Origin of the sequence: Pseudomonas sp. FeS53a (assembly GCF_000931385.1) — a bacterium.
In the GTDB taxonomy this organism is placed as follows: Bacteria; Pseudomonadota; Gammaproteobacteria; order Pseudomonadales; family Pseudomonadaceae; genus Metapseudomonas; species Metapseudomonas otitidis.
Genome location: NZ_JYFT01000074.1, coordinates 1 through 88,321, shown reverse-complemented (window position 1 = coordinate 88,321; position 88,321 = coordinate 1). Strand labels below are relative to the sequence as shown.

Genomic DNA, 88,321 nt, shown 5'->3' with positions numbered 1-88,321 from the left:
GACGGAAGCTGACCAAGCAGGGCGATCCGGAAATCCGCCGGCTGCTCTATACGGCAGCAATGGCAGCCAGCCGCACCGTCGCCTGGAAAGACTGCTACCAGGGTTACCTGCAACGCGGCCTGAAGAGAACCGAAGCGCTGGTCATCCTGGCGCGCAAGCTGGCTAGGATCGCCTTTGCCGTGATGAGAAGTCAGAAGCCATATCGACCTCGCGTCGCTACGGCGGATTGACATGGAATCTCCCACCGAGCCAGAGCGCTCCGTAGCCCGGGCTTCAGCCCGGGAATCCCTCCGGCTGGCACCAACCCCGCAGGAGCGAGCTCTGCTCGCGAAGGCTCCTCCCCGGCACCACCGCCGTCCCCGGACTGAAGTCCGGGCTAAAGGTGGCAGACCCTGTGGGAGCGGCTTCAGCCGCGATGCTCGTGCTTCATCTTGCTCGCGAATGAACTCGCTCCCCACAGCGCCGCGCCTACCGCTCCCCCAACTTATGCCGCGCGGCATACAGGCAGAGCATCTCCATCGCCAAGGTGGCGCCGGCCAGGGCGGTGACCTCGGCGTTGTCGTAGGGCGGCGCCACTTCCACTACGTCCATGCCCACCAGGTTGATGCCGCGCAGGCCACGGAGGATTTCCAGCGCCTGGTGGCTGGAGAGCCCGCCGCACACCGGGGTGCCGGTGCCGGGGGCGAAGGCCGGGTCGAGGCAGTCGATGTCGAAGGTCAGGTACACCGGGTTGTCCCCCACCCGCTCGCGGATGCGCTCGGCGATCTGCTCCGGCGTGTGGCGGTGCACCTCGCGCGCGTCCAGCACCTGGAAGCCCATCACGTCGTCGTTGGTGGTGCGCAGGCCGATCTGCACCGAGCGCGCCGGGTCCACCAGGCCCTCGCGGGCGGCGTGGAAGAACATCGTCCCGTGGTCGATGCGCTGGCCCTCTTCGTCCGGCCAGGTGTCGCTGTGGGCGTCGAAGTGGATCAGCGACAGCGGCCCGTGCTTGGCCGCATGGGCCTTGAGCAGCGGGTAGCTGATGAAGTGATCACCCCCCAGGGTGAGCATCGCCGCGCCGGCCTCGAGGATGTGCGCGGCGTGGGCCTGGATCGCCTCCGGCGTGTGCTGTGGCGTGCCGTGGTCGAAGGCGCAGTCGCCGAAGTCGATCACCGCCAGGTGGTCGAAGGGATCGAACTCCCAGGGAAAATGCCGCGCCCAGGCCATCTGCACCGAGGCGGCGCGGATGGCGCGGGGCCCGAAGCGGCTGCCGGGGCGGTTGGTGGTGGCGGTGTCGAAGGGCACCCCGCTCACCACCAGGTCGACGCCGGTGAGGTCGCGGCTGTAGCGCCGGCGCATGAAGCTGGTGATGCCGGCGTAGGTGGCCTCGGCGGCCGTGCCCAGCAGGCTCGGCCGGGTGATGGCCTGGTCGTTGTCGAAGGCGTGTTCCATGTCATCGGGCTCCGTCGGGGGTGGGGTGTGCGTCTGCGCGGGGTCAGTACTGGGTGCGGAAGCGCGTCCAGATGCGGGTACGCTCGCGCTGCTCCTTGAGGGTCAGCGCCTGCTCGCCGAACAGGCGCTCGCGCACGACCTGCTCCGGGTAGATGTCCGGGTCGTTGGCCACCGCCGGGTCCAGCAAGGGCGTGGCGGCCTGGTTGGCGTTGGCGAAGAACTGGCTGTTGGTCAGCTCGGCGATGGCCTCGGGGCGCAGCATCCAGTCGATGAAGGCGTGGGCCGCCTGGGGGTGCGGCGCGTCGGCGGGGATGGCCAGGGTGTCGAACCAGATCAGCGTGCCCTCGCGGGGGATGCGGTAGACCACCTCGAAGGGCATCTTCGCCTCGCGGGCCTGCTCGGCGGCGATGGCGGCGTCGCCGTTGTAGGTCAGCGCCAGGCAGATCTCGCCCTTGGCCAGGTCGTTGATGTGCTTGCCGGCGCCGACGTAGCGCAGGTTCGGCTGCAACGCGGTGAGCAGCTCATGGACCGCCGCGAGGTCGGCCTTGGCGGTGCTGTACGGGTCCTTGCCGAGGTAGTGCAGGGCCACGCTGATGACCTCCTGGGGCGAGTCGATCACGGCGATGCCGCAGTCCTTCAGGCGGGTGGCGTACTCGGGCTTGAACAGCAGGTCGAGGCTGTTCAGCGGCGCGTCGGGGATGCGCTTCTGCACCGCGTCGCGGTTCAGCCCCAGGCCGATGGTGCCCCAGGTGTAGGGCACGCCGAAGCGATTGCCGGGGTCGACGCTGGCGAGCTTGGCCAGCAGCTGCGGGTCGAGGTTGGCGTAGTGGTGCAGCTGCTCGCGCTGCACCGGCTGCACCGCATTGGCCTTGATCGCCCGCGCCAGGCCGCTGCTGGCGGGGAACACCACGTCATAGCCGCTGCCGCCGGTCATCAGCTTGGCGTCGAGGGCCTCGGCGCTGTCGAAGATGTCGTACTTCACCCGGATGCCGGTCTCGGCCTTGAAGCGCTCCAGCGCCTGGGGCGGGATGTAGGCGGACCAGCTGTAGAGATTCAGCTCCCGGTCCTGCCCATGGGCGGGCAGGACACAGGCGGCGAGCAGGGCGAACAACAGGGAAAGGCGCATGGCGAAAGCTCCCGGAGCGGTGATGGGACGATCCTGCGCCGGGTTTTGCTTCGGATAAATATGAAGTGTTCTACTTTGGCATCGCTCGCCATCGATGTTTGGAGATCCCCATGCTCGCCCAACTCCAGGACCTGGACCTGCAACTGCTCAGGCTGTTCGTCACCGTGGTCGAAAGCGGCGGCTTCAGCGCCGCCCAGGGCGCGCTGGGGGTGGGCCAGTCCACCATCAGCACGCAGATGGCCAAGCTGGAGACGCGCCTGGGCTTCCGCCTGTGCGAGCGCGGCAAGGCCGGCTTCCGCCTGACCCCCAAGGGCGAGCAGGTGCTGGCGGCCACGCGGCGGCTGTTCGGCGCCATCGAGACCTTCAAGGGCGAAGCGCGGGGCATGGCCGACATGCTCCTGGGCGAGCTGCGCATCGGCCTCTCCGAGTCCCTCGACGATGCCGTGATGCAACGCCTGGCCGATGCCATCCGGCGCTTCCGCTCGCGCCGCCAGGCGGTGCGCATCGAGCTGCTCAGCGCCATGCCCGCCGAACTGGAGCGGCGCCTGCTGCAGGACCAGCTGCACCTGGCCATCGGTTACTTCTCCGGCAACCAGCAGGCGCTGGAACACCGGCCGTTGTTCGTCGAGGAGCAGCTGCTGTTCTGCGGCGCCGGGCACCCGCTGTTCGACCGCACGCGCGTCACCGAGAGCGACCTGCGCCAATGCGACCGGGTGCTGCACCCCTACCGCTTCATCGGCGAGGCCGAGCCCTTCCAGTCCGCCGCCAGCAGCGCGGTGACCGAGCAGGTGGAAGGCACCCTGGCGCTGATCCTCTCCGGCGCCCACATCGGCTACCTCCCCCGCCACATCGCCGCGCCCTGGGAGGCACGCGGGCTACTCCGCGCCCTGCTGCCGGAACGACTGGGCTTCGACGTGGAATTCCGACTCACCCACCACCGCGGCCGCGAACCCAGCGAAGCGCAGCAGGCGTTCGTCGAAGACCTCCTGGCCGCCTTCGGCGGGGTGGATCGGGCGTAGGGTCACGGCGAACAACGACCACCCCCGGCTCCTGTAGGGGCGAATTCATTCGCCACGCAGTGCGCAGCGCTGCCCGACTCGGTGCCTCCGGGAACACCGCGGGTGGATGGGAAGCGCGCCACCCACCCCGCACACGGCGCGTTCCGCTACAGGTACCAGCGGTATTCCCGGGCGCTGACTTCGTTGATGAAGTCGAGGTACTCCTGGCGCTTGTTCTCGCAATAGACCATGACGAATTCGCTGCCCAGGCCCTGGTTGACCACGGGGTGGTCGCGCATGGCGGCGACGGCGGTGAGCATGTCCTTGGGGAAGTCGATGCCGCTGGAGCGGTCTTCGTTGAGCGGGGCGATGGGGTCGCGGGCGGCGTCGAGGCCGTGCTCCATGCCGGTGAGGATGGCCGCCAGCACCAGGTAGGGGTTGGCGTCGGCGCCGGCCAGGCGGTGTTCGATGCGCAGGTTGCGGCCGTCGGACTCGGGAATGCGGATGCACGCGTCGCGGTCTTCGAAGCCCCAGCTGGCGCGGCTGGCGGCGTTGACCATGGCGCCGTAGCGGCGGAAGGCGTTGTGGTTGGCGGCGAAGATCGGCATGCAGTGGGGCAGCAGGTCCAGGCAGCCGGCCACGGCGTGGCGCAGCGGGCGCTGGCCCTGGGCGTCCAGCAGGTTGTGGCCGTCGCGGTCGTAGAGGCTGACGTGCACGTGCATGCCGCTGCCCGGTGCCTGCAGGTAGGGCTTGCTCATGAAGCTGGCGCGCAGGCCGTGCTTGAGGGCGACGCCACGGGTGCTGCGGCAGAACAGGGCAGCCCAGTCGGCGGCCTTGAGGCCGTCGTCGCAGTGGCCGAAGTTGATCTCGAACTGGCCGGGGCCGAGTTCGGCGGTGATGACGTTGGCGGCCACGCCCTGTTCGTTGGCGGCGTCGACCATTTCGTGCAGCACGCTGGAGAAGCGCGAGAGGCGCTCGATGTGCATGTTCGGCTGGTCGTCCTCGTCTTCGCACAGCGGGTCGCGGGGGAAGCGCGGCAGGCCGGCGTCGAGCTTGCGGTCGAACAGGTAGAACTCCAGCTCGAAGGCCACCACCGGGCGGATGCCGCGCCGCTCCAGGCGCTGCAGCACGCGGGCGAGCACTTCACGGGGTTCGAATTCGATGGGCGCTTCGGTGCCGTCGGAGGTGATCAGCATTTGCCCCAGGGGCTCCTTCTCCCAACGCACCGGCACCAGGGTGCCCGGCACCAGGCGGCGCGGGGCGTCCGGGTCGCCGTCGGCGAAGCAGTAGTCACCGATGGGGTACAGCCCGCCCTGGGTGCCGAGCAGCACGCAGTTCTGCGGGACCTTCAGCGGGCCACCGGCGGCCACTTTCTCCAGCATGTCGATGGGGTAGCGCTTGCCGTAGAAGTGCCCGGGGATGTCCAGGCAGATCAGGTCGACGTAGCGGATGTCCGGGTGACGTTCGCGAAAGGCGCGGACTTCGCTGAGCAGATCGGGGTGTCTTGTTGTTGTCATCACTGCGGTCCTGCAAGGGAAAGGGGTGTTCGGGGGAGAAGCTGCCGGGTGTCAGGTGAAGACCCAGAGCACCCGCGTCGGCCGTTCGGAGAGGTTGGCGTAGCGGAACTGCGCATGGGGCGGCAGCTGGAAGCTGTCGTTGGCGTAGAGGGTCACCGGCTCGGCGTCGTCGCCGTACCAGAGCGTCAGCTCGCCTTCGAGGACGAAGCCGCCCTGCTCGGAGCTGTCGTCCAGGTGCCCTTCGCCGCTGGTGGCGCCGGGCTCCAGGTGGCTTTCGAGCATGGAGAAGCCGCCGGACATGGTCGGCGAGGCCAGCACGTCGGTGATGCCGCCGGCGTAGTAGAGGGTGCGGCGCTCGTCGGGGCGGGTGACCCAGGGGATCTCGCGGGGCTTGCTGAGGCTGTAGAAGTAGGTGGTCGGCACCCCCAGCGCTTCGCTGATGGCGGTGAGATCGGCCACCGTGGGGCGCGAGAGGCCACGCTCGACCTGGGAGAGGAAGCCCACCGAGCGGTCGATGCGGGTGGCCAGGTCGCCCAGGGTCACGTTCTTGTGCTTGCGCAGGTCGCGGATGAGGATCGCGAGGCCTTCGATTTCGTCTTGCTTGTCCATCTGGAATCTCCGTGGTGCCCGCCGGGTGCCGGCGGGCGGCCCTTCAGATCACGTCGCGCAGGCGGTAGTACGCCTTGCCGATGGCCTCCAGCGGCGGCGCCAGCAGCGCGCCACCGGGGAAGCCGGGGTTGTTCAGGCGCTGGTAGAGCCCCAGCAGGCGGTCGTCACCGAGAATGGCGTCGGCCACGGCACGGGCACCGGCCAGGGTCGGCAGCACGCCGTGCCCGGAGAAGCCCTGCAGCCAGTAGCGCTGGCCGCTGCGGCCGATGTCCGGGGTGCGCTTCATGCTGCAGTCCAGGTGCCCGCCCCAGCCGTACTCGATGCCCACGCCGCGCAGCTGCGGGAAGACCCGCTCCAGGTGCGGCCGGGTGGCAGCCGCTACGTCCCTGGGCAGGCCGCCCAGGTAGGTGCAGCCACCGCCGAAGAGCAGGCGGTGGTCGGGGGTAAGGCGGAAGTAGTCGGGGACGAACTGGTTGTCGATCACGCAGCTGTTGCGCGGCAGCAGGGAGCGCGCCAGCGCCGGGTCCAGCGGTTCGGTGGCGACCTGGTAGGAGCCCACCGGCAGCACGCGCCGGGCCAGGGCCGGGTCGAGGCGGTCGATGTAGGCGTTGCAGGCCAGCACCAGCACGTCGGCACGCACTTCGCCTTCGGCGGTGCGTACGCTGTAGCCCTCGCCGCGGGTGCGGTATTCCAGGGCCTGGGTCTGTTCGAAGATGCGCCCGCCAGCCGCTTCCAGGGCGTTGGCCAGGCCGTGGGCGAGCTTCAGCGGGTCGAGGTGGCCGGCCTCGGGGTCGTAGAGGGCAGCCTGGTAGCGCGGGCTGCCGATCCATTCGGGCAGTTCGTCGCGCTCGATGACGCGCAAGGCGTCGTAGCCCCACTTCGCCTCGGCCTCGCGCTGGGCCTCGTGCAGCTGGCCGACCCGGCGCGGCAGCACGGCGGCCCACAGGCTGCCGCTGCGGTAGTCCACCTCGAAGCCGTGGCGGGCGGGCAGCTCGCGGATCTCCTCGGAGGCCCAGCGCATGCTGTCCCACAGTTGGCGGGCGCCGTCGACGCCGAGCGCCTTCTCCAGCGGGGGCATGTCGCAGGACCAGCCCAGCAAGGCCTGCCCGCCGTTGCGCCCGGAGGCCGCCCATGCCAGCCGGCTGGCCTCCAACAACACCACGCGCTTGCCGGCCAGGGCCAGGCGCAGGGCGGTGTGCAGGCCGCTGAAGCCGCCGCCGACCACCACCACGTCGCAGTCCTGGCTCGCCTGCAGGCGTGGGCGCAGCGGGATGGGGCCGGGGAAGGCGGCGGCGTACCAGGTACCGACATGCTGGGCGGATCGCTTGAACATGGGGGCCTCGTGAAATTTTGTAGATTTAATTTCATGAAAATCTATCCAATAAATTTCACAAAGCCAACCCCGGAACGAACCGACGAGAACCCTTTCACGCGGGGCCGGTCCCACTGGCTGCAACACCTTGAAGCGCGAGCGGAAGCCGATCACCCTGTACGCCCGGCGCCGCCGCCCATCACTGCCCTGGCCGAGGAGCCTCCATGCGTCCGTCACTGTCCCGCCTGTCCGTCCCGCTGCTGGCCGTCGCCCTGCTGGTCGGCTGCACCCACACCGCCAAGACACCGGAGCGCCCTGCCGAGGCGCAGGTGCCGGCCAACGTCATCCGCGAGACGCCGCCCAGCGAGCTGGAGGTGCTGCAAGTGCAGGCCCAGCGCGGCGACCCGGAGAGCCAATTCAAGCTGGGCAGCCACTTCTTCGTGGCCAAGGACTACCGCCAGGCCCAGTACTGGTGGGCCCGCGCCGCCGACCAGGGCAATGCCGTGGCGGCGGTAAGCCTGGCCTTCCTCTACACCGGCCGCAACGACCCGGCCCTGGCCAACCAGCCGGAGATGCTGCGCTACCTGAACCAGTCCGCCGCCGCCGGCAACCCCATGGCCCAACACGTGCTCGGCAGCCTGTACCTGCGGGGCGAAGGCGTGCCGCGCGACCCGGACCAGGCCCGCCGCCTGTACCAGTCGGCCTGCGCCCAGCATTACGAGGCCAGTTGCAAGGCGGTGCAGGCGCTGCCGGGCGATTGAGAGCAAACACGATGCGCAAAGCGCTTGCTGTTGCACTGCTTGCCGGTTCATTGCCGAGCCATGCCGGGGAGAAGCTGGATGGGGTGGCAATGAGCATCACCCTTGTCGCTTTAGGCACCCTCTGCCTTCCGAGCTACTCGACCGGGGCCCTCATGGACTCGGGACACAAGGCACGGGCGCGGGACGATGCCGCCGCCTTCGTAGCCAGCGACGGCGACATCCGGGGCCCCGAGCTGGAACGGGCCCTGCGGGAGCTGCGCCAACAGCCGCTGCCCACCGGCACCGACGACCTGGCCCTGGCCCGCGCCATCCTCGCCTCTACACCCTGAAGCCCTTCAGCTGCCGATCACGCCGCCGTCGTTCTTGGTGATGAGCACGGTGGTGGAGCGCGGGCGGCTCTTGCCGTCGCTGGCGGGGTAGCTGATGCCGGGGTGCTGGATGTTGACCCACATGCTGCGGCCGTCCGGGGTGAAGGTGATGCCGGTCAGCTCGCAGCCGCGCGGGCCGACCAGGAAGCGGCGCACCTCGCGGGTCCTGGGGTCGGCGCAGAGCAGCTGGTTGCAGCCGATGCGCGCCATGGCCGGCTCGATGTCGTCGAAGTCGGTCTCGATCCACAGGCGGCCGGCGGGGTCGAAGGCCAGGCCGTCCGGCGAGGAGAAGGCGTCGCCGTTGATGGTGCCGATGAGGTTGGCCGGCACCGGCTGGCCCTTGTCGTCCTTCGCCCCCTGGGGCTCGCCGGCGAGGAGGAAGATCTCCCATTCGAAGGTGGTAGCGGTGGGGTCGCCGCCCGCCTCGTTCCAGCGCAGGATCTGCCCGTGCAGGTTGTGCGGGCGCGGGTTGGCGGCGTTCAGCGGCTTCTTGGCGCCGCGCTCGTCGTTGTTGGTGAGGGTGACGTAGACCTCACGGGTCTCCGGGTGCGCAGCCACCCACTCGGGACGGTCCATGGGCGTGGCGCCCACCCGGTCGCCGGCGGCGCGGGCGTTGAGCAGCACCTCGGCCTGGCTGGGGAAGCCGTTCTCGGCGGTGAGGCCGTTCTGCCCGTGCACCAGGGCCAGCCACTGGCCCTTGCCGTCGTCGTCGAAGCGGGCGACGTAGAGGGTGCCCTCGTCCAGCAGGTCGCGGGCGGCCCTGGGGTTGGCGGCGTCGAAGCGGCCGCTGGGCACGAACTTGTAGATGTACTCGCCCTTGGTGTCGTCGCCGTAGTAGTAGGCCATGCGCCCGTCCTTGCCGAGGGACAGGGTGGAGCACTCGCGGCAGAAGCGGCCGACGGCGGTGCGCTTCTTCGGCGTGCTGCCGGGGTCGAAGGGGTCGATCTCCACCACCCAGCCGAAGCGGTGCGGCTCCTGCACGTGGCCGTCGTGGGGCTGGTCGCGGTAGGGCGTGGCGTCGAAGCGGGGGTCGGCGGTCTCCCAGCCGTAGTTCTTGCTCAACCCTTCCCTGGCGATGCCGTAGCGTTTGTGGGACACGCGCTGGGCATGGTCGGCCGCGTCGCGGTTGATGAAGTAGTTGTGCCAGTTCTCCTCGCAGGCGAGGTAGGTGCCCCAGGGGGTGACGCCCATGGAGCAGTTGTTGAGGGTGCCGATCACCTCCCGCCCGCTGGGGTCGGAGGCGGTCTTCATCAGCGGGTGGCCGGCCAGCGGGCCGCTGAGCTGCATGGGGGTGAGGGTGGAGATGCGGCGGTTGTAGCGCGAGCCGGCGACCCGCTGCCAGTGGCCGCGGCCATCCTTCTTCACCTCGATGACGCTGACGCCGTGTGCCGCCTGCTCCTTCTTCACGTCCTCCGCCTTGCGCTTGCCGTCGACGTAGACGATGCCGGCGGCATGCAGGGTGGGGTTGATGTATTCGTGGTTGATCACCAGCAGGCCGTGGTCGCTGGGCGCCTCTGGGAAGGGGAAGAAGTGCATGCCGTCGTGGTTGTCGCCGGCCTGCTTGAGCTGGTCCTCCCAGGTTTCGCTGGCGTCGCCCTTGAAGGCCGGCGCATCGGCGAGCACGGCGTCGCCCCAGGAGAAGAACGGCCGGGCGCTGTAGCCCTCGGCGACGATGACCTGGTCGAACGTGGCATCGAACTGCTGGGGCACGCCCTTGAAACCCAGCAGCGGGGTCTCGGCCAGGGTGCGGCAGGCGCTGATGCCGCCACCGAAGAAGCCCAGGGCCGCCATCGCCAGGCCGCCCTTGAGCACGTTGCGGCGACCGGCATCGACCATCCGGTCCATGCTGCGGTTGCCACTGGGGTTGATGGCCTCGTCGTCGTGGGCGGCGAGTGCGGCATGGAAGGCTGCGAAGTCCTGGTTCATCACGTCTCTCTTCTGGTCTGCGCCGGCGCTGCGCGCTCAGCGTTCGATGCGGTAGTGGAAGGTGTTGCGCACGCCGGGCACGGCCACGGGCTGGCCGTTCTCCAGGCGCGGCTGGTAGCGGAACGTCTGCGCCGCGGCCAGTGACGGGCGGATGAACAGCGGGTGGCAGTCGCCCACCACCTGCGGGTCCTCGACGCGGCCTTGCGGGTTGACCCGGTACTCCACCGTGCAGTCGCCCTGGATGCCCTTGTCGAGGGCGCGCTGGGGGTAGTCCGGCGCTTCCTTGGCGATCGGCAGGTACTGGCGGCTGTTGGCGGCGGCTTCGGCGGCGGCCTGGCGCGCGCGCTCGGCGGCCTGGCGTTGCTGTTCCGCCTGGCGGGCCAGGTCGAGCTGGCGCTGTTGTTCGGCGGCGACGCGCTCGGCCTGCAGGCGCTGCTGCTCGCGGCGCTGGGTTTCCCGCTGCACCTGCTCCTGGCGCTTCTGTTCTTCCACCCGCTTGCGGGCCAGGGCGGCCTGCTCCTGCTTGCGCTGCTCGATGCGCGGGTCGACCTGCGGCTTCGGCGGCTCGAGCGGCATCGGGGGCGGCGCCACCGGGGCGGGTTCGGCCACGGCCGGCTGCACCGGCGCCGGGGGCGCGGGGGCCGGTTCGGGCACCGGCGCGGGCAGGCTGATGAGCTGGGTGGTGAGCACCCGCTGCACGGGTTCGGCGGGGCGCTCGGGGGCCCAGCCGGCCATCAGCAGCACCAGCGCAGCCAGGTGCAGGGCCAGGGCGCAGCCGGCGGCGAAGGCGTGGCGCCAGAACCCGGCAGCGGGCAGGCGCAGGCGGGAAAGCGGGGTGTCGCCCATGACCATCACGCTCATTGCGGCGCCTCGGTGATCAGCCCGAGGTTGGCCACCCCGCCCTGCTGCAGCGCGGCCATGGCGGCCACCACCTTGCCGTAGCCGGCGTCCTGGTCGGCGCGGATGTACACCTGGGTGTCGCCGCGCTCGGCGATCAGCGCGCCCACCTTGGCGGTCATCTCCTCCAGGGCCACGGCGCTGTCGGTCCGGTTCTCGGTGTCCAGCTCGGTGCCGAGGTTCCAGTAGTAGCCGCCGTCGGCCTGCACCGAGAGGGTGAGGATGCGCTGCTGGCTGTCACGGGGCAGCGCCTCGCTGGCCACCTTGGGCAGTTCGATCTTCACGCCCTGGGTGAGCATCGGCGCGGTGACCATGAAGATCACCAGCAGCACCAGCATCACGTCGATGTAGGGCACCACGTTCATTTCGGCCTTGGGGCCGTGCTTGCGCTGGGGACGGACGAGCATGCTGCACCTCAGGCCGCGGCGGCGACGGGATTGGCGCCCACCAGGCGGCGTTGCAGGCGGCCCTGCAGCTCATTGCCGAAGGCGTAGTAGCGCGCCACCAGGCCCTGGGCGCGGGCCGAGAAGCGGTTGTAGGCGATCACCGCGGGGATGGCGGCGAACAGGCCGATGGCGGTGGCGATCAGGGCTTCGGCGATGCCCGGGGCCACGGTGGAGAGGGTCGCCTGCTGCACCTGGGACAGGCCGATGAAGGAATTCATGATCCCCCACACGGTGCCGAACAGGCCGATGTAGGGGCTGACCGAGCCGACGGTGGCGAGGAAGGTGAGGCCCTTCTCCAGGCGCTCCTCCTCCTCGGCGATGGCGACGTAGAGGCTGCGTTCGACACCGTCCACCACCCTGTCCGGGGCGATGCCCGGCTCGCGGCGCAGCTGGGCGAACGCCTGGTAGCCGGCCTGGAAGATGCGCTCCAGGGCGGCGTCCTCGTCCGGCTCGCCGTCCTTGCGCTGCAGCTGGCCGAGCTCGGCGGTGCCGCGCAGGCGCGCCAGGAAGGCCTTGGCCTGCCGCTCGACGCGCCCCAGCAGGGCGCCGCGCTGGACGATCAGGTACCAGCTGAACAGGGAGGCGAGCAGCAGGATCGCCATCACCCCTTTCACCAGCAGGCTGGCGTCGCTGATCAGGCCCCAGACGGTCATCTGTTCCAGTGTTGCGTGCATGGTTCGGTTCCTCGTGTTGCCGGGCCCGCTGGCCCTATTCGATTACGCGGTGGTGACGGATTGATGACAGCGCTTCAGTGCAGGCCCAGGGTCCGGGCCACCTCGGCCCAGGGCACGAACTTGAAGTTCTGGGTCTGCTCGGGCATGCGCTTGCGGCCGTCCTGCACCACCAGCAGGCCCTGGCTCCAGGGGCCGCCGAGGTTGGCGGAGGTGACTTCCAGGCCGTCGGTCTCCGAGGCGCCGTCGATGCCGGCGGCGGCGTTGAGGCCGACGCGGAAGGCGCCGCGCAGGGCGAAGGGCGGCTCGGCGTCGAGCACCACGTAGCTGTCGTTGCCCTGGCTGGAGATCACCAGGTAGTCGCGGGCCTCGCTCTGGTAGAGGGCCAGGCCCTCGACGTCGGCGTGCAGCGCGTCGCCCACCTTCATCACCGAGGCGAGGTCGGCGGGGGCGTCGGCGCGGGCGTCCAGGGCCCAGACGCCGACGTCCTCCTCGCCGATGAACAGGCGCTGGCGCTGGTCGTCGGCGACACAGCCCTCGGGCTGGCTGTCGACACGGAACTCGCGCACCAGCTGCCCGCTCGCCGCGCCGTTGGCGCCGTCCAGGCGGTATTGCAGGAAGCGCCCGTCCTTGCCGTTGGCGAAGGCGTAGAGCTCGCCGGAGGCCGGCTGAAACAGGCAGATGCCGTAGATCTCCTTGAGCGGGGTGGGCACCTCGCCGGCCGGCTTTACCTCGCCCGTGCCGCGGTCGATGGCGAACAGGCTGAGGCTGTTGCGGTCGCGGTTGCTGGCCACGGCGAGGTCGACCCGCTGGCCGCCGAGGGCGAAGCCGGGGCGCACGTCGACGTTGTTCAGGCGACCCACCGGCAGTTCCTGCAGCAACTGGCCATCGAGGCCGTAGACCAGCAGGCCCTGCTTCTTGTTGGTGCCGAGCACGCGGCTAGCGGCCGCATCGTTCGGGTTGACCCAGATGGCCGGGTCGTCCGCCGCATCGCCCTGGCGCCCCACCGGTTCGCTCTGGCGCAGGGCGGCGACGCTGGGCAACACCGGCGGCAGGGCCACGGGCTTTGCCTGCCAGTCCAGCCGGCCCTGGTGGAAGCGCCCGCTGGTGTCGTCCTGCAGCAGCAGCTCGGTGCCCCTGGCGCTGGCGGCGACGGCGATGCGCTCGGGCTCTTCCAGGCCCGGCAGCGCCAGGCTGGCCACGGCCTGCCAGGCCTCGCCCTGCTGCTGGTAGAGGTGCAGGCGGGCGGCGGACGGGTCCAGCGCCAGCAGGCCGCCGGGCACCACGGCCATGGCCCCGGCGCGTTTCGCCAGGCCGCCGAAGGGGGCCACCAGGTCCACCGGCACGCGGGCAYTGTCGGCTTCCGGGTGGGCCGGGTAGGCCCAGAGGCCGACGTTCTCTTCGTTGACGAACAGGCGGTTGGCAGCGTCGTCCACCTGGCAGTATTCGGCCGCCGGTGGCAGGGCCAGGCCGCGCACGCGCCGGGCCTCGGCATTCAGGCGCGGGCCGGCGCCCACCAGCCACTGCTCGCCGTGGCCGTCCTCGCCCACCAGGAACAGGTAGAGGTTGCGCGCGTCGTCGCGGTACAGGCAGAGCCCGGCGACGGCGTAGTCGCGGGCCGGTAGTTGCAGCGGGGCGCTCCAGCGCTGGGCGCCGGTGTCCAGGCTCACCAGGGTGGCCTGCTGGGTGGCGTTGTCGAGGCTGGCGACGATCACGCCCCGGGGCCCGGCGCTGCGCAGGTCGAGGCCGGAGAAGGAGCCGGGCAGGCGCGCCCGTTCGCGGCCTTCGCCGTCGAGCAGGAGCAGGCCGTCGCGCTCGCTGGCGGCCAGGCGGGCGTCGCTGCCGGGCAGCGGGCGAAGGTCTTCGGCCTTGAGGGCGGAGGCGCCCCATGGGCTGAGGTCGAGCCGGGGGGACGAGGACTCGGCGGCCGGGCGCGGCTGGCAGGCGGCCAGGCCGAACAGGGCGGCGAACAGCAGGGCGGTGCGGGGGCGGATAGCGGTCATCGGGCGGTTCCAGGCGATACGGGGGTGCCGCCCTCCCCGGTGGGGAGGGCGTGGCGATCAGAAGTGGGTGAAGGTCAGGCCGAGCGTGTAGGTGGGGCCGTATTCCTCGTACTGGGCGTTGTAGCTGCGGCGCCCGGTGTAGACGTAGTAGTGCTCGTCGGTGAGGTTCTGCGCCTCGAAGGACAGCTGCAGCTCCTTCGTCAGGAAGTAGCGGGCGCTGAAGTCGACGAAGGTTTGCGAATCCACGTGCAGGTCGTGCTGGCGGTCGCCCACCGGGGCCACTTCGAACAGGTAGTCGGACTTGTAGTTGGCCGACAGGCGCAGGCTGAGTTTGTCGTTCTCCCAGCCGAGCATCAGGTTGCCGACGGTGTCGGACTGGTTGGGCAGGTCGATGTCGCGCTTGAGGGTGCGGCCGCTGGCCTGGTCGAAACCCTCGATGCTGGCGTCGGAGCGGCTGAAGGTGGCGTTGGCGCCCAGCAGCAGGCCGTTCCAGGGCGCGGGCAGCCAGTCGAACTTCTGCGAGTAGGCCAGTTCCAGGCCGTAGAGCTTGGCGTTGTCGCCGTTGGCGTAGGTGTTGGCCTCGTCGAAGGTCGCCCAGGCGCCGGTGCCGGCGAGGTCGGTGTTGTAGATGAAGTTGTCGATGTCCTTGTAGAAGACGAAGGCGGAGACCACGCCGGCGCGGCCCAGGTAGTGCTCGATGCCCAGGTCGAAGTTGCTCGACTCCAGCGGCGACAGGTCGGGGTTGCCGAAGCTGGCCTCGTCGCCGTCGATGACGAAGCCCGGGGCCAGCTGGCCGAAGGTGGGGCGCACCACGCTCTTGGTCCAGGCGGCGCGCAGCTGGGTGTCCTTGTCCAGCTGGTAGCGGGCGTGCAGGCCGGGCAGCCAGTGGTGGTAGTCGCGCTTGCGCTCGATGCTCTCGAAGGCGCCGTCGCGGATGCCGGTGCCCTTGGCCTCGAATTCGGTGCCTTCGTAGCGCAGGCCGGCGATGAAGCGCCAGTCGTCCACGTCCAGGGTGTTCATGAGGTAGGCGGCGTTGATGTCCTCGCTCATGTCGAAGTCGTTCACCCGCGACTCTTCCTCGTTGTAGAAGTCGGCGGCATTGAGCTGGCCGAGCAGGCCCTTGATGGCGCTGGCGCTGATGCCGGGGCCGAAGCGGTCGAGGGCGTAGTGCACGGTGCCCTTCTGGAACCGGCCGAGGTTGAGCTGTTCGTCGGTGAAGAAGGTGTCCAGGTCCTCGTAGGTCCAGGCTTCCAGGTCGTTGGTCTTGTCGCGGCGGCTGAGCTTGCCGCCGAACTTGGCCTGGGCGGCGTAGCCGGAGAGGTCGTAGTCGCGGGCGAGGTCGAGGCGGATGTTCTTCTCGGTGTCCTTGGTGTTCTGCTTTTCCCAGTCGATCTTGTCGAGGGCGAAGTTGGCCGGGTCGTAGAACGCGTCCTCGACGTTGAGGCGCGGCTTCTTGCTGTCGTCGAAGCCGGTACCGGTGAAGTCGCGGATGCCTTCGAAGGTGGCACCGGCGATGTGGCCGGGGCTGTCCTCGCTGGAGCGGCTGTAGCCGGCCTGCCCGCTCAGGGTCCACAGGCCCATCATGCGTTCGCCGCCGAACACGTAGGACTGGATCTCCTGGGTTTCCTCGCGGTCCTTGAGCTTGCGGTTACCCTCGCCGTCGCCGGTCTCGCCTGGCAGGCGCGCGTTGTCGAATTCCATGCCGGCGGAGTTACGCGTCTCGCTGTCCTTGAAGCGGCTGTAGAGGGTGCGCAGGTAGTAGCTGGAGCTGTCGTCGGGCTTGTAGTCGAAGTTGAGGCCGCCGCCGGCACGCTCGCGGGTGATGGCGTAGTCACGCTGTTCCAGTTCCTCCAGGCGGGCGCCGTCCTCGAAGTCCCAGGCGCCGCCGGTCTCGACGTTGTCGGAGCCGAACTTGCGCTCCTGCCAGCTCAGGGCCGCGGCCACGCCGAAGTTGTCGATGCCCTCGCCCAGGCTGAAGCGGTCGCTGATGGCGCCGGAGAACTTGGGGCTGGTCTTGTCGGTGTTCTCGTCGTAGCTGCCCTCGGTGCTGCCGGTGTAGAACAGGCCCTCGTGGTCGAAGGCGGAGAGGCTCTCCACGTCGATGGTGCCGCCGAGGGAGTTGGCGTCCATGTCCGGGGTGAGGGTCTTGATCACGGTGAGCGACTGCACCAGCTCGGCTGGCAGCACGTCCAGGGCCACGGCGCGGCGGTCGCTTTCCGGGGCGGGCACCAGGGTGCCGTTGATGGTGACGCTGTTCAGGTCCGGGCCCAGGCCGCGCACGCTGACGAAGCGGCCTTCGCCCTGGTCGCGCTCCACCGAGACGCCGGGCAGGCGCTGCACCGCTTCGGCGGCGTTCTGGTCCGGCAGCTGGGCGACGCCATCGGCATGCACCACGCTCTCGACGCTGTCGGAGGCGCGCTGCTCCTTCAGGGCCTTGTCGATGCTCACGGCCTGGCCGACCACCTCGACGTGCTCGGTGGCGCCGGCGGCGCCCTCGTCGGCGGCCAGCGCGACGCCGGCCATGGCCAGGGTCAGCGCGCTGAAGGTGAAGCCCGCGAGCCGGGCGGCGGTGCTGCGCTTGTACATGAATGCTCTCCCCAGGATTGGTTCCAGGCCAGGCAAATGGCCCGGCAATGTGGGAGCGGACGCTAGGCAGCGCGGATGAAGCTTCTGTGACAGGACAACGGCACCGGACGGGAATGGCGGGGTTTTGCGGGGGTAGCCCCGGGGTTTTGAGCTGATAGGACCCGAGCATGGCGATGCAAGCCAGGCCGGAGCCTCCTGTAGGGGCGAATTCATTCGCCCAGCGGAGCGCAGGTCCGCCGCTACCTACAGCCCCGCAGAAGCAGCCCTGCGGGCTGCCTGGCGAATGAATTCGCCCCTACGAAAGCAGCGCGAAATGCTGAAAAACACCCCACGTCCCCTGAGCCGATCCGACCCTCCCACCCCGCTCCGGCGCTGCAACCTCGCCGTCACAATCATCTGCTCTGCTGGCCCGGTCTAACCCTGCGGACCTGCCCATGACCTCCCTGCTGACGCTGCACCGCCTCAAGCTCACCGCGCTGTTCCTGGCTGCCAATGCCGGGTTGCTGCTGCACCTGGCGGTGGGCGACCTGAAGGCGGCGTCGGAGTGGGTCTGGCTGGACATACTCGGCGAGGGCGGTTCGGCGCTGCTGGCGCTGGTGTGGATCGGCCTGGTGCTGAAAAGCCGGCCCGCCGGGCGGGTGACCAACCTGCTGGTGCTGGGGCTGGCGGGGGTGTTCTTCTCCTGGTGGATCGACAGCCTCGACGAATTCATCCGCATGCCCGACACGGTGCACTGGGACCACTGGCTGGAGTCGGTGCCGATGCCCATCGGCCTGGTGCTGCTGACCCTGGGCATCTACCACTGGCACCGCGAGCAGTTGGCCATCAGTGCGCAGATGGAGAAGCGCGAGCGGCTGTTCCGCGAACACCGCCAGTTCGACACCCTCACCCCGCTGGGCGACGCCGACTACCTGCGCCGCCAGCTGGAGCTGGGCCTGGGCGAGGCCGCCGCGAACGGCCAGCCGCTGTCGCTGGTGATCCTCGACATCGATGACTTCAGCCAGGTCAACGACCGCTTCGGCCACGCCGAGGGCGACCACCTGCTGCTGGCCCTGACACAGTTGCTGCTGCTCAACCTGCGCCGCCAGGACCTGCTCTGCCGCCTGGCCGGCGACCGCTTCGTGGTGCTGCTGCCGAACACCGGCGAGCGCCAGGCGCACCAGCTGGCCACGGAGCTGGGCGAGGCGGTGGCGCACTTCGCCCACCGCACCCGCCAACACGGCGAGCGCCTGCAACTGCGCACCAGCACGGCGGTGGCGATGGCCCTGGACGAGAGCCCCGAGGCGCTGCTGCAACGGCTCAACCTGGCCCTGGCGAAGGCGCGCTCGCCGCGCCTGGCCCACAGTGCCTGAGGTGCGCGATGACCATCAGGGGTGACTGGTACGAGTGCGACAGCCGCTTCATCCCGGCCCACGGCCAGCCGGCGGTGCTGATCGACCTGGCGCTCTCGCGGGGGATCGACAGCCACCGCCTGCTGCGGGGGACCGGGCTGTTCTACGAGGACATCCTCGCCGGTGGGCAGCTCGTCAGCCCGCAGCAGTTCCTCGGGCTGATCGGCAATGCCCGGCGCCTGCTGGCTGCCGACGACACGGCCTTTCTCTTCGGCCAGCGGCTTTTGCCCGGCCACTACGGCGCCGCCAGCCACACCCTGCTGCATGCCGAGCACCTGCAGGATGCGCTGGGCCAGTTGATCCGCCAGCGGGCGCTGCTGACCCCGTTGCTGGCGCCCCGGCTGTTGCTGGACGAGCAGGACGCCTGGCTCTACTGGGTGGACGCCTGCGGGGCAGGGGAACACCGGCGCTTCCTGCTGGAGGCGAGCATGGCGGCGGTGGCGGCGCTGTGCCGGCGCCTGGGCGGGGAGCGGCTGCCGTGGCGCTACCACTTCGCCCATGGCCAGCCGCGTTGCATCGAGCAGTACTGGGTGCACCTGGGGGAAGAGGTGCGCTTCGACCAGCACGTGGACGCCATGCAGGTGCCGCGCGCCTGGCTGACCCGGGCGCTGCCGGAGGTGTCGCAGACCGCCGGCCGGGTGGCACGCCAGGAATGTGCGCGCCAGCTGGAGACGCTGGGCCATCGCGCCAGCCTGCTGGACCGGCTCTACGGCTGGTTGCTGGAGCGGGTGCGCGAGGCGCCGGTGCTGGAGGACGCGGCCCAGGCCTTCGCCATGAGCCCGGCCACCTTCAAGCGCAAGCTGGCCAAGCACGGCACGCACTACCAGGAGCAGCGCGACCTGGTGCGCAAGCACGTGGCGCTGTACCTCTATCGCATCAAGGGCTACGGCAACGACGAGGTGGCGGCGTACCTGCGCTTCCACGACAGCACCAACTTCCGCCGCTCGCTCAGGCGCTGGACGGGGCTCTCCCCCAGCGCGCTGCGCCAGCTGTTCGGGGCTTGAGGGGCGTCATTCGTAGAACAGCGTGAGGGTGGCGGTGGTGATCACTGCGCCGGGGGCGATGTCCGGCTCGTGCTGGTGATAGCGGGCGATGAGCGGGATGGCACTGGGGCCACCCTGGGTACCGCTGGCCTGATGGAAGGCCTTGATCCCGAGCACCAACGGCTCGCCGTTGCCAGCGCCCTTGAGCAGTTGCACGCCCACGCCCCTGGCCATGCCGGCGCCGGTGCTGTTCTGCAGCACCGAATCCGCGGCCTTCAGCCCGTCCACGCGGTAGTGGATGCGGATGTCCGGGTCGCAATCCAGGTGGATGTCGAACGGCCGCTCCCGGGCGGAACTGCCCACCCCCTCGAAGTGGTGGAGGTTGGCAGTGGGCAGGTGCACGGTGAGGGTGGGTTCGAGCAGCCGGCAGCCCTTCTTGTTGAACACCAGGCGGGTCGGCGGGAAGGTCAGTTCGTTGGTCAGCAGGTTGTGGTAGTAGACCTGGATCGGCTTGATGGCGAAGGTGCCCGACTCGATGGGGCCGGTCTTGATCAGTTGGAACCACCACAGCTGGGCGGGTGCGTAGGTGGTGGCGGATATCTGCGTCTCGGTGCGCGGGTGGCCCATGAAGATGCCGCCGCTCATGGTGGCGGGCGGACGGCTGCCGTTGTTGGCCCAGGCCACCTTGATGCCGATGCCCGGCACGCCGCTTTCATACACATGCTCGAGGGCCGTCCGCTGCATGGTGGCGCTGTAGCCGTGGTCCATCCACAGGGTGCCGGGCCCCGTGCAGGTGGCGCTGGCGCTGCCGCCGCCCATCCAGCGGTTGGTGTCGTACAGCACGGTGCCGATCGGCGCATCGCGGTGAACGGTCAGGGTGGTGGGCAGCGGCAGCTGGTTCTTGTGCCCCGACCCGCTGCAGCTGGCCCCCCAGGCCATGCCGGACGCGAGCAGGAGTGCCAGGGCGCTGGCCAGCCGGGTGAAAGGACGCGGGTTCATGAAGGTGACCGGGGGAAAAATGGGGGGCGAATTTTAATGACTCGCTCCGTCTCTCCCTGTCGGCCGGGCGTCCGGCGTGACCGCCGCGCCTGTAGGCAAGCGCCGTAGGACGATCGAGCGACTCACTCGTAGAACATCGTGAGGGTGGCGGTGGTGATCACTTGGCCGGGGGTGACAGCGCTGTCGACCTGGTAATAGCGGGCGACCAGCGGAATCACGCTGAGGCCGGGCATCTCCCCGGTGTACAGGTGATAGGCCTTGGCACCCAGCACCAGTGGCGTACCTCCGCCCGCGCCTTTAAGCAGTTGCACGCCTACGCCCTTGGCCATGCCGGCACCCTCACTGTTCTTCAGCACCGAATCGGTGATCTGGAGCCCGTCCACTCGGTAGGAGACATGAATATCGGCGTCGCATTCCAGGGGGATAGTGAACGGACGCTCCCCTGCCGAACTGCCGTAACCGTCGAAGTGATGCAGGTTTGCAGTTGGCAGCGTCACGGTGATAGCAGGGTTGAGCATTCGGCAACCCTGCTTGTTGAACACCAGTTGGCTCGCCGGGAAGGTGAGTTCATTGGTCAGCAGGTTGTGGTAGTAGACCTGGATCGGCGCGATCTGAAAGGTGCCCGAGGCGATGGGGCCGGTCTTGATCAACTGGACCCACCAAAGCTGGGCCGGCGCGTAGGTGGTGGCGGATATCTGCATTTCAGTGCGCGGGTACCTCATGTAGGAGCCCCCGCTCATGGTGGGCGGCGGACGGTTGGCGTTGTTCGCCCAGGCCACTCGGATACCGATGCCCGGAACACCCGACTCATAGACGTCCGGCAGTGAAGTGGCTGTCATGGCCGCTCTGTAGCCATGGTCCTGCCAGATGGTGCCCGGCCCGGAGCAGGAGGCCGAGGCCACGCCCGTGCCGATCCAGCCATGGGTGTCATAGAGCACCGAACCGATGGGTGCGTCGCGCTGCAGGGTCAGCGTGGTAGGCAGCGGGAACTGGGTCTTGTGCCCCGAGCCCGTGCAACTGGCGCCCCAGGCAAGGCTGGACATCAGCAGGAGCGCCAGGGCACCTGCCAGCGTGCGGCATGCGGCGTGCTTCATGGGGGATGACCGACAGGGTAGGAAAAGGGGGTGGGAATTTTACCGATGCCATCAACATCGCCGTGTCGGCAACCCTTCACACCATCCTTGAATACCTGTAGGCAATCATCACTACATTCGTAGTCAATCAACCCACGAAATCGAATGGCCGGCCTGCCACGATTCGCCGGATATCCCCTCTCATCAAGCAATCAACGGCTTTTGGAGCCAGTGCCGTCCGATGCCCAGCCCCGGGACAAAGGCTATGGCGCGGACTCATTCCGGTCGCTCTCTAAGAATCCCCTCCTCCTCGTTCACGGTGCCCTCCATGAACACGACCTTGTGCCTTGCGTCCGGCAGCCTGCTTGCGCTGTTGGGGATACCCGGCTTCGTCCTGGGAGCCAACTGCTCCGGGTCGGGGTTGAAGACCAGCTACCCACTCCCCGCCACCCTCACAATCCAGCGGGACGCGCCGGTCGGTACCGTGCTGCATGACTCGGGGGGCTGGGTCGGTGGCGGTCAGGCGTCGGCGCGCTGCTCGGGCTTCGGCACCTTCTGGCTCGATCTGGGCTTCACCGGCAACACCAAGGCCACCGGCCTGGAGCATGTCTACGAGACCGGCGTGCCAGGGGTCGGCATCAAGGTGGCGTGGAACAAGGATCCTCAGGCCCGACCGGCGGGCATGGACGGCGGGATCTACATGACCATCCCGCGCTCGACCACGCAGATTTCGCGGGACACTTATGCGCCGGCCCAACGCTGGTGGATCCAGTTGATCAAGACCGGTCCCATCGCCTCGGGCACCTACCAGATCGCGCCGATCCGCAACTACTACCACAACCTCCTGACCAACGAGCTGGTGTTCCCGGCGAGCCAGGTGATCTACCAGAAACGCGGGTGCCGGTTGCAGAACTCGTCCCTGGACGTGCGCATGGCCAAGGCCCAGCTGCGGGACTTCACCGGGCCGGGCTCAACCGCGCGGCCGACGAATTTCCAGATTCCCCTGGAATGCGACCCGGACCTGCGCCTCTCCTACAGCCTGGACGCCCCGCTCAAGGCATCGCCTTCGGTGGTGCACAGCAGCGATACACGGGGCACGGCGCGGGGAGTGGGGGTGCAACTGCTCAGGGACAGCAACGGCGCCCCGGTGGTGTTCGGCGAGAAGGTCTTCTACACCGCCCTGGGGCCCGACCGGGGTGCGCTCCTCAACATCCCGCTCACGGCACGCTACTACCAGCTCGACACCGAGGTGGTGCCGGGCACAGTGGAGGCGCTGGTGCACCTGACGCTGTACTACGAGTGAGGCGAGCAGCGCCGTGAGCGCTGCCGGAAGCAGGCCAAGCCCGGGCTCGGCAGCTGGTGCGTACGTCGTATCGGCGACCCGGCCGTCACTCGTAGTACAGGGTGACCGTTGCATTGGTCACGATGAATCCCGGCCTGATCTGCTCCTGGAACTGGTAGTAGCGGGCCTGGAGCTCGATTTTCATATTGCTGTTCGGCCTGTCGGCTGTACCCAGAACATGTTTTTCCCCCAGCAATAACGGCTGCACCACATCCCCTTTCAGCAGCTGAACGCCGATACCGTTTGCCTGTCCGGGGCCTGTGCTGTTCTTGAGTACCGACTCGGTAGCAGGCAACCCATCGATGCGGTAGGACACATTGACCCCTTCATCGCAGTCCAGATCGATGCTGAAGATTCGGGGGCGCGCCGTTGAGCCGATCCCCTTGAACTGGCCGATATTGGACTGCAGCAGCGTGACCGTCTGCGTTGCGCCGGTCGCCACACAGCCACGCTTCTGGAACACCACCTGCGACGAGAGAAAGTTGAGCTGGTTGGTCAGCTCATCGTCGTAGTAGATCCGCACCGGATTCATGCTGAGGACGCCCGAGTTGATCGGGCCGGTCTTGATCAGCTGGATCCACCAGCGTTGCGCGGGTGAATAGTGGTTTCGCGGGATTGGCGTTCGGCGCCGTGCAGAGCGCATCATCTCCCCGCCTTCCATGTGGGCGGGGGTGTCCAGGTTGCTGGACCAGGCAACCCGGATGCCGACACCCGGCAGGCCGGTGACGTACACGTCCGTCTTGCCAGGAACCGTGACCTCGCTGGGGCCGGAAACGAAGCCCGTCCCGATGTAGTGCTGGAAGAGCCCCATGCAGTCAACATAGGCATCGCCGGAGCCGATCCAGCCATGGGTGTCGTAGATGACGCCACCGATCGGCAGGTCGCGGGGCACATTGAGGGGGCTGGGGAACGTGAAGTTGGTACTCTGGCCGCGCTTCAGGCTGCAGCCCAGCGCATGGGGGCTCACCACCCCCATCACGGGGAACAGCGCGACCACGAAGAGATACATCAGAAGTCGAGACGGCGTGATCAACTGTGCTCTCCACACATCAAGCGGAGCAGGCATGCTAGGTATCCGTCACAGTGCGGTAAATCGGCCCTGCCCCCTCCAGCCGTAGGGCCCTATCAATACCTCACCGCCCCGTTTCACCCCTTACATCAACCTGTGCGCCATTGGCCCAACCGGTAACCGATACCCACGATGCCCGAATACACCCAGCACGCCCTTGATGAAACTGACCGCCAGCTGATTGCCGCGCTGCAGATCAACGCCCGCGAAAGCGTCGCCACCCTCGCCCGCCGCCTCGGCATCGCCCGTACCACGGTGAACTCGCGCCTGGCACGGCTGGAGCGCAGCGGGGTGATCAGCGGCTACGGCGTGCGCCTGGGCCAGCGCGTGGCGGAAGGCGGCCTGCAGGCCTACGTGGGCATCACCGTGCGGCCACGCAGCGGCAAGGACGTGCTGCGCCGCCTGACCGGCATGGCCGAGGTGCAGTTGCTGTGCACGGTGAGTGGGGAGTTCGACTACGTGGCCTGGCTGCGCGCCGAATCACCGGAGCGGCTGGACCAGTTGCTGGACGAGATCGGCAATGTGGAGGGGGTGGAGCGCACCACCACCTCCATCATCCTCAGTTGCAAGATCGACCGCGGCCAGCCCCTGCCGGGGCCGGCCTGACGGGTCAGTCGTAGAACAGGGTGATGGTGGCATGCGAACCGACAAAACCTGGAGTAATGGTTGTTCCTATCTGCTTGTACTGGGCAGCTAACGATATTTCAGGGTTCGAAGGGTCTGATACAACCACGTTCTTCAACGGAATTTTCTCACCCATAAGCAGCAGCCCACCGTTACCGTGACGCTGAAGCAGTTGTACACCAACCCCACCCGCCAGTGGTTTGCCCTCAGTATTTCCCTCACCTGTGTTGAGCAAAGTAGATTGGTCGAACTTGGTACCATCGATCAGATATTTGACGCTGGTACTCGGCTCGCAATTAAGTCTGATCTTGAAGTCTTTGGGTCGAGTCGTAGTGCCAAACCCTCGAAAGTCCTTTGGCCAGGACTTGTCCAAATTCACTATCTGATCTTTCGTTTGCAAGCGGCAGCCGCGGATATTGAAAGCAAGCGACCCCCTCGAGAACTCAAGAACATTAGTGAGTGCGTTGCCATAAAAGACCCGGACAAAAGGAATAGAGAAATTGCCACTGGCCAAATTACCTGTCTTGATCAGTTGAAACCGCCAGTGACTGGCAGGTGTGTACTGCGTAGGTTTGAGCGGGGAATAGTTCAATGGCTCGGATTGCACGGGGCTAGTCATGAATTGGCCACCCTCGATATTGGGAGGTATCGGCGATATTTTGCGCGACCACGCCACCTTGACCCCCACTCCTGGCACTCCTGTCGGATAGACATCGGAAAAGCCGGGCACGCTCGTACCGCTCATGAATCCGTACGTCACGGACAACGGGCCGTGCTGCAGAAATCCACCGCAACTCACATCGCCCGCTGTGCCCACGATCCATTGGGAGTCGTAAAGCACGTATCCATTCGGCACATCATGAGGCACGGGCAACGTGGTGGGCAGCGGCGCCGGAGTAGTAACAGTGGCGCGATTCAGCGTGCAAAAAGCAACTACCGCCCAGGCCTGCTGCATGGAGGCTGCCCAAAGCACGCCAAAAAGGATCAGTGAACGACTACGCCAACTTCCCATGAGGCATCTCCCTGTGTCCCGGATATGAAGGCCCGCATGATGGCTGATCAGCTTGTCGGGACGATCCGAAGCGCATCCCTTCCTCACGAAAGCCCAGCACCTATGCCTTACGAGAAATTTCCTAGGAACCACCAGCCCGCCTACAGACACTCGACAATTCGCTAAAAACATTCGTCGTTTTGAATGCACAACCAGTTTAATGACGACATAAATCGTCTTATGGACGAAATTCAGCCTCCCTAGAATGGCGCCAACGCTGCACAGACAGCCCCTCCAACATCCCTCGCAGGTCGCCATGCACAACAACAACCGCCACCCCGCCGACGGCAAGAACCCCATCACCATCTTCGGCCCGGACTTCCCCTTCGCCTTCGACGACTGGATCCGCCACCCCGCCGGCCTGGGCAGTATCCCGGCCGAGCACCACGGCGCCGAGGTGGCCATCGTCGGTGCCGGCATCGCCGGGTTGGTGGCGGCCTACGAGCTGATGAAGATGGGCTTGAAGCCGGTGGTCTACGAGGCCTCGAAGATGGGCGGGCGCCTGCGCTCGCAGGCCTTCGAGGGCACCGACGGGATCATCGCCGAGCTGGGTGGCATGCGCTTCCCGGCCTCGTCCACGGCCTTCTACCACTATGTGGACATGCTCGGCCTCAAGACCCAGCCCTTCCCGAACCCGCTCACCCCGGCCTCCGGCAGCACGGTGATCGACATCGAGGGCAAGACCTACTACGCGGAGAAACTGGCGGACCTGCCGGCGCTGTTCCAGGAAGTGGCCGACGCCTGGGCCGATGCCCTGGAGGACGGCGCGCAGTTCGGCGAGATCCAGCAGGCCATCCGCGACCGCGACGTGAAGCGCCTGAAAGCCCTGTGGAACACCCTGGTCCCGCTCTGGGACGACCGCACCTTCTATGACTTCGTCGCCAGCTCCAAGGCCTTCGCCCAGCTCTCCTTCCACCACCGCGAGGTGTTCGGCCAGGTGGGCTTCGGCACCGGCGGCTGGGACTCGGATTTCCCCAACTCCATGCTGGAGATCTTCCGCGTGGTGATGACCGCCTGCGACGACAACCAGCACCTGATCGTCGGCGGCGTGCAGCAGGTACCCATGGGCATCTGGCGCCATGCGCCGGAGCGCTGCGTGCACTGGCCGGCGGGCACCAGCCTGGCGTCGCTACACAACGGCGCGGCGCGGCCGGGGGTCAAGCGCATCGTCCGTGCCGCCGACGGCCACCTGGCGGTCACCGACACCTGGGGCGACACCCGCCACTACGCCGCCGTGCTCGCCACCTGCCAGACCTGGCTGCTGACCACCCAGATCGAGTGCGAGGAGTCACTGTTCTCGCAGAAGCTGTGGATGGCCCTGGACCGCACCCGCTACATGCAGTCGTCGAAGACCTTCGTGATGGTCGATCGGCCGTTCTGGAAGGACAAGGACCCGCAGACCGGCCGCGACACCCTGAGCATGACCCTCACCGACCGCCTCACCCGTGGCACCTACCTGTTCGACAACGGCGACGACAAGCCGGGAGTGATCTGCCTGTCCTACTCCTGGATGAGCGACGCCCTGAAGATGCTGCCGCACCCGGTGGAGAAGCGCGTGAAGCTGGCACTCGACGCGCTGAAGAAGATCTACCCGGACGTGGACATCGCCAGCCACATCATCGGCGACCCGATCACCGTATCCTGGGAGGCCGACCCGCACTTCCTCGGCGCCTTCAAGGGCGCGCTGCCGGGCCACTACCGCTACAACCAGCGCATGTACGCCCACTTCATGCAGGACGACATGCCCGCCGAACAGCGCGGCATCTTCATCGCCGGCGACGATGTGTCCTGGACGCCGGCCTGGGTCGAGGGCGCGGTGCAGACCTCGCTCAACGCGGTGTGGGGCATCATGCGCCACTTCGGCGGCAGCACCCCGGCGGACAACCCCGGCCCGGGCGACTGCTTCGCCGAACTCGGCCCCATCGCCCTGCCGGACTGACAGGAGAGCCCCATGCGCATCGCCCTCTACCAATGCCCGCCGCTGCCCCTGGCCCCGGAGGCCAACCTTGAACGCCTGCACCAACGGGCGGCCGAAGCGGCACAGCATGGGGCGCGATTGCTGATCACGCCGGAGATGTTCCTCAGCGGCTACGACATCGGTCTGGAGGCGGTGCAGCGCCTGGCCCAAGCGGCCGACGGCGACTGGGCCGCGCGCATCGCCGGCATCGCCCGGGAGCACGGCATCGCCGTGCTCTACGGCTACCCGGAGCGGGATGACGCCGGCGCGCTGTACAACGCGGTGCAACTGATCGATGCCCGGGGCGAGCGCCTCGGCCACTACCGCAAGACCCACCTGTTCGGCGAGCTGGACCGGGGCATGTTCAGCGCAGGCGAAGACCTGTCCCCGCTGGTGGAACTGGAGGGCTGGAAGCTGGGGCTGCTGGTCTGCTACGACGTGGAATTCCCCGAGAACGTGCGCCGCCTGGCCCTGGCCGGCGCGGACGCGGTGCTGGTGCCCACGGCGAACATGGTGCCCTTCGACTTCGTCTGCGAGGTGCTGGTACGGGCCCGCGCCTACGAAAGCCAGTGCTACCTGGCCTACGCCAACTACTGTGGCGCCGAAGGCGAGATCCGCTATTGCGGCCTCTCCAGCGTCAGCGCCCCGGACGGCAGCCTGGCCGCCGTGTGCGGCCGCGAGGAAACCCTGGCCTTCGCCGACCTGCGTCGGGACCTGCTGGAGCGCTCCCGCCAGGCCCTGACCTACCTCAACGACCGCCGCGCCGCCCTCTACGGTCCCCTAGTCTGAAGCGAGCCGGGAATGATGGGCTTCGCACAGCTCAGCCCATCCTGCGGCGACTCCGCCGCATCCCTCGCCTCCGGCCGCGATGGCCACGGCGCAGGGTGGATAGCGCTTTTTTCCATCCACCAATCGCGGCTGGGCCCGTGTGCCTCAACCCCGTGGTGACGCCCTCGTAGCCTGGGCTTCAGCCCAGGGAAGCGGTGGGTTGATGACGCGCGATCCCCCCCCTACGCCACGGTTGCGTCCGCAGAATGCGGCGAGCTGCGCGAACCGCGTCAGGTCCGCACCAAGAAAAACCGCCCGGGGCAAAGGGCAGGGCCGCCGGGCGGTTGAGAAAAAGGACTCGAGAAGGGAATCAGGTCAGCACGGCGTGGGGACCGGTGAGGTAGTCCAGCAGGCGGAACAGCGTCGGCGCCAAGGCACTGCACTGGGGGTAGCCATCACGGATCGCGGCGGCATCCTCCACCGAGCCCGGTCGCGCCAGGTCCTCCGGACAGGCCTGCAACAAGGCTTCGATGCTCTCCGGGGTGCTTTCCAGGTGGCATTGCAGGGCGATGGCATGCTCGCGCCAGACGAACCCCTGGTTGGCACAGGCGGCAGAGCCGTAGAGCGGAATCGCGCCATCCGGCAGCCCAAAGGTCTCGCCATGCCAATGCAGGGCAAGCAGGCGCTGGGGCAGCATTCGTCCGAGCGGAGAGCGGTCGGCCAGGGGGTTCTTCTCCAGGGGCCACCAGCCGATCTCAACCTCGCCGGGGCGTACCTCGGCGCCCAGCGCTTCGGCCAGCAACTGGCCGCCCAGGCAGATGCCCAGCACGCGCTTTTCGCCCTCCAGCGCCGCACGGATCAGCGCCTTCTCCTCGCGAAGCCAGGGGTAGAGCGCCTCGTCGTGCACGCTCATCGGGCCACCGAGCACCACCAGCAGGTCGAAGTCCTCCAGCGCGGGCAGGCGGCCACCGGCGTGGAGGGGGTAGATCCGCGCCTGTGCGGCGCGCAGCTCCAGCCACTGGGCGATACGCCCGGGGCCTTCGAAGGGGACGTGCTGAAGGATGGCGACACGCATGTCAGGCGATCTCCGGTTCTTTGCTGCGGGCCAGGGAAAGCGCGCGATTGAGGCGTTTGAGCATTTCGTCGACGTTGGCGAGGCTGACGTTCAACGCCGGGGTGAAGCGCAGGCAGTCGGCCTGGGGCGCGTTGATCAGCAACCCGTCCTCCAGCGCCTGGCGGGCCACCCGCGTGGCCGACTGGTGGATCAGCGGCATGCCCACCATCAGCCCATGGCCACGCAGGGGGCCGTGGCCGTGGCGGCGCGCCACCCGGGCGAGCCCCTCGCGCAGGTGCTGGGACACCTCGCGCACCTGTTCGAGAAAGCCGGGCTCCAGCACGGTCTTCAGCACCGCCAGCCCCGCAGCGGTCATCAAGGCATTGCCGTGGTAGGTGCCGCCCTGCTCGCCGGGTTCGAAGCAGCAGGCATTGCCCCGGGCCAGCAGCGCGGCCAGGGGTACACCGCCGCCCAACCCCTTGCCGAGGGTGATGACGTCGGCACGGATGCCATACAGCTCCTCGGCCAGCAGGGTGCCGCAGCGGCCGACGCCGGTCTGCACCTCGTCGAGGATCAGCAGCATGCCCCTGGCACGGCACAGGCGCTCGGCGCCCTGCAGGTAGTCGAGGGTGGCGGGGATGACCCCAGCCTCGCCCTGGACCGGCTCCAGCATGACGGCCACGGTCTCGTCGTCGACGGCGGCTTCGAGGGCCTCCAGGTCGTTGTAGGGCACCTTGGTGAAGCCCGGCAGCTTGGGCTCGAACAGGTGCTCGAAGGCCGGCTTGCCGGAGGCCGACATGGTGGCCAGGGTGCGTCCGTGGAAGCTGTTGCAGGCGGTGACGATGCGGTAGGCGCCGCCCCGGTGCACCTGGCCCCATTTGCGCGCCAGCTTGATGGCGCCTTCGTTGGCTTCGGCGCCGCTGTTGAGGAAGTAGACCTGGTCGCTGTCGGTGGCCTGGCACAGGCGCGAGGCCAGCTTGAGCAGGCTGCGGTTGTAATACGCCGGCCCGGGGTTGATCACCGCTTCGGCCTGGCGCCGCAGGGCGTCCACCACGACGCTGGGGCTGTGGCCGAGGCTGTTCACCGCCCAGCCCTGGGTGAAGTCCAGGTAGGCGCGGCCGTCGGCATCCCAGAGCCAGGAGCCCTGGCCACGGACGAAGACCTGCTCGGGACGCTCCACGGTCTTCATCAGGCGCATGCCGGCGAGCGGGTCACGCATGGTCGGGTACCTCTTCATGACGGTATTCGATGCCCAGCAGGCGCAACCCTTCCGGCCCCTGTTCGAGGATGCGGCGCAGCTCGCGGCGGCGCTCGATGTGCAGGCTGAAGCCTTCTTCCCGGGGGAAACGGGCACGCAGTTCGCGGGTCACCTCGACGTAGCGGGCCTGGTTGACCGACAGCTCCGCCAGCAGCACCTGGTCGCGGCGCAGGCCGATGCGGTAGTCGCTCATGCCCGCATCCCCTCCAGCGGCAGCCCTTGCAGGCGGGCACTCCAGTCCTCCACCACGCCGGTGGCGAGGCGGCGGGCGGCGGTGTCGCGCCAGCGGGAGGAGAGTGCCGAGCATTGCTGCAGCTGCTGCAGGCCGGCGTGCTCCAGCGGGTAGTGGAAGTAGCTCTGGATGGCGTGGGCGACCGTCAGGCCCGGGTAGGAGCGCTGGACCAGTTCCAGGGTGCTGTCGAGGCTGACGAATCCGGGGCGCAGCACGCGGTAGAACCAGCCGCAGCGGCCGGTCTCCTGCACCTGCTCCGGCAGCGCCGGGATGCCCCAGCGACGGCTCAGGCGATAGCACGGCGAGCGCGGCTGGCTGACCTGCAGCAGGGCGCCGCCCCAGCGGAAGATGTCGCCGATGCACACCTGGTCCTCGGTGAGGCCGTAGGTGGAAAGGTTCTCGCCGAAGCTCGGCGCCTTCCAGGCCAGGTGGCGGTAATGCTTGCGCCAGTAGCGGTAGTGCTCGGCCGGGTAATGGTGCAGGGCGCGCTCGGGGCCACCGTGGAAACGCTGGTCGCCCTGCTCATCGCTGCCGAGCCCCTGGGGCCACAGCCACAGCCGGTGGTTCACCGGCTGCTTGTCGACCGCGCTGCTGAGCCCACCGCCGATATCTTCGGCTTTGCCTATGAAAACGCCTTGCACTACGATCCCGGACATTCGCCCTCTCCAGCGCGAGATACAGTCTCTGTGCTGCTTAGGCTAGGGGCTTCGGGGTTGCCGGGCCATTTCGATTTTCCAGCTTTATCGATAAGCAGGGCTTATGGATTTTCGCCAGCTTCGCTACTTCGTCGCGCTCTATGAAGAAGGCCATGTGGGCCGGGCGGCCGAACGCCTGAGCCTGTCCCAGCCGGCGCTTTCCCAGCAGATCCGCCAACTGGAACAGGGGCTGGACGTGAGCCTGTTCCAGCGCAGCGGCAAGCGCCTGCTGCCGACCCTCGCCGCCCACACGCTGTACAGCCATGCGCTGCCGCTGCTGGATGGCCTGGAACGTGCCCGCGAAGCGCTGCGCGGGTTCCGCGGCCAGGCACCGCGCAGTCTGGCCATCGGCGTGCTGCAGACGGTCAACGCCAGCCTGGTGCCGCTGTTGCTGGAGAGGCTTCGGGAAGCCCAGCCGCAGTTGGTGGTGCAGATCTACGAGCTGTCCGGGCTGGACATCGAGCGGCGCCTGCTGACGGGAACCCTGGACATCGGCATCGGCTTCCTGCCACCGCGACAGCCCGGCCTGCACAGCCGGCTGCTCTACGAAGACGAGCTGCAACTGGTGATCCCCACGGAGCACCCGCTACGGGAATTCAAGAAGGTATCGCTGAGCCAGGCGGCGGAACTGCCGATGCTGCTGTTGGGCGAGGAGTTCCGCGTGCGGCAGATCTGGCAGGAACAACTGGCGTTGATCGGCCGCCGGCCCAACGTGCAGGCGGAGCTGAACCAGATGGCCGGCATCCTCGACAGCCTGCCCCATACCCAGCTGGCCACCGTGCTGCCCGGACGGGCGCGGCAGATGCACGCCAACCAGTACCTGCTGTGGAAGCCCCTGAGCGAACCGCGCGTGCCACTGAAGGTGGGGCTGGTGTTCCGCGATGCCCAGCGCCAGCAGGCCACCCTGGAACTGCTGCACAACCTGCTGGAGAAAGTCCCGGCGCCGCCCTGGGAAGGCGTTTGAACGCGCAAAAGAAAAACCCCGCCGAAGCGGGGTTTCTGCAGACTTGTTTCCCTGACATCCCTGATCAACCGCCATCCTGGCGGAGAATCCACTGCATCCATGTTTTTCAGTGCGCTTCCTGCGCGGCGTCCTATGGCGTGTAGATTAGTGAGGCCCACCAAGCGGCGATAGCAGCTATAGCCGTCAGATCTTGTAAGCATTCTCTTACATGACCCTACAAATGGTGCGCCCATCACATTCAATCGATTCATACGGGGCAATTTGCGAACCCAAGCAAGCGATCGCTTGGTTTTGTCTTGGCAAAACCCACTTGCTAGACTCCGCCAGTCCCGAATAACAACAAGCCCTACAAGGGGCGTCACCCTGGGTCATCACCATGCGCGTCGTTGCGATAGCCCTCTCCCTGGCGGCCCTTGCCGTCTCCAACCCACTCTTTGCCGGTGGCCAGAATCGCTTGCCAGACCCCAAGGCCGCGATCCGCGAGGCCTTCTGGAAACAGCTCTACGCCGGCCCCGACACCACCCTCTATTGCGGCAAGCCCTTCCAGGGCGAAAGCGGCCTGCTGGCGGCCAGCCCGGTCTACGCCATCAAGCAGATCAAGAGCGCCCTGCGCTGCGTGACCGACGCCCAGTGCCGCGAGGCGAACCCGCAATACCCCTACATGCTGGCCGACCTGCACAACCTCTACCCCGAGCTGGCACGGGTGGAACTGGCGCGACGCAACGCGCTGTTCGGCGTGGTGGGTGACGCCGCCTCCGCGCGCACCATCGATGACTGCCCGCTGAAGAGCAGCTTCCAGCTGATGGAGCCGAGGGACGAAGCCAAGGGCAACGTCGCCCGCGCCATCTTCTATATGCATGTGGAATACGGTCTGCCCATCGTCGGCCAGGTGCAGGTCTTCAAGCAGTGGCACCGCCAGGACCCGCCCGACGCCGCCGAGCGCGCCCGCAACGACCGCATCGCCGCCCTGCAGGGCACGCGCAATCGCTTCATCGATGACCCGACGATGGTGGACAAACTGATTCCGGAATAGGTCCGCCCCGGTCGGGGCGGAAGGAGTTCGGCCGGGGAACCCCGGCCGAAGGGTCAGGCGGAGATCGGCGTACGCCAGTCATCCGAGCCGGATGTGCCGGAGACCTCGTGGGTCCAGACGATCTTGCGGTAGGTGAAGTACACGTCTTCCAGGTGGGTGAAGTGCGCCATGTTCGGGTCCTGGCAGTTCGGCATGCGCGACTGCACATCGACGATCACCGCGTCTTCCAGTTCGATGGTGAAGTAGTGCTCCTGGGTGCCGGTGGAGGAGGTGCGGTACCACTCCAGACGGCACTTGGACAGGCGCTCGCCGGACGTCAGGGCGTTGAAGATCAGCGGTGAGGACTTGTCGAACACCTTGGTGATCATCAGCGGCTTGTGGACACGCTGGCCGGTGGGCTGACCGGACTGGGGATCACGGGGAATGATCACCTGGTGGTTGAAGGCCTGGACCAAGATCTGGTCCTCGTGGCCTTCCTGGAAGATGTTGCCGACCGAGTCCTCGGTGAAGGTGCCGGCGGTGATGAGGCCTTGTTTGGTGCCTTCGAGGGACAGGTACGCGGGAGTTGGCATGGCAGTCTCCTTGCCGTGGTTGATGAATGGCCTGATGACTTCAGGCCCCTTACTACAAACAAGGCACATGCCAATTCTGGAAACTTCTTTCAAACCAACAAGTTGCAAATAAAAGTGCAGCTCTCGCCCAATAAACCAACAAGAAATCCAAACATGACGGGCAATTTTCAACGCATTCAAAGCGCAACTTTTTGCGCACTTTCAATCAACTGAAAGTAGCCAATAGACCGCTCTAGAAAAGACCTTACAGGCAACTACAGGCTCGCAAAGACGCCGCGCTCAACACCTGTCTCTGTTTCCTACAGGTATTGGCGAACACACTTTTTAACCTCCCCTCCATAATCGGTCGCCCTTGAAGATGGCAATTGGCTACGACCGAGTCTTCGCCTCCCGCACTCGGCTCCAGCAACGCTCAATTGCCCAACAGGAAGTCAACTTCAATTGGAGCCCAGCAGGGATGAGCTACTCCGGAAAACTCGCCGCCCATTATCAGGAGCTGGCTGCCAAGCCCGTCTCGGCGGAGAGCTTTGCGGGTGAAGACGTCCGCTACTCGCCGGAATTCGAAGCTCTGGAAAACGAGCTGGGCAAGGCTGCCTCCCTGCATACCAGCGCCCCCATCGACTGGCAGATGATCCGGGAACAGAGCGAGGCACTGCTCCGTGCTCAGTCGAAGGACCTGCGCGCAGCCGCCTGGCTGACCTGGGCGCTCTATCAGTGCGAATCCTTCCAGGGCCTCCATGCCGGGCTGGCACTGCTGCTGCACCTCTGTGAAGAACACTGGGACGACCTGCATCCGCGCAAGTCGCGCACCCGCGCCGCCGCATTGGCCTGGCTGACTACGCGCCTTGAGCCCGCGTTCGACGAAGCCGTGCCGATCAAGGAGCAATTACCCCTGTTCCGCGACCTGGCGAGCGCCCTCGCCCGCCTGGACCAGTGCCTGAGCCAGCGCCTGGAGGCCGATGCGCCCTTGCTCCTGCCCCTGTGCCGCCGACTCAACGAACGGGTGAATCAGGCCGCCAAGGGCCAGCCGGAGAACAACGCGGTCAGCGCCACCGTGGCCCAGGTCAAGCAGGTGGCCAGCCAGTTGCTGTCCTCGCCCAGCGCCGTGGAGAACGAGCGGGACGCACAGAAGAACCTGCGCGCCCTGCAGGACGCCGCCCGCCCCCTGAACACCTGGTGGTTGCGCCAGAACACCACGGACATCCGCGCCCTGCGCCTCAACCGCACGCTGCTCTGGCTGGCGATCGACAGCCTCCCGGAGCGCAACGCCGAACAGATCACCCCCCTGCGCAACCTGCCCAAGGACAAGCTGGAGAACTACCGGGATCGGCTGGCCAAGGGCGAATACGCCGACCTGCTCGCCGAACTGGAAGGCAGCATCGCCCGCGCGCCCTTCTGGCTGGACGGCCAGCACATGGCCTGGGAATGCCTCCAGGGCCTGGGAGCGGAGGCCGCCATGCTCGAAGTCGAACTGCAGTGCGCGCTGTTCCTGCACCGCTTGCCCGGCATCGTCGAACTGCGCTTCCACGATGGCAGCCCGTTCGCCGACCCGGCTGCCCGCAGCTGGATCAGCGCACACGTCCTGCCCCACCTGCAGACCGTCGACGCCGCCCCGACGCCCACCAGCGGCCACGATGCACCTGCCTGGGAGCAGGCCCTGCAGGAGGCCCAGGCCATCCTGCGCAAGGACGGCCTCAAGGCCGCCACCCAGCACCTTAAGCACGGCCTGCAATCAGCCCATGGCGGCCGCCAGCGCTTCTTCTGGCAACTGGCCATGGCCCGGCTCTGCTACCACGCCAAGAAATACGAGCTGGCCCGCATCCAGCTCGAAAACCTCGACCAGGACCTGCAGGACAGTGGCCTGCACGCCTGGGAACCCGACCTCGTCCTGCAGGTGCTCAACCTCCTGCACAGCTGCTGCGAGCTGCTGCCACAGAACCACAGCGTGCGCGAACGCAAGGACGAGGTTCACCGCAGGCTGTGCCATCTCGATCTCGAGGTGGTACTCGACTAGGCCCTCGGGCCCCCACGCAAAGGAGACATGTCATGGCCAAAGAAGGCTCGGTCGCCCCCAAGGAACGCATCAACATCACCTTCAAGCCCGCAACGGGCAACGCCCAGGAAGAAATCGAGCTGCCCCTCAAGCTGCTCGTGCTGGGGGATTTCACCCAGCGTGCGGACGACCGCAAGGTCGAGGATCGCAAACCGATCGGCATCGACAAGAACAGCTTCGACGAAGTGCTCGCCAAGCAGGAGCTGAGCCTCACGCTGAACGTGCCGAACCGCCTCCAGGAGGACAAGGAAGACGACGAGCTGGGCATCAGCCTGTCGGTCAACTCCATGAAGGACTTCAACCCCGCCAACCTGGTCGAGCAGGTGCCCGAGCTGAAGAAGCTGATGGAGCTGCGCGACGCCCTGGTCGCCCTCAAGGGCCCGCTGGGCAACGCCCCCACCTTCCGCAAGGCGATCGAAGGCGTACTGGCCGACGAGGAATCCCGCACCCGCGTACTGGGTGAACTGGGCCTCGGTACCAGCCAGGACGAGTAACAACCGGAACAGATTGAAAGGACGCGAACCATGAGCATCAGCGCAGCACAGGAACAGTCGGCGAAGGCCGCCGAACACGGGATCCTCGACCGGATCATCGCCGAAACCAGCCTGACCCCGGAGGACGAGGCCTACGGCATCGCCAAGCGCGGCGTCTCGGCCTTCATCGAAGAACTGCTGAAGCCGCAGAACCAGGGCGAGCCGGTCAAGAAGGCCCTGGTGGACCGCATGATCGCGGAGATCGACACCAAGCTCAGCCGCCAGATGGACGAGATCCTCCACCACCCGGAGTTCCAGGCACTGGAATCCTCCTGGCGCGGCCTCAAGCTGCTGATCGACCGCACCAACTTCCGCGAGAACATCAAGATCGAGATCCTCAACGTCTCCAAGCAGGACCTGCTGGATGACTTCGAGGACTCCCCGGAGGTGGTCCAGTCCGGCCTCTACAAGCACATCTACACCGCGGAATACGGCCAGTTCGGTGGCCAGCCGGTCGGCGCGATCATCGCCAACTACTACATGAACCCCAGCGCCCCCGACATCAAGACGATGCAGTACGTCGCCAGCGTCGCCTGCATGTCCCATGCGCCCTTCATCGCCGCCGCCGGGCCGAAGTTCTTCGGCATCGAGAGCTTCACCGGCCTGCCCGACCTCAAGGACCTGAAGGACCACTTCGAGGGCCCGCAGTTCGCCAAGTGGCAGAGCTTCCGCGAACAGGAGGACGCCCGCTACGTCGGCCTGACCCTGCCGCGCTTCCTGTTGCGCAACCCCTACGACCCGGAAGAGAACCCGGTGAAGACCTTCGTCTACCGGGAGAACGTCGCCAACGACCACGAGCACTACCTCTGGGGCAACACCGCGTACACCTTCGCCAGCCGCCTCACCGACAGCTTCGCCAAGTTCCGCTGGTGCCCGAACATCATCGGCCCGCAGAGCGGTGGCGCCGTCGAGGACCTGCCGCTGCACCACTTCGAGAGCATGGGCGAGATCGAAACCAAGATCCCCACCGAGGTCCTGGTTTCCGACCGCCGCGAATACGAGCTGGCCGAAGAAGGCTTCATCGCCCTGACCATGCGCAAGGGCAGCGATAACGCCGCATTCTTCTCCGCCAACTCCACCCAGAAGCCGAAGTTCTTCGGCATCAGCGAAGAAGGCCGCACCGCCGAACTGAACTACAAGCTCGGCACCCAGTTGCCCTACCTGTTCATCGTCAACCGCCTGGCCCACTACCTGAAAGTGCTGCAGCGCGAGCAGATCGGCTCCTGGAAGGAGCGCTCCGACCTGGAGCTGGAGCTGAACAAGTGGATTCGCCAGTACGTGGCCGACCAGGAGAACCCCAGCTCCGAAGTCCGTAGCCGCCGCCCGCTGCGCGGAGCCCAGGTGCTGGTCACCGATGTCGAAGGCGAACCGGGCTGGTACCGCGTGAGCCTGAGCATCCGGCCGCACTTCAAGTACATGGGGGCGGATTTCACCCTGTCCCTGGTCGGCAAGCTGGACAAGGAATAAGGGCCGGCAGATGGACGGTTACGGCAGCCTGTTCGAACGACTGGGCGGCAAGGCACGCGAACGCGTCGGGCTGAGCCGCGAAGTCGCCGTCATGTCATCCGTGGCCGACCACCTGGCCAAGATGCTCAGCACCCGGGCGGGCAGCGTGCAAACGCTGCCCGACTACGGGTTGCCCGACCTCAACGACATGCGCATGAGCCTGCACGACGCCCTCAACCAGGCCCGTGCCGCCATCGAGCGCTTCATCGAGGCCTACGAGCCACGGCTGCAGGGCGTCCGCGTGGTCGCACTGCCGCGTCGGCACGACCCACTCAACCTGTCCTTCTCCATCGAAGGCACGCTGAACATCGACGGCACCCGGCGGCAGGTCAGCTTCGCCGCCCACCTCGACGGCAGCGGCAAGGTCAAGGTCCAGTAAGGAGATACCCCCCATGTCCGGCAAACCCGCCGCACGCCTGTCCGACCCGACGGCATGCCCCATCCCGTTCCACCTGATCAACCCGATCGCCGTCGGGTCACCCGACGTGCTGTTCGACGGCCTGCCCGCCGCACGCCAGGGCGACCCGTCGGCCTGCGGCGGGGCCATGGCGGCCAACCTTTCCGCCACCGTACTGATCAATGGGCGTCCCGCTGCCACCGTGGGAAGCATTGGCAGTCACGGCAACGTCGTCCTCAGCGGTTCGGGAACCGTACTGATCGGCTGACGCATACAGCGCCCTGGCCCTTTCGCCAGTCTTCGCCCAGGAACACCGGGAACTCAGTCCTCCATGTCCTTCAACCACTACTACCAAAGCGAGCTGACCGCCCTGCGCCAGCTCGGGCGCCGCTTCGCCGAGCGCAGCCCGGCCTTGGCGCCATTTCTCGCCCAGGCGGGGCGGGATCCGGACGTGGAGCGCCTGCTGGAGGGCTTCGCGTTCCTGACTGGCCGGCTGCGGCAGAAGCTCGACGACGAACTGCCCGAGCTGACCCATTCGCTGATGCACCTGCTGTGGCCGAACTACATGCGCCCCCTGCCGGCGTTCAGCATCCTGCAGTTCGATCCGCATGACGGCGCGGGTGAGGCCCTGGTGGTGCCCCGTGAGACCTGCGTGGAAAGCAACCCAGTGGATGGCGTGCGCTGCCGCTTCAAGACCTGCTTCCCCACCGAGATCCTGCCCTTGCGGGCCGATGGCCTTAGCTACTCCGTCACCGGGGATGGTGCCTTGCTCAGCCTGCGCCTGGCCCTGATCGGCGACGGCCACCTGGGCGACGTTCCCTTCGACCGGCTGCGCCTGCACCTGGCGGGCGAGCGCTACATCAGCCAGACGCTCTACCTTGGGCTGGTGCACGACCTCGACAACGTCGAGCTGGTGCCGCTGGACGCAAACCACGTCGCCCTGCAGGACGAACGCGGCCAGCCCATCGGCCTGCGCCTGCCATCCACCAGCATTCGCCCCGTGGGCTTCGCCGAGGAAGAGGCGCTCATCCCCTACCCGCTGAACACCTTCCGCGGCTACCGCTACCTGCAGGAATACTTCGCCTTCCAGGACAAGTTCCTCTTCGTCGACCTCACCGGCCTGGCCTGCCTCGGCGGCCTGCCCAAGGAGCAGCTGGAACAGGCCAGGGGCCTGGAGCTGCGTTTCGACATCCGTCGCAGCGGCATCCAGCGCCTGCGCCCGACCCTGGACAACCTGAAGCTCTACTGCACCCCGGTAGCCAACCTGTTCCGCCACGACGCCCTGCCCATCCGCCTCGACGGCAAGCAGGACGAATACCTGATCCTCCCGGCCGAGTACGACCCGCAGCACTGCGGCGTGTTCTCCGTCGACACCGTCAGCGGCTGGCTGCCCGGCGGGGTCGGTCATCGCGACTACGTGCAGTTCGAATCCTTCGAGCATGACGCCAGCTTCGACGTGCCGATGCCCCGGCCGCACTACAGCGTGCGCCAGCGCAACTCCTTGCTGCACGACGGGCTGGACACCTACCTCAGCTTCGGTGCGCGCAGCAGCCAGGAACAGGAAACCCTCTCCGTGGAGTTGACCTGCACCAACCAGAACCTGCCGCGCCGGCTGCGCCTGGGCGACATCTGCCGTCCCGGCGAGGGAGCACCGGACTTCCTCACCTTCCGCAACATCACCGCCGTGACCGCCAGCTACGCACCGCCGATCAACCGCGAGTTCCTCTGGAAGCTGATCAGCAACATGTCGCTGAACTACCTCTCGCTCGCCAACGTCGGCGCGCTGAAGGTGATCCTCGAAACCTACGACCTGCCGCGCTACTACGACCAGCACGCGGAAAAGGTCAGCAAGCGCCTGCTCAACGGCCTCAAGTCGATCCGCCACCAGCATGTGGACAGGCTCCACCGCGGCCTGCCGGTCCGAGGCCTGCGCACCGAGATGAGCATCGACCCCGAAGGCTACATCTGCGACGGCGACCTCTTCGTCTTCGCCTCGGTGCTCAACGAATTCTTCGCACTCTACGCAAGCCTCAACTCGTACCACGAGCTACGGGTCCGCAGCACACAGGGAGAGGTGTACCAATGGACACCACGCATGGGCCAGCAGCCCTTGCTCTGAGCCGCCTGAGCCAGGGCATCCGGGAATACGCGCTGTTCCAGGCCGTACTCCTGGCGATGGAGCACCTGCACCAGGCGGACGGCACGGACGAGGCAATCGACGAGGAACGCCTCTACGAGCGCATCGAATTCCAGGCCAACCCGAGCCTGGGCTTCCCCGGCACCGATATCCACAGCCTGACCTTCTTTGAAGAAGGGGGCGAGACGCGCGCGCGCATCTGCCTGAACCTCGTCCGCCTTTCCGGCTCGGGCTCGCCGCTGCCCGCCTTTTATGCCGAGCAGGTGCTGGGCGAAGGGGACGACGACAACCCCACCCGGGATTTCCTCGACCTGTTCCACCACCGGCTGCAGCGGCTGCTGCTGCCGATCTGGCGCAAGTACCGCTATCGGTCGAGCTTCCAGAGTGGTGCCCGGGACGCCTTCTCCGAACGGCTGTTCGCCCTGATCGGCCTGGGCAGCGAGGAGCTGCGCAGCGCCGAGGAACTGAACTGGAAGCGCCTGCTGCCCTACCTCGGGCTGCTCAGCCTGCGCGCCCACTCGGCAGCACTGATCGAGGCCGTGCTGCGCTACTACTTCAAGCATGCCGAGCTGTTCATCGAGCAATGCATCGAGCGCAGCGTCGACATCCTCCAGGAGCAGCTCAACCGCCTGGGCCAGGCCAACAGCCAACTGGGCGAGGACCTGGTACTGGGAGAGCAGGTGCGCGATCGCGGCGGCAAGTTCCGCATCCACATCCGCCAGCTGGACTGGGAACGCTTCCACGAATTCCTGCCTATCGGCACCGGCTACCAGCCCCTCTGCGCGCTGGTGCGCTTCACCCTGCGCGACCCGCTGGACTACGACCTCCGCCTGGTACTGCGCCACGACGCCATCCGCGAACTGCGGGTCGGCGCCGACAACCCCTGCCGCCTTGGCTGGACCAGCTGGCTCGGCCGCGAACGTGCCGACGGCATCGTCTCGCTGCGCAGCCGCACTCATTAAGGACAGATGAGCCCATGATCAATATCGACCTGCAACAACTCGTCCAGGCCCTGGACGCCGACACCCGCCGTGACCTGGAGATCGCCGCCGAGCGCTGCGTCGCCCGGGGCGGCAGCCGCATCCTGGTGGAAGACCTCCTGCTGGCCATGCTGGAACGCACTGGCAGCCTGATCCACCGCGCCCTGCAGGACGGCGAGGTGGACGCAGCCGAACTGGCCGCCGCACTCCAGGCCAACCCGGAGCACAGTGCCTCGCGCAACCCGGTGTTCGCCACCGAACTGGTGCAGTGGCTGCAGGACGCCCTGCTGGTGGCCAACCTGGAACTGCAGCGCAGCCTGATCGACCAGGCCGCGCTGCTCCTGGCGCTGCTGCAGAACCCCCTGCGCCATGCGGGCACCCGCTACCACGCCCTGCTCGGCCGCATCAGCGCCGAACGGCTGCGGGACTTCGCCCGCGCCCAGCAGGCGGAGCCGGGCACGGCCAGCGCCCCGTCCACAGGGGAATCGCTGCTCAAGCGCTTCACCCACAACCTGACCCAGCAGGCCCGGGACGGAAAGCTGGACCCGGTGCTGTGCCGGGACTCCGCCATCCGCCAGATGATCGACATCCTCGCCCGACGCCGGAAGAACAACCCGATCGTGGTGGGCGAGGCCGGGGTGGGCAAGACCGCCGTGGTCGAGGGCCTGGCCGGCCGCATCGCCAACGGCGAAGTGCCGGACGCCCTCAAGGACGTCGAGCTGCTGTCCCTCGACCTCGGCCTGCTGCAGGCCGGCGCCAGCGTGAAGGGCGAATTCGAGCGACGCCTGAAGGGCGTCATCGACGAGGTCCGCAACGCCCCGATGCCCATCATCCTGTTCGTCGACGAAGCCCACACCCTCATCGGTGCGGGTGGCCAGGCGGGCAGCTCCGATGCAGCCAACCTGCTCAAACCGGCCCTGGCCCGGGGTGAACTGCGCACCATCGCCGCCACCACCTGGGCCGAGTACAAGAAGTACTTCGAGAAGGACCCTGCACTGGCCCGACGCTTCCAGCCCGTACAGCTCCACGAGCCCACCGTGCCCGAAGCGGTGACCATCCTGCGCGGGCTCGCCCGGGTGTACGAACGCAGCCACGGCATCTACCTGCGTGATGACGCCGTGGTCGCCGCCGCCGAACTCTCCGCCCGCTACCTCGCCGGCCGCCAGCTGCCGGACAAGGCCGTGGACGTCCTCGACACCGCCTGCGCCCGGGTGCGCATCAGCCTCGCGGCCGCCCCCGAGGCCCTCGAACGCCTGCGCGGCGAACAGGCCGAGGACACCCGCCAGCACCAGGCCCTGCGCCGCGACCTGGACGCCGGACTGCCGGTGGACGGTGCGACCCTCGACGACCTGGCCACGCGCCTTCGCCAGCGCGAGGACGAACTGCATGCCCTGGAGGCCCGCTGGGACCGCCAGCGCACCCTTGCCGAACAGTTGCTGGACCTGCGCCAGCGCATCGCCCGGCTGCGCCAGGGCGACGAAGCGGTGCCCGCCGAAGCACCGGGCCTGGCCGAGCTGGAAGCACAGTTGCAGGACACCCACGGCGCCCTGCGGGACCTGCAGGCCACCGAGTCGCTGGTCAGCTTCGAAGTCTGCCCACGCCTGGTGGCCGAGGTGATCAGCCACTGGACGGGCATTCCCCTCGCCCAGTTGGCCCGTGAACACAACGCCCGGGTGCTCAGCTTCGCCGACGACCTGCGCCAGCGCATCCGCGGCCAGGACCAGGCCGTGCAGGCACTGGACCGCGCCGTACGTGCCACCGCCGCCGGCCTGAACCGGCACGACGCCCCGGTGGGCGTGTTCCTCCTGGTGGGCCCCAGCGGTGTGGGCAAGACCGAGACGGCCCTGGCGCTGGCCGACCTGCTGTATGGCGGCGAGCGCTTCCTCACCACCATCAACATGTCCGAGTTCCAGGAGAAGCACACCGTCTCGCGCCTGATCGGCTCCCCGCCCGGCTACGTCGGCTATGGCGAAGGCGGCATGCTCACCGAGGCGGTGCGCCAGAAGCCCTACTCTGTGGTGTTGCTGGATGAAGTGGAAAAGGCCGACCCCGACGTGCTGAACCTCTTCTACCAGATCTTCGACAAGGGCATCGCCAACGACGGCGAGGGGCGCGAGATCGACTTCCGCAACACCCTCATCCTGATGACCTCCAACCTGGCCAGCGAGCGCATCGACAGCCTTTGCGCCGACGGCCACCAGCCCACGGCCGAGGCGCTGGAGGAGGCCATCCGTCCGCAGCTCGTGCGGCATTTCAAGCCGGCGCTGCTGGCCCGCATGCGCGTCGTCCCCTACTACCCCATCAGCGGTGCGCTGCTGGAAGAACTGGTGGGGCTCAAGCTCCAACGCCTGGGCACCCGCCTGCAGCGCCGCCAGCTGGAATTCAGCCACTGCCCGGAGCTGGTCGCGCACATCGCCAGCCTCTGCCAGCAGGCCGAGAGCGGCGCCCGGCTGATCGACCAGGTGGTGGAGTCCCGCCTGCTGCCCCAGGTGGCCGACCAGTTGCTCGCGGCCATGGCCACCGGCACCCCGGTCAGCCGCGCCCACGCCCGCCTGGGCGAACACGGCGCCATCGTCTGCGAGCTGTGCTGAGGAGATGGGCATGTTCGCGCAGATGCCGCAGCCGCTCGACTACGCCGAAACCCTGCTCGGGCAGTACGACCGGCTCGTCGGGCTGAGTGACAGCGACGAACTGCTGGGCAGCTTCGTCGGCGCCGCCGCCGAACTGAGCGGCTGCGAACTGGCACAGCTTTACCTGCTGGACGCGGCGCGTACGCACCTGGGGCTGACGGCGGAATACCTCGAACCCCGCCTCCAGCCCCGGGACCGCGCCACCCTGCCCGCCGACTACCGCGACCAGCAGCTGCTGCAGTACAGCCTGTGCCAGGGCCAGCCCCTCGCCCTGGCCGAACTCAACCCGGGCCTGCACGACACCAGCTTCCTCCCCGAGGAAGGCGGCCCCTGGCGGGCGCTGCTGTGCCTGCCCCTGCGGGCGCACCAGGGCGCCATTCGCGGTCTGCTGCTCTGCGCCACCCGCCAGGCCCGCGAGCTGGCGGCCTTCAGCGGCTCGCTGGAGCGCATGGGCCGTCTCATGCTGGCCCAGCTCGACCTGTTCCAGCGGTTGCAGCCCGCCGCCCGTGGCGACAGCTCTCGCAGCACGACGCCCCGCCCCTGCGCGCGCGGTTTCGGCCTGATCGGCGAGAGCAAGGTGATGCGCCAGACCTACCGCCTGATCGGCAAGGTCCTGCACAGCCCCTACACCGTGCTCATCCACGGCGAGACCGGCACCGGCAAGGAGCTGGTGGCCCGCGCGATCCACGACCACGGCCCAAGGCGGGAAGCCCCCTTCATCGTGCAGAACTGCTCGGCCCTGCCGGAGCAGTTGCTGGAAAGCGAACTGTTCGGCTACCGCAAGGGCGCCTTCACCGGCGCCGACGCGGACCGCGAAGGGCTGCTGGATGCGGCGAACGGCGGCACGCTGTTCCTCGACGAGATCGGCGACATGCCCCTGGCGCTCCAGGCCAAGCTGCTGCGGGTACTGCAGGAAGGCGAAGTCCGCCCGCTGGGCACGCCCCACCCGCACCGGATCGACGTGCGCATCATCGCCGCCACCCACCGTGACCTGCAGGCCATGATCGCCGCCGGCGAGTTCCGCGAAGACCTGTTCTACCGGCTGTGCCAGTTCCCCATCGAACTGCCGCCGCTGCGCCAGCGGGGCGAAGACATCCCCCACCTCGCCCGCCACTTCGCCAACCAGGCCTGCCGTTTTCTCCAGCGCTCGCCCTGCCTGTGGTCGGAGGAGGCGCTGGAGCGACTGGCCCGGCACCCCTTCCCAGGCAACGTGCGCGAGCTGAAGGCCCTGGTGGAGCGCGCCGTGCTGCTCTGCGACGGCGAGCTGCTGCCGTCCCACTTCAGCCTGCGTGGCACGCCCCTGCCCAGCGGGCAGCCCCTGAGCCTGCGTGAGCGCCTCGACCACTACGAGCGCGGCCAACTCATCGACGCCCTGCGCCGCCATGACGGCAACCGTGCACTGGCAGCCCGCGAGCTGGGCCTGCCCCGCCGCACCCTGCTGTACCGCATGGACCGCCTCGGCATCGGCACGGCGGATCTCTGAAGCGCCCGGCCATGCCCCTACCCCACTCACCCCCGACTTCCAAAGGAGGATGCCCGATGTTCCCCCGCACCCTACGTGCCCTCGCAGGCCTGGCGCTGTGCATCGCCCTGGCCGGCTGCAGCGGCAACTACAAGTTCGACGACGGCGACTACCGCCCGCTCGGCACCCCGCAGATCCTCAACCGCGGCAACTGACCGCCAGGGAGCGACCCGCCATGGAACTGGTTCTAGAAATCGTTGGTGCCCAGCAGTTCGTCCCGACCACCTCCGGTCGCCGACGCTTCCTCCGCGCAGGCGGCAGCCTCGGCCGTGCCGAAGATTGCGACTGGGTGATCCCCGACCAGCAGCGCCACCTGTCCAACCGCCACGCCCGCGTGAGCTACCGCGACGGGCGCTACTTCCTTACCGACACCAGCAGCAACGGCATCCGTCTCAAGGACTCGGGCGCTCACCTGCCCAAAGGCGAGGCCCACCCCATCGAGAACGGCACGGTGTTCTGCATGGGCAGCTTCGACATCCAGGCCCGCCTGGTGGCCACCCAGGACATACCGCTGGAGGACATCGGGCGGCCGACCCCGGCCGGCAGCATCATCCCCGATGACTCCTTCCTCGAGCTCGACCCCCTGGCGAGCCTCGACCAGGAAGAAGAAGCCGACCGGGACGACCTCCACGGGCTGCTCCAGGCCCCTGACGAACCCCTGCGCCAGCCCCACGACCACGCGCCCATCGAGCGGGACAGCCTGCCCCTGCCGGAGCTGGTGCCCCCAACCGAGCCGTCTGCAGCGCCCGTTGCTGCCGCCGAGGTGCCGGCCAGCTTCTGGGAGCGCCTGGGTGATGCCCTGGGTGTCGACCTCGCCCGGCTCGATGCGGCCGAGCGCGAAGCCCTCGCTCTGGAAGCCGCCCACCTGCTGCGCCAGTGCGTCCAGGGCCTGCAGCAGAGCCTGAGGACCCGTGCGGAAATCAAGAACGAACTGCGCCTGCCCCTCACCTCGGTGCAGAACACCGACCTCGGCCCCCTGCGCACGCTCCTCGACGGCCGCGACAGCCTCGGCGCCCTGCTCGCCCCCGTACAGACCGGCGCGCCCACCGCACGGCTGGCGGTGGCACGGGCCTTCCGCGACCTGCAGGCCCACCAGGTGGCCCTGCTCAGCGCCAGCCGCGCCGCTGTCCGCGCCACCCTCGACCACTTCGCGCCCGAGCCGCTGGCCCTTCGCCTGGAGCGCGACGGACGCCTCTCGCGGCTGAGCGGAGCCGGCGGCCGCTGGCGCGCCTACCAGCGTTACCACCAGCGCCTGCGCCACGACGACGACTGGACCGAACGCCTGCTGGCCCGCGATTTCGCGCAGGCCTACGAGGAACAGGTCCGCCTCATCGCCACCCTTCACGGCAACCCAAGGGAATGATCGCCATGCCCCGCTTCAAATCCTTCACCCTCCTGGCCGTGCTGGCGCTTCTCAGCGCCTGCTCGGCCCTGTCGCCCTACTCCGAGCTGACCAAGCTGGACCTCGACCTGCAGGCCAGCGACCAGTTGAACCCCGATCTCGACGGCCGCCCCTCCCCCGTGGTGCTACGCCTGCTGGAACTCAAGCATCCGGTGGCCTTCGAGAACGCCGACTTCTTCAGCCTCTACGAACGCGCCCGGGAAACCCTCGCCCTCGACATGGTGGCCAGCGAAGAGCTGGAGATCCGCCCCGGCGAGCGCCGCGAACTGAAGCTCAGCATCGACAAGGACAGCCGCTACGTAGCCCTGCTCGCGGCCTACCGCGACCTGCCCGAGACCCGCTGGCGCTATGTGATCGCCGTGCCGCCCCAGGAGCGCACCCGGATCACCCTGCACCTGGAGCGCAGCGGCCTGTTCGAACCCCACGACCTGCCCAACCGCGAGGTGCGCTGACATGCACACCCACAAGGTCATCTGGCGCGAAGGCATGCTCCTGCGCCCCCAGCATTTCCAGCAGAACGACCGCTACCACGACAACCAGATCCGCCAGCGCACACGCCTGCTCAGCCGCTACTGCTGGGGCTTCTTCCACCTGGAGATCGACCCGCAGTTCCTCGCCACCGGCAAGCTGGTGCTGAGCCAGGCCGCCGGCGTGATGCCCGACGGCAGCCTGTTCGACCTGCGCAGCCGCAGCGAGCCGCTGGCACTGGACATCCCGCCCAACACCAACAAGACCCCGGTGTACCTGGCCCTGCCCCTGGTCACCGGCAACCACATCGAGGCCCGCCGCAGCGACCAGGCCGACGTGCTGGCGCGCTACACCGGCCATGACCTCGACGTGGCCGACTCCAACGCCGGCGAGGACTCCAGCACCCAGATCACCTGCGCCCGCCCCGACTTCCGCCTGCTCCTCGGCGAGCAGCGCAACGACGAGGCCTACGTACGGCTGAAGCTCTGCGACGTGCTCGACACCTCCCCGGAAGGGCGCATCACCCTGGACCCGGCCTTCATCCCCAGCCACCTGCACCTGGCCGGTTCCGCCTACCTGCTGTCCTGCCTGAAGGAAGTCATCGGCATGCTCGGCCACCGGGGCGACACCCTCGCCGAGCGCATCCGCTCCAACGGCCAGGTGGCCGGTGCCGAGGTCGGTGACTTCATGATGCTGCAGCTGATCAACCGCACCGACCTGCTGCTCCGCCACTACCTCGACCAGGAGCACGTGCACCCGGAGGAGCTCTACCGCACCCTGCTGGCCATGCTGGGCGAGATCACCACCTTCTCCAGCGACAGCAAGCGTGCCCGCCTCGACAGCCGCTACCAGCATAACGACCAGGGCGCCAGCTTCCGCGCCCTGATGGATGCCCTGCGCCAGGCGCTGTCCATGGTGCTGGAGCAGCACGCCATCGAACTGGCCCTGCAGCAGCGCCAGTACGGCATCCTCGTGTCGCCGCTGAAGGACCACACGCTGCTCTCCACCTCCTCCTTCGTGCTCGCCGCCAGCGCGCAATGCGAGCCCGAGGAACTGCGCCAGAACCTGCCCTCGCACCTCAAGGCCGGCGCGGTGGAGCAGATCCGCCAACTGGTCAACCTGCACCTGCCCGGCATCCGCGTGCGCCCGCTGCCCGTGGCGCCCCGGCAGATCCCCTTCCACGCCAACAAGACCTACTTCGTCCTGGAAATCACCGCGGAGGAGCGCAGCCAGCTGGAACGTTCCGGCGGCTTCGCCTTCCACGTATCCGGCGAATTCGCCGGGTTGGACCTGAAGTTCTGGGCCATCAGGAACTGAGCGCATGCACAAGGAAATGGACTATCCACAGGACGACCGCACCGTCCTGCTCGACCGCCGCAGCGACGCCCCTCATCGCGGCCCCCTCACCGACCTGGCCGACGCCCCGCGCCTCGAACAGCTGGAAAGCCGCATGGTGCATGCCGCCCGGCTGCGACCGGCGGAGGCCTTCAACATCAGCCTCAACCCGCTGGTCTCCGCCGCCGCCAGCCTGCTGTCGGAGATCGTGCGGCTCAAGCACAGCCAGCAGGGGGAGGACCTCGCCGTCCTCAACCAGGCGCTGGCCGACGGCGTTCGCCAGTTCGAGCAGCACGCCCTGCAGGAAGGCCTAGAGAACGGCGACGTGATGGCCGCCCGCTACGTGCTCTGCACCGTGCTGGATGAAGCCGTGGTCACCACCGCCTGGGGCGACCAGAGCACCTGGGCACAGATGAGCCTGCTCAGCCAGTTCCACAACGAAACCTTCGGCGGCGAGAAGTTCTTCCAGTTGCTGGACCGCCTGACCCGCAACCCGGTCAAGCACCTGGCCATGCTGGAGCTGATGTACCTCTGCCTGGCCCTGGGCTTCGAGGGCAAGTACCGGGTGGCGGCCCGCGGCATGCTCGAACTGGAGGCCATCCGCGACAGCCTCTACCGGCAGATCCGCCACCTGCGCGGCGACGTGCCCCGCGAGCTGTCACCCCAATGGCAGGGCCTGCAGGAGCCCGGGCGCGGCCTGGTACGCAGCGTCCCGGCCTGGCTGGTGGCAGCCCTCACCCTGGCCTGCCTGCTGGCCATCTACGCCGGCTTCGCCTGGGTGCTCGACGATCAGCGCGAAGCCGTGCTGCAGCCCTTCCTCCCGGCCGCCTCCGGCCCACTGGACCTCACGCCGTAACACAGGGACCGTGTCATGAAAGATTTCTTCAAGAAGCTCGGCGCCGTGCTGCGCCGGACCTGGGTCTGGAGCCTGCTGCTGGTGCTGATGCTGGCCCTGCTGGTGTGGTTCGCCGGCCCCTTGCTCGGCATCGCCGACCACAAGCCGTGGGAAGACGCCGGCAGCCGGCTGCTGAGCATCGCCGTACTGTTCCTCGGCTGGGGGCTGTTCATCGTCTTCAGCACCTGGCGAGGTGCCCGCAAGCGCGAGGCGCAACAGGCCACCGAGGACGGCCAGGAGCAACTGCGCCGTGAGGAGGAGGCCAGCGAGGAACAGCGCGAACTCGCCGCCCGCTTCAAGGACGCACTGCGCACCGTGCAGCGCTCCAGCCTGTACAAGGGCCAGGGCGAACAGCGCCGCCGGGACCTGCCCTGGTACCTGGTGCTCGGCCCCCAGGGCAGCGGCAAGACCACCCTGCTGGACTTCTCCGGGCTGGACCTGCCGCTCAACCAGAACGACCGCACCCTCACTCGCGACACCCACGGCACCCGCTACTGCGAGTGGTACTTCGCCGAGCAGGGCGTGCTGATCGACAGCCCCGGGCGCTACCTCACCCAGGGTGATCCGGAGGTGGACGGCGGCGCCTGGAACAGCCTGCTGGCCCTGCTGCGCAAGCGCCGTCGCACCCGCCCGCTCAATGGCGTGATCGTCAACCTGCCCCTCGACCTGCTGGCGAGCGGCGACGAGCAGGCCCTGGACGCCCTGGCGCGGCAGGTCCGCAAGCGCCTGCAGGAGATCCACCAGCGCCTGCATGCGGAAGTGCCCGTCTACCTGGTCCTCGGCAAGGCCGATACCCTGCCCGGCTTCGACGAGTTCTTCGACCACCTGTCCCGCGAGGAGAGCGACCAGGTCCTCGGCGCCACCTTCCGCGAGGGGCAGAACGGCACCAGCGGCCAGGTGGTGCGACAGGAGTTCGAAGCCCTGCTGCGGCGCCTCACCAGCCAGGTCATCACCCGCATGCACCAGGAGCGGGACACCGGCCGGCGGGGGCGCATCCTCGACTTCCCCACCCAGCTCGGGCGTATCGGCGAGCCGCTGTGCGTGTTCATCGACATGGCCTTCACCGGCAACCGCTACCAGCGCGCCAGCCTGCTGCGCGGTTTCTACCTCACCAGCGCGCCGCACCTGCTTCAGGAGCTGGACGAAAGCACCGCCCGGGTCGGCGCCAACCTGGGCCTGCGCAGCAGTGCCCTGCCCACCCTGCGCGGGGGGCGTGCGCGCTTCATCCACCAGTTGTTCAGCCAGGTGATCTTCCCGGAGGCCGACCTGGCCGGGCTCGATCCGCGCGAAAAACGCCGCATCGATTGGGGCCAGCGCGGGCTCTACGCCGGTGCGTTCGGCTGCGTGGCGCTGTTCGGCCTGGCCTGGGCGGCGGGCTTCAGCAGCAACCACCAGCGCCTGGAAGCCGTGCGCGACCATGGTCGGGTGATCGAGACCCAACAGGCCCTGCTCGACCCTCGCGAAGATGCCCGCGCCGCCCTCACGCTGCTGGACCACAGCTTCGCCGCCACCCGCGTATTCCCAAGCGCCGCCGAGCGCTCGCTGCTGGAACACAACGGGCTCTACCAGGGCGGACGCAGCCAGCCCGTACTCGACGACGCCTATGGCCGCGCCCTGGAGCAGCAGTTGCTGCCGCGCATCGCCACCAGCCTGGAGGGCCAGGTACGCGCCAGCCTGGGCAACCGCGAGCGCCTGCTGGCCAGCCTGCGCGCCTACCTCATGCTGAACCTGCCGGAACGGCGCGACGCGGCCTTCCTCAAGAGCCAGCTGCAGGCCGAATGGTCGCTGCGCTACGGCGGCGATGCCGCGACCCAGGCCGCGCTGACCGAGCACCTCGACCGCCTGCTGGCGCGCACCTTCGTCTACCCGCTGAACGAGCCCCTGGTGGCCCAGGCCCGCCAGCGCCTGCGCAGCGAATCCCTGGCCGCCGTGGTCTACCGCGTACTCCGCGACCAGGCCCGCAGCCTCCCGGAGTACAGCTTCGCCCAGCGCCTGGGGCCACAGGGCGCGCTGTTCTCCGGCACCGACTACCGCATCCCGGGCTTCTACACCCGCCAGGGCTACCAGCAGTTCTTCTCCGCCAAGGGCCTGCCCACCGTGCGTGAGCTACTACGGGACAACTGGGTGATGGGCGAAGGCGGTAACCTCAGCGTGCAGGACCTGGGCCGCCTGATGGTCGAGCTGCAGCAGCTGTACTTCCGCGACTACGCCAACCACTGGAGCGAGGCGATCAACCGCCTGAAGCTGGAGCCCCTGCTGGACACCTACCAGGGCGCCGAGCAACTGGCCGGGCTGACCGCAGCCAACTCGCCGCTGCTGCAATTGCTGGTGGAGGTGCGCGAGCACACCCGTCTGCCCGGCATCGCCGACGCTACCTCCGAGGCACCCGCCGAAGGCGCCAAGGCCGATGGGGCCCTGGGCAAGGTCGCCGCCGTCGCGGAGAAAGCCCGGGATGCCCTGGCCAGCAACCTGCCGGACACTGCGCGGCTGACCATGGAGCGCCGCTTCGAAGCCCTGCACCTGTTGCTGGACGACAACGGCGGCGCCGCAGCCGACCTGGTCCCGGTCATGCGTGCGCTCAACGAACTGCAGCTGCAATTGGCCACACTGGCCCGCTCCAGCCAGCCGGAGCAGGCCGCCTTCGACCTCGCACGCAACCGCATGGGCGGCCAGAGCGACGCCCTGGCCAACCTGCGCAGCAGCGCCTCGCGGCTGCCCCAGCCGATCGGCGGCTGGCTGGCGATGATGGCGGGGGAAAGCTGGCACCTGATCCTCAGCGGTGCCCACCAGTACCTCAACCAGCGCTACCAGAGCGAGCTGTACGGCTTCTATCTGAAGGCCCTGGACAAGCGCTACCCGTTCAACCCGCGCAGCCACAGTGACGTCGCCCTGAGCGACTTCCGCGAGTTCTTCAAGACCCAGGGCCTGGCGGAGCGCTTCTTCGACACCTACCTCAAGCCCTTCGTGATCGGCACGCCCGGCGAGTACCGCGTGCGCTCGGTGGACGGCGGCAGCCTGCCCATCGCCCGTGGTTTCCTCGACCAGATGGCCAACGCCCAGGCCATCCGCCTGAGCTTCTTCGCCGACAACCCCAACGAGCCGCAGGTGCGCTTCCGCCTGGAGCCCTACTCCATCGACCCGGCCCTGAGCCGTGCGGAGTTCCGCTTCGGCGACCGGCTGATGGAGTACCGCCATGGGCCCATCGTGCCCATGTCCTTCAAGTGGCCCACGGAGGCCGAGGAAGGACGCAGCAGCCTGGTGCTGGAGGAGCTCAGCGGGCGTCGCATCGGCGTCGAGCGCAACACCGGCCCCTGGTCGCTGTTCCGCCTGTTCGATCAGATGCAGGCCGAATACCACAGCGGCCGCGACGTGCTGATGCTCAAGGCGGAAGTGGACGGCCTGCGGGCTCACTACCTGGTGCAGAGCCAGCGTTCGCCGAACCCCTTCGACCTCGGCATGCTGCGTGCTTTCCGCCTGCCGGTGAGCCTCTGATGCCGGGCGCCGCCTGGACCAGCGCCGCCCGCACCCACCCTGGCAAGGTGCGGGCGCGCAACGAGGACGCCTTCCTGGACAGCCCGGGCCAGGGCCTGTGGGTGGTGGCCGACGGCATGGGCGGCCACCACGCCGGTGACCGCGCCAGCCGCCTGGTGGTGGAAAGCCTGGCCGAGCTGCCCGCCACGGGGGATTTCGCCAACCGCTTGCAGCACCTGCGCCGCCACCTGCACTGGCTGAACCGCAGGCTGGCGGACGAACTCACCGTCACCGACGGCCAGCGGCGGATCATGGGCAGCACGGTGGCCGCCCTGCTGGTGGAGGGCAGCCGCGCCGCCTGCGTGTGGGCCGGGGACAGCCGCTGCTACCTGTGGCGCTGGGGCTGCCTCTACCAGCTCACCCGCGACCACTCGCTGCTGCGGGAGCTGATCGAGGACCGGGGCATGAGCCCAGAGCAGGCCGGCCGCCACCCGTCCGCCCATGCCCTGACCCGCGCCCTGGGCGGTGACGGCGACTTCGCCCTGGATGTGCTGGAGCTGGAGCTGCACCCCGGCGACACCTTCCTGCTCTGCAGCGACGGGCTGTACCGCGAGCTGGACGAGGTGGCCCTGAGCCAGGCCCTCAGCCTCGCCTCGCCTATCGCCACCCTGGAGCAGCTCTTCGAGCAGGCCCTGCAGGGGGCGGCCCCGGACAACCTCACCGCCGTGGTGGCGCGCCGATGAGCAAAGCCAGGCGCCGCCGCAAGCCACGCCCACCTACCACGCCGGCATCGCACGAGAGTTTCGCCTGTACCAGCAGCGCGCCGGCGGCCGACCTCGGCGAACTGCCGACCGTGCTCAGCGGACGCTACCGCCTGGAGCGCCTGCTGGGCATCGGCGGCATGGGCTCGGTGTACCGGGCACGGGACCTGCTGTGGGAACAGTTCGGCGAACCGTCGCCCTGGGTGGCGGTGAAGCTGCTGAACGAGGAGTTCGCCACCATCCCCGATGCCAGCGCACTGCTCTACAGCGAGTACGCCCTGGCGGTACGCCTGCGTCATCCGGCCATCGTCCGCTTGCATGCCTTCGAGGTGGACACCGCCTGCCGGCGTGCCTTCATCACCCAGGAGCTGCTCAAAGGGCTGCCCCTGGATCACCTGCTCTGCGACCGCCCGACCGGGCTGCCCTGGCCGGAGCTGCGGGAGATCGCCGTGCCGCTGCTCGGCGCCGTCGCCCACGCTCACCGCTGCGGTGTGGTGCACGGCGACCTGAAGCCGAGCAACGTGATACTCACCGACGCGGGGTCACGATTGTTCGACTTCGGCCTGGCCCATGCCGACAGCGGCCTGCCCACCCTGGCCCGGGAACGGATCGGCGCCTGGACGCCCCGCTACGCCGCCCTGGAACTGCTCGACGGCGACAGGCCGAGCCCTGCCAGTGACCTCTACGCACTGGCCTGCGTGCTCTACGAACTGGCGACGGGGCGCCACCCCTATGGCCGGCTGGACGCCCGCCAGGCCCTGGAGCAGCACTGCCACCGGCGCCTGGAAGTACCCGGTGCCTTGCCCCTGGGAGCCTGGCGCGCCTTGCGGGCCGCTCTGGCGCCGACGGCCACGGCGCGCTGCATTGGGCTGGAGGAGCTGGAGGCGGCCTTCCGGCGCCGGGGGCCGTTGCTGCCGGAATGGATCAGGCGCCCCTTGGCGCGGATATGAAAAAGCCCCGCCAAGGCGGGGCTTCTTCATTCACGCTGCGCCTCAGAACTGCGCGGCGTCCAGCAGGTAGAGCGAGTCGCTGCCGGCCTTGACCGAGGCGGTCAGGGAGTGGATGCGCGGCAGCAGGCGGGCGAAGTAGAAGCGCGCGGTACCGAGCTTGCTGGCGTAGAACTCGTCCTGGCCTTCCTTGCCGAGGGAGGCGCGGGCCATCAGCGCCCACATGTAGGCATAGGCGGTGTAGCCGAAGACCTGGAGGTACTCCACGGAAGCGGCGCCGATCTCGTTGGGGTTGGTCTTGGCGCGCTCCAGCAGCCAGGCGGTGAGGTCGTCCAGGTTGGCAATGGCAGCCTTCAGCGGCTCGGTGAACTCGGCCAGCTCGGCCGAAGCGCCGCTGGCGAAGGCCTTCACCTCGTCGGCGAAGTGCTTGTAGAACGCGCCGCCGCTACCCACCACCTTGCGGCCGGCGAGGTCCAGGGCCTGGATGCCGTTGGTGCCTTCATAGATCTGGGTGATGCGGCAGTCGCGTACCAGTTGCTCCTGGCCCCACTCGCGGATGAAACCGTGGCCGCCGAAGACCTGCTGGCCGTGGACGGTGGTTTCCAGGCCGAGGTCGGTCAGGAAGGCCTTGGCCACCGGGGTGAGCAGGGCGACCAGTTCCTCGGCGCGCTTGCGCACCACCGGGTCCTCGCTGTACTTGGCGGTGTCCAGTTGCAGGGCCACGTAGCTGGAGAACGCACGGCCACCTTCGTTGAAGGCCTTCATGGTCAGCAGCATGCGGCGCACGTCCGGGTGGACGATGATCGGGTCGGCGGCCTTGTCCTTGGCGACCGGGCCGGTCGGGGCGCGGCTCTGGATACGCTCGCGGGCGTATTCGATGGCGCTCTGGTAGGAACGCTCGCCGGTGGCCAGGCCCTGGATGCCGACGCCCAGGCGCTCGTAGTTCATCATGGTGAACATCGCGGCCAGGCCCTTGTTCGGTGCATCGACGATCCAGCCGGTGGCGCCGTCGAAGTTCATCACGCAGGTGGCGGAGGCCTTGATACCCATCTTGTGCTCGATGGAGCCGCAGGACAGGCTGTTCTTCTCGCCCAGGGAGCCGTCTTCGTTCACCAGCACCTTGGGCACCAGGAACAGGGAGATGCCCTTGGGACCGGCCGGTGCGTCGGGGAGCTTGGCCAGTACCAGGTGGATGATGTTCTCGGTCAGGTCGTGCTCGCCACCGGTGATGAAGATCTTGGTGCCGGTGATCTTGAAGCTGCCGTCGGCCTGGGGTTCGGCCTTGGTGCGGATGATGCCGAGGTCGGTACCGGCATGGGGCTCGGTGAGGCACATGGAGCCTGCCCAGGTGCCGGCGTACATGTTCGGCAGGTACTTCTGCTTCAGCTCTTCGCTGGCGTGGGCGTTGATGGAGAGGCAGGCGCCGGCGGTCAGCATCGGGTAGAGGCCGAAGGACAGGTTGGCGGAGTTCACCATCTCTTCCACCTGGGCGGAGATGACCTTGGGCATGCCCATGCCACCGAACACCGGATCGCCACCGACGCCGACCCAGCCGCCTTCGGCGTAGGTGCGGTAAGCCTCGGGGAAGCCGGCCGGGGTGCTCACGCGGCCGTCGTTCCACTGGCAACCTTCTTCGTCGCCGGAGCGGTTCAGCGGTGCAATGACGCCGCTGGTGACCTTGCCGGCCTCTTCCAGGATCGCCGACGCGGTATCGGCATCGACCACCTCGGCCAGGGCTGGCATTTCGGACCATAGCTTGGCGACGTCGAAGACTTCATTGAGGACGAAGCGCATATCGCGCAGGGGCGCTTTGTAGTCAGCCATGTGCAAACCTCGCAGGAACTCTCAGGTGGCCGGTCAGGCCGGTTTCACGGGACAGGCCGGCAGTGTATCCGAACAACTCGACAGACACATAGGGTCAGTGTGTGACCAGATAAAATACATCAGTCACCAAGCTTGACCCTTGTGAAAAGGCCCGCACGCGGCGGGCCCGGTCGTTCTGACGATAGGCCGTCAGAGGGCGAACTGCTCGGCGGAGAGGGCCATCAGGCAGTCGCTGCCGGCTTCCGCTGCGGCCTTGTGGGCAGCGGTGCGGGGCAGCAGGCGCTTGAAGTAGAAGTCGCAGGTGAGCAGCTTCGCTTCGTAGAAGGCGGCTTCGCCGGTGCCGGCGTCCAGCTGCTGGCGAGCGACCACCGCCATCTGCAGCCAGAAGTAGGCCAGCACGATGTAGCCGCTGTACATCAGGTAGTCCACGGAGGCGGCGCCGACTTCGTCGGGGTTCTTCATCGCCGCCATGCCGATGCGCTGGGTCAGTTCGCCCCACTGGCGGTTGAGGTCGGCCAGTTGCGCCACCTGGGCCTTGAGTTGCGGGTGCTCGGCCTGGGCCTGGCAGAACTGGTGGACACGCTTGGTGAAGCCCATCAGCAGCTTGCCCTGGCTGCCCAGGACCTTGCGGCCCAGCAGGTCGAGGGCCTGGATGCCGTTGGTGCCCTCGTAGATGGGGGCGATGCGGCAGTCGCGCACCAGTTGCTCCATGCCCCACTCGCGGATGTAGCCGTGACCGCCGAACACCTGCATGCCGAGGTTGGTGGCTTCGAGGCCGGTCTCGGTCATGAAGGCCTTGCAGATGGGGGTGAGGAAGGCCAGCAGGTTCTCGGCCTGCTCGCGCTCTTCGGCGCTTTCGGCGCCGTGGGCGATGTCCAGTTGCTGGGCCGTGAAGTACGCCAAGGCGCGGTTGCCCTCGTTGAAGGCGCGCATGGTCAGCAGCATGCGGCGCACGTCCGGGTGGACGATGATCGGGTCGGCGGGCTTGTCCGGCGCCTTGGGCCCGGTCAGGGCGCGCATCTGCAGGCGTTCGGTGGCGTAGCGCACGGCGCCCTGATAGCTGGCCTCGCCGAGGCAGAGGCCCTGCATGCCGGTGCCCAGGCGGGCGTGGTTCATCATGGTGAACATGCAGTTCAGGCCCTTGTTGGCCTCGCCGATGAGGAAGCCGGTGGCGCTGTCGAAGTTCATCACGCAGGTGGCGGAGGCCTTGATGCCCATCTTGTGTTCGATGGAGCCGCAGGACACGGCGTTGCGCTCGCCGATGCCGTCTCCCCGGGGCAGGAACTTGGGCACGATGAACAGGGAGATGCCCTTGGTGCCGGCGGGGGCGTCGGGCAGCTTGGCCAGGACGAGGTGAACGATGTTCTCGCTCATGTCGTGCTCGCCGGCGGAGATGAAGATCTTGGTGCCGGAGATGGCATAGCTGCCATCGGCCTGGGGCACGGCGCGGGTCTTGATGATGCCGAGGTCGGTGCCGCAGTGGGGCTCGGTCAGGCACATGGTGCCGGTCCAGCGACCTTCGGTGAGGCGGGTCAGGTAGGTCTGTTTCTGTTCTTCGCTGCCGTGGGCATGAATGGCGGACATGGCGCCATGGGTCAGGCCCGGGTACATGGCCCAGGACTGGTTGGCCGAGGCGACCATCTCGCTGACGATCAGCCCGAGGGAGTGCGGCAGGCCCTGGCCACCGTAGGTGGGATCGGCGGAGAGACCGTTCCAGCCGCCCTCGACGTACTGGGCGAAGGCTTCCTTGAAGCCCTTGGGCGTGGTGACCACGCCATCCTTCCACTGGCACTCCTCCTCGTCACCGGAACGGTTCAGCGGCGAGAGTACCTGCTCGCAGAACTTGGCGCCCTCTTCGAGGATCGCGGCGACCATGTCGGGGCTGGCATCGCTGGCGCCGATGGCGGTGTAGGTGACGGGGAAGTCGAACAGCTCGTCGGTGAGGAAGCGCATGTCGCGCAGGGGGGCCTTGTACTCGGGCATGGCAGGGTCTCCTTGGCTGCGCCAGGCTCGGCGCCAATCTCCGGACCCTAAAGGCTGGGCGCCCCCTCGACAACGACGCTGCGGGCGCTGAATGCAGCGCCATAACCGGCCGTTCAGGTGGCCGGCTGGCGCACCCGCACGGCGCCCCGACGCGCCTGGCCGTGGAGGAAGACGCGGTTGCGCCCGGCGCTCTTGGCGCTGTACAGCGCCTGGTCGGCGGCCTTGATCACCTCTTCCGGGGTGCGCTGCTCGGCGTCGCGTTCGGCCACGCCGATGCTGATGGTCACCGAGACGCTCTGGGCCGCCGCCGCACCGCGCTTGGCGCGGCCCTGCTGGTCGTTCTTAGGCCGGCTGTCACGGTCACGCAGGTGCAGGGCATAACGCTCGATGGCCTCGCGCACGGCCTCCAGGTGGGGCTGGCATTCCTCCATGCTCTTGCCGGCGAAGACGATGGTGAATTCCTCGCCGCCGTAGCGGTAGGCCTTGCCGCCCCCGCCGACCCGCCGCAGTTGGCTGGCGACCATGCGCAGCACCTGGTCGCCGACGTCGTGGCCGTAGGTGTCGTTGAACTTCTTGAAGTGGTCCACGTCGGTCATGGCCAGCACGTAGTTGCGCCCCAGCCGCTGCAGCCGTTCGTTGAGCGCGCGACGCCCCGGCAGGCCGGTCAGTTCGTCGCGGAAAGCCATCTGGTAGGCCTCGTGGGCCACCGAGGCGGTCAGGGCGAGCATGGTCAGGCTGGTCATCGCATGCAGGGCGTGGGGCAGGATGAACACCTTCGGCAGCATCCACCAGAGCCCCGCCAGGGCGATCACCTGGGCGGCATGCTGCGGCCGGGGCTGGCGCAGGTAGGCGATGCCGAGGGCCAGCAGGGCGATGACGAAGGCGAAGTAGGAGAGCTGCACCAGGCTCATCCAGCTGCCGTGGAGCAGCGGCCAGCGCACGGGGGTGACGAAGGCCAGCATCGCCTCGGGGTAGCTCCGCCCCAGGGCCATGACCACGCCGAGGGTGGCCAGCAGGACGGCGCTGCGGGCGACGAAGTCCTGCAGCAGGTGGGTGCGCTCCTGCCAGCAGCCGAACAGGCCGAACAGCAGCGGCAGCACCAGACTGGTGAGGTGGAAGACCAGGGCCGCATCCTCCCGCACCACATGCTCGGCCTGGAAGTAGTCGACCTGGGTGTCCAGCAGGTAGTAGCCGATGTAGATCGAGGCCAGCAGGAAGAGCTGGCGAAGGCGCCCATAGGCGGCGCAGAACGAGCCGCCGAGCAACAGCAGCAGGGTGGGCAGGACGTTGAACAGGGAGACGAAGAACTCGTTCATGTCCGCCAGGGTTCCCGCCACCGCACCGCCGAGCACCAGGGCCAGCGGCGGCAGGAAATGGCTGAAGCGGAATGACGGGAGTGTCCGCACGCGTCTGGGTCCGACTGGTTGGAAAGCAGGCCATATGATGGCACTTCCGCCGATCACTGGCACTCAGCCGGACGACGCACGGTGCCCGGCAGGGGACCGGAAATGAAGAAGCCCGCCGAAAGGCGGGCTCCTTCTAGACACGCAGAACTCAGTAGCCCAGGGCGAAGTCTTCTTCGGCCAGGTCCATGAGGTTGCTGGCGCCGGACAGCATGGTTTCCACGTGGGTGCGGGTACGCGGCAGGATGCGCTTGAAGTAGAAGCGCGCGGTCTGCAGCTTGGCCTTGTAGAAGGCGGCGTCGCCTTCGCCGGCAGCCAGCTTCTCGGCAGCCAGGCGAGCCATGTCGGCCCAGAAGTAGGCCAGGCAGGCGTAGCCGGAGTACATCAGGTAGTCCACCGAGGCGGCACCGACTTCCTCGCGGTCCTTCATGGCGGCCATGCCGACCTTCATGGTGACCTCGCCCCACTCCTTGTTCAGCTTGGCCAGCGGCTCGACGAATTCCTTGACGGCTTCGTTGCTCTCGTTCGCCTGGCAGAACTTGTGGACGATCTTGGTGAAGCCCTTCAGCGCTTCGCCCTGGGTCATGAGGATCTTGCGGCCCAGCAGGTCGAGCGCCTGAACGCCGGTGGTGCCCTCGTACATCATGGAGATGCGGCAGTCACGCAGGTTCTGCTCCATGCCCCACTCGCTGATGAAGCCGTGGCCACCGTAGATCTGCATGCCGTGGGAGGCGGCTTCGAAGCCGACTTCGGTCATGAAGGCCTTGGCAATGGGGGTCAGGAAGGCCAGCAGGGAATCAGCGGCTTTCTTCTCTTCCTCGTCCTGGCTGTACTTGACGATGTCCACCTGCTTGGCGGTGAAGTACACCATGGCGCGGTTGCCTTCGGCGAAGGCCTTCATGGTCAGCAGCATGCGACGCACGTCCGGGTGGACGATGATCGGGTCAGCGGCCTTGTCCGGCGCTTTCGGGCCGGTCAGGGAACGCATCTGCAGACGCTCGCGGGCGTACTTGATGCCACCCTGGAAACCGATCTCGGCGTGGGCCAGGCCTTGCAGCGCGGTACCCAGGCGAGCGGTGTTCATGAAGGTGAACATGCAGTTCAGGCCCTTGTTCGCCGGGCCGATCAGGAAGCCGGTGGCGCCGTCGAAGTTCATCACGCAGGTGGCGTTGCCGTGGATGCCCATCTTGTGCTCGATGGAGCCACAGGTCACGGCGTTGCGCGCACCGACGCCGCCTTCGGCGGTCGGCATGAACTTCGGCACGATGAACAGGGAGATGCCCTTGGTGCCCGCAGGGGCGTCGGGCAGGCGGGCCAGTACGATGTGGACGATGTTGTCGGCCATGTCGTGTTCGCCAGCGGAGATGAAGATCTTGGTGCCGGACACCTTGTAGGTGCCATCGGCCTGGGGCTCGGCCTTGGTGCGCAGCATGCCCAGGTCGGTGCCGCAGTGCGGCTCGGTCAGGCACATGGTGCCGGTCCACTCACCGGAAACCAGCTTGGTCAGGTAGGTGTGCTTCTGCTCGTCGGTGCCGTGCTGCTCGATGGTGTTCATCGCGCCGTGAGACAGGCCGGGGTACATGCCCCACGCCCAGTTGGCTTCACCGACCATCTCGCTGATGGCCAGGCCCAAGGACTCCGGCAGGCCTTGGCCACCGTGCTCGACGTTGTGGGCCAGGCTCGGCCAGCCGCCTTCGACGAACTGCTTGTAGGCTTCCTTGAAACCGGTCGGGGTCTTAACACCCTCGGCGGACCAGGTGCAGCCTTCGGTATCACCGACGCGGTTCAGCGGAGCGATCACCTGCTCACAGAACTTGGCGCCTTCCTCGAGGATGGCGTCGACCATGTCCGGGGTGGCGTCCTGGCAGCCAGGCAGGCTCTGATAGTGCGCTTCGTAGCCAAGCAGTTCATCGCGAACGAAGCGGATATCACGCAAGGGGGCCTTGTAATCAGGCATAGCGGTAAACCTCTACGGTGGTTCCTAGTTAGGTGACCGGTGAATCGGTCGCTTACAACTTCACGGTAGTCGTTGCCGGCTGCAGGGTGCCGCCCGCAATCAAACAGGTGTTTGAAACATACGTTTCGCACAGACCCTTGTCAAGCATCCACGCGGTGCCGTCAGGCACGGGTGTCCAGCAGGGGCGGTGCCTGTTCCGGTTGGGCGATCTGCGCGTAGAGACCCAGGTCGCTGGAGGCGCTGGCCGGGGCGGATGGCGACGCAGCATCGGCCTGGCTTCCGCCGCCGGCTTCCTCCAGGCGCAAGCGAGCCAGCTCGATCCGAGCCTGGGCGGCATGGCCGGCGGCACGTGCCGCCACCTGGCGGTCCTGGGCGGAAGGGTCGGCGGGCGCGAGGGCCGCGCGCTGCACGATGTCCATCTTGCTGAGGGTCGCTTCGGGGTCATTGGCCACCGGGCTGGCGTCGATGCTGACTTCGCCACCGACCGCATAGGCGAGACCGTCGGGGCCGCGTTCGAAGTCATAACTGGGGGCGCCGGCGTAGCTGCCGCCCACCGAGGCATGCGCCTGCTCGTGGGCGCGAACCTTGCGATCGATGCTGACCAGTTCGGCGACACGCTGCTGGTCTTCCTGGCTCAGCTCGGTGCCTTTGCTGGATGAACCCTGCTCAGACGAACGTGAAGAAGTGCCAGAAGAACGATTGGGGGTTTCGAGGGCAGTCGATGAGGGACCACCCGCCGCCCCTGCCGACGCACGGGAGCGCGTGATGCTGACGAGGGGATCGAGAGCGAGACTGCCGATCCGCATAAGGCCCTCCGCGCCTGAGCCCGCTCACCGGCCTCTGCCGCGAAGATGGGAGAGAGAGCGGGGATCAGGCCTTGGTGTCGACCAGCGTGCCGAGCACGTCGTCGGCTGTTTTCACGACCTTGGCACCTGCCAGGGCCTGGTACTTGCCGACGTCCAGGTCCACCAGGTTGGAAGCCAGGTCGGCGTTGCTGCGGTCATCCGAATCACCATCGGTACGCGCAGCCTGGGCATCGGTCGAACGCTGGACCGGCGCGCTGGCGATATCCGACGCGGCCTTGTCGATACGCTGCTGACCGGACTGCAGGGCGTTGAGCCCGTAGCTGAATGCACTGCCTGAGATTTCCATCGTCAACCTCGAACCAAGGGAACCACGTCGTAATTGAAGCAGATGCCGCTTAAAAAACGTACAAACAAAACGCGATGGACGACCGACGGCTTATAGCGGCAGCTTCAGCGGATGCAGGTCCAGATGCGCGGCGACGGCCTCGGCTGACGGCACCTCAAGGCGTGGCACGCGCCCAAGGCACGGCGCCGGCAGGCGCTCGGCGAGGGTCACGAGGTTTTCCTCCAGCCGCGAAGTGGCCGGGTCGACGATGTTGGCCACCCAGCCCGCCAGCACCAGGCCGTCCCGCTGGATCGCCTCGGCACTCAGTACGGCGTGGTTGATGCCCCCCAGGCGCACGCCCACCACCAGGATCACCGGCAGGCCCAGGCGCACCGCCAGATCAGACAGGTTCTCCCCACCCGCCAGGGGCACGCGCCAGCCACCGGCCCCCTCCACCAAAGTGAAGTCGGCGTTGCGCGCCAGCACCGCGTTGACCGGCCCTGCCAGCGCTTCGACATCCAGCTGCACCCCCGCCTCACGTGCCGCCAGATGCGGTGCGATGGCCGGTTCGAAGGCGAAGGGATTCACCTCCTCATAACGCAGCGGCAGGCTGCAGCCCGCCAGCAGGCCGAGGGCATCGCTGTTGCGCAGCCCCTCGGCGGTCCGCTCGCAGCCGGAGGCCACCGGCTTGGCGGCGGCGGTGCTCAGCCCGGCATTGCGGGCGGCCTGGAGCAGGCCGCAGGCGATGGTGGTCTTGCCGATCTCGGTATCGGTCCCGGTGACGAAAAAGGCAGCGCCCATTCAGGTCTCCTTGCGTAGCAGGCCGTGGACGACCTGGTAGGTCGCCGGCAACCCCAGGGCCTCGCGCCGCTGTTCGTAGGCATCGACCAGCGCCCGCATGCGGGCTCGCCCGGTCAGGCCGCCGGGGCGCCCAGGGTTGAGGTTGTGAGCCCCCAGTGCCTTCAGCTCGTGGGTCAGCTGGCGCAGGTCGGGGAAGTGCAGCACGTGGGGACGGCGCTCCAGTTGCAGCACCTGCAACCCGCTGTCGGCGCACAGCGCCTGGTAGTGGGTGAAGGCACGGAAGCGGTTCACGTGGGTGAAGCCATCCACCTCGCGCCAGCTGTCGCGCAGCTCCTGCAGGGTGCCGACGCAGAGGCTGCTGAACACCAGCAGGCCACCGGGGCGAAGCACCCGCCGCGCCTCCGCCAGCACCGCAGGGAAGTCCTCGCACCACTGCACGGCCAGGCTGCTGAACACCAGGTCCAGGCTGGCATCGGCCAGCGGCAGGTGCTCGGCGTCACCGGCGATGAAATGCGCTGCTCCACCCAACGGGCGAGCGTGCTGGAGCATGCCCTCGGCCAGGTCCAGGGCCAGGCCCTGGGCACGGGGGAAACGCTCCGCCAGTTGGCGGGAGAAGTGCCCCGTTCCGCAGCCCAGGTCGAGCCAGCGCTGTGGTTCTAAGCCATCCGGCAGGCTCGCCAGCAGGTCGGCACCGACCTGGCGCTGCAGGCCGGCCACGGCGTCGTAGCTGGCGGCGGCGCGGGAGAAGGACGCCGCCACCTGGCGCTTGTCCGGCAGGCCGGGCACGGGTGGTACGGGGAATTCAGACATCGTCACCTTCGAACATGAATGCCAGCATCGCCGCCGCAACGGCATCCGCGCACTCCACCGGCAAGCCGTGGCTGGCCTCGGGGATCACCGATACCTCCACATCCGGCAGCTCCTCCAGCAGAGCATCCGCCGCCGAAGCGGGCACCAGGGTGTCGCACCCGGCGAACAGGTGCAGTTGCGGCCCGGTGAAGCGGCCCAGGGCCGCGCGGGTATCCAGCTCGGCCAGCAGCTGCAGGCCGGCCGCGAGGATCGTCGGCTCGGTGGCCGGCTGCGTCACCTGCAGCTGCCGCGCCAGGGTGCGCGGGTCCCGCGCGCCCTGGCTGACCAGCAGGCGGAAGCGCTTGAGGGTCAGCTCCGGGTCGAGCCCGAAAGCCTCCTGGAAGTCGCCGAACACATCGGCGCGCATGGCACTCGGCCAATCGTCGCGGGCACGGAAGCAGGCATTGGCAGCCAGCCCGATCAGGCCCCGGCAGTGCGTATCCCGCCGCGCGGCCAGTTCGGCGGCCAGCATGCCGCCCAGGGACCAGCCCGCCAGCCAGCTGTCGCCGGGCAGGCGCGCATCCAGCTCGTCGAGCCAGGCGGCCGGGTCGTCCAGCTCCGGCAACGGCTGGATCTGCACCGCCAGGTGCGGGGCGCGCTCAGCCAGGGCGTCGCGCAGGGGTTCGAGTGCAGCCGGGCCCAGGGCCCAGCCGGGGATGAGGATCAATCGGTCACGCATCGGGTTGTCCTTCTTCGGCCAGCAGCTTCCAGCTTTCGGACAACGCCACCAGCAGACGTTCCACCTGCGCCTCGCTGTGGGCGGCACTGAGCGTCACCCGCAGGCGCGCGGCACCGACCGGCACCGTGGGCGGGCGGATCGCGCCGACCAGCAGCCCGCGCTCGCGCAGCAGGGCCGACAGCCGCAGCGCACGAGCGCTGTCACCCACCAGGATCGGCTGGATCGGCGTGGGGCTGTCCATCAGGTCCAGGCCGATCTCGGCGGCGCCCTCGCGGAAGCGGTGGATCAGCGCATCCAGGTGCTCGCGGCGCCAATGCTCGCGCTGCAGCAACTCCAGGCTCTTCAGGGTTGCGCAGGCCACCGCCGGCGGCTGGCTGGTGGTGTAGATGTAGGGTCGGGCGAACTGGATCAGGCTCTCGATCAGGTCGTCGCTGCCGGCCACGAAGGCACCGGCGGTGCCGAAGCCCTTGCCCAGGGTGCCCACCAGCACGGGCACGTCCTCCAGGCCCAGGCCGAAGTGCTCGACGATGCCGCCGCCCTGGGCGCCAAGAGGCCCGAAGCCGTGGGCGTCGTCCACCATCACCCAGGCGCCCCGGGCGCGGGCCGCGGCACACAGGCCGGGCAGGTCGGCCAGGTCGCCGTCCATGCTGAACACGCCGTCGGTCACCACCAGGGTGTTACCCTCGGCCTTGTCCAGCCGGCCCTCCAGGCTGGCGACGTCGTTGTGCAGGTAGCGGGAGAAGCGCGCCCCGGAGAGCAGCCCGGCGTCCAGCAGCGACGCGTGGTTGAGGCGGTCCTCCAGCACGGTGTCGCCCTTGCCCACCAACGCGGTCACGGCGCCCAGGTTGGCCATGTAGCCGGTGGAGAACAGCAGCGCCCGTGGCCGCCCGGTGAACTCGGCCAGGGCCAGTTCCAGATCGTGGTGCGGGCCGCTGTGGCCGATCACCAGGTGCGAGGCGCCGCCGCCCGCGCCCCAGCGCTCGACACCGCGCATGAAGGCGGCCTTCACCTCGGGGTGGTCGGCCAGGCCCAGGTAGTCGTTGGAACAGAAGGCCAGCATCGGCCGGCCATCCACCACCACCTCAGGCCCCTGGGGCGTTTCCAGCAGCGGGCGTTGGCGGTAGAGGTTTTCCGCACGGCGGGCGGCAAGGCGGGAGGCGAGATCGAAAGGCATCGCAATGGCTCACCGGCAGCGGGCAGGCGGCCTACGGCGGCGCACCTGCCTTACGGGGAATGGGGTGGCGGGCGCGAGCACCCGCCACCGGGCGAACGTCAGGCCGAGGCGGCGTTGTAGAACAGCTGCGAATCGCGCTGCTCCACCAGGGCCTGCTCGATGGCGGCCTGGTGCACCTCGTCGGCGTGTTCCTCGCGCTCCTCGGGCTTGATGCCGAGGCGGGCGAACAGCTGCATGTCCTTGTCCGCCTGGGGGTTGGCGGTGGTCAGCAGCTTCTCGCCGTAGAAGATCGAGTTGGCGCCGGCCATGAAGGCCAGGGCCTGCATCTGGTCGTTCATCTGCTCACGCCCGGCAGACAGCCGCACGTGGGACTGGGGCATCATGATCCGCGCCACCGCCAGGGTGCGGATGAAGTCGAACGGGTCGACGTCCTGTTCCTCGGCCAGAGGCGTGCCCTTGACCTTCACCAGCATGTTGATCGGCACCGACTCGGGGTGTTCCGGCAGGTTGGCCAGCTGGATCAGCAGGCCGGCGCGGTCGTCCAGCGACTCGCCCATGCCGAGGATGCCGCCGGAGCAGATCTTCATACCCGCTTCGCGCACGTAGGCCAGCGTCTGCAGGCGCTCACTGTAGGTGCGGGTGGTGATGATGTTGCCGTAGAACTCCGGCGAGGTATCCAGGTTGTGGTTGTAGTAGTCCAGGCCGGCATCAGCCAGCGCCCGGGTCTGCTCCTGGTCCAGGCGACCGAGGGTCATGCAGGTCTCCAGGCCGAGCTTCTTCACGCCCTTCACCATCTCCAGCACGTAGGGCATGTCCTTGGCCGAGGGGTGCTTCCACGCCGCGCCCATGCAGAAGCGGGTCGAGCCGATGGCCTTGGCCTCGGCGGCCGCCTCCAGCACCTTCTGCACCTCCATCAGCTTTTCCTTGTCCAGGCCGGTGTTGTAGTGGCCGGACTGCGGGCAGTACTTGCAGTCTTCCGGGCAGGCGCCGGTCTTGATGGAGAGCAGGGTGGAGACCTGAACGCGGTTCGGGTCGAAGTACGCGCGGTGCACGGTCTGGGCCTGGAACAGCAGGTCGTTGAACGGCTGCTGGAACAGCGCCTTCACCTCGGCGAGGGTCCAGTCGTGGCGGGTAGCGATGGCGGCGGTTGCACTCATGGGAAGGGTTCCTACGACGCTTGGATGGCGCCTCTTGTCGGAGTGGCCCGGGCCGATAGACCGGGCGTTCAGGCTAAGGGGCATCTTAATTTCGGGTTCGACGCTGTCAACCAGATTCGGGACACAGGTTTACAACTGTGCATTTTATGAACAAAAGAAAACCGCCCCTCTCGAAGGATCGGGGCGGTTCACAGGTGAGGGCGGCCGTAAGGATCAGTCGAGGAAGAACCGATGCAAGCGCTCCAACCGCTGGTTGTACTGGCGCCGGATGGCCAGGGCTTCCTCGAGGTCGACGGCGACGAAGCGCGCCTTCTGGTTCGGCTGCATCTGCGCCATGCGATCCAGGTCCGGGCTGATGACCGTGCCGATGGTGGCATAGCCCCCGCCGGAAACGGCGTCGCGGTGCAGGATGATGGGCTCCAGGCCGCCGGGCACCTGGATGGAGCCGATGGGGTAGCAGGCATCGACGATGTTCGATGGGTCGGACCCGGCACCGAACGGCTGCTCGCGCGGCTCGAACGCCAGCGGCGTCCCGCCCTTGAAGCGGTAGCCGGTGCGATCCGCCTCGGAGCCCACCGTCCAGGTGTCGGCGAAGAACTGCTCCAGCGCCTGCGGCGTCAGGCGGTGCACATAAAGTCCCGGCACCACCCGCAGCGTCATTTCGCCGCCGACTTCGTCCTGCAGCGAGCGTGGCAGGGCCATGCCCTCGCGCCCAAGTCCCGATGCGGGCCCCAGGGGGAGCTGATCACCGGCTGCCAGGCGCCGTCCTTCGAGGCCGCCAATCGCCCCGAGGCCATAGGTGGACCGGCTGCCGAGCACCTCGGGCACTGCGATGCCGCCCTCGACGGCCAGATACCCCCGCGCCCCCGCCTTCAGGTAGTCGAAACCCAGCACCTGCCCGGCACGTACCCGGAACGCGGCGTCCAGGGGCATTTCCTCACCGTCGAGGCGCGGCGTCATGCGCGCGCCGCAGACGGCGACCAGGGCGTCACGCTGGAACTCCAGTTGAGGCCCCAGCAGGGTGCACTCCAGCAGGGCCGCGGTGGGCGCATTGCCCACCAGCAGGTTGGCGGCGCGCAGGGCGAACTGGTCGAGCGCGCCGGAGGGTGGAATGCCCAGGTGGTAATGGCCTTCCCGACCGGCATCCTGGACCGATGTCGCCAGCCCGGGTTTCAGCACCTTAATCATTGAGCACCTCCTGCAGGGCCTGGGTACACGCACGTGGGTCCTGGATGAACGCATCCAGGTCGAAGGTGACCGGACGGATGCGCAGGCTGAAGGTTCCTGCCTCGACCTCGGCCAACGCCCGGTCATAGGCGTCGCGGTCGATGGCCTTGAACTGCACGATGTCGCCGGAGCGGAAGAACACCATGGAGTCCCGCAGGTAATCGAGGCGCTGCTCGGGGTCGTAGATGGGCGCGGGCGTCACGCCGAACATCTGATAGCCACCGGCCCCGCGCACCGAGTAGATACAACCGAAGCAACCGCCGTGGCCCAGGGTGAGCCGGGGCGTATCGGTGCGCGGGCGCAGGTATTTGGGCACCTGCAACTGCCGGTCGCGCTCCACCATCTGGTACATGAAGGGCAGCCCGGCGACGAAGCCCACCATGGAGACGAACCAGGGCGCGCCGCTGTGGGCCTCGATGAAGGCCTGGACGTCGGCATAGCCATTGATGCGCGCGGCGTATTCCAGGTCGGTGGACGCCGGGTCCTGGTGGCGATCGCGGAATCGCATCAGGGTTTCCGCCGTCCACGGGTCGTTGTAGAGCACCGGGATCTCGATGATGCGGGTCTCCAGGCGGCGTTCGGCAACAGCCTGGGCTTCCAGTTGCCGGACCCGTTCCAGCAGCGCCTCCGGCGCGATCACATCCGGGTTGAAGCGCACCTGGAACGAGGCGTTGGCCAGGCAGATGTCCAGCACCCCGGGCAAGGCCTCGCGCTCCAGGGCGCGGGTGATCGCCATGCCGCAGAAGAATGCCGACAGGGACATGGATTCGGACACTTCGGCGAACAGGTGCTCATCTCCGCCGAAGCTGTAGCGCACGGTCTCAGTGTTCATGGGGGGCCTCCACGGCAGCGGCCAGCAGGGCGGCACGCTCGACGAGCCAGGGTTCCAGGGTGCCGGTATCGAACTGCCCGTCGCGTACAGCGGCGTCCGCCAACAGCAGGCGATGCAGCGGCAGGGTGGTGGCCATCCCGGTCAGGCGGGTCGCCGCCAGCGCCTGCTCGGCACGGGCGAACGCCTCGTTGCGGTCGGCGCCCTGAACCACCACCTTGGCCAGCAGCGAGTCGTAGTAGGCGGGCACTCGGTAGCCCTCGAAGAGATGGCTGTCCACGCGCACGCCCTCCCCCTGAGGCCAGCTCAGCGACTGCACCACGCCGGGGCTGGGGAAGAAGTTGCGGGCTGGGTCTTCGGCATTGATGCGCATCTCCAGGGCGGCGCCCTGCAGGCGGATCGCCTCCTGGGACAGGGACAGCGGCTCGCCGCCGGCGATACGCAGCATCCACTGCACCAGGTCCACCCCGGTCACCATCTCGGTCACGGGGTGCTCCACCTGGATGCGGGTGTTCATCTCGATGAAGAAGAACTCGCCGCTCACCGCATCGAAGAGGTATTCCAGGGTCCCGGCGCCGCGATAGCCGATCTGCCGGGCCAGGCGCACCGCGCTTTCACACAAGGCCGCACGCTGGGCCTCGCTGAGCGCCGGGGACGGCGCCTCCTCGAAGACCTTCTGCCGACGACGCTGCAGGGAGCACTCGCGCTCGAACAGGTGCACGGCGTGCTGACCATCCCCCAGCACCTGCACCTCGATGTGCCGCGCCTGGCGGATGAAGCGCTCCAGGTACACAGCGCCCGAGCCGAAGGCCGCCTGGGCCTCGCGCTGGGCCAGCGGAAACTCGCGGGCAAGCTCTTCTGCATCGTGGGCGATGCGAATGCCTCGTCCACCGCCACCGGCCGATGCCTTGATCAGCAACGGGTAACCCACCTCGACGGCGCAGGCGAGTGCCGCCTCGAGGCTGTCCAGCTCGCCAGGCGAGCCGGGCACCACCGGCACGCCAGCGGCCTTGGCGGTGCGCCGGGCCTCGGCCTTGTCGCCCATCTGGCGGATCGTCGCGGCATCAGGGCCGACGAAGACCAGGCCGGCCTCGACCACGGCCTGGGCGAACGCGGCGTTCTCCGAGAGAAAGCCATAGCCGGGGTGGATGGCATCGGCGCCGCTGTCCAGGGCCGCTGCGATCAGCGCCTCGCCGTTCAGGTAACTGCGGTCGGCTCGCGCCGGGCCGATCACCCGGACCTCATCGGCCAGCCGGGCCGGCAAGGCATCGACATCCGCCTCACTGCACGCTGCCACGGTGGGAATGCCCAGGCCCTGGGCCGCACGGATGATGCGCACGGCAATCTCGCCGCGGTTGGCCACCAGCAATTTTCGGATCGAACCGGTCATCGGCCAGCCTCCTCAGTCGTCGCTCTGGATCACGGCCAGCAACTGGCCAGGCTCTACCGGCTCACCGTCGTCCACGTGAAAGGCGACGAGCGTGCCGGCGACCTCGGCGGTCAGCTCCGAGAACTGCTTCATCACCTCCACCAGCCCCAGCACGGCTCCCACGTCAACACGCTCGCCGACACGCACGTAGTCGGCGGCATCCGGGGCGGGCTTGCGATAGAAGGTGCCGGGAAGCGGCGAAAGTACCTGATGTTCAGCCATGTCTTTTCCTCTTGTCGTCATTGTCTGGGCAGGCGTTGGCAGGGGGTCAGCGAGGCGCGCGTACAGCGATCCCGGCAGCGGCCAGGCGCTCCCGGGTGCGCTGGACCAGCGCCAGGGCACCGGGTGTGTCGCTGTGAATGCAGATCGAATCGAAGCGGATCGGGATGTCCTGGCCATTCACCGTCCGCACCTGCCCTTCGCGGCAGGCGCGCAGGACTTTCTCCGCTACCTGGTCCGGGTCCCACGCGGTGACCCGGCGGATGAACACGATGGAGCCGGTCACGTCGTACTCGCGGTCGGCATAGAACTCACGCACCACCGGCTGGCCCAGGGCCTCGGCCCAGCGACAGGTGGCCGAACCATCCATGCAGAACAGCAACAGGGTCGGGTCCACGCGCTGCAAGGTCTCGACGAACAGGCGAGCCGCCTCCTCGTCGCGGGCCAAGTGCATGTAGAGCGCGCCATGGGGCTTGATGTGCTGCAGCGCCAGCCCGTGAAGGCGGGCGAACTCCCGCAGCGCGCCCAGCTGGTAGAGCATGTCGTTGACCAGTTCGGTCGCAGGCGCCGCGATGTGCCGGCGACCGAACCCCACCAGGTCGCGAAAGCCGGGGTGAGCCCCGATCCCGACGCCATGCTGCTTCGCCAGCTCGACGGTGCGGGACATGATGTTGGGGTCACCGGCGTGGAAGCCGGTGGCAATGTTGGCGCTGCTGATCAGGGGCATCAGCTGGGCATCCACACCATCGCCGATGGTCCAGGGCCCGAAACCCTCGCCCAGGTCCGAATTGAGGTCGACCTCGATCATCCGCTGCTCTCCTCGTGCGCTCGACTATCGATGGCGAGACGTTAAGAGCGGGGGCGAGGCATTGGGAAGATCTATTATTCGATACACTGATATCTGAAAAATCGATACCCAAGGGCGTTCCCATGTCATTCACCCTCCGCCAGGTGCGCTACTTCATCGCCACCGCCGAAGTCGGGCAGATATCCCAGGCGGCGATCCACCTGAACATCTCGCAGTCGGCCGTCACCAGTGCCATCCAGGAGCTGGAGAGCCTGCTCGGCGTCAGCCTGTTCATCCGTTCCCCCCAGGGCATGACCCTCACCGACAGCGGCCGACACTTCCTCAACCACGCCTACTCGATCCAGCGCAGCGTGGAGGACGCCCTGAAGAGCCCGCTGCCAGACACCAGCCTCGAAGGCAGCCTGAAGGTGGCCGCCAGCTACACGGTGATGGGCTACTTCCTGCCCTACCACCTGCAGCGTATGGCGCAGTGGTACCCGGGCATCCGGCTCGACCTCCACGAGCAGGAGCGCCAGGCCATCGAGCGCGGCCTGCTGGACGGCTCGCTGGACATGGCGGTGGTGCTGACCGCCAACCTGCGTCACCCGGACATCGCCGCCGAGACCCTGTTCAGCTCCGAACGGCGCCTGTGGCTGCCGAACCGCCACCCGCTCAGCGAACGGGTCTCCGTCGGGCTCGCCGACGTGGCCCCCGAGCCCTTCATCCTGCTGACCGTGGACGAGGCGGACCAGACCGCCCTGCGCTACTGGGAAGCCACCGAATTCCGCCCCAACGTGATCCTCCGCACCAGCTCGGTGGAAGCGGTTCGCAGCATGGTGGCCAACGGCTCGGGCGTCGCCATCCTGTCCGACTTGGTCTACCGCCCCTGGTCCCTGGAGGGGCGGCGCATCGAAACCCTGTCGCTGACCGACGCGGTGCCCTCGATGAGCGTCGGGCTCGCCTGGCGCCGGGACCGCGTCTTCAATGAACCGATGCAGGCATTCCGCGAGTACTTCCGGCATTCCTTCCTGGCGCCGCAGGTGAACAGCCCGCGACGCTGAACCCCCGTCGCCGCCGCGAATCCAATGGCCGAATCCCCCACGCAAGGATCCACCATGGGCACAGAAGGTTTCTTCGGTTGGCTCGGCGAGGCGCTGGGCCGCGCCATCCGCTTCATCGTCGACCTGCTCTCCGGGTTGCTCGGCGGCATCTGGTCGGCAATGGACGACTTCTTCCACGGCCTGGCACGGGCCATCGGAATGGATACCTCGCTGTTCAGCTTCGTCGTGCTGTTCATCGGACTGATGCTGCTGGTGTCCGGCATCCGCGCCCTGGCGAGGAAGGGCATCATCAGCGGCCTCATCCTCACCCTGCTCGGCCTGGTGGTGATGAGCTGGCTCATCCACTGACCCCACAGGACTACCATGGACGGACTCCTCCACCGGCTTCGCCGCCTGGCGCGCAGCCAGGCCCGCTGCCAGCTGTGCCTGGCCACCCTGGAGGGCGATGACGTCCACCCCATCTGCCCCGGCTGCCTGCTCGACCTGCCCTGGCTGGCCGGCCATTGCCGCCAGTGCGCCCTGCCCCTGCCGGCCGACGGGCTGCTCTGCGGCGAATGCCAGCGGCGGCCACCGGCCTTCGACAGCGCCTGCATGCCCTGGCGCTACGGCTTCCCCCTCGACGCCCTGGTCACCCGTTTCAAGCACCGTGCCGACTGGCCTGCCGGGCGCCTGCTGGCGGAGCTGTTCGCCGACCACCTGCGGCACACCCGGCAAGCGCTGCCGGACCTGCTGCTGCCGGTGCCCCTGGCACGGGCACGCCAGCGGGCGCGGGGTTTCAACCAGGCGCAGATGCTCGCCTACTGGCTCGGCCGCTCGCTGCGCCTGAAGGTGGAGGCCGGCTGGCTGCTGCGCCCCCAGGACACCCCGGCCCAGCAAGGGCTGGATGCCGCCACCCGGCGACGCAACCTGCGCCGGGCCTTCGCCCTGGCACCCCGCGCGCGCCCCGCCGGGCTGCACCTGGCCCTGGTGGACGACGTGCTGACCACCGGCACCACCGCCCACGCCCTCGCCAGCCTGCTCAAGCGCGCCGGCGCCGCACGGGTGGACGTCTACTGCCTGGCCCGCACGCCCAAGCCGGGCAGCGTGCCCTGACGGGCGCTTGACGACCGCGCCCCGCTCACTCAGCCTGCGCGCCATGTCCATCGGGCCCCGACCACCATGAGCCAGCTGATCCCCCTCACCCAGCAACTGACCCGCCGCCCCCAGCGCATGGCGCTGCTGGAGCAGATCGCCATCCAGGGCTCCATCACCCGCGCCGCCAAGGCCGCCGGCCTCAGCTACAAGGCCGCCTGGGATGCCATCGACGAGCTCAACAACCTCGCCGAAAAGCCGCTGGTGGAGCGCAGCGTGGGGGGCAAGGGCGGCGGCGGCGCGCGCCTGTCCGCCGAGGGTGAGCGTCTGCTGGCGCTGTTCAAGCGCCTGGAAAGCCTGCAGGCACGCCTGGTGGAAAGCGCCGAGCACGAACAGGATCTGGAGCGCCTGGGGCGCCTGATGCTGCGCACCAGTGCGCGCAACCAGCTCAGCGGCAAGGTGGTCGGCCTGCAGGCCCATGGCCGCAACGACCTGGTGGAGATGGAACTGCCCGGTGGCGCCCGGCTGAAGGCGCAGATCACACACGACAGCACCGAGAAGCTGGAGCTGGCACTGGGCGTCAGCGTGGTCGCGCTGATGAAGGCCGGCTGGCTGGAAGTGCGCCCGCTGCACGCGCCCGCGGATGCCCACCTGAACGCCCTGGAGGGCCGGATCGAGGCCATCGTCCCCGACGCGGAAGGCCCCAGCGAGGTGCGCATTGCCCTGGGCAGCGGCCAGACCCTCTGCGCCCTGGCCGAACCGGCCCGCCTCGCCGACGACGGCCTGCAGCCCGGCCAGCTGGCGCGGGTGCTGTTCGACCCCGGCCAGGTGCTGCTGGGCACGGCACTCTAGCCCGGCGGTTTCGGCAGGCCGGCGCGCGACCCGCTAGACTGTGCGCCCATCCGCTGGAGCCGCCCCATGTCCCATCCCTTTGACGCCCTCACCCCCGACCTGGTCCTGGATGCCGTGGAGAGCCTGGGCTACCTCAGCGATGCCCGGGTACTGGCGCTGAACAGCTACGAGAACCGCGTGTACCAGGTGGGAATCGAGGACAGCGCGCCCCTCATCGCCAAGTTCTACCGGCCCGAGCGCTGGACCGACGCCGCGATTCGCGAGGAGCACGCTTTCACCCTGGAGTTGGAGGAACACGAAGTGCCGGTGGTGGCGCCCCTGCGCTGCGAGGGCGAGACGCTGTTCGAGCACGCCGGCTTCCGCTTCGCCCTGTTCCCCCGTCGCGGCGGCCGCGCCCCGGAGCCGGGCAACCTCGACCAGCTCTACCGCCTCGGCCAGTTGCTCGGCCGCCTGCACGCCGTGGGCGCGACCCGGCCGTTCCAGCATCGCGAGCAGCTGGCTGTGGACAACTTCGGCCACGCCTCGCTGCAGACGCTGCTGGAAGGTGGCTTCATCCCCAAAGGCCTGCTGCCGGCCTACGAATCGGTGGCCCGCGACCTGCTGAAGCGCCTCGACAAACTGTTCGCCGAGGTGCGCTACAGCCCCATCCGCCTGCATGGCGACTGCCACCCGGGCAACCTGTTGTGCCGCGACGAGGCGTTCCACGTCGTCGACCTGGACGACTGCCGCATGGGCCCCGCCGTGCAGGACCTGTGGATGATGCTGGCCGGCGAACGCCAGGAGCGGCTGGGGCAGCTCTCCGAGCTGATGGACGGCTACCAGGAGTTCCACGACTTCGACCCCCGCGAGCTGCCGCTGATCGAAGGCCTGCGGGCCCTGCGCCTGATGCACCACAGCGCCTGGATCGCCCGCCGCTGGGACGACCCGGCCTTCCCCATGCATTTCTCCTGGTTCGGCAGCGAACGCTACTGGGGCGACCAGGTGCTCACCCTGCGCGAGCAACTGGCGGCCCTGGACGAGGAGCCGCTCAGGCTGTTCTGAGGGGGCTCACTCGTCCTCGTCGAAGACGAAGGCGTAGCCGTCCTCCATCAATTGTTCGAGGTAGCGTTCGAAGCTCGGCGCGATCACCGCGTAGGAATCGGGGTCGTGCAGGAAGCGCACGACCTGCCCCACCGCACCGCCCGGCGCCGGGTCGAAGTCCAGGTACAGCAACGAGGTGCCGCCATTGTTCATGCAGTGGGAAAAGCACAGGCGGCGATCCATCGGCAGCGCCGGGTCGATGCCGGCGCCGATCAGCTCCGGAAACTCGTCCAGGTAGCCGTCGTAGACCTGGAGGATGCTGTCGGTACGGCGACGCTCGGCGAGCATCTGCTCCACCGAGAGCAGGTAATAGGGGTACTCGAACACGTCCGAGCCGAGAATCAGCTCCTGCAGCATGACCCCGCCGTGGTCCTGCCAGTAGGTGCCGTTGATGCGTCGGAGCAGCGCCAGCAGGCTGTCGGGCACCTGGGGATAGGCGGCACGCAGCGCCTCCAGCTGGGCGGGCGTGGCCCCCAGGGCCTGGCCCAGGCGCTGACGGGACTCGGGGGGCAGGGCCTGCTCCAGGCCTTGCAGGTAGCGTTCGACGACGGTCATGGCGCACTCCTTGGGAAACCGGCGTGCAGTGTGCCAGCCGCCGGGCGGCATTGCCGCGACCGCCCTCCCACGGCACTGCGGAACCCCGTGCCGACCGCAACGTCACAGACAAGCGCCGGTACGCGCCCTAAAATGGCGCGCTTCCCTCAACCTGCCCGACCAAGGACGCCTGATGGCCACCGCCAATCCCCGCCGGGGCTATGCCCTGGGCCTGACTGCCTATGTCATCTGGGGACTCTTCCCGATCTACTTCAAGCTGCTCGAGCGCATTCCCGCCCTGGAGATCATCACCCACCGGGCCATCTGGTCCGCCCTGTTCGGCGCCTTGCTGCTGGCGGTGTGGAAGCACCCGGGCTGGTGGCGGGAGCTGCGCGAGAACCCGCGTCGCTTCGCCATCCTCGGCGCCAGCGGGTTGCTGATCGCCAGCAACTGGCTGGTCTACGTCTGGGCGGTGAACAACGGCCGGATGCTGGAAGCGAGCCTGGGCTACTACATCAACCCGCTGGTGAACGTGCTGCTGGGCATGCTCCTGCTCGGCGAGCGCCTGCGCCGCCTGCAGTGGCTGGCGGTGGGCCTGGCGGCCGTGGGCGTGGCCCAGCAGATCTGGCAGGTGGGTGCGCTGCCCTGGGTGTCGCTGACCCTGGCGCTGACCTTCGGTTTCTATGGGCTGATCCGCAAGCAGGCGCCGGTGGCTGCGCTGCCGGGCCTGGTGGTCGAGACCTGGCTGCTGCTGCCCCTGGCCCTGGGCTGGCTCTTGCTGCACCCGGAGGCCAGCACCGGCCAGGCGGGGTTCTGGAGCGACCCGCAGGCCCTCTGGCTGGTGGCTGCCGGCCCGGTGACCCTGGTGCCGCTGGTGTGCTTCAACGCCGCTGCCCGCCACCTGCCGTACACCACCCTGGGCTTCCTGCAGTACCTGGCGCCGACCCTGGTGATGCTGCAGGCGATCTTCCTGTTCGGCGAGCACTTCGACCCGAACAAGCTGGTGGCCTTCTGCTGCATCTGGGCCGGCCTGGCGATCTACAGCGTCGACGCCTGGATGACGCTGCGCCGCAACCAGGGTTGAGCAATAAGTGAACGATGGGCTGCACGCCGCTGCTGGCGAGGGCTGCAGCCGTCGATCCCGAGCTTATCCACAGGCCCGTCCACGGCGGATGTGCACAAGCCCGGCGAGCTGATCAGTTTCCGACCAGCCGCCTGCAGTCCACGCCTGGCAAGGCCTGCGGCGGAGCATCCCCAACTTGTCCACAGGCTTGCCCCGGTTTTCCGTGGGTAAGCCTCAAGCGTCGGCGTTGAGCGTCAGCTCCACCATCAGGTCATCGGCCAGGGTTTCCAACTGCGCCTGCAGGTCATCCAGCGACAGCGCCAGGGGCACGGCCAGGGTGGCCTCGGCGCGGAACAGCGGCTCGCTGCTCATGGGCGCCGGCACCACCTCGGTCTGCAACTGCTCCAGGTTGACCCCGTGGCGGGACAGCAGGTGGGTGATGTCACGGACGATGCCGGGGCGGTCGTTGCCCACCAGCTCCAGGTGGATGGTCTGCCAGCCGCTGGCCGGCTCGGTGCCACTGTCTGCCAGCATCACGCGGATGCCGTGCGTCTCCAGCCCCTGCAGGCCCGCCACCAGCTTGCCCTGGCCCTCGGCGGGCACGGCCACCCGCAGGATGCCGGCGAACTGCCCGGCCATCCGCGCCATGCGGCTTTCCAGCCAGTTGCCGCCGTGGGTGGCGATGCACTGGGCGATGCGCTCCACCAGCCCGGGCTGGTCGGCGGCGATCACGGTGAGTACGAGATGGTGCATGTCAGTCTCCTTGGTGCGGGGTCGCTCAGCGGCGATCCAGGCTCAGCCAGTAGGTCAGGTACACCTCGTCCCGCACGTAGCCGAGCCGCTCGTAGAGCGCCTGCCCGGCCAGGTTGGTCCGCGCGGTTTCCAGCTGCAGGCCACAGGCGCCGGTGGCCTCGCCATGGGCGCGGGCGGCGTTCATCAGCCGTTCGCCCACCCCCAGGCGGCGCGCCGACGGGGCAACGAACAGGTCACTGAGCAACCAGGCCGGTGCCAACGCCAGGGAGGACATGAAGGGATAGAGCTGGACGAACCCCAGGGCATGCCCGGATTCGTCGCGGTCGATGAGGATCACCGAATCGCCGCGTTCCAGGCGCTCGCCGAGGAAGTGGCGGATCTCCTGCAGCGGGCGGGGCACCCGGTAGAAGTCCAGGTAGCCACTGAACAACTGGCTCAGCTCATCCAGGTCAGCGGCGGTCGCAGCGCGTACCGTCATGGTGGGGCTCCTTTTTTGTAGTGGGGGCAGTATAGAAAAGAGCTGAAGGTAGTGGCTGATGACGCTGTCAGATGCTGCGACGCCGGGTCGCAGCGCCGCGAAAATCGTGATCGTGTACGGTTTGAAGATTTATCTGGAACAATCTATCGGTTTTTTGAGAACATTCTTGCCCCGCAGTGACCGTAAGTGGTTTTTCGGTCGCATAGCGACGCCCGACCCTGTTTTTTGTGACGGGTTCATGTAGTATGCCGCGGCTCGGACTACAAGCTTTCAGGCACGGTCCAGAGCGGATATTGAGCAGAGTGAGGCAAGCAATGACTGAGCGCGTTCAAGTCGGTGGCCTGCAGGTCGCCAAAGTCCTGTTCGACTTCGTGAACAACGAAGCCATCCCCGGAACCGGCATCGCTGCCGACGCGTTCTGGGCCGGTGCGGAGAAGGTCATCAACGACCTCGCGCCGAAGAACAAAGCCCTGCTCGCCAAACGCGACGAACTGCAGGCCAAGATCGACGCCTGGCACCAGGCCCGTGCCGGCCAGGCCCATGACGCCGTGGCCTACAAGGCCTTCCTGCAGGAAATCGGCTACCTGCTGCCCGAACCGGCCGACTTCCAGGCCAGCACCCAGAACGTCGATGAAGAAATCGCCCGCATGGCCGGCCCGCAGCTGGTGGTGCCGGTGATGAACGCCCGCTTCGCCCTGAACGCCGCCAACGCCCGCTGGGGCTCGCTGTACGACGCGCTCTACGGCACCGACGTGATCAGCGAAGCCAACGGCGCCGAGAAGGGCAAGGGCTACAACAAGGTCCGGGGTGACCTGGTCATCGCCTACGCCCGCGCCTTCCTCGACGAAGCCGCGCCGCTGGAGTCCGGCTCCCACGTCGACGCCACCGCCTACACCGTCAAGAACGGCCAGCTCGCCGTGAGCCTGAAGAACGGCAGCGAGACCGGCCTGAAGAACGCCGCGCAGTTCATCGCCTTCCAGGGTGACGCTGCCAAGCCCGCCGCCGTGCTGCTCAAGCACAACGGCCTGCACTTCGAGATCCAGATCGACCCCACCAGCCCCATCGGCCAGACCGATGCCGCTGGCGTCAAGGACGTGCTGATGGAAGCCGCCCTGACCACCATCATGGACTGCGAGGACTCCGTCGCCGCCGTCGACGCCGACGACAAGACCGTCGTCTACCGCAACTGGCTGGGCCTGATGAAAGGCGACCTCGCCGAGGAAGTCAGCAAGGGCGGCCAGACCTTCACCCGCACCATGAACCCCGACCGCGTCTACACCAAGGCCGACGGTTCCGAGCTGACCCTGCACGGCCGCAGCCTGCTGTTCGTGCGCAACGTCGGCCACCTGATGACCAACCCGGCCATCCTCGACGCCGCCGGCAACGAAGTGCCCGAGGGCATCCAGGACGCGCTGTTCACCAGCCTCATCGCCCTGCACAACCTCAACGGCAACACCAGCCGCAAGAACACCCGCACCGGCTCGGTCTATATCGTCAAGCCGAAGATGCACGGTCCGGAGGAAGTCGCCTTCGCCACCGAGATCTTCAGCCGCGTCGAAGACGTGCTGGGCATGCCGCGCAACACCCTCAAGGTCGGCATCATGGACGAGGAGCGCCGCACCACCGTCAACCTGAAGGCCTGCATCAAGGCCGCCGCCGAGCGCGTGGTGTTCATCAACACCGGCTTCCTCGACCGCACCGGTGACGAAATCCACACCTCCATGGAAGCCGGCGCCATGGTGCGCAAGGCCGCCATGAAGAGCGAGAAGTGGATCGGCTCCTACGAGAACAACAACGTCGACGTCGGCCTGGCCACCGGCCTGCAAGGCCGCGCGCAGATCGGCAAGGGCATGTGGGCCATGCCGGACCTGATGGCCGCGATGGTGGAGCAGAAGATCGGCCACCCGCTCTCCGGCGCCAACACCGCCTGGGTCCCCTCGCCCACCGCCGCTACCCTGCACGCGCTGCACTACCACAAGGTCGACGTGTTCGCCCGTCAGGCCGAGCTGGCCAAGCGCACCCCGGCCTCCGTGGACGACATCCTGACCATCCCCCTGGCCCCCAGCACCGACTGGACCGCCGAGGAGATCAAGAACGAAGTGGACAACAACGCCCAGGGCATCCTCGGCTACGTGGTCCGCTGGATCGACCAGGGCGTCGGCTGCTCCAAGGTGCCGGACATCAACGACGTCGGCCTGATGGAAGACCGCGCCACCCTGCGCATCTCCAGCCAGCTGCTGGCCAACTGGCTGCGCCACGGCGTGATCACCCGCGAGCAGGTCGAGGAAAGCCTCAAGCGCATGGCCGCCGTGGTGGACCGCCAGAACGCCAGCGACCCGCTCTACCGCCCGATGGCACCGAACTTCGACGACAACGTCGCCTTCCAGGCCGCCCTGGAACTGGTGGTCGAAGGCACCCGGCAGCCCAACGGCTACACCGAGCCGGTGCTGCACCGCCGTCGCCGCGAATACAAGGCCAAGAACGGCCTGTAAGCACAGCGCACCGCGTTGAAGAAACCGCCCTTCGGGGCGGTTTTTTTATGCACCCCACCTCCAACGCCGTCATGGGCTCGCGTAACGCCTGCGCACAGTTTTGTGTACAAAAAACCCAAAGCGCCCCGCGACTGGGCACGCCAAAACTGACTCGTAAGTCAATGATCGACAAGGAAAATTCAATCCATTCCCGGCAGCCCTCGCCACGCCTGGCGTGAGAGCACGCGCAGCACTCAGATGAGCGCCAACGCCCGGAAAGTGGCATGGAACTCGCAATTGCACACAACTCAAACAAACTGTGCATACAGGCCGAGCCGACCATGAACCCAACCCCCGCCCATGTCGCCGCTGCACCCGGTGCCGCCACCGCGCCCACCGCCGCCTCACCCCAGCAAGCCGCCCTCAGCCCCCGGCTCTACAGTGCCGACCTCGCCCCCACAAAGGCCGAGGGGCGCCGCTGGGGGCGCTACAGCCTCTTCGCACTGTGGACCAACGACGTCCACAACATCGCCAACTACTCCTTCGCCATCGGCCTGTTCGCCCTCGGCATGAGCGGCGCGCAGATCCTCGCCGCCTTCGCCCTCGGTGCCCTGCTCATCTACGGCCTGATGAACCTCTCCGGCTACATGGGCCAGAAGACCGGCCTGCCCTACCCGGTGATGTGCCGCATCGCCTTCGGCATCCACGGTGCCCAGTTGCCGGCGCTGATCCGCGCAGTGATTGCCATCGCCTGGTTCGGCATCCAGACCTACCTCGCCTCGGTGGTGCTGCGGGTGCTGCTCACCGCCCTGGCGCCGGAGTTGCGGGCCTACGACCAGGACAGCCTGCTGGGCCTGTCCACCCTGGGCTGGCTGACCTTCCTCGGCATCTGGTGCGTGCAGCTGCTGATCTTCGCCTACGGCATGGAAATGGTGCGGCGCTACGAGTCCTTCGCCGGGCCGGTGATCCTGGTTACCGTCGCCGCACTGGCCAGCTGGATGTACGTCCGCGCCGGGCTGCGCATCAGTTGGTCCACCGGCCAGCAGGCCGAAGGCGCCGGCCTGTGGCTCAAGGTGTTCAGCGGCGCCGCGCTGTGGGTGAGCCTGTACGGCACCATGATCCTCAACTTCTGCGACTTCTCGCGGAACTGCCCGGACCGCCGCACCATCAGCCAGGGCAACTTCTGGGGCCTGCCGGTGAACATGCTGCTGTTCGGGCTGATCGCCGTGGTCCTCGCCGGGGCCCAGTTCAGCCTCGACGGCACGCTGATCCAGAGCCCCACCGACATCGTCGCCGCCATCCCCCACACCGGGCTGCTGGTGCTCGGCTGCCTGGCCTTCCTGATCGTCACCGTGGCGGTGAACATCATGGCCAACTTCGTCGCCCCGGCCTATGTGCTCACCAACCTGGCCCCGCGCGTGCTGAACTTCCGCCGCGCCGGCCTGCTGGCCGCCACCCTCGCCGTGGTGATCCTGCCCTGGCACCTCTACAACAGCCCCGGCGTGATCCTCTACTTCCTCGGCGGCCTGGGCGCCCTGCTCGGCCCGCTGTACGGCATCATCGTCGCCGACTACTACCTGGTGCGCCGGGGCCGGGTGAACCTGCCGGAGCTGTACTCGGAGGCCCCCGAGGCGGCCTACCACTACCACCGCGGCATCAACCTGCGGGCCCTGGCCGCCTTCGCCCCCTCGGCGCTGATCGCCATCGTCCTCGCGCTGCTGCCGGCCTTCGAGAGCCTGTCGCACTTCTCCTGGTTCTTCGGCGCCGGGCTGGCGGCACTGATCCACGTCGCGCTCGCCGATCGCCGGCAGCCGTTCGTGGAGGTTTCGGGGGAATCCATCGCGGTGGACAGCGTCCACCACTGAACGAAGAACGCCTGGGCCGCTCGGATCAGGCGCTCTTCAGGGCGAGGCAGGTTTCGACGGCCGCTTCTTTCGGCCTGGGCCGCCTCCGGACGACCTTCGGCTCCGGCGGCGTCCCCAGCTCATTGCGCGCCAGGGTGGTCAGGTGGGCCAGGTCGGGCGGCCCCAGCAGGAAGTCCAGCACCTTCAGGTGCAAGGCCTCCACCGCATCCTGCACCGTCGCATCGCCCGCCATCATCACCACCGGCAGGCTGGCGCGGGCCGACTGGCGCACCTGGCGCACCAGCTCCAGGCCGCTGCCGTCCGGCAGGTGCAGGGCGCACACCAGCAACCCGATGGAAGAACGCGAGGCCAGCAGCTCCAGCGCCTCGGCACGGCCGGGCGCGTGCAGGCAGCGCAAGCCGAGCCCCTGCAGCGCAGCGGCCAGCCGTGGATACAGCGCATCGTCGCCGTCCACCAGCAGCACCGACGCCTGGTGCGGGCCGCGCACCAGTTCGTCCAGCGCGAGCAGTTCTTCTTCACTGAGCAGATCGCCGTAACTCATCGCGTCACCTATGCCCGACTCCCGGCCCGCCCACCTCATGGACGGCCAACTAGGGTGGGATAACGCCGCTTCGGCGGAGTTCCCTTGGCCCGCCGGACGGTCGCCGCCCCTTCCTATACTTACGTCCAATGGGCAGCCCCGGCCCCCAGCCACGACCATGCCGGGACAACAAGAGACACGCGGAAGCACGGCATGAGCACGACAGGCAACGCCTTCGAGCAGGCGGGCAAGCTCGCGGTGATGCAGAACGTCCACGGCACCATGGAGTTCCTGCAGAAGTTCCCACCCTTCAACCAGATGGAAAGCGCCCACCTGGCCTTCCTGGTGGAGCACTGCCTGCTGCGCTTCTATGCGCGCGGCGACTCCATCATCAAGCCCGGCGACGGGCCGGTGGAGCACTTCTACATCGTCAAGCAGGGCCGGGTGGTGGGCGAGCGCCCGCATTCGGCCAAGCGCGGCACCGAAACCACCTTCGAGATCGCCACCGGCGAGTGCTTCCCCCTCGCCGCCCTGCTGGGCGAACGCGCCACCCGCACCGAGCACCTGGCCGGCGAAGACACCTTCTGCCTGCTGCTGGACAAGGCCGGCTTCGTCAAGCTGTTCGCCCTCTCCAACCCCTTCCGCGACTTCGCCCTGCGCGGCGTCAGCAGCCTGCTGGACCAGGTCAACCAGCAGGTCCAGCTGCGTGCAGTGGAGACCCTCGGCGCCCAGTATTCCCTCGACACCCGCCTGGCGGAGCTGGCCGTGCGCCAGCCGGTGGCCTGCCCGCCGCACATGCCCCTGCGCGAAGCGGTGCGGCTGATGCACGAGAGCCAGGTGGGCAGCATCGTCATCGTCCAGGGCGACGAGCGCCCGGTGGGCATCTTCACCCTGCGCGACCTGCGCCGGGTGATCGCCGACGCCTGCGCCGACCTCGACCAGCCCATCGCCGAGCTGATGACCCAGCAACCCTTCCACCTGCCGCCCGGCGCCAGCGCCTTCGACGCCGCCATCGCCATGACCGAGCGCCACATCGCCCACGTCTGCGTGGTGGAGGACGGCCGCCTGCAGGGCGTGGTCTCCGAGCGCGACCTGTTCTCCCTGCAGCGGGTCGACCTGGTGCACCTGGCCCGCACCATCCGCCACGCCGGTCGCGTCGAGACCCTCGCCGCCCTGCGCGCCGACATCCGCCGCCTGGTGGACAGCATGCTCGCCCACGGCGCCAGCTCCACCCAGATCACCCACATCATCACCCTGCTCAACGACCACACCGTGTGCCGGGTGATCGAACTGACCCTGGAAGAGATGGGCGACCCCGGCGTGCCCTTCACCTGGCTCTGCTTCGGCAGCGAAGGGCGCCGCGAACAGACCCTGCACACCGACCAGGACAACGGCATCCTCTTCGAAGCCGCCGACGACGCCGAGGCCGCCCTGTTGCGCGGGCGCCTGCTGCCGCTGGCCGAACGCATCAACCAGGCCCTCGCCACCTGCGGCTTCGAGCTGTGCAAGGGGCGGATCATGGCCGGCAACCCCGAGCTGTGCCTGTCGCGCAACGAATGGCGCCGGCGCTTCACCGGCTTCATCCGCGAGGCCACCCCCGAGAACCTCCTGGCCTCCAGCATCTACTTCGACCTGCGCGCCGTCTGGGGCGAGCACGACGGCTGCGACCAGCTGCGCCGCGAGATGCTCGCGCAGGTCGCCGACAACAGCCTGTTCCAGCGCATGATGGCCGAGAACGCCCTGCGCCAGCGCCCGCCGGTAGGCCGCTTCCGCGACTTCGTGGTGGCCCGCAAGGGCGCCGAGAAAGACACCCTCGACCTCAAGGTCCAGGGCCTCACCCCCTTCGTCGACGGCGCCCGCCTGCTGGCCCTGGCCAACGGCATCGAGAGCGGCAACACCCTCGACCGCCTGCGCCAGCTGGTGCAGCGCGAAGTGATCGACGCCCAGGACGGCGCCGCCTTCGAAGAGGCCTACCACTTCATCCAGCAGACCCGCATGCAGCAGCACCAGCAACAGGCCCGCCAGGGGCTCCCGCTGTCCAACCACCTCAACCCCGACAGCCTCAACCACCTGGACCGGCGCATCCTTCGCGAATCCTTCCGCCAGGCCCAGCGCCTGCAGGCCAGCCTGGCGTTGCGCTACCAGCTATGAATGCCTTCTCCTGGTTCACCCGGCGCCAGCGCCCGGCCCTGACAGACGACCAGCAGCAGCGTCGCGACGCCCTGCCCGCGCCCCAGGCGCTGGACGACCGGCCCCTGGCCGAGCAGCGCTTCGTGGTGCTAGACCTGGAGACCAGCGGCCTGGACATGAGCCGCGACCTGGTGCTGTCCATCGGCGCGGTGAGCATCGAGGCCGGCGCCATTCCCCTCGGACGGGGCTTCGAAGCGACCCTGTACCGGAACGCCGCCACCTCCCCCGCCGTGCTCATCCACGGCATCGCCCCCAGCGTCTCCGCCGCCGGCCTGGCGCCGGCCGAAGCCCTGCTGGACTTCATGGACTACCTGGGCGACAGCCCGGTGCTGGCCTTCCACGCCCCCTTCGACCAGCGCATGCTCGCCCGCGCCCTGCGCCAGGACCTGGGCCTGCGCCTGCGCCACCCGTTCCTCGACATCGCCGAACTGGCCCCCCTGCTCTGCCCCGACGCCGGCATCCGCAACGGCGGGCTGGACCAGTGGGCCGAGCATTTCGGCCTGCAGGTGCAGCAACGCCATCACGCCAGCGCCGATGCCCTGGCCACCGCCGAGATGGCCCTGATCCTCTTCGCCCACGCCCGCCGCCAGGGGCTGGACAGCCCCGCCGCACTGTCCGCCGCCCTCGCCCGGCAGCAACGCCGCCAGCAGCAACCCGGGTTCTGACCGGCCGACGGCCTGCAATTGCGGCACTTCGCCGCCATCGGCATAATTGCGAATCATTCTCGCTCATGATTCGTACTCAGCCGGAGGTGGCCGTGTCGTCGGTGGACCCCACAAACCAGGAACTGGCCGGTGCCCTGTACCGTGACCACCGCGCCTGGCTGCTCGGCTGGCTGCGCCGCAGCCTGGACAACCACCACCGTGCCGAAGACCTCAGCCAGGACACCTTCGTCCGCCTGCTGGGCAAAACCGACCTCGGCCAGGTGCGTGAACCCCGCGCCCTGCTCACCACCATCGCCCGTGGCCTGCTGGTGGACCACTTCCGCCGCAGTGCCCTGGAGCAGGCCTACCTGGAAGCCCTGGAACACCTGCCCGAACCCACCCAGCCGAGCCTGGAGGAACAGGCGCTGATGCTCGAATCCCTGCGCGAGATCGACCGCCTGCTCGGCAGCCTCTCGGCCAAGGCCCGCGCCGCCTTCCTCTACAACCGCCTGGACGGCCTCGGCCACGCCGAGATCGCCCAGCGCCTGGGCGTCTCCGTGCCCCGCGTGCGCCAATACCTCGCCCAGGGCCTGCGCCAGTGCTACATCGCCCTCTACGGAGCGCCGCAATGAACCCGGCGCCGGTGTCCGCCCGCGTGCTGGACGAAGCCATCCACTGGCAGCTGTGCCTCGGCTCCGGCGAAGCCAGCGCCCAGGAACGGGCCGAATTCAACCTCTGGCACGCCGCCAGCCCCGAGCACGCCCTCGCCTGGTCGCGGCTCAACGGCCTGGATGCGCACCTGGGCGCCGCCAGCAGCGCACCGGCCCGCCATGCCCTGCTGGAGGCTCCGCGCCGCCGCCTGCGCAGCAGCGGCAGCGTGCTCGGCCTGTGCCTGGCCGGCGTGCTCGGGATGCTCCTCGCCCAGCAGCACCGCCCGCTGGGGGACTGGCTGGCCGACGAAATGACCGCTAGCGGCGAGCAGCGCCAGCTGCAACTGCCGGACCACAGCCAGGTGCGCCTGAACAGCCGCAGCGCCCTCGACATCCAGTTCGACGGCCCCCAGCGCAGGCTCTACCTGCGCAGCGGCGAGATCCTCGTCGAAACCGCCCACGGCGACCCGCGCCCCTTCGTGGTCGCCACTGAACAGGGCGAACTGCGCGCCCTCGGCACCCGCTTCCTGGTGCGCCGCGAAGGCCAGGCCACCCGCCTGGTCGTGCTGCGCTCCGCCGTCGCCGCACACCCCGCGCAGGCCGAGGACGAACGCATCATCGGCGAAGGCCAGCAGGTGCTGATGCAGGCCGACGCCCTGGGCCGCAGCGAGGCCGCCCCGGTAGGCGCCGACGCCTGGAGCCGCGGCATGCTGGTCGTCGACAACGTCCGCCTGGCGGATCTGCTGGAGCAGCTCGGCCAGTACCGCCGTGGCTACCTCGGGGTCGACCCGGCGGTGGCCGACCTGCGCATCAGCGGCAGCTTCCCCCTCGGCGACACCGACCAGGCCCTGGCCGCGCTGCCGCCCAGCCTGCCGGTGCGCATGCAT

At 68.1% G+C, this 88,321-nt stretch carries 81 protein-coding genes; 41 read left to right on the top strand and 40 right to left on the bottom strand.

The genetic code is table 11. The annotated features are described in order from the left end of the window. Nucleotides 1-230: transposase (locus SZ55_RS22690; protein WP_044412066.1), on the top strand; the 230-nt coding region annotated here is incomplete at its 5' end. A gap of 238 nt (nt 231-468) precedes the next feature. Here the strand turns inward: SZ55_RS22690 and speB are convergent. Together speB and SZ55_RS22680 are read right to left on the bottom strand one after the other, a co-directional pair. After that, the gene (gene speB, locus SZ55_RS22685; protein ID WP_044412063.1) at nt 469-1,431 is read right to left on the bottom strand and encodes an agmatinase; all 963 of its coding nucleotides are present in this window, start codon (nt 1,429-1,431) and stop codon (nt 469-471) included. A gap of 43 nt (nt 1,432-1,474) precedes the next feature. Continuing rightward, on the bottom strand, nt 1,475-2,557 hold the full coding sequence (locus SZ55_RS22680; protein ID WP_044412058.1) for a polyamine ABC transporter substrate-binding protein: 1,083 nt from the start codon (nt 2,555-2,557) through the stop codon (nt 1,475-1,477). A gap of 110 nt (nt 2,558-2,667) precedes the next feature. Here SZ55_RS22680 and SZ55_RS22675 point away from each other — a divergent pair, with 110 nt between their 5' ends. Then, entirely contained in the window at nt 2,668-3,576 is a 909-nt protein-coding gene (locus SZ55_RS22675; RefSeq protein WP_044412055.1) for a LysR family transcriptional regulator, read from the top strand. A gap of 146 nt (nt 3,577-3,722) precedes the next feature. On the opposite strand, the gene SZ55_RS22670 is transcribed toward SZ55_RS22675, so the two are convergent. From SZ55_RS22670 to SZ55_RS22660, 3 genes are read right to left on the bottom strand one after another with little or no spacing between them, the layout of a single operon-like run. Beyond that, nucleotides 3,723-5,072 carry a glutamine synthetase family protein gene (locus SZ55_RS22670; RefSeq protein WP_174244733.1) on the bottom strand — a complete coding sequence of 450 codons (1,350 nt, stop codon included), beginning with the start codon at nt 5,070-5,072 and terminating at the stop codon, nt 3,723-3,725. 51 nt (nt 5,073-5,123) lie between these two features. After that, complete coding sequence (locus SZ55_RS22665) at nt 5,124-5,681, bottom strand: helix-turn-helix domain-containing protein (RefSeq protein ID WP_044412049.1); 558 nt, start codon at nt 5,679-5,681, stop codon at nt 5,124-5,126. 43 nt (nt 5,682-5,724) lie between these two features. Beyond that, nucleotides 5,725-7,014: an NAD(P)/FAD-dependent oxidoreductase gene (locus tag SZ55_RS22660; RefSeq protein WP_044412046.1), complete on the bottom strand. Its 1,290-nt coding sequence runs from the start codon at nt 7,012-7,014 to the stop codon at nt 5,725-5,727. A 203-nt stretch (nt 7,015-7,217) separates the two neighbouring features. Between SZ55_RS22660 and SZ55_RS22655 the strand changes: the two genes are divergently transcribed. Together SZ55_RS22655 and SZ55_RS22650 are read left to right on the top strand one after the other, a co-directional pair. After that, nucleotides 7,218-7,754 (top strand): tetratricopeptide repeat protein, encoded by a 537-nt coding sequence (locus SZ55_RS22655; RefSeq protein ID WP_044412043.1) that lies wholly within the window; start codon nt 7,218-7,220, stop codon nt 7,752-7,754. Between the two features lie 11 nt (nt 7,755-7,765). Further along, on the top strand, nt 7,766-8,083 hold the full coding sequence (locus SZ55_RS22650; protein WP_044412040.1) for a DUF2388 domain-containing protein: 318 nt from the start codon (nt 7,766-7,768) through the stop codon (nt 8,081-8,083). A 6-nt stretch (nt 8,084-8,089) separates the two neighbouring features. Here the strand turns inward: SZ55_RS22650 and SZ55_RS22645 are convergent, their stop codons facing one another. From SZ55_RS22645 to SZ55_RS22620, 6 genes are all read right to left on the bottom strand, one after another. Then, nucleotides 8,090-10,048, bottom strand: a complete 1,959-nt coding sequence (locus tag SZ55_RS22645; RefSeq protein WP_044412037.1) for a PhoX family protein — start codon at nt 10,046-10,048, stop codon at nt 8,090-8,092. 36 nt (nt 10,049-10,084) lie between these two features. Next, nucleotides 10,085-10,909, bottom strand: a complete 825-nt coding sequence (locus tag SZ55_RS22640) for an energy transducer TonB (RefSeq protein ID WP_044412034.1) — start codon at nt 10,907-10,909, stop codon at nt 10,085-10,087. Further along, nucleotides 10,906-11,352, bottom strand: a complete 447-nt coding sequence (gene tolR / locus SZ55_RS22635; protein ID WP_044412031.1) for a protein TolR — start codon at nt 11,350-11,352, stop codon at nt 10,906-10,908. The genes SZ55_RS22640 and tolR overlap by 4 nt, the downstream gene beginning before the upstream one ends. Before the next feature lie 8 nt (nt 11,353-11,360). Further along, nucleotides 11,361-12,065, bottom strand: a complete 705-nt coding sequence (tolQ, locus tag SZ55_RS22630; protein ID WP_044412028.1) for a protein TolQ — start codon at nt 12,063-12,065, stop codon at nt 11,361-11,363. A 74-nt stretch (nt 12,066-12,139) separates the two neighbouring features. Beyond that, nucleotides 12,140-14,065, bottom strand: coding sequence for a phytase (locus tag SZ55_RS22625; protein WP_082078318.1), 1,926 nt, complete (start codon nt 14,063-14,065; stop codon nt 12,140-12,142). A 57-nt stretch (nt 14,066-14,122) separates the two neighbouring features. After that, complete coding sequence (locus tag SZ55_RS22620; protein WP_044412025.1) at nt 14,123-16,651, bottom strand: TonB-dependent receptor; 2,529 nt, start codon at nt 16,649-16,651, stop codon at nt 14,123-14,125. A gap of 434 nt (nt 16,652-17,085) precedes the next feature. On the opposite strand from SZ55_RS22620, the gene SZ55_RS22615 reads away from it, so the two are divergent. Both SZ55_RS22615 and SZ55_RS22610 read left to right on the top strand, forming a co-directional pair. Further along, nucleotides 17,086-18,003: a GGDEF domain-containing protein gene (locus SZ55_RS22615; protein ID WP_044412021.1), complete on the top strand. Its 918-nt coding sequence runs from the start codon at nt 17,086-17,088 to the stop codon at nt 18,001-18,003. 8 nt (nt 18,004-18,011) lie between these two features. After that, complete coding sequence (locus tag SZ55_RS22610) at nt 18,012-19,046, top strand: AraC family transcriptional regulator (protein ID WP_044412019.1); 1,035 nt, start codon at nt 18,012-18,014, stop codon at nt 19,044-19,046. 6 nt (nt 19,047-19,052) lie between these two features. On the opposite strand, the gene SZ55_RS22605 is transcribed toward SZ55_RS22610, so the two are convergent. Then, entirely contained in the window at nt 19,053-20,024 is a 972-nt protein-coding gene (locus SZ55_RS22605) for a fimbrial protein (RefSeq protein WP_044412016.1), read from the bottom strand. A 122-nt stretch (nt 20,025-20,146) separates the two neighbouring features. Further along, the gene (locus SZ55_RS22600; RefSeq protein WP_044412012.1) at nt 20,147-21,118 is read right to left on the bottom strand and encodes a fimbrial protein; all 972 of its coding nucleotides are present in this window, start codon (nt 21,116-21,118) and stop codon (nt 20,147-20,149) included. 307 nt (nt 21,119-21,425) lie between these two features. Between SZ55_RS22600 and SZ55_RS27190 the strand changes: the two genes are divergently transcribed. After that, nucleotides 21,426-22,400: a fimbrial protein gene (locus SZ55_RS27190; RefSeq protein ID WP_160298853.1), complete on the top strand. Its 975-nt coding sequence runs from the start codon at nt 21,426-21,428 to the stop codon at nt 22,398-22,400. Nucleotides 22,401-22,485: 85 nt separating this feature from the next. Here the strand turns inward: SZ55_RS27190 and SZ55_RS27185 are convergent, their stop codons facing one another. Continuing rightward, nucleotides 22,486-23,505 carry a fimbrial protein gene (locus SZ55_RS27185; RefSeq protein ID WP_152644535.1) on the bottom strand — a complete coding sequence of 340 codons (1,020 nt, stop codon included), beginning with the start codon at nt 23,503-23,505 and terminating at the stop codon, nt 22,486-22,488. Between the two features lie 135 nt (nt 23,506-23,640). Between SZ55_RS27185 and SZ55_RS22585 the strand changes: the two genes are divergently transcribed. Then, nucleotides 23,641-24,114, top strand: coding sequence for an Lrp/AsnC family transcriptional regulator (locus SZ55_RS22585; protein ID WP_044412011.1), 474 nt, complete (start codon nt 23,641-23,643; stop codon nt 24,112-24,114). A gap of 4 nt (nt 24,115-24,118) precedes the next feature. On the opposite strand, the gene SZ55_RS27695 is transcribed toward SZ55_RS22585, so the two are convergent. Beyond that, nucleotides 24,119-25,144 carry a fimbrial protein gene (locus SZ55_RS27695; protein WP_160298852.1) on the bottom strand — a complete coding sequence of 342 codons (1,026 nt, stop codon included), beginning with the start codon at nt 25,142-25,144 and terminating at the stop codon, nt 24,119-24,121. Between the two features lie 295 nt (nt 25,145-25,439). On the opposite strand from SZ55_RS27695, the gene SZ55_RS22580 reads away from it, so the two are divergent. Both SZ55_RS22580 and SZ55_RS22575 read left to right on the top strand, forming a co-directional pair. Beyond that, the gene (locus SZ55_RS22580; RefSeq protein ID WP_044412009.1) at nt 25,440-27,122 is read left to right on the top strand and encodes a flavin monoamine oxidase family protein; all 1,683 of its coding nucleotides are present in this window, start codon (nt 25,440-25,442) and stop codon (nt 27,120-27,122) included. A gap of 12 nt (nt 27,123-27,134) precedes the next feature. Next, nucleotides 27,135-27,929, top strand: coding sequence for a carbon-nitrogen hydrolase family protein (locus SZ55_RS22575; RefSeq protein WP_044412007.1), 795 nt, complete (start codon nt 27,135-27,137; stop codon nt 27,927-27,929). Nucleotides 27,930-28,278: 349 nt separating this feature from the next. Here the strand turns inward: SZ55_RS22575 and SZ55_RS22570 are convergent, their stop codons facing one another. Genes SZ55_RS22570 through SZ55_RS22555 form a run of 4 tightly spaced genes read right to left on the bottom strand, consistent with a single transcriptional unit; the run spans nt 28,279 to nt 31,108 of the window. Further along, nucleotides 28,279-28,983 (bottom strand): type 1 glutamine amidotransferase, encoded by a 705-nt coding sequence (locus tag SZ55_RS22570; RefSeq protein WP_044412004.1) that lies wholly within the window; start codon nt 28,981-28,983, stop codon nt 28,279-28,281. A 1-nt stretch (nt 28,984) separates the two neighbouring features. Further along, nucleotides 28,985-30,181 carry an acetylornithine transaminase gene (locus tag SZ55_RS22565; protein WP_044412001.1) on the bottom strand — a complete coding sequence of 399 codons (1,197 nt, stop codon included), beginning with the start codon at nt 30,179-30,181 and terminating at the stop codon, nt 28,985-28,987. Continuing rightward, nucleotides 30,174-30,413 (bottom strand): hypothetical protein, encoded by a 240-nt coding sequence (locus SZ55_RS22560; protein ID WP_044411998.1) that lies wholly within the window; start codon nt 30,411-30,413, stop codon nt 30,174-30,176. The genes SZ55_RS22565 and SZ55_RS22560 overlap by 8 nt, the downstream gene beginning before the upstream one ends. Next, complete coding sequence (locus SZ55_RS22555) at nt 30,410-31,108, bottom strand: MOSC domain-containing protein (protein ID WP_044411995.1); 699 nt, start codon at nt 31,106-31,108, stop codon at nt 30,410-30,412. Before SZ55_RS22555 ends, SZ55_RS22560 begins: the two co-directional genes overlap by 4 nt. A 103-nt stretch (nt 31,109-31,211) precedes the next feature. Here SZ55_RS22555 and SZ55_RS22550 point away from each other — a divergent pair, with 103 nt between their 5' ends. Beyond that, entirely contained in the window at nt 31,212-32,111 is a 900-nt protein-coding gene (locus tag SZ55_RS22550) for a LysR family transcriptional regulator (RefSeq protein ID WP_044411992.1), read from the top strand. A gap of 376 nt (nt 32,112-32,487) precedes the next feature. Beyond that, nucleotides 32,488-33,144 (top strand): endonuclease I family protein, encoded by a 657-nt coding sequence (locus SZ55_RS22545; RefSeq protein WP_044411989.1) that lies wholly within the window; start codon nt 32,488-32,490, stop codon nt 33,142-33,144. A gap of 53 nt (nt 33,145-33,197) precedes the next feature. Here the strand turns inward: SZ55_RS22545 and SZ55_RS22540 are convergent, their stop codons facing one another. Further along, nucleotides 33,198-33,716 carry an Hcp family type VI secretion system effector gene (locus SZ55_RS22540; protein ID WP_044411986.1) on the bottom strand — a complete coding sequence of 173 codons (519 nt, stop codon included), beginning with the start codon at nt 33,714-33,716 and terminating at the stop codon, nt 33,198-33,200. A gap of 457 nt (nt 33,717-34,173) precedes the next feature. On the opposite strand from SZ55_RS22540, the gene tssA reads away from it, so the two are divergent. The 17 genes from tssA to SZ55_RS22455 all read left to right on the top strand — a co-directional run bounded on the left by tssA (nt 34,174) and on the right by SZ55_RS22455 (nt 54,756). Beyond that, the gene (gene tssA / locus SZ55_RS22535) at nt 34,174-35,730 is read left to right on the top strand and encodes a type VI secretion system protein TssA (RefSeq protein ID WP_044411983.1); all 1,557 of its coding nucleotides are present in this window, start codon (nt 34,174-34,176) and stop codon (nt 35,728-35,730) included. A 32-nt stretch (nt 35,731-35,762) separates the two neighbouring features. Further along, nucleotides 35,763-36,263: a type VI secretion system contractile sheath small subunit gene (gene tssB, locus SZ55_RS22530; protein WP_044411980.1), complete on the top strand. Its 501-nt coding sequence runs from the start codon at nt 35,763-35,765 to the stop codon at nt 36,261-36,263. A gap of 30 nt (nt 36,264-36,293) precedes the next feature. After that, complete coding sequence (gene tssC / locus SZ55_RS22525; protein ID WP_044411975.1) at nt 36,294-37,769, top strand: type VI secretion system contractile sheath large subunit; 1,476 nt, start codon at nt 36,294-36,296, stop codon at nt 37,767-37,769. A 10-nt stretch (nt 37,770-37,779) separates the two neighbouring features. After that, nucleotides 37,780-38,187, top strand: a complete 408-nt coding sequence (gene tssE / locus SZ55_RS22520; protein ID WP_044411972.1) for a type VI secretion system baseplate subunit TssE — start codon at nt 37,780-37,782, stop codon at nt 38,185-38,187. 13 nt (nt 38,188-38,200) lie between these two features. Continuing rightward, on the top strand, nt 38,201-38,473 hold the full coding sequence (locus SZ55_RS22515; RefSeq protein ID WP_044412074.1) for a PAAR domain-containing protein: 273 nt from the start codon (nt 38,201-38,203) through the stop codon (nt 38,471-38,473). Between the two features lie 63 nt (nt 38,474-38,536). After that, entirely contained in the window at nt 38,537-40,324 is a 1,788-nt protein-coding gene (gene tssF, locus SZ55_RS22510) for a type VI secretion system baseplate subunit TssF (protein ID WP_044411970.1), read from the top strand. After that, nucleotides 40,288-41,304 carry a type VI secretion system baseplate subunit TssG gene (gene tssG, locus SZ55_RS22505; protein ID WP_044411968.1) on the top strand — a complete coding sequence of 339 codons (1,017 nt, stop codon included), beginning with the start codon at nt 40,288-40,290 and terminating at the stop codon, nt 41,302-41,304. Before tssF ends, tssG begins: the two co-directional genes overlap by 37 nt. Nucleotides 41,305-41,318: 14 nt before the next feature. Then, nucleotides 41,319-43,913, top strand: coding sequence for a type VI secretion system ATPase TssH (gene tssH, locus SZ55_RS22500; RefSeq protein ID WP_044411965.1), 2,595 nt, complete (start codon nt 41,319-41,321; stop codon nt 43,911-43,913). Between the two features lie 10 nt (nt 43,914-43,923). Then, nucleotides 43,924-45,435, top strand: a complete 1,512-nt coding sequence (locus SZ55_RS22495; RefSeq protein WP_044411963.1) for a sigma-54 interaction domain-containing protein — start codon at nt 43,924-43,926, stop codon at nt 45,433-45,435. 56 nt (nt 45,436-45,491) lie between these two features. Then, complete coding sequence (locus SZ55_RS22490) at nt 45,492-45,629, top strand: hypothetical protein (protein ID WP_044411960.1); 138 nt, start codon at nt 45,492-45,494, stop codon at nt 45,627-45,629. Between the two features lie 20 nt (nt 45,630-45,649). Continuing rightward, nucleotides 45,650-46,837, top strand: coding sequence for a type VI secretion system-associated FHA domain protein TagH (gene tagH, locus SZ55_RS22485; protein ID WP_044411958.1), 1,188 nt, complete (start codon nt 45,650-45,652; stop codon nt 46,835-46,837). A gap of 5 nt (nt 46,838-46,842) precedes the next feature. After that, the gene (gene tssJ / locus SZ55_RS22480) at nt 46,843-47,328 is read left to right on the top strand and encodes a type VI secretion system lipoprotein TssJ (RefSeq protein ID WP_044411955.1); all 486 of its coding nucleotides are present in this window, start codon (nt 46,843-46,845) and stop codon (nt 47,326-47,328) included. Between the two features lies 1 nt (nt 47,329). Then, nucleotides 47,330-48,661 carry a type VI secretion system baseplate subunit TssK gene (gene tssK, locus SZ55_RS22475; RefSeq protein WP_044411952.1) on the top strand — a complete coding sequence of 444 codons (1,332 nt, stop codon included), beginning with the start codon at nt 47,330-47,332 and terminating at the stop codon, nt 48,659-48,661. A 4-nt stretch (nt 48,662-48,665) separates the two neighbouring features. Then, nucleotides 48,666-49,535 carry a type IVB secretion system protein IcmH/DotU gene (gene icmH / locus SZ55_RS22470; RefSeq protein WP_044411949.1) on the top strand — a complete coding sequence of 290 codons (870 nt, stop codon included), beginning with the start codon at nt 48,666-48,668 and terminating at the stop codon, nt 49,533-49,535. Between the two features lie 15 nt (nt 49,536-49,550). Further along, on the top strand, nt 49,551-53,066 hold the full coding sequence (tssM, locus tag SZ55_RS22465; protein ID WP_044411946.1) for a type VI secretion system membrane subunit TssM: 3,516 nt from the start codon (nt 49,551-49,553) through the stop codon (nt 53,064-53,066). After that, nucleotides 53,063-53,788, top strand: coding sequence for a PP2C family protein-serine/threonine phosphatase (locus SZ55_RS22460; RefSeq protein WP_044412072.1), 726 nt, complete (start codon nt 53,063-53,065; stop codon nt 53,786-53,788). The genes tssM and SZ55_RS22460 overlap by 4 nt, the downstream gene beginning before the upstream one ends. Then, the gene (locus tag SZ55_RS22455; protein ID WP_044411942.1) at nt 53,785-54,756 is read left to right on the top strand and encodes a serine/threonine-protein kinase; all 972 of its coding nucleotides are present in this window, start codon (nt 53,785-53,787) and stop codon (nt 54,754-54,756) included. The genes SZ55_RS22460 and SZ55_RS22455 overlap by 4 nt, the downstream gene beginning before the upstream one ends. A 42-nt stretch (nt 54,757-54,798) precedes the next feature. Here SZ55_RS22455 and SZ55_RS22450 read toward each other — a convergent pair whose 3' ends face one another. The 16 genes from SZ55_RS22450 to SZ55_RS22375 form a co-directional block, all read right to left on the bottom strand. Further along, on the bottom strand, nt 54,799-56,577 hold the full coding sequence (locus SZ55_RS22450) for an acyl-CoA dehydrogenase C-terminal domain-containing protein (protein WP_044411940.1): 1,779 nt from the start codon (nt 56,575-56,577) through the stop codon (nt 54,799-54,801). Nucleotides 56,578-56,766: 189 nt separating this feature from the next. Continuing rightward, complete coding sequence (locus SZ55_RS22445; RefSeq protein ID WP_044411938.1) at nt 56,767-58,560, bottom strand: acyl-CoA dehydrogenase C-terminal domain-containing protein; 1,794 nt, start codon at nt 58,558-58,560, stop codon at nt 56,767-56,769. Nucleotides 58,561-58,673: 113 nt separating this feature from the next. After that, nucleotides 58,674-59,966, bottom strand: coding sequence for a GGDEF domain-containing protein (locus SZ55_RS22440; RefSeq protein WP_044411935.1), 1,293 nt, complete (start codon nt 59,964-59,966; stop codon nt 58,674-58,676). A 148-nt stretch (nt 59,967-60,114) separates the two neighbouring features. Further along, entirely contained in the window at nt 60,115-61,920 is a 1,806-nt protein-coding gene (locus SZ55_RS22435) for a phenylacyl-CoA dehydrogenase (RefSeq protein WP_044411932.1), read from the bottom strand. Between the two features lie 161 nt (nt 61,921-62,081). Continuing rightward, nucleotides 62,082-62,726: a putative metalloprotease CJM1_0395 family protein gene (locus tag SZ55_RS27690; protein WP_044411929.1), complete on the bottom strand. Its 645-nt coding sequence runs from the start codon at nt 62,724-62,726 to the stop codon at nt 62,082-62,084. A 64-nt stretch (nt 62,727-62,790) separates the two neighbouring features. Continuing rightward, nucleotides 62,791-63,072: a hypothetical protein gene (locus SZ55_RS22425; protein WP_044411926.1), complete on the bottom strand. Its 282-nt coding sequence runs from the start codon at nt 63,070-63,072 to the stop codon at nt 62,791-62,793. Between the two features lie 90 nt (nt 63,073-63,162). Next, a complete protein-coding gene (gene bioD / locus SZ55_RS22420) occupies nt 63,163-63,852 on the bottom strand; it encodes a dethiobiotin synthase (protein ID WP_044411923.1) in 690 nt (229 codons plus the stop codon). Continuing rightward, nucleotides 63,853-64,662, bottom strand: coding sequence for a malonyl-ACP O-methyltransferase BioC (gene bioC, locus SZ55_RS22415; RefSeq protein ID WP_044411920.1), 810 nt, complete (start codon nt 64,660-64,662; stop codon nt 63,853-63,855). Next, nucleotides 64,655-65,380, bottom strand: coding sequence for an alpha/beta fold hydrolase (locus SZ55_RS22410; protein WP_044411917.1), 726 nt, complete (start codon nt 65,378-65,380; stop codon nt 64,655-64,657). The genes bioC and SZ55_RS22410 overlap by 8 nt, the downstream gene beginning before the upstream one ends. Continuing rightward, the gene (gene bioF, locus SZ55_RS22405; RefSeq protein WP_044411914.1) at nt 65,373-66,554 is read right to left on the bottom strand and encodes an 8-amino-7-oxononanoate synthase; all 1,182 of its coding nucleotides are present in this window, start codon (nt 66,552-66,554) and stop codon (nt 65,373-65,375) included. The genes SZ55_RS22410 and bioF overlap by 8 nt, the downstream gene beginning before the upstream one ends. Nucleotides 66,555-66,652: 98 nt before the next feature. Next, nucleotides 66,653-67,711 carry a biotin synthase BioB gene (gene bioB / locus SZ55_RS22400; protein ID WP_044411911.1) on the bottom strand — a complete coding sequence of 353 codons (1,059 nt, stop codon included), beginning with the start codon at nt 67,709-67,711 and terminating at the stop codon, nt 66,653-66,655. Between the two features lie 213 nt (nt 67,712-67,924). Continuing rightward, nucleotides 67,925-68,899: a biotin-dependent carboxyltransferase family protein gene (locus SZ55_RS22395; protein ID WP_044411908.1), complete on the bottom strand. Its 975-nt coding sequence runs from the start codon at nt 68,897-68,899 to the stop codon at nt 67,925-67,927. Next, nucleotides 68,892-69,770, bottom strand: coding sequence for a 5-oxoprolinase subunit B family protein (locus SZ55_RS22390; protein WP_044411906.1), 879 nt, complete (start codon nt 69,768-69,770; stop codon nt 68,892-68,894). The genes SZ55_RS22395 and SZ55_RS22390 overlap by 8 nt, the downstream gene beginning before the upstream one ends. Further along, a complete protein-coding gene (locus SZ55_RS22385; RefSeq protein WP_044411903.1) occupies nt 69,760-71,157 on the bottom strand; it encodes an acetyl-CoA carboxylase biotin carboxylase subunit in 1,398 nt (465 codons plus the stop codon). The genes SZ55_RS22390 and SZ55_RS22385 overlap by 11 nt, the downstream gene beginning before the upstream one ends. Before the next feature lie 12 nt (nt 71,158-71,169). Next, complete coding sequence (locus SZ55_RS22380; protein ID WP_044411900.1) at nt 71,170-71,418, bottom strand: acetyl-CoA carboxylase; 249 nt, start codon at nt 71,416-71,418, stop codon at nt 71,170-71,172. 46 nt (nt 71,419-71,464) lie between these two features. Then, complete coding sequence (locus tag SZ55_RS22375; RefSeq protein WP_044411897.1) at nt 71,465-72,223, bottom strand: 5-oxoprolinase subunit PxpA; 759 nt, start codon at nt 72,221-72,223, stop codon at nt 71,465-71,467. Between the two features lie 122 nt (nt 72,224-72,345). On the opposite strand from SZ55_RS22375, the gene SZ55_RS22370 reads away from it, so the two are divergent. The 5 genes from SZ55_RS22370 (at nt 72,346) to SZ55_RS22350 (ending at nt 76,227) form a co-directional block, all read left to right on the top strand. After that, on the top strand, nt 72,346-73,263 hold the full coding sequence (locus SZ55_RS22370; protein ID WP_044411895.1) for a LysR family transcriptional regulator: 918 nt from the start codon (nt 72,346-72,348) through the stop codon (nt 73,261-73,263). Between the two features lie 54 nt (nt 73,264-73,317). Beyond that, on the top strand, nt 73,318-73,611 hold the full coding sequence (locus SZ55_RS22365; protein ID WP_044411893.1) for a hypothetical protein: 294 nt from the start codon (nt 73,318-73,320) through the stop codon (nt 73,609-73,611). Between the two features lie 15 nt (nt 73,612-73,626). Beyond that, the gene (locus SZ55_RS22360; protein WP_152644534.1) at nt 73,627-74,355 is read left to right on the top strand and encodes a ComF family protein; all 729 of its coding nucleotides are present in this window, start codon (nt 73,627-73,629) and stop codon (nt 74,353-74,355) included. Nucleotides 74,356-74,421: 66 nt separating this feature from the next. After that, a complete protein-coding gene (locus tag SZ55_RS22355) occupies nt 74,422-75,186 on the top strand; it encodes a TOBE domain-containing protein (protein ID WP_044411891.1) in 765 nt (254 codons plus the stop codon). A gap of 66 nt (nt 75,187-75,252) precedes the next feature. After that, nucleotides 75,253-76,227 carry a serine/threonine protein kinase gene (locus tag SZ55_RS22350; RefSeq protein ID WP_044411889.1) on the top strand — a complete coding sequence of 325 codons (975 nt, stop codon included), beginning with the start codon at nt 75,253-75,255 and terminating at the stop codon, nt 76,225-76,227. A 6-nt stretch (nt 76,228-76,233) separates the two neighbouring features. Here SZ55_RS22350 and SZ55_RS22345 read toward each other — a convergent pair whose 3' ends face one another. Next, complete coding sequence (locus SZ55_RS22345) at nt 76,234-76,821, bottom strand: SMI1/KNR4 family protein (RefSeq protein ID WP_044411886.1); 588 nt, start codon at nt 76,819-76,821, stop codon at nt 76,234-76,236. A 172-nt stretch (nt 76,822-76,993) separates the two neighbouring features. Here SZ55_RS22345 and rarD point away from each other — a divergent pair, with 172 nt between their 5' ends. Beyond that, nucleotides 76,994-77,884 (top strand): EamA family transporter RarD, encoded by an 891-nt coding sequence (rarD, locus tag SZ55_RS22340; RefSeq protein WP_044411883.1) that lies wholly within the window; start codon nt 76,994-76,996, stop codon nt 77,882-77,884. Between the two features lie 213 nt (nt 77,885-78,097). On the opposite strand, the gene SZ55_RS22335 is transcribed toward rarD, so the two are convergent. After that, a complete protein-coding gene (locus SZ55_RS22335; RefSeq protein ID WP_044411880.1) occupies nt 78,098-78,616 on the bottom strand; it encodes a glycine cleavage system protein R in 519 nt (172 codons plus the stop codon). Nucleotides 78,617-78,641: 25 nt separating this feature from the next. After that, complete coding sequence (locus tag SZ55_RS22330) at nt 78,642-79,094, bottom strand: GNAT family N-acetyltransferase (RefSeq protein ID WP_044411878.1); 453 nt, start codon at nt 79,092-79,094, stop codon at nt 78,642-78,644. A 314-nt stretch (nt 79,095-79,408) separates the two neighbouring features. Between SZ55_RS22330 and SZ55_RS22325 the strand changes: the two genes are divergently transcribed. Beyond that, complete coding sequence (locus SZ55_RS22325; RefSeq protein ID WP_044411876.1) at nt 79,409-81,586, top strand: malate synthase G; 2,178 nt, start codon at nt 79,409-79,411, stop codon at nt 81,584-81,586. Nucleotides 81,587-81,906: 320 nt separating this feature from the next. Continuing rightward, nucleotides 81,907-83,430, top strand: coding sequence for an NCS1 family nucleobase:cation symporter-1 (locus tag SZ55_RS22320; RefSeq protein ID WP_044411873.1), 1,524 nt, complete (start codon nt 81,907-81,909; stop codon nt 83,428-83,430). Between the two features lie 25 nt (nt 83,431-83,455). Here the strand turns inward: SZ55_RS22320 and SZ55_RS22315 are convergent, their stop codons facing one another. Further along, nucleotides 83,456-83,971, bottom strand: a complete 516-nt coding sequence (locus SZ55_RS22315; protein ID WP_044411870.1) for a response regulator — start codon at nt 83,969-83,971, stop codon at nt 83,456-83,458. Between the two features lie 192 nt (nt 83,972-84,163). Here SZ55_RS22315 and SZ55_RS22310 point away from each other — a divergent pair, with 192 nt between their 5' ends. From SZ55_RS22310 to SZ55_RS22295, 4 genes are all read left to right on the top strand, one after another. After that, on the top strand, nt 84,164-86,101 hold the full coding sequence (locus SZ55_RS22310; protein WP_044411868.1) for a putative nucleotidyltransferase substrate binding domain-containing protein: 1,938 nt from the start codon (nt 84,164-84,166) through the stop codon (nt 86,099-86,101). Continuing rightward, nucleotides 86,098-86,805, top strand: a complete 708-nt coding sequence (locus tag SZ55_RS22305) for a 3'-5' exonuclease (RefSeq protein ID WP_044411866.1) — start codon at nt 86,098-86,100, stop codon at nt 86,803-86,805. Before SZ55_RS22310 ends, SZ55_RS22305 begins: the two co-directional genes overlap by 4 nt. Before the next feature lie 65 nt (nt 86,806-86,870). Continuing rightward, on the top strand, nt 86,871-87,416 hold the full coding sequence (locus SZ55_RS22300; RefSeq protein WP_177329743.1) for an RNA polymerase sigma factor: 546 nt from the start codon (nt 86,871-86,873) through the stop codon (nt 87,414-87,416). Beyond that, the coding region (locus tag SZ55_RS22295; protein WP_044411860.1) for a FecR family protein at nt 87,413-88,321 on the top strand (909 nt) is incomplete at its 3' end. The genes SZ55_RS22300 and SZ55_RS22295, both read left to right, overlap by 4 nt.

Excerpts from the sequence above, each read along its gene's own strand:
- SZ55_RS22345 (WP_044411886.1), bottom strand. The coding sequence starts at position 76,821 with ATGACCGTCGTCGAACGCTACCTGCAAGGCCTGGAGCAGGCCCTGCCC.
- bioC (WP_044411920.1), bottom strand. The coding sequence starts at position 64,662 with ATGTCTGAATTCCCCGTACCACCCGTGCCCGGCCTGCCGGACAAGCGC.
- tssA (WP_044411983.1), top strand. The coding sequence starts at position 34,174 with ATGAGCTACTCCGGAAAACTCGCCGCCCATTATCAGGAGCTGGCTGCC.
- SZ55_RS22675 (WP_044412055.1), top strand. The coding sequence starts at position 2,668 with ATGCTCGCCCAACTCCAGGACCTGGACCTGCAACTGCTCAGGCTGTTC.
- SZ55_RS22305 (WP_044411866.1), top strand. The coding sequence starts at position 86,098 with ATGAATGCCTTCTCCTGGTTCACCCGGCGCCAGCGCCCGGCCCTGACA.
- SZ55_RS22385 (WP_044411903.1), bottom strand. The coding sequence starts at position 71,157 with ATGACCGGTTCGATCCGAAAATTGCTGGTGGCCAACCGCGGCGAGATT.
- SZ55_RS22325 (WP_044411876.1), top strand. The coding sequence starts at position 79,409 with ATGACTGAGCGCGTTCAAGTCGGTGGCCTGCAGGTCGCCAAAGTCCTG.
- tssM (WP_044411946.1), top strand. The coding sequence starts at position 49,551 with ATGAAAGATTTCTTCAAGAAGCTCGGCGCCGTGCTGCGCCGGACCTGG.
- SZ55_RS22565 (WP_044412001.1), bottom strand. The coding sequence starts at position 30,181 with ATGCGTGACCCGCTCGCCGGCATGCGCCTGATGAAGACCGTGGAGCGT.
- SZ55_RS22380 (WP_044411900.1), bottom strand. The coding sequence starts at position 71,418 with ATGGCTGAACATCAGGTACTTTCGCCGCTTCCCGGCACCTTCTATCGC.
- tssJ (WP_044411955.1), top strand. The coding sequence starts at position 46,843 with ATGCCCCGCTTCAAATCCTTCACCCTCCTGGCCGTGCTGGCGCTTCTC.
- SZ55_RS22550 (WP_044411992.1), top strand. The coding sequence starts at position 31,212 with ATGGATTTTCGCCAGCTTCGCTACTTCGTCGCGCTCTATGAAGAAGGC.
- SZ55_RS22610 (WP_044412019.1), top strand. The coding sequence starts at position 18,012 with ATGACCATCAGGGGTGACTGGTACGAGTGCGACAGCCGCTTCATCCCG.
- SZ55_RS22330 (WP_044411878.1), bottom strand. The coding sequence starts at position 79,094 with ATGACGGTACGCGCTGCGACCGCCGCTGACCTGGATGAGCTGAGCCAG.
- SZ55_RS22370 (WP_044411895.1), top strand. The coding sequence starts at position 72,346 with ATGTCATTCACCCTCCGCCAGGTGCGCTACTTCATCGCCACCGCCGAA.
- SZ55_RS22350 (WP_044411889.1), top strand. The coding sequence starts at position 75,253 with ATGTCCCATCCCTTTGACGCCCTCACCCCCGACCTGGTCCTGGATGCC.
- SZ55_RS22540 (WP_044411986.1), bottom strand. The coding sequence starts at position 33,716 with ATGCCAACTCCCGCGTACCTGTCCCTCGAAGGCACCAAACAAGGCCTC.
- SZ55_RS22410 (WP_044411917.1), bottom strand. The coding sequence starts at position 65,380 with ATGCGTGACCGATTGATCCTCATCCCCGGCTGGGCCCTGGGCCCGGCT.
- SZ55_RS22435 (WP_044411932.1), bottom strand. The coding sequence starts at position 61,920 with ATGCCTGATTACAAGGCCCCCTTGCGTGATATCCGCTTCGTTCGCGAT.
- SZ55_RS27695 (WP_160298852.1), bottom strand. The coding sequence starts at position 25,144 with ATGGGAAGTTGGCGTAGTCGTTCACTGATCCTTTTTGGCGTGCTTTGG.
- tssE (WP_044411972.1), top strand. The coding sequence starts at position 37,780 with ATGGACGGTTACGGCAGCCTGTTCGAACGACTGGGCGGCAAGGCACGC.
- SZ55_RS22570 (WP_044412004.1), bottom strand. The coding sequence starts at position 28,983 with ATGCGTGTCGCCATCCTTCAGCACGTCCCCTTCGAAGGCCCCGGGCGT.
- SZ55_RS22615 (WP_044412021.1), top strand. The coding sequence starts at position 17,086 with ATGACCTCCCTGCTGACGCTGCACCGCCTCAAGCTCACCGCGCTGTTC.
- SZ55_RS22355 (WP_044411891.1), top strand. The coding sequence starts at position 74,422 with ATGAGCCAGCTGATCCCCCTCACCCAGCAACTGACCCGCCGCCCCCAG.
- SZ55_RS27185 (WP_152644535.1), bottom strand. The coding sequence starts at position 23,505 with ATGCCTGCTCCGCTTGATGTGTGGAGAGCACAGTTGATCACGCCGTCT.
- SZ55_RS22310 (WP_044411868.1), top strand. The coding sequence starts at position 84,164 with ATGAGCACGACAGGCAACGCCTTCGAGCAGGCGGGCAAGCTCGCGGTG.
- SZ55_RS22600 (WP_044412012.1), bottom strand. The coding sequence starts at position 21,118 with ATGAAGCACGCCGCATGCCGCACGCTGGCAGGTGCCCTGGCGCTCCTG.
- SZ55_RS22445 (WP_044411938.1), bottom strand. The coding sequence starts at position 58,560 with ATGCCCGAGTACAAGGCCCCCCTGCGCGACATGCGCTTCCTCACCGAC.
- SZ55_RS22575 (WP_044412007.1), top strand. The coding sequence starts at position 27,135 with ATGCGCATCGCCCTCTACCAATGCCCGCCGCTGCCCCTGGCCCCGGAG.
- SZ55_RS22315 (WP_044411870.1), bottom strand. The coding sequence starts at position 83,971 with ATGAGTTACGGCGATCTGCTCAGTGAAGAAGAACTGCTCGCGCTGGAC.
- SZ55_RS22665 (WP_044412049.1), bottom strand. The coding sequence starts at position 5,681 with ATGGACAAGCAAGACGAAATCGAAGGCCTCGCGATCCTCATCCGCGAC.
- SZ55_RS27690 (WP_044411929.1), bottom strand. The coding sequence starts at position 62,726 with ATGCGGATCGGCAGTCTCGCTCTCGATCCCCTCGTCAGCATCACGCGC.
- tssK (WP_044411952.1), top strand. The coding sequence starts at position 47,330 with ATGCACACCCACAAGGTCATCTGGCGCGAAGGCATGCTCCTGCGCCCC.
- SZ55_RS22655 (WP_044412043.1), top strand. The coding sequence starts at position 7,218 with ATGCGTCCGTCACTGTCCCGCCTGTCCGTCCCGCTGCTGGCCGTCGCC.
- tolQ (WP_044412028.1), bottom strand. The coding sequence starts at position 12,065 with ATGCACGCAACACTGGAACAGATGACCGTCTGGGGCCTGATCAGCGAC.
- rarD (WP_044411883.1), top strand. The coding sequence starts at position 76,994 with ATGGCCACCGCCAATCCCCGCCGGGGCTATGCCCTGGGCCTGACTGCC.
- tssH (WP_044411965.1), top strand. The coding sequence starts at position 41,319 with ATGATCAATATCGACCTGCAACAACTCGTCCAGGCCCTGGACGCCGAC.
- tssG (WP_044411968.1), top strand. The coding sequence starts at position 40,288 with ATGGACACCACGCATGGGCCAGCAGCCCTTGCTCTGAGCCGCCTGAGC.
- SZ55_RS22300 (WP_177329743.1), top strand. The coding sequence starts at position 86,871 with ATGATTCGTACTCAGCCGGAGGTGGCCGTGTCGTCGGTGGACCCCACA.
- SZ55_RS22335 (WP_044411880.1), bottom strand. The coding sequence starts at position 78,616 with ATGCACCATCTCGTACTCACCGTGATCGCCGCCGACCAGCCCGGGCTG.
- tagH (WP_044411958.1), top strand. The coding sequence starts at position 45,650 with ATGGAACTGGTTCTAGAAATCGTTGGTGCCCAGCAGTTCGTCCCGACC.
- bioB (WP_044411911.1), bottom strand. The coding sequence starts at position 67,711 with ATGAGTGCAACCGCCGCCATCGCTACCCGCCACGACTGGACCCTCGCC.
- bioD (WP_044411923.1), bottom strand. The coding sequence starts at position 63,852 with ATGGGCGCTGCCTTTTTCGTCACCGGGACCGATACCGAGATCGGCAAG.
- speB (WP_044412063.1), bottom strand. The coding sequence starts at position 1,431 with ATGGAACACGCCTTCGACAACGACCAGGCCATCACCCGGCCGAGCCTG.
- SZ55_RS22395 (WP_044411908.1), bottom strand. The coding sequence starts at position 68,899 with ATGATTAAGGTGCTGAAACCCGGGCTGGCGACATCGGTCCAGGATGCC.
- tolR (WP_044412031.1), bottom strand. The coding sequence starts at position 11,352 with ATGCTCGTCCGTCCCCAGCGCAAGCACGGCCCCAAGGCCGAAATGAAC.
- SZ55_RS22390 (WP_044411906.1), bottom strand. The coding sequence starts at position 69,770 with ATGAACACTGAGACCGTGCGCTACAGCTTCGGCGGAGATGAGCACCTG.
- icmH (WP_044411949.1), top strand. The coding sequence starts at position 48,666 with ATGCACAAGGAAATGGACTATCCACAGGACGACCGCACCGTCCTGCTC.
- SZ55_RS22645 (WP_044412037.1), bottom strand. The coding sequence starts at position 10,048 with ATGAACCAGGACTTCGCAGCCTTCCATGCCGCACTCGCCGCCCACGAC.
- SZ55_RS22320 (WP_044411873.1), top strand. The coding sequence starts at position 81,907 with ATGAACCCAACCCCCGCCCATGTCGCCGCTGCACCCGGTGCCGCCACC.
- SZ55_RS22620 (WP_044412025.1), bottom strand. The coding sequence starts at position 16,651 with ATGTACAAGCGCAGCACCGCCGCCCGGCTCGCGGGCTTCACCTTCAGC.
- SZ55_RS22670 (WP_174244733.1), bottom strand. The coding sequence starts at position 5,072 with ATGACAACAACAAGACACCCCGATCTGCTCAGCGAAGTCCGCGCCTTT.
- SZ55_RS22555 (WP_044411995.1), bottom strand. The coding sequence starts at position 31,108 with ATGTCCGGGATCGTAGTGCAAGGCGTTTTCATAGGCAAAGCCGAAGAT.
- SZ55_RS22640 (WP_044412034.1), bottom strand. The coding sequence starts at position 10,909 with ATGAGCGTGATGGTCATGGGCGACACCCCGCTTTCCCGCCTGCGCCTG.
- SZ55_RS22360 (WP_152644534.1), top strand. The coding sequence starts at position 73,627 with ATGGACGGACTCCTCCACCGGCTTCGCCGCCTGGCGCGCAGCCAGGCC.
- SZ55_RS22425 (WP_044411926.1), bottom strand. The coding sequence starts at position 63,072 with ATGGAAATCTCAGGCAGTGCATTCAGCTACGGGCTCAACGCCCTGCAG.
- tssC (WP_044411975.1), top strand. The coding sequence starts at position 36,294 with ATGAGCATCAGCGCAGCACAGGAACAGTCGGCGAAGGCCGCCGAACAC.
- SZ55_RS22580 (WP_044412009.1), top strand. The coding sequence starts at position 25,440 with ATGCACAACAACAACCGCCACCCCGCCGACGGCAAGAACCCCATCACC.
- tssF (WP_044411970.1), top strand. The coding sequence starts at position 38,537 with ATGTCCTTCAACCACTACTACCAAAGCGAGCTGACCGCCCTGCGCCAG.
- SZ55_RS22495 (WP_044411963.1), top strand. The coding sequence starts at position 43,924 with ATGTTCGCGCAGATGCCGCAGCCGCTCGACTACGCCGAAACCCTGCTC.
- SZ55_RS22365 (WP_044411893.1), top strand. The coding sequence starts at position 73,318 with ATGGGCACAGAAGGTTTCTTCGGTTGGCTCGGCGAGGCGCTGGGCCGC.
- SZ55_RS22375 (WP_044411897.1), bottom strand. The coding sequence starts at position 72,223 with ATGATCGAGGTCGACCTCAATTCGGACCTGGGCGAGGGTTTCGGGCCC.
- SZ55_RS22450 (WP_044411940.1), bottom strand. The coding sequence starts at position 56,577 with ATGGCTGACTACAAAGCGCCCCTGCGCGATATGCGCTTCGTCCTCAAT.
- SZ55_RS22680 (WP_044412058.1), bottom strand. The coding sequence starts at position 2,557 with ATGCGCCTTTCCCTGTTGTTCGCCCTGCTCGCCGCCTGTGTCCTGCCC.
- SZ55_RS22660 (WP_044412046.1), bottom strand. The coding sequence starts at position 7,014 with ATGTTCAAGCGATCCGCCCAGCATGTCGGTACCTGGTACGCCGCCGCC.
- SZ55_RS22605 (WP_044412016.1), bottom strand. The coding sequence starts at position 20,024 with ATGAACCCGCGTCCTTTCACCCGGCTGGCCAGCGCCCTGGCACTCCTG.
- SZ55_RS22515 (WP_044412074.1), top strand. The coding sequence starts at position 38,201 with ATGTCCGGCAAACCCGCCGCACGCCTGTCCGACCCGACGGCATGCCCC.
- tssB (WP_044411980.1), top strand. The coding sequence starts at position 35,763 with ATGGCCAAAGAAGGCTCGGTCGCCCCCAAGGAACGCATCAACATCACC.
- SZ55_RS22545 (WP_044411989.1), top strand. The coding sequence starts at position 32,488 with ATGCGCGTCGTTGCGATAGCCCTCTCCCTGGCGGCCCTTGCCGTCTCC.
- SZ55_RS27190 (WP_160298853.1), top strand. The coding sequence starts at position 21,426 with ATGAACACGACCTTGTGCCTTGCGTCCGGCAGCCTGCTTGCGCTGTTG.
- SZ55_RS22455 (WP_044411942.1), top strand. The coding sequence starts at position 53,785 with ATGAGCAAAGCCAGGCGCCGCCGCAAGCCACGCCCACCTACCACGCCG.
- SZ55_RS22585 (WP_044412011.1), top strand. The coding sequence starts at position 23,641 with ATGCCCGAATACACCCAGCACGCCCTTGATGAAACTGACCGCCAGCTG.
- SZ55_RS22560 (WP_044411998.1), bottom strand. The coding sequence starts at position 30,413 with ATGAGCGACTACCGCATCGGCCTGCGCCGCGACCAGGTGCTGCTGGCG.
- SZ55_RS22650 (WP_044412040.1), top strand. The coding sequence starts at position 7,766 with ATGCGCAAAGCGCTTGCTGTTGCACTGCTTGCCGGTTCATTGCCGAGC.
- bioF (WP_044411914.1), bottom strand. The coding sequence starts at position 66,554 with ATGCCTTTCGATCTCGCCTCCCGCCTTGCCGCCCGCCGTGCGGAAAAC.
- SZ55_RS22490 (WP_044411960.1), top strand. The coding sequence starts at position 45,492 with ATGTTCCCCCGCACCCTACGTGCCCTCGCAGGCCTGGCGCTGTGCATC.